Source organism: Mesorhizobium sp. M1A.T.Ca.IN.004.03.1.1, assembly GCF_003997555.1.
In the GTDB taxonomy this organism is placed as follows: domain Bacteria; phylum Pseudomonadota; class Alphaproteobacteria; order Rhizobiales; family Rhizobiaceae; genus Mesorhizobium.
Genome location: NZ_RZTV01000002.1, coordinates 388,465 through 501,681, shown reverse-complemented (window position 1 = coordinate 501,681; position 113,217 = coordinate 388,465). Strand labels below are relative to the sequence as shown.

109 protein-coding genes, 1 tRNA gene and 1 riboswitch (2 of these 111 cut by a window edge) are annotated in these 113,217 nt (G+C 62.7%); of the genes, 65 read left to right on the top strand and 45 right to left on the bottom strand.

Features of this window, described 5'->3' with window-relative positions; all coding sequences use genetic code 11:
• Positions 1-566: the 5' portion of a D-amino-acid transaminase gene (locus EOD29_RS08360; protein WP_127246420.1), read on the bottom strand. Its footprint begins 289 nt before the window's first position; only the first 566 of its 855 coding nucleotides appear in the window; the start codon lies at positions 564-566; its stop codon lies beyond the left edge, outside the window.
• A 49-nt stretch (positions 567-615) separates the two neighbouring features.
• Between EOD29_RS08360 and EOD29_RS38015 the strand changes: the two genes are divergently transcribed.
• Positions 616-1,182 (top strand): hypothetical protein, encoded by a 567-nt coding sequence (locus EOD29_RS38015; RefSeq protein ID WP_348630415.1) that lies wholly within the window; start codon positions 616-618, stop codon positions 1,180-1,182.
• A 243-nt stretch (positions 1,183-1,425) separates the two neighbouring features.
• Here the strand turns inward: EOD29_RS38015 and bluB are convergent, their stop codons facing one another.
• The gene (gene bluB / locus EOD29_RS08350) at positions 1,426-2,157 is read right to left on the bottom strand and encodes a 5,6-dimethylbenzimidazole synthase (RefSeq protein ID WP_127215632.1); all 732 of its coding nucleotides are present in this window, start codon (positions 2,155-2,157) and stop codon (positions 1,426-1,428) included.
• 42 nt (positions 2,158-2,199) lie between these two features.
• Positions 2,200-2,378, bottom strand: a riboswitch (cobalamin riboswitch).
• A gap of 114 nt (positions 2,379-2,492) precedes the next feature.
• Here bluB and EOD29_RS08345 point away from each other — a divergent pair.
• From EOD29_RS08345 to EOD29_RS08320, 6 genes are all read left to right on the top strand, one after another.
• Positions 2,493-3,419 (top strand): histone deacetylase family protein, encoded by a 927-nt coding sequence (locus tag EOD29_RS08345; RefSeq protein ID WP_066998053.1) that lies wholly within the window; start codon positions 2,493-2,495, stop codon positions 3,417-3,419.
• Positions 3,420-3,422: 3 nt separating this feature from the next.
• Positions 3,423-3,674 carry an exodeoxyribonuclease VII small subunit gene (locus tag EOD29_RS08340; RefSeq protein ID WP_127246418.1) on the top strand — a complete coding sequence of 84 codons (252 nt, stop codon included), beginning with the start codon at positions 3,423-3,425 and terminating at the stop codon, positions 3,672-3,674.
• A 193-nt stretch (positions 3,675-3,867) separates the two neighbouring features.
• Complete coding sequence (locus EOD29_RS08335; RefSeq protein WP_127246417.1) at positions 3,868-4,134, top strand: DUF2277 domain-containing protein; 267 nt, start codon at positions 3,868-3,870, stop codon at positions 4,132-4,134.
• 8 nt (positions 4,135-4,142) lie between these two features.
• Positions 4,143-5,063 carry a pirin family protein gene (locus EOD29_RS08330; protein ID WP_127246416.1) on the top strand — a complete coding sequence of 307 codons (921 nt, stop codon included), beginning with the start codon at positions 4,143-4,145 and terminating at the stop codon, positions 5,061-5,063.
• A 132-nt stretch (positions 5,064-5,195) separates the two neighbouring features.
• The gene (gene dxs, locus EOD29_RS08325) at positions 5,196-7,109 is read left to right on the top strand and encodes a 1-deoxy-D-xylulose-5-phosphate synthase (RefSeq protein WP_127246415.1); all 1,914 of its coding nucleotides are present in this window, start codon (positions 5,196-5,198) and stop codon (positions 7,107-7,109) included.
• Positions 7,110-7,259: 150 nt separating this feature from the next.
• Entirely contained in the window at positions 7,260-7,544 is a 285-nt protein-coding gene (locus EOD29_RS08320) for a hypothetical protein (RefSeq protein WP_127246414.1), read from the top strand.
• On the opposite strand, the gene EOD29_RS08315 is transcribed toward EOD29_RS08320, so the two are convergent.
• A complete protein-coding gene (locus EOD29_RS08315; RefSeq protein WP_067327852.1) occupies positions 7,541-7,942 on the bottom strand; it encodes a GFA family protein in 402 nt (133 codons plus the stop codon). The two genes, EOD29_RS08320 and EOD29_RS08315, sit on opposite strands and share 4 nt — an antisense overlap.
• A 114-nt stretch (positions 7,943-8,056) precedes the next feature.
• Between EOD29_RS08315 and EOD29_RS08310 the strand changes: the two genes are divergently transcribed.
• From EOD29_RS08310 to EOD29_RS08300, 3 genes are all read left to right on the top strand, one after another.
• Positions 8,057-8,830 carry a TlyA family RNA methyltransferase gene (locus EOD29_RS08310; protein ID WP_127246413.1) on the top strand — a complete coding sequence of 258 codons (774 nt, stop codon included), beginning with the start codon at positions 8,057-8,059 and terminating at the stop codon, positions 8,828-8,830.
• Complete coding sequence (locus tag EOD29_RS08305) at positions 8,827-10,068, top strand: class I SAM-dependent RNA methyltransferase (RefSeq protein WP_127246412.1); 1,242 nt, start codon at positions 8,827-8,829, stop codon at positions 10,066-10,068. Before EOD29_RS08310 ends, EOD29_RS08305 begins: the two co-directional genes overlap by 4 nt.
• A gap of 144 nt (positions 10,069-10,212) precedes the next feature.
• A complete protein-coding gene (locus EOD29_RS08300) occupies positions 10,213-12,918 on the top strand; it encodes a caspase domain-containing protein (RefSeq protein WP_245475285.1) in 2,706 nt (901 codons plus the stop codon).
• A 134-nt stretch (positions 12,919-13,052) separates the two neighbouring features.
• Here the strand turns inward: EOD29_RS08300 and EOD29_RS08295 are convergent, their stop codons facing one another.
• The 4 genes from EOD29_RS08295 to EOD29_RS08275 all read right to left on the bottom strand — a co-directional run bounded on the left by EOD29_RS08295 (position 13,053) and on the right by EOD29_RS08275 (position 16,338).
• Positions 13,053-13,709, bottom strand: coding sequence for a transglutaminase-like cysteine peptidase (locus tag EOD29_RS08295; protein ID WP_164763713.1), 657 nt, complete (start codon positions 13,707-13,709; stop codon positions 13,053-13,055).
• Positions 13,710-13,902: 193 nt separating this feature from the next.
• Positions 13,903-14,181 (bottom strand): AbrB/MazE/SpoVT family DNA-binding domain-containing protein, encoded by a 279-nt coding sequence (locus tag EOD29_RS08285; RefSeq protein ID WP_127246411.1) that lies wholly within the window; start codon positions 14,179-14,181, stop codon positions 13,903-13,905.
• Between the two features lie 79 nt (positions 14,182-14,260).
• Entirely contained in the window at positions 14,261-15,673 is a 1,413-nt protein-coding gene (tldD, locus tag EOD29_RS08280; RefSeq protein WP_127246410.1) for a metalloprotease TldD, read from the bottom strand.
• Positions 15,674-15,804: 131 nt separating this feature from the next.
• Positions 15,805-16,338, bottom strand: a complete 534-nt coding sequence (locus EOD29_RS08275; protein WP_066998026.1) for an invasion associated locus B family protein — start codon at positions 16,336-16,338, stop codon at positions 15,805-15,807.
• Between the two features lie 339 nt (positions 16,339-16,677).
• Between EOD29_RS08275 and coxB the strand changes: the two genes are divergently transcribed.
• The 11 genes from coxB (at position 16,678) to rnhA (ending at position 25,746) form a co-directional block, all read left to right on the top strand.
• Entirely contained in the window at positions 16,678-17,550 is an 873-nt protein-coding gene (coxB, locus tag EOD29_RS08270) for a cytochrome c oxidase subunit II (RefSeq protein WP_245475284.1), read from the top strand.
• Positions 17,551-17,588: 38 nt separating this feature from the next.
• On the top strand, positions 17,589-19,238 hold the full coding sequence (gene ctaD, locus EOD29_RS08265) for a cytochrome c oxidase subunit I (RefSeq protein WP_066998019.1): 1,650 nt from the start codon (positions 17,589-17,591) through the stop codon (positions 19,236-19,238).
• A 69-nt stretch (positions 19,239-19,307) separates the two neighbouring features.
• Positions 19,308-20,252 carry a heme o synthase gene (locus EOD29_RS08260; RefSeq protein ID WP_127246408.1) on the top strand — a complete coding sequence of 315 codons (945 nt, stop codon included), beginning with the start codon at positions 19,308-19,310 and terminating at the stop codon, positions 20,250-20,252.
• A complete protein-coding gene (locus EOD29_RS08255; RefSeq protein ID WP_066998013.1) occupies positions 20,249-20,431 on the top strand; it encodes a hypothetical protein in 183 nt (60 codons plus the stop codon). Before EOD29_RS08260 ends, EOD29_RS08255 begins: the two co-directional genes overlap by 4 nt.
• 7 nt (positions 20,432-20,438) lie before the next feature.
• Entirely contained in the window at positions 20,439-21,065 is a 627-nt protein-coding gene (locus EOD29_RS08250) for a cytochrome c oxidase assembly protein (protein ID WP_127246407.1), read from the top strand.
• 1 nt (position 21,066) lies between these two features.
• On the top strand, positions 21,067-21,948 hold the full coding sequence (locus EOD29_RS08245; RefSeq protein WP_066998007.1) for a cytochrome c oxidase subunit 3: 882 nt from the start codon (positions 21,067-21,069) through the stop codon (positions 21,946-21,948).
• Positions 21,949-22,030: 82 nt separating this feature from the next.
• Positions 22,031-22,417 (top strand): DUF983 domain-containing protein, encoded by a 387-nt coding sequence (locus EOD29_RS08240; RefSeq protein WP_127246406.1) that lies wholly within the window; start codon positions 22,031-22,033, stop codon positions 22,415-22,417.
• Positions 22,414-23,169 carry an SURF1 family protein gene (locus EOD29_RS08235; RefSeq protein WP_067327858.1) on the top strand — a complete coding sequence of 252 codons (756 nt, stop codon included), beginning with the start codon at positions 22,414-22,416 and terminating at the stop codon, positions 23,167-23,169. Before EOD29_RS08240 ends, EOD29_RS08235 begins: the two co-directional genes overlap by 4 nt.
• A 73-nt stretch (positions 23,170-23,242) precedes the next feature.
• Complete coding sequence (ispH, locus tag EOD29_RS08230; protein WP_067327859.1) at positions 23,243-24,247, top strand: 4-hydroxy-3-methylbut-2-enyl diphosphate reductase; 1,005 nt, start codon at positions 23,243-23,245, stop codon at positions 24,245-24,247.
• A gap of 6 nt (positions 24,248-24,253) precedes the next feature.
• On the top strand, positions 24,254-25,216 hold the full coding sequence (locus EOD29_RS08225; RefSeq protein ID WP_127242135.1) for a homoserine kinase: 963 nt from the start codon (positions 24,254-24,256) through the stop codon (positions 25,214-25,216).
• Positions 25,213-25,746 carry a ribonuclease HI gene (gene rnhA, locus EOD29_RS08220; protein ID WP_067327861.1) on the top strand — a complete coding sequence of 178 codons (534 nt, stop codon included), beginning with the start codon at positions 25,213-25,215 and terminating at the stop codon, positions 25,744-25,746. The genes EOD29_RS08225 and rnhA overlap by 4 nt, the downstream gene beginning before the upstream one ends.
• Before the next feature lie 15 nt (positions 25,747-25,761).
• Here the strand turns inward: rnhA and EOD29_RS08215 are convergent, their stop codons facing one another.
• The 3 genes from EOD29_RS08215 to EOD29_RS08205 form a co-directional block, all read right to left on the bottom strand.
• Positions 25,762-26,238: a DUF2938 domain-containing protein gene (locus EOD29_RS08215; protein ID WP_127246405.1), complete on the bottom strand. Its 477-nt coding sequence runs from the start codon at positions 26,236-26,238 to the stop codon at positions 25,762-25,764.
• Positions 26,238-26,720 carry a peroxiredoxin gene (locus EOD29_RS08210; RefSeq protein WP_066998201.1) on the bottom strand — a complete coding sequence of 161 codons (483 nt, stop codon included), beginning with the start codon at positions 26,718-26,720 and terminating at the stop codon, positions 26,238-26,240. Before EOD29_RS08210 ends, EOD29_RS08215 begins: the two co-directional genes overlap by 1 nt.
• Positions 26,721-26,859: 139 nt before the next feature.
• The gene (locus EOD29_RS08205) at positions 26,860-27,666 is read right to left on the bottom strand and encodes a protein-disulfide reductase DsbD domain-containing protein (protein ID WP_127246404.1); all 807 of its coding nucleotides are present in this window, start codon (positions 27,664-27,666) and stop codon (positions 26,860-26,862) included.
• A 127-nt stretch (positions 27,667-27,793) separates the two neighbouring features.
• On the opposite strand from EOD29_RS08205, the gene EOD29_RS08200 reads away from it, so the two are divergent.
• The gene (locus EOD29_RS08200) at positions 27,794-28,402 is read left to right on the top strand and encodes a YqgE/AlgH family protein (RefSeq protein ID WP_066997984.1); all 609 of its coding nucleotides are present in this window, start codon (positions 27,794-27,796) and stop codon (positions 28,400-28,402) included.
• Positions 28,403-28,538: 136 nt separating this feature from the next.
• Here EOD29_RS08200 and EOD29_RS08195 read toward each other — a convergent pair whose 3' ends face one another.
• The 4 genes from EOD29_RS08195 to thrC are packed head-to-tail and all read right to left on the bottom strand — an operon-like array spanning position 28,539 to position 34,748.
• Complete coding sequence (locus EOD29_RS08195; RefSeq protein ID WP_127246403.1) at positions 28,539-31,427, bottom strand: EAL domain-containing protein; 2,889 nt, start codon at positions 31,425-31,427, stop codon at positions 28,539-28,541.
• 3 nt (positions 31,428-31,430) lie between these two features.
• Positions 31,431-32,027, bottom strand: a complete 597-nt coding sequence (locus EOD29_RS08190) for a GNAT family protein (protein WP_066997979.1) — start codon at positions 32,025-32,027, stop codon at positions 31,431-31,433.
• A gap of 16 nt (positions 32,028-32,043) precedes the next feature.
• Positions 32,044-33,336, bottom strand: a complete 1,293-nt coding sequence (locus tag EOD29_RS08185) for a pitrilysin family protein (RefSeq protein ID WP_066997977.1) — start codon at positions 33,334-33,336, stop codon at positions 32,044-32,046.
• Between the two features lie 14 nt (positions 33,337-33,350).
• Positions 33,351-34,748, bottom strand: coding sequence for a threonine synthase (gene thrC, locus EOD29_RS08180; RefSeq protein ID WP_127246402.1), 1,398 nt, complete (start codon positions 34,746-34,748; stop codon positions 33,351-33,353).
• 128 nt (positions 34,749-34,876) lie between these two features.
• On the opposite strand from thrC, the gene EOD29_RS08175 reads away from it, so the two are divergent.
• On the top strand, positions 34,877-35,620 hold the full coding sequence (locus EOD29_RS08175; protein ID WP_127246401.1) for a hypothetical protein: 744 nt from the start codon (positions 34,877-34,879) through the stop codon (positions 35,618-35,620).
• Between the two features lie 30 nt (positions 35,621-35,650).
• On the opposite strand, the gene EOD29_RS08170 is transcribed toward EOD29_RS08175, so the two are convergent.
• The gene (locus tag EOD29_RS08170) at positions 35,651-36,340 is read right to left on the bottom strand and encodes an HAD family phosphatase (RefSeq protein WP_095781964.1); all 690 of its coding nucleotides are present in this window, start codon (positions 36,338-36,340) and stop codon (positions 35,651-35,653) included.
• A gap of 176 nt (positions 36,341-36,516) precedes the next feature.
• Between EOD29_RS08170 and EOD29_RS08165 the strand changes: the two genes are divergently transcribed.
• Complete coding sequence (locus tag EOD29_RS08165; protein ID WP_095800288.1) at positions 36,517-37,650, top strand: site-specific DNA-methyltransferase; 1,134 nt, start codon at positions 36,517-36,519, stop codon at positions 37,648-37,650.
• A 45-nt stretch (positions 37,651-37,695) separates the two neighbouring features.
• Here the strand turns inward: EOD29_RS08165 and EOD29_RS08160 are convergent, their stop codons facing one another.
• Together EOD29_RS08160 and mutY are read right to left on the bottom strand one after the other, a co-directional pair.
• Entirely contained in the window at positions 37,696-38,307 is a 612-nt protein-coding gene (locus EOD29_RS08160) for an HAD family phosphatase (RefSeq protein WP_127246400.1), read from the bottom strand.
• Positions 38,308-38,317: 10 nt separating this feature from the next.
• The gene (mutY, locus tag EOD29_RS08155) at positions 38,318-39,451 is read right to left on the bottom strand and encodes an A/G-specific adenine glycosylase (protein WP_127246399.1); all 1,134 of its coding nucleotides are present in this window, start codon (positions 39,449-39,451) and stop codon (positions 38,318-38,320) included.
• Between the two features lie 31 nt (positions 39,452-39,482).
• Between mutY and EOD29_RS08150 the strand changes: the two genes are divergently transcribed.
• The 3 genes from EOD29_RS08150 to smc all read left to right on the top strand — a co-directional run bounded on the left by EOD29_RS08150 (position 39,483) and on the right by smc (position 44,428).
• Complete coding sequence (locus tag EOD29_RS08150) at positions 39,483-39,983, top strand: DUF721 domain-containing protein (protein WP_067327870.1); 501 nt, start codon at positions 39,483-39,485, stop codon at positions 39,981-39,983.
• A 197-nt stretch (positions 39,984-40,180) separates the two neighbouring features.
• A complete protein-coding gene (locus EOD29_RS08145) occupies positions 40,181-40,909 on the top strand; it encodes a DsbA family protein (RefSeq protein WP_127246398.1) in 729 nt (242 codons plus the stop codon).
• Positions 40,910-40,969: 60 nt separating this feature from the next.
• Positions 40,970-44,428, top strand: coding sequence for a chromosome segregation protein SMC (gene smc / locus EOD29_RS08140; protein WP_127246397.1), 3,459 nt, complete (start codon positions 40,970-40,972; stop codon positions 44,426-44,428).
• Between the two features lie 29 nt (positions 44,429-44,457).
• On the opposite strand, the gene EOD29_RS08135 is transcribed toward smc, so the two are convergent.
• Entirely contained in the window at positions 44,458-46,170 is a 1,713-nt protein-coding gene (locus EOD29_RS08135; protein WP_127246396.1) for an HAD family hydrolase, read from the bottom strand.
• Positions 46,171-46,173: 3 nt separating this feature from the next.
• Here EOD29_RS08135 and EOD29_RS08130 point away from each other — a divergent pair, with 3 nt between their 5' ends.
• The 6 genes from EOD29_RS08130 (at position 46,174) to EOD29_RS08105 (ending at position 53,355) form a co-directional block, all read left to right on the top strand.
• Complete coding sequence (locus tag EOD29_RS08130; protein ID WP_127246395.1) at positions 46,174-46,452, top strand: hypothetical protein; 279 nt, start codon at positions 46,174-46,176, stop codon at positions 46,450-46,452.
• A 647-nt stretch (positions 46,453-47,099) separates the two neighbouring features.
• Entirely contained in the window at positions 47,100-48,482 is a 1,383-nt protein-coding gene (locus EOD29_RS08125) for a calcium-binding protein (RefSeq protein ID WP_067327874.1), read from the top strand.
• Between the two features lie 588 nt (positions 48,483-49,070).
• Entirely contained in the window at positions 49,071-50,804 is a 1,734-nt protein-coding gene (locus EOD29_RS08120; RefSeq protein ID WP_164747251.1) for a type I secretion system permease/ATPase, read from the top strand.
• The gene (locus tag EOD29_RS08115) at positions 50,797-52,128 is read left to right on the top strand and encodes an HlyD family type I secretion periplasmic adaptor subunit (protein WP_127246393.1); all 1,332 of its coding nucleotides are present in this window, start codon (positions 50,797-50,799) and stop codon (positions 52,126-52,128) included. The genes EOD29_RS08120 and EOD29_RS08115 overlap by 8 nt, the downstream gene beginning before the upstream one ends.
• 255 nt (positions 52,129-52,383) lie before the next feature.
• Positions 52,384-52,620 carry a hypothetical protein gene (locus EOD29_RS08110; protein WP_067327877.1) on the top strand — a complete coding sequence of 79 codons (237 nt, stop codon included), beginning with the start codon at positions 52,384-52,386 and terminating at the stop codon, positions 52,618-52,620.
• Between the two features lie 108 nt (positions 52,621-52,728).
• Entirely contained in the window at positions 52,729-53,355 is a 627-nt protein-coding gene (locus EOD29_RS08105; RefSeq protein WP_348630414.1) for an arylsulfatase, read from the top strand.
• 43 nt (positions 53,356-53,398) lie between these two features.
• Here the strand turns inward: EOD29_RS08105 and EOD29_RS08100 are convergent, their stop codons facing one another.
• The 7 genes from EOD29_RS08100 to EOD29_RS08070 all read right to left on the bottom strand — a co-directional run bounded on the left by EOD29_RS08100 (position 53,399) and on the right by EOD29_RS08070 (position 59,597).
• Positions 53,399-54,388 carry a membrane dipeptidase gene (locus EOD29_RS08100; protein ID WP_127239392.1) on the bottom strand — a complete coding sequence of 330 codons (990 nt, stop codon included), beginning with the start codon at positions 54,386-54,388 and terminating at the stop codon, positions 53,399-53,401.
• Positions 54,389-54,701: 313 nt separating this feature from the next.
• The gene (locus EOD29_RS08095) at positions 54,702-55,916 is read right to left on the bottom strand and encodes an ABC transporter substrate-binding protein (protein WP_245475283.1); all 1,215 of its coding nucleotides are present in this window, start codon (positions 55,914-55,916) and stop codon (positions 54,702-54,704) included.
• A gap of 14 nt (positions 55,917-55,930) precedes the next feature.
• Positions 55,931-56,932 (bottom strand): branched-chain amino acid ABC transporter permease, encoded by a 1,002-nt coding sequence (locus tag EOD29_RS08090; RefSeq protein WP_127246390.1) that lies wholly within the window; start codon positions 56,930-56,932, stop codon positions 55,931-55,933.
• Positions 56,929-57,810 (bottom strand): branched-chain amino acid ABC transporter permease, encoded by an 882-nt coding sequence (locus EOD29_RS08085; RefSeq protein ID WP_067327882.1) that lies wholly within the window; start codon positions 57,808-57,810, stop codon positions 56,929-56,931. The genes EOD29_RS08090 and EOD29_RS08085 overlap by 4 nt, the downstream gene beginning before the upstream one ends.
• Positions 57,807-58,094: a hypothetical protein gene (locus tag EOD29_RS08080; RefSeq protein WP_067327883.1), complete on the bottom strand. Its 288-nt coding sequence runs from the start codon at positions 58,092-58,094 to the stop codon at positions 57,807-57,809. Before EOD29_RS08080 ends, EOD29_RS08085 begins: the two co-directional genes overlap by 4 nt.
• Position 58,095: 1 nt before the next feature.
• The gene (locus tag EOD29_RS08075) at positions 58,096-58,806 is read right to left on the bottom strand and encodes an ABC transporter ATP-binding protein (RefSeq protein ID WP_066997920.1); all 711 of its coding nucleotides are present in this window, start codon (positions 58,804-58,806) and stop codon (positions 58,096-58,098) included.
• Positions 58,803-59,597, bottom strand: coding sequence for an ABC transporter ATP-binding protein (locus EOD29_RS08070; RefSeq protein ID WP_245475282.1), 795 nt, complete (start codon positions 59,595-59,597; stop codon positions 58,803-58,805). Before EOD29_RS08070 ends, EOD29_RS08075 begins: the two co-directional genes overlap by 4 nt.
• Positions 59,598-60,041: 444 nt before the next feature.
• On the opposite strand from EOD29_RS08070, the gene EOD29_RS08065 reads away from it, so the two are divergent.
• Complete coding sequence (locus EOD29_RS08065) at positions 60,042-60,779, top strand: hypothetical protein (RefSeq protein WP_127246389.1); 738 nt, start codon at positions 60,042-60,044, stop codon at positions 60,777-60,779.
• Between the two features lie 34 nt (positions 60,780-60,813).
• Complete coding sequence (locus tag EOD29_RS08060; RefSeq protein WP_067327886.1) at positions 60,814-61,398, top strand: YceI family protein; 585 nt, start codon at positions 60,814-60,816, stop codon at positions 61,396-61,398.
• 183 nt (positions 61,399-61,581) lie between these two features.
• Here EOD29_RS08060 and EOD29_RS08055 read toward each other — a convergent pair whose 3' ends face one another.
• From EOD29_RS08055 to EOD29_RS08045, 3 genes are all read right to left on the bottom strand, one after another.
• Positions 61,582-62,466, bottom strand: coding sequence for a methylenetetrahydrofolate reductase (locus EOD29_RS08055; RefSeq protein ID WP_067327887.1), 885 nt, complete (start codon positions 62,464-62,466; stop codon positions 61,582-61,584).
• A gap of 16 nt (positions 62,467-62,482) precedes the next feature.
• Positions 62,483-63,331 carry a formyltetrahydrofolate deformylase gene (gene purU, locus EOD29_RS08050; protein ID WP_067327888.1) on the bottom strand — a complete coding sequence of 283 codons (849 nt, stop codon included), beginning with the start codon at positions 63,329-63,331 and terminating at the stop codon, positions 62,483-62,485.
• 156 nt (positions 63,332-63,487) lie between these two features.
• The gene (locus tag EOD29_RS08045) at positions 63,488-64,867 is read right to left on the bottom strand and encodes an aminomethyltransferase family protein (RefSeq protein ID WP_067327889.1); all 1,380 of its coding nucleotides are present in this window, start codon (positions 64,865-64,867) and stop codon (positions 63,488-63,490) included.
• Between the two features lie 107 nt (positions 64,868-64,974).
• Here EOD29_RS08045 and EOD29_RS08040 point away from each other — a divergent pair, with 107 nt between their 5' ends.
• A complete protein-coding gene (locus tag EOD29_RS08040; protein ID WP_127246388.1) occupies positions 64,975-65,874 on the top strand; it encodes a LysR family transcriptional regulator in 900 nt (299 codons plus the stop codon).
• A 54-nt stretch (positions 65,875-65,928) separates the two neighbouring features.
• On the opposite strand, the gene EOD29_RS08035 is transcribed toward EOD29_RS08040, so the two are convergent.
• Together EOD29_RS08035 and EOD29_RS08030 are read right to left on the bottom strand one after the other, a co-directional pair.
• Positions 65,929-66,468, bottom strand: a complete 540-nt coding sequence (locus EOD29_RS08035) for a cupin domain-containing protein (protein ID WP_066997890.1) — start codon at positions 66,466-66,468, stop codon at positions 65,929-65,931.
• Between the two features lie 28 nt (positions 66,469-66,496).
• A complete protein-coding gene (locus tag EOD29_RS08030; RefSeq protein ID WP_066997887.1) occupies positions 66,497-66,850 on the bottom strand; it encodes a DoxX family membrane protein in 354 nt (117 codons plus the stop codon).
• A gap of 236 nt (positions 66,851-67,086) precedes the next feature.
• Here EOD29_RS08030 and EOD29_RS08025 point away from each other — a divergent pair, with 236 nt between their 5' ends.
• Genes EOD29_RS08025 through EOD29_RS08015 form a run of 3 tightly spaced genes read left to right on the top strand, consistent with a single transcriptional unit; the run spans position 67,087 to position 69,933 of the window.
• The gene (locus EOD29_RS08025; RefSeq protein ID WP_164763725.1) at positions 67,087-68,184 is read left to right on the top strand and encodes an alcohol dehydrogenase catalytic domain-containing protein; all 1,098 of its coding nucleotides are present in this window, start codon (positions 67,087-67,089) and stop codon (positions 68,182-68,184) included.
• A 19-nt stretch (positions 68,185-68,203) separates the two neighbouring features.
• Positions 68,204-69,226 carry an amidohydrolase family protein gene (locus EOD29_RS08020; protein ID WP_127246386.1) on the top strand — a complete coding sequence of 341 codons (1,023 nt, stop codon included), beginning with the start codon at positions 68,204-68,206 and terminating at the stop codon, positions 69,224-69,226.
• 35 nt (positions 69,227-69,261) lie between these two features.
• Positions 69,262-69,933 carry a 4-carboxy-4-hydroxy-2-oxoadipate aldolase/oxaloacetate decarboxylase gene (locus EOD29_RS08015; protein WP_127246385.1) on the top strand — a complete coding sequence of 224 codons (672 nt, stop codon included), beginning with the start codon at positions 69,262-69,264 and terminating at the stop codon, positions 69,931-69,933.
• Positions 69,934-69,994: 61 nt separating this feature from the next.
• Here EOD29_RS08015 and EOD29_RS08010 read toward each other — a convergent pair whose 3' ends face one another.
• The 4 genes from EOD29_RS08010 to EOD29_RS07995 form a co-directional block, all read right to left on the bottom strand.
• The gene (locus EOD29_RS08010; RefSeq protein ID WP_127246384.1) at positions 69,995-70,630 is read right to left on the bottom strand and encodes a TetR/AcrR family transcriptional regulator; all 636 of its coding nucleotides are present in this window, start codon (positions 70,628-70,630) and stop codon (positions 69,995-69,997) included.
• Between the two features lie 131 nt (positions 70,631-70,761).
• Positions 70,762-71,709 (bottom strand): ABC transporter substrate-binding protein, encoded by a 948-nt coding sequence (locus EOD29_RS08005; protein WP_127246383.1) that lies wholly within the window; start codon positions 71,707-71,709, stop codon positions 70,762-70,764.
• Between the two features lie 356 nt (positions 71,710-72,065).
• Positions 72,066-72,140, bottom strand: a tRNA-Gln gene (locus EOD29_RS08000).
• A gap of 171 nt (positions 72,141-72,311) precedes the next feature.
• Positions 72,312-72,656, bottom strand: a complete 345-nt coding sequence (locus EOD29_RS07995; RefSeq protein ID WP_127246382.1) for a VOC family protein — start codon at positions 72,654-72,656, stop codon at positions 72,312-72,314.
• 218 nt (positions 72,657-72,874) lie between these two features.
• Between EOD29_RS07995 and ppdK the strand changes: the two genes are divergently transcribed.
• The 3 genes from ppdK (at position 72,875) to EOD29_RS07980 (ending at position 77,683) form a co-directional block, all read left to right on the top strand.
• Positions 72,875-75,559, top strand: a complete 2,685-nt coding sequence (gene ppdK / locus EOD29_RS07990) for a pyruvate, phosphate dikinase (protein ID WP_095800265.1) — start codon at positions 72,875-72,877, stop codon at positions 75,557-75,559.
• 331 nt (positions 75,560-75,890) lie between these two features.
• Complete coding sequence (locus tag EOD29_RS07985; protein WP_245475281.1) at positions 75,891-76,784, top strand: glycosyltransferase family 9 protein; 894 nt, start codon at positions 75,891-75,893, stop codon at positions 76,782-76,784.
• Positions 76,785-76,936: 152 nt separating this feature from the next.
• Positions 76,937-77,683 (top strand): polysaccharide deacetylase family protein, encoded by a 747-nt coding sequence (locus EOD29_RS07980; RefSeq protein ID WP_170950236.1) that lies wholly within the window; start codon positions 76,937-76,939, stop codon positions 77,681-77,683.
• A 77-nt stretch (positions 77,684-77,760) separates the two neighbouring features.
• Here the strand turns inward: EOD29_RS07980 and EOD29_RS07975 are convergent, their stop codons facing one another.
• Positions 77,761-78,150 carry a DUF427 domain-containing protein gene (locus EOD29_RS07975; protein WP_095800264.1) on the bottom strand — a complete coding sequence of 130 codons (390 nt, stop codon included), beginning with the start codon at positions 78,148-78,150 and terminating at the stop codon, positions 77,761-77,763.
• 153 nt (positions 78,151-78,303) lie between these two features.
• Positions 78,304-78,660 carry a hypothetical protein gene (locus EOD29_RS07970; protein ID WP_095813733.1) on the bottom strand — a complete coding sequence of 119 codons (357 nt, stop codon included), beginning with the start codon at positions 78,658-78,660 and terminating at the stop codon, positions 78,304-78,306.
• A gap of 196 nt (positions 78,661-78,856) precedes the next feature.
• On the opposite strand from EOD29_RS07970, the gene EOD29_RS07965 reads away from it, so the two are divergent.
• Both EOD29_RS07965 and EOD29_RS07960 read left to right on the top strand, forming a co-directional pair.
• Positions 78,857-80,485 (top strand): fatty-acid--CoA ligase, encoded by a 1,629-nt coding sequence (locus EOD29_RS07965; RefSeq protein ID WP_095800263.1) that lies wholly within the window; start codon positions 78,857-78,859, stop codon positions 80,483-80,485.
• Positions 80,486-80,564: 79 nt separating this feature from the next.
• On the top strand, positions 80,565-81,350 hold the full coding sequence (locus EOD29_RS07960) for a DUF1499 domain-containing protein (RefSeq protein WP_127246381.1): 786 nt from the start codon (positions 80,565-80,567) through the stop codon (positions 81,348-81,350).
• Between the two features lies 1 nt (position 81,351).
• On the opposite strand, the gene EOD29_RS07955 is transcribed toward EOD29_RS07960, so the two are convergent.
• Positions 81,352-82,260: an MBL fold metallo-hydrolase gene (locus tag EOD29_RS07955; protein ID WP_067327904.1), complete on the bottom strand. Its 909-nt coding sequence runs from the start codon at positions 82,258-82,260 to the stop codon at positions 81,352-81,354.
• 201 nt (positions 82,261-82,461) lie between these two features.
• On the opposite strand from EOD29_RS07955, the gene EOD29_RS07950 reads away from it, so the two are divergent.
• The 10 genes from EOD29_RS07950 to EOD29_RS07905 all read left to right on the top strand — a co-directional run bounded on the left by EOD29_RS07950 (position 82,462) and on the right by EOD29_RS07905 (position 91,870).
• On the top strand, positions 82,462-83,052 hold the full coding sequence (locus EOD29_RS07950; RefSeq protein WP_127246380.1) for a biotin transporter BioY: 591 nt from the start codon (positions 82,462-82,464) through the stop codon (positions 83,050-83,052).
• A gap of 214 nt (positions 83,053-83,266) precedes the next feature.
• Entirely contained in the window at positions 83,267-84,157 is an 891-nt protein-coding gene (rfbA, locus tag EOD29_RS07945; RefSeq protein ID WP_067327906.1) for a glucose-1-phosphate thymidylyltransferase RfbA, read from the top strand.
• Positions 84,150-84,704 (top strand): dTDP-4-dehydrorhamnose 3,5-epimerase, encoded by a 555-nt coding sequence (gene rfbC / locus EOD29_RS07940; RefSeq protein WP_067327907.1) that lies wholly within the window; start codon positions 84,150-84,152, stop codon positions 84,702-84,704. The genes rfbA and rfbC overlap by 8 nt, the downstream gene beginning before the upstream one ends.
• An 11-nt stretch (positions 84,705-84,715) precedes the next feature.
• A complete protein-coding gene (rfbB, locus tag EOD29_RS07935) occupies positions 84,716-85,882 on the top strand; it encodes a dTDP-glucose 4,6-dehydratase (RefSeq protein ID WP_245475298.1) in 1,167 nt (388 codons plus the stop codon).
• Positions 85,879-86,796: a dTDP-4-dehydrorhamnose reductase gene (gene rfbD / locus EOD29_RS07930; RefSeq protein WP_127246379.1), complete on the top strand. Its 918-nt coding sequence runs from the start codon at positions 85,879-85,881 to the stop codon at positions 86,794-86,796. Before rfbB ends, rfbD begins: the two co-directional genes overlap by 4 nt.
• Positions 86,797-86,805: 9 nt before the next feature.
• On the top strand, positions 86,806-87,558 hold the full coding sequence (locus tag EOD29_RS07925; RefSeq protein WP_127246378.1) for an ABC transporter permease: 753 nt from the start codon (positions 86,806-86,808) through the stop codon (positions 87,556-87,558).
• Between the two features lie 148 nt (positions 87,559-87,706).
• Complete coding sequence (locus EOD29_RS07920) at positions 87,707-88,315, top strand: ABC transporter ATP-binding protein (protein WP_164763711.1); 609 nt, start codon at positions 87,707-87,709, stop codon at positions 88,313-88,315.
• Complete coding sequence (locus EOD29_RS07915) at positions 88,315-89,769, top strand: hypothetical protein (RefSeq protein WP_127246376.1); 1,455 nt, start codon at positions 88,315-88,317, stop codon at positions 89,767-89,769. The genes EOD29_RS07920 and EOD29_RS07915 overlap by 1 nt, the downstream gene beginning before the upstream one ends.
• Before the next feature lie 212 nt (positions 89,770-89,981).
• The gene (locus tag EOD29_RS07910) at positions 89,982-90,503 is read left to right on the top strand and encodes a hypothetical protein (RefSeq protein ID WP_127246375.1); all 522 of its coding nucleotides are present in this window, start codon (positions 89,982-89,984) and stop codon (positions 90,501-90,503) included.
• Between the two features lie 299 nt (positions 90,504-90,802).
• Positions 90,803-91,870: a methyltransferase domain-containing protein gene (locus EOD29_RS07905; protein ID WP_127246374.1), complete on the top strand. Its 1,068-nt coding sequence runs from the start codon at positions 90,803-90,805 to the stop codon at positions 91,868-91,870.
• Positions 91,871-91,915: 45 nt separating this feature from the next.
• Here the strand turns inward: EOD29_RS07905 and EOD29_RS07900 are convergent, their stop codons facing one another.
• Together EOD29_RS07900 and EOD29_RS07895 are read right to left on the bottom strand one after the other, a co-directional pair.
• On the bottom strand, positions 91,916-92,635 hold the full coding sequence (locus EOD29_RS07900; protein ID WP_164763710.1) for a Stf0 family sulfotransferase: 720 nt from the start codon (positions 92,633-92,635) through the stop codon (positions 91,916-91,918).
• Positions 92,632-93,987, bottom strand: a complete 1,356-nt coding sequence (locus EOD29_RS07895; RefSeq protein ID WP_127246372.1) for a glycosyltransferase family 4 protein — start codon at positions 93,985-93,987, stop codon at positions 92,632-92,634. Before EOD29_RS07895 ends, EOD29_RS07900 begins: the two co-directional genes overlap by 4 nt.
• A gap of 183 nt (positions 93,988-94,170) precedes the next feature.
• Here EOD29_RS07895 and EOD29_RS07890 point away from each other — a divergent pair, with 183 nt between their 5' ends.
• The 4 genes from EOD29_RS07890 (at position 94,171) to EOD29_RS07875 (ending at position 98,691) form a co-directional block, all read left to right on the top strand.
• On the top strand, positions 94,171-94,950 hold the full coding sequence (locus EOD29_RS07890; RefSeq protein WP_127246371.1) for a hypothetical protein: 780 nt from the start codon (positions 94,171-94,173) through the stop codon (positions 94,948-94,950).
• A gap of 166 nt (positions 94,951-95,116) precedes the next feature.
• Positions 95,117-97,153, top strand: coding sequence for a nucleoside-diphosphate sugar epimerase/dehydratase (locus tag EOD29_RS07885; protein ID WP_164763709.1), 2,037 nt, complete (start codon positions 95,117-95,119; stop codon positions 97,151-97,153).
• Positions 97,154-97,239: 86 nt separating this feature from the next.
• Entirely contained in the window at positions 97,240-98,151 is a 912-nt protein-coding gene (locus tag EOD29_RS07880) for a glycosyltransferase family 2 protein (RefSeq protein WP_245475280.1), read from the top strand.
• A gap of 45 nt (positions 98,152-98,196) precedes the next feature.
• A complete protein-coding gene (locus tag EOD29_RS07875) occupies positions 98,197-98,691 on the top strand; it encodes a sugar transferase (protein ID WP_127246620.1) in 495 nt (164 codons plus the stop codon).
• Here the strand turns inward: EOD29_RS07875 and EOD29_RS07870 are convergent.
• The gene (locus tag EOD29_RS07870; protein WP_127246369.1) at positions 98,679-99,614 is read right to left on the bottom strand and encodes an NAD-dependent epimerase/dehydratase family protein; all 936 of its coding nucleotides are present in this window, start codon (positions 99,612-99,614) and stop codon (positions 98,679-98,681) included. The two genes, EOD29_RS07875 and EOD29_RS07870, sit on opposite strands and share 13 nt — an antisense overlap.
• A complete protein-coding gene (locus EOD29_RS07865) occupies positions 99,611-100,900 on the bottom strand; it encodes an O-antigen ligase (RefSeq protein WP_127246368.1) in 1,290 nt (429 codons plus the stop codon). The genes EOD29_RS07870 and EOD29_RS07865 overlap by 4 nt, the downstream gene beginning before the upstream one ends.
• Before the next feature lie 454 nt (positions 100,901-101,354).
• Here EOD29_RS07865 and cysD point away from each other — a divergent pair, with 454 nt between their 5' ends.
• From cysD to cysQ, 3 genes are read left to right on the top strand one after another with little or no spacing between them, the layout of a single operon-like run.
• Positions 101,355-102,260 (top strand): sulfate adenylyltransferase subunit CysD, encoded by a 906-nt coding sequence (gene cysD / locus EOD29_RS07860; RefSeq protein ID WP_066997810.1) that lies wholly within the window; start codon positions 101,355-101,357, stop codon positions 102,258-102,260.
• A 2-nt stretch (positions 102,261-102,262) separates the two neighbouring features.
• Complete coding sequence (cysN, locus tag EOD29_RS07855) at positions 102,263-104,200, top strand: sulfate adenylyltransferase subunit CysN (protein WP_066997807.1); 1,938 nt, start codon at positions 102,263-102,265, stop codon at positions 104,198-104,200.
• A gap of 10 nt (positions 104,201-104,210) precedes the next feature.
• The gene (cysQ, locus tag EOD29_RS07850) at positions 104,211-104,996 is read left to right on the top strand and encodes a 3'(2'),5'-bisphosphate nucleotidase CysQ (protein WP_164763724.1); all 786 of its coding nucleotides are present in this window, start codon (positions 104,211-104,213) and stop codon (positions 104,994-104,996) included.
• A 21-nt stretch (positions 104,997-105,017) separates the two neighbouring features.
• Here the strand turns inward: cysQ and EOD29_RS07845 are convergent, their stop codons facing one another.
• The 4 genes from EOD29_RS07845 to EOD29_RS07830 form a co-directional block, all read right to left on the bottom strand.
• Positions 105,018-106,160: a DegT/DnrJ/EryC1/StrS aminotransferase family protein gene (locus EOD29_RS07845; RefSeq protein ID WP_127246366.1), complete on the bottom strand. Its 1,143-nt coding sequence runs from the start codon at positions 106,158-106,160 to the stop codon at positions 105,018-105,020.
• Between the two features lie 252 nt (positions 106,161-106,412).
• The gene (locus EOD29_RS07840) at positions 106,413-107,336 is read right to left on the bottom strand and encodes a carbohydrate kinase (protein ID WP_127246365.1); all 924 of its coding nucleotides are present in this window, start codon (positions 107,334-107,336) and stop codon (positions 106,413-106,415) included.
• Entirely contained in the window at positions 107,333-107,779 is a 447-nt protein-coding gene (locus EOD29_RS07835) for an RbsD/FucU domain-containing protein (protein ID WP_127246364.1), read from the bottom strand. Before EOD29_RS07835 ends, EOD29_RS07840 begins: the two co-directional genes overlap by 4 nt.
• Positions 107,780-107,781: 2 nt before the next feature.
• A complete protein-coding gene (locus EOD29_RS07830) occupies positions 107,782-109,008 on the bottom strand; it encodes an ROK family transcriptional regulator (protein ID WP_127246363.1) in 1,227 nt (408 codons plus the stop codon).
• A 212-nt stretch (positions 109,009-109,220) separates the two neighbouring features.
• Here EOD29_RS07830 and EOD29_RS07825 point away from each other — a divergent pair, with 212 nt between their 5' ends.
• The 4 genes from EOD29_RS07825 to EOD29_RS07810 all read left to right on the top strand — a co-directional run.
• Complete coding sequence (locus EOD29_RS07825) at positions 109,221-110,255, top strand: sugar ABC transporter substrate-binding protein (protein WP_066998169.1); 1,035 nt, start codon at positions 109,221-109,223, stop codon at positions 110,253-110,255.
• A 161-nt stretch (positions 110,256-110,416) separates the two neighbouring features.
• Positions 110,417-111,481: an ABC transporter permease gene (locus tag EOD29_RS07820; RefSeq protein WP_066997793.1), complete on the top strand. Its 1,065-nt coding sequence runs from the start codon at positions 110,417-110,419 to the stop codon at positions 111,479-111,481.
• Positions 111,482-111,483: 2 nt separating this feature from the next.
• A complete protein-coding gene (locus EOD29_RS07815; RefSeq protein ID WP_066997791.1) occupies positions 111,484-112,266 on the top strand; it encodes an ATP-binding cassette domain-containing protein in 783 nt (260 codons plus the stop codon).
• Between the two features lie 149 nt (positions 112,267-112,415).
• Positions 112,416-113,217: the 5' end (the start) of a glycogen/starch/alpha-glucan phosphorylase gene (locus EOD29_RS07810; protein ID WP_127246362.1), read on the top strand. It continues 1,661 nt past the right edge of the window; 802 of the gene's 2,463 nt are visible here — the first part of the coding sequence; the start codon lies at positions 112,416-112,418; the stop codon falls past the right edge of the window.

Below are 113,217 nucleotides of genomic sequence, written 5' to 3'. Positions count from 1 at the left end.
GTCACGATATGGGCGTTGTTGGAAGAGCCTTCCGTGACGTAACCATCCCTCACTAGCCATGCGTCATCGGCGCCGCGTGATTTCGCCTGCATTTTGGCCATGGAGGGATACAGGAGTTGCACCGTTTTGATGTCGCAGCGCCGCCACCGGAGATCTTCCACGGTTATGACGTGCTGGCCGCGTATGGCGACCGGATTTTCGACAAATGCCTTCTTTTGTGTGAAGAGCACCACGGTGTTGGGCGTATCCCGAGTAGGAAATATGAAATCGCGGTCGGCCGCGCCCCGGGTGATCTGCAAATAGACAAGTCCCTCGGATACATTGTTCCGTCCAATGAGCTCCCTGTGGATCTTCAAAAGATCTGCTTCGGTCAGGGAGAACGGCATATCGAGCTCACGGAGCGATCGCCGCAGGCGCGCCATGTGACTGGCAAAATCGACGAGCTTGCCATCAAGAACGAGCGTGACCTCATAGACTCCGTCGGCGAACAGGAAGCCCCGATCGAAGACCGAGATACGGGCCTCGCTTTCCGGTAGATAGGATCCACTCACGTAGACTTGGCGCATTGATCGACCTCAAAAATGCAGACCACGCTCACCGCCTTGAGCGAAACTATTGACTCTTGTCAGGGTGCAGGCCTGGGCAGCTTTAAGCGCAAATAGCGGCGCTGCCATCCTGCACCCCTCGACTGCGAAAACGCTATTCGCCAGACAGCAGACGGCTAAGGTCGGGCACAGCCAGAGAAAATTCGTCGGTTCACTCCACAGCGCTTCGCAGCGCGGCGACAAAGGCATCAAGATCGCGCTTAAGCATGTAAATGTGTGGCGAAACCCGCAAACCCTCGACGTGCTCGACCTTGCGGTATTTCACGTGGACCTGGTGTTTCTCGCGAAGGTCGCGCTCGAGTTGCTGCATGTCGATGCTGTCGATCGAAAACAGACTTATCGCAGCGAGGCTGTCCGTGTCGGTCGGCGTATGGAGCCTGAAACCGGGAATGTCCTGGACGAGACCTACCCAATATCGGGTGAGTTCGCGCAGTCGCGCATGCATCCGTTCCGCGCCGATCGCCTTGTGGAATGGGAACACGCCGGGTCTCATCTATCGCCCGACAATAAGCGCCGTAGCCCAGCTCAATCTGCCTATTCACATGAGAAGACAGAATTTAATTGCGAACGCCGGTGAATTCGCCAGACGTTGAAGCCCGAGAACGACATCGCTTGGCACAGGGTTAGCCGTGAGGAAGCGAGTGCGGAGATCCGGCCCAATCACGCCAGGAAGAACCGTCACGTTGTCGAGCGATGCGCGAACAATCCCCGGTTTTCTGAGCGGGCAACGACGGTCAGGCATTTCCAATGCGCCATTGCGCAAACGCGAAGCGCGATGGCGCGTTGCGGTTGGGGCGGGTCTATGGAACGCCGAGCGGTTCTAAGGCTTTAATCGTTCTCCGAGACGAGCGATCGCCGATTTGAGCGGCGCCTCGCCGGCGCCGCAAAAGGTCTCGCTCATCACCAGCTCGGGCAGCGGCAGGCGCTTGCCCCAGCCATGCGCTTCGAGGTCGGGCCTTGGAGCGAATTCCGAGACGCGGCCGACGCAGAGATAGGCGATCGGCGTGACGTGCTCGGGGATCGACAGCAGTCGCTTCAGCGCTTCGGGCTCGATGATGCTCACCCAGCCGACCCCGACGCCTTCCGCCCGCGCCGCGAGCCAGAAATTCTGCACCGCGCAGACGGTGCTGTAGAGGTCCATCTCCGGATTGTGCCAGCGCCCGAGCGGCGAGTTCTTCGAGCGCTGGCGGTCGCAGGTGATGCACAGGTTGAGCGCGCTTTCGCAGATGCCCTCGAGCTTCAGCTTGCGGTAGAGCGCCTGCCGGTCCGCCTCGATCGCCGGCAGTTCCTGTTCGCGCGCGGCCAAAAACAGGTCGCGCACCTGCCGCCGCCTTGTGGCGTCCCGGATGATGATGAAGTTCCAGGGCTGCATGTAGCCGACCGACGGCGCGTGGTGTGCCGCGGTGAGCAGCCGCGCCAAAACGCTGTCGTCGAGATCGTCGGCAAGGAAATGGCTGCGCACGTCGCGCCGGGTGAACATGGCCCGGTAGACGGCGTCGCGCGCCAATTGGTCAAAGTCATCGCCGCCGGCGGCGGCTGTTCGTGCCTGCATCGCTTGTCCCCTTGCGATAAGCAGTCCTCCGCCTGACCATGCGGATGACCATGTCTGCCGGGCCGGTCTTCTGGCTCGGGATCGACCCGCATCCGGCGCCTTCCCGTCTGGGACAGTGGCGTTTGCCGGCGCGGTCCCCCTCACAGCGTTGGGCACGCCACGGATTTCAACCGTGTTCCCGATTCTCCCGCGTTGCGGGCACCAGGCAGCGACGCGACCTTATCGCGAAGCCGAAGCCGGGCCAATGCCGCCAGCGACACGATTGGGCGCGATTTCCCCAATCATTCGGCGCTGAAACATGGCTATCCGTGCGACAGGTGCCTAGATTAGGCGCCATGACCACTCGTCTTTACACTCATCCGGTATTCCTGGAACACCTCACGCCGCCCGGCCACCCCGAGCGGCCCGACCGTTTGCGCGCCATCGAGCGCGTGCTCGACGACGAGGCTTTTTCGGCCCTCGACCGCGTCGAGGCGCCGGAAGGCGACGAGGCGACTATCCTTTACGCGCATCCGGAGGATTTCGTCGGCCGTGTCCGCGCTGCGATTCCCGAGACGGGGATCGTCTCGATCGATGCCGACACCAGCGCCAGCCCGAAAAGCTGGCAGGCCGCGGTGACGGCGATCGGCGCGGCGAACGCCGCCGTCGACGATGTGTTCGAGGGCCGTGCCGCCAATGTCTTCGTTGCCGCGCGTCCGCCCGGCCATCACGCCGAAAAAGCGACCGCGATGGGCTTTTGCCTGTTCAACACCGCGGCGATCGCCGCCCGTTATGCGCAGGAGAAGCATCTGGCCGAGCGCGTCGCCATCGTCGATTGGGATGTGCATCACGGCAACGGCACGCAGGACATTTTCTGGGACGATCCGTCGGTGCTCTATTGCTCGACCCACCAGATGCCGCTTTATCCGGGCACCGGTGCCAAGAGCGAGACCGGCGCCGGCAACATCGTCAACGCGCCGCTTGCGCCGAGCACCGGCAGCGACACGTTCCGCGACGCCTTCCTGTCGCGCGTGCTGCCGTCGATCGACGCCTTCCAGCCGGATCTGATCATCATTTCCGCCGGTTTCGATGCGCACCATCGCGATCCGCTGGCCGCGATCAACCTGACCGAGGATGATTTCGACTGGGCGACCGGCCAGCTGATGGAGCGCGCCGGGCGCCACAGCGGCAACCGGCTCGTCAGCCTGCTGGAGGGCGGTTACGATCTGCAAGGATTGGCATTTTCGGTCGCCGCCCATGTCGGGCGGCTGATGAAGGGATGAATGATGGCTGATGAAGCTAACCAAGACGTCAAGGCGATGAGCTTCGAACAGGCGCTCGACGCGCTGGAGAAGATCGTCGATGATCTGGAGCGCGGCGATGTTCCGCTCGACCAGTCGATCAAGATCTACGAGCGCGGCGAGGCGCTGAAGGCCCATTGCGACCGCCTGCTCAAGACCGCCGAGGACAAGGTCGAGAAGATCAGGCTTTCGCGCGACGGCAAGCCGGTTGGAACGGAGCCGCTCGACGCCGAGTGAGGTGTATTGATATTCAGGTGAGGCCGGCCTTTAAACGGCGGCTTCCTGCGCTTCCGGTGCTCAGGTGCTTCAAGTACGCTCCGCTCCGGTTCTCGGAACCTGCCATTTTAGGCTCGGACTGACCTGAATCTCAACACACCTCGGTGCACAATCTCAGACCGGTTCGGGCAGAAAGCAGGTAAGGAGTTCAAGCATGTGCCGAAACATCAAGACCCTGTTCAACTTCGATCCGCCGGCGACCGACGACGAGGTCCATGACGCGGCGCTGCAGTTCGTTCGCAAGCTGAGCGGCGCGACCAAGCCGTCCAAGCGAAACGAGCATGCCTTCAACCACGCCGTCGAGGCGATCGCCGCCGCCGCGCGCGAGCTGCTTGACAGCCTCGAAACCGCCCAGCATCCGCGCAACCGCGAGGAAGAGGCCGCCAAGGCGAAGGCCCGATCCGCGCTCCGCTTCGCCTGACGCCGGTCATGAGCTTCTTTCCGGGCAACGATCCCGAGGCCGGCGACGCCTTCGCCTGCGACCAGATCGAGTTTATGGTCATTCCCAACGCCAAGGACATTGGCGGCTTCGAGGTTCGCCGCGCCTTGCCGACGGCGAAGCGCAGGCTGGTCGGTCCGTTCATCTTCTTCGACCGCATGGGTCCGGCCATCCTGCGCGCCGGCCATGCGATCGACGTGCGCCCGCATCCGCATATCGGGCTTTCCACCGTCACTTATCTGTTCGACGGCAAGATCAGGCATCGCGACTCGCTCGGCACCGAAATGGTGATCGCGCCGGGCGACGTGAATTTGATGACCGCCGGCCGCGGCATCGTTCATTCCGAGCGCACGCCCGAGGAATTGCGCGGCGCGCCGATGTCGATTTCCGGCCTGCAGACCTGGCTGGCGCTGCCGGACAGCAAGGAAGAAATCGCCCCGGTGTTCGCGAACACGTCGGTCGTCCAACTGCCCGAAATCGATGCCGAGGGCGTTAGCGGCCGCGTCGTCATCGGCGAATTTTCCGGGCTGCGCTCGCCCGTCGCGACCGCCTCGGAAACGCTCTATGCCGATCTGCGGCTGGCGGCGGCCGCCAGCGTCAAAATCCCCGGCGACGCCGAGGAACGCGCCATCTACACGCTGGAGGGCGAGGTTTCGATTGCCGGCGACCGTTTCCCGGCCGATCGGCTTTTGGTGTTCAAACCGGGCGAGGAAATCGTCGTGTCGTCCGAGCGCGGCGCGCATTTCATGCTGTTCGGCGGAGCGTCTCTGGGCTCCAAACGTTATATCTGGTGGAATTTCGTTTCGTCCTCGAAAGAACGCATCGAGCAGGCCAAGGAAGAATGGAAGACGGGCCGCTTCGATATCGTTCCTGGCGATGAGGAAGAATTCATTCCGCTGCCGGAAGGTTAGCGCAGGATGGACGTCCTGCGCCAGGCGCGTCACTGACACGCATTTACATTGGCGCGCCGTCAGCCTATCTCGCGCATAGCAAAGCGCATATTTGAAGGTTAACCCAAGGTTAAGTTGACAGGCCGTCCCAGAGTGAACCCGAAGCCTGACACGCCGCTCCTCGACAAAGTCCGCATCCCGGCGGATCTGCGGGCGCTTGATGAAAGCGAGCTGCCGCAGCTGGCGACCGAACTGCGCGCGGAGCTGATCGATGCGGTGTCGCACACCGGCGGCCATCTTGGCGCCGGTCTCGGCGTCGTCGAGCTTACGGTTGCGCTGCACTATGTCTTCAACACGCCGGAAGACCGGCTGATCTGGGACGTTGGCCACCAGGCCTACCCGCACAAGATTCTGACCGGCCGCCGCGACCGCATCCGCACGCTTCGCCAGGAAGGCGGTCTCTCCGGCTTCACCCGGCGCGCAGAGAGCGAATACGACCCCTTCGGCGCAGCGCATTCCTCGACTTCGATTTCGGCCGGCCTCGGCATGGCGATGGGCCGCGACCTTGCGGGCGGCCGCAACAATGTCATCGCTGTCATCGGCGACGGCGCCATGTCCGCCGGGATGGCCTACGAGGCGATGAACAACGCCGGCGCGCTCAATGCCCGCCTGATCGTCATCCTCAACGACAACGACATGTCGATCGCCCCGCCGACCGGCGCGATGAGCGCCTATCTGGCGAGGCTTGCCTCCGGCAAGACCTATCTCGGCCTGCGCGATTTCGGCAAGAAGCTGACCTCCTATCTCGGCAAGCGCGCCGACAGCGCCATCACCCGCGCGGTCGAGCATGCGCGCGGTTACGTCACCGGCGGCACGCTGTTCGAGGAGATGGGATTCTTCCACATCGGCCCGATCGATGGACACAATTTGGAGCACCTGATCCCGGTGCTGAAGAACGTCCGCGACAATGGCGACGGTCCCATTCTGATCCATGTCGTCACCCAGAAGGGCAAGGGCTACGCGCCGGCGGAGGCCGCCGCCGACAAGTATCACGGCGTCAACAAGTTCGACGTCATCACCGGCGCGCAAGCGAAAGCGCCGGCCAACGCGCCGAGCTACACCAAGGTCTTCGCCGAGAGCCTGATCCAGGAGGCGCGCGAGGACGAACGAATCGTGGCGATCACCGCCGCGATGCCGAGTGGCACCGGCCTCGACCTCTTCGGCGAGGTGTTCCCGGCCCGAACCTTCGATGTCGGCATTGCCGAGCAGCACGCGGTGACCTTCGCGGCCGGCCTCGCCACCGAAGGCTACAAGCCCTTCGCCGCCATCTATTCGACCTTCCTGCAGCGCGCCTACGATCAGGTGGTGCACGACGTGGCAATCCAGAAACTGCCGGTGCGCTTCCCGATCGACCGCGCCGGCTTCGTCGGCGCCGACGGCGCCACGCACTGCGGCGCCTTCGACACGACCTTCCTCGCCTCGCTGCCTGGCTTCGTCGTCATGGCCGCCGCCGATGAGGCGGAGCTTCGCCATATGGTGCGCACGGCAGCCGACTACGACGGCGGCCCGATCGCCTTCCGCTATCCGCGGGGCAACGGCGTTGGCGTCGACATGCCGGAGCGCGGCTCAGTGCTCGAGATCGGCAAAGGCCGCATTCTCAAGGAAGGCACCAAGGTGGCGCTGCTCTCGTTCGGCACGCGGCTGCAGGATTGCCTGCTGGCCGCCGAGGAACTCGGCGCCGCGGGCCTTTCGACCACCGTTGCCGACGCTCGCTTCGCCAAGCCGCTGGACGAGGATCTCATCCGCCGCCTCGCGCGCTCGCATGAGGTTCTCGTGACGGTCGAGGAGGGCGCGGTCGGCGGCTTCGCCAGCCAGGTGCTGCATTTCCTTGCCCATGAAGGCCTGTTGGAAAACGGTCTCAAGGTGCGCCCGCTGGTCTTGCCGGACGAGTTCACCGATCACGCCAAGCCTGAGAAGATGTATGCCGACGCGGGCCTCGACACGACCGGCATCGTGCGGACGGTTTTCGCCGCACTCGCCCATGGAATGCAGGCGCAGCGCGCCTGAATCGAAACCTCAGCTCTCCGATTGAGTTTGCTGGCTGCGGCTGCAACTGTTTGTTTACGTTTTCATTTGGCCGTTCGGTTACCTTGTCTTTTGGCCGATTTTCAACGGGCGCCCTGCTAAAACCCTGGTCCTAGGCAGGGGATAAGAACAATGAATTCGTTCCTTTGCGGCATGGCCCTGCTGAGTGCCATGGTCGCGCCGGTGGCAGCCGAAACGCGTTACGACCGCAACCTCGAAAAGGCGGTGATGGACATCGTTGCCGGCAAGATGGGCAACATCCGCGGCGGCTTCTCCTACAAGCAGGCTCCCCAACTGGTGGTGCCGCAGGAAGCCGCGCCGACGGCGCCGGCTCCTGCTGAGCCGCGCGAGCAGGCCTCCCACAATGACGGCCTGATGCCGGCGGTCGAGCGCCCGGTCTCGCGGACTATTTTCTAAAACCACATATCGCGCACGCAGCGGCCGTCTCGCGGCAGGTCGTCGAACGTTTCGAGGCCGTCGAAATGCTCGATCGGCAGGTCGGCGACCGCCTCCGGCGGGGCCAGCCTGACATTGACGGCGATGCGAGTGCGGCCGCTCGAGCCGGGGCGCAACCCGCGCCAGGCGAGCACGCAGGCGCATTTCGGACAGAACAGGATTTCCAGCGCGGGCTCGGCCACCTCGACCCGCCTGTAGGAGCTCGTCCGACCTGCGATGCGGATGCGCTCGTCGACATAGTCATAGGCCCAGAGCGTGCCGTAGCGGCGGCAAAGGGTGCAGTTGCAGGCGGTGATCGATCCCGGATCGCCTTCCAGCGTCCAGTGCGCGGCGCCGCAATGGCAGGTTCCCTTCAGCATGGCTCCTCCTCGCCCGGGTGAGCGGACTATAGGCACCGGCATTCTGCCGTGCCCCGCGCCATATTCAACAGGGCTGCCATTGCCTTCGCCGCCGGCTTTCGCCAATGAAGGCCGATGAGTTCCTCTTTGCCCGCCAGCGCGCGTCCGCGTCTCGACGAACTGCTCGTCGCACGTGGCCTGTTCGCCAGCCGTTCCCGCGCCCGCGACGCGATCGAACGCGGCACCGTCACTGTCGACGGCGCAGTCGCCCGCAAGCCGGGCCAGCCCGTCGCGCCACACTGTGTCGTTGCCGTCGACGATCCGGCGCAGGCCTATGTGTCGCGCGCGGCGCTGAAGCTGATTGCCGGCCTAGACCATTTCGGCCTCGATCCCTCTGGGCATGAGGCGCTCGATATCGGCGCCTCGACCGGCGGCTTCACCCAGGTGCTGTTCGAGCGTGGCGCTACCCATGTCACGGCGATCGATGTCGGTCACGGCCAAATGCATCCGGAAATTGCCGCCGATCGGCGGGTCACGGTCATTGAAGGGCTGAATGCGCGGGACCTGACCGCCGCCGATCTTGGCGACCGCGTTCCGGATTTCCTGGTCTGTGATGTCAGCTTCATCTCGCTGAAGCTGGCGCTGCCGCCGGCGCTGGCCTTGGCGGGCGAGGGCGCCAGGGCGCTGCTTCTCGTCAAGCCGCAATTCGAGGCGGGTCGCGAGGCGATCGGCAAGGGCGGACTGCTCAAGGACCCGAGCGAGGCCGAGCGCATCGCCGCCGGTTTGCGCGACTGGCTTGCCGGCATGCCGGGCTGGCGCGTGCTCGGGCTGCATCCATCGCCGATCGAGGGCGGCGACGGCAACCGCGAGTTCCTGCTCGCCGCGATCAAGGACGCGGCATCGCCATGAGCGCGCGCTTCACCATCACAAGGCTCGGTTCGCAGGGCGACGGCATCGCCGGTGCCGATGGCGGCGAGGTCTTCATCCCGTTCACGCTGCCTGGCGAGACGGTCACCGCCGCGCGCCAGAAGGACCGCGCGACGCTGATGTCGGTTGTTGAGGCTTCACCGCGTAGGGTTGATCCGCCCTGCCGCCACTTCACCGAATGCGGCGGCTGCGCGTTGCAGCATTTCGAGGCCGACGGCTACCAGCAGTGGAAACGCGAACGGGTGGTGCAGGCGCTCAAGATCAAGGGCATCGCTGGTCAGATCGACGCGCTGGTGCCTTGCGCGCCGCACACGCGCCGCCGCGTCGTCTTCAGCGCTCGGCGCACCGAGGCCGGCATGCTGCTCGGTTTCGTGCGCGCGCTCTCCTCCGAGATCATTCCTATCGAGGAATGCCCGATCTCGCTGCGGGCAATCGTTGATGCGCTCGATCCTTTGCGAAGACTGGCAGGACTGGTCTGCGCGACGCCGAAAGCCTTCCACATGACCGTCACCGCCACGGCGTCCGGCCTCGATGTCGCCGTCCATGACGCGGGCAAGCTCGGCGAAAACCAGCGCCGCATCGCTTCCAATTTTGTGATGGCCGCGGGCTTGGCGAGGCTTTCGATCGACGGCGAGGTGATCGTCGAGCCGAAGAAGCCGGTGGTGCAGTTCGGCTCGGTCGCCGTCGTCCTGCCGCCCGGCGCCTTCTTGCAGGCGACGGAGGCCGCCGAGCAGACGATGGCCGGTCTCGTCTGCCAGCACCTGTCGCGTGCCAAGAAGGTCGCCGACCTGTTCGCCGGCTGCGGCAGTTTCGCGCTCAGGCTGGCGGCGAAGTCGGAAGCGCATGCCGTGGAGGGAGACGCGCCGGCGCTGGCCGCGCTCGACCGTGCCTTCCGCTTCGCCAGCGGCTTGAAGCGGGTGACCAGCGAGCGTCGGGACCTCTTCCGCAGGCCGCTGACCTTCAAGGAGTTGAACGGCTTCGACGGCCTGGTCTTCGATCCACCGCGCTCGGGCGCGGAGGATCAGTCCAAGCAGATCGCCCGCTCAGACGTGCCGCTGGTCGCGGCCGTCTCCTGCAATCCGACGACGCTGGCGCGGGATCTGCGCATCCTCATCGACGGCGGCTATCAACTGAAGAGCGTGACGCCGATCGACCAGTTCCTGTGGTCGCCGCATGTCGAGGCCGTCGCGCTGCTGGAGAAGCCGAAGCGGCGCCGGTAGTCCGCGAGAGCCGGTTCGCAAGAAACTGAAGCCTCTCTTTTCCGACGAATTTGCGCCCTAAAGCCGCCTTCTTGCAGGTCTTAGTTTTGCACTGTAGGGAAACATTCCTGCTCTTTCGGCGTTACTGAAATAAGCGGATGGCGGATGGCGGATAACGGACAGCGCATTGCCATGCAGACGCTTCTAAAATTCCTCAGCCTCATCGTTCTCATCGCTTTTGGCGCCGCGTCTGCGACCGGTGCGCTCGCGCAAGAGCAAAAACGTCTCGCCTTCGTCATTGGCAACGGCGCCTATCAGTCCGGCGAGCTCGCGACTGCCGCCAATGACGCCGGCCTGATCGCGCAGACCCTGCAGGCGGCAGGGTTCGACGTCGTCGGCGCGCGCGATGTCGATCAGGACTCGCTGCGCGGCGCGCTGCGCGATTTTCTCGGCAAGGTTTCCGCCGCCGGTCCCGATGCGGTCGTCTTCGTCTATCTTGCCGGCCACGGCGTGCAGTTCGAGGGGGAGAACTACTTTCTTCCAGTCGATGCCCAGATCGCCAGTCCCGCCGACGTGCCGCTTCAGGCGATGCGGCTCTCCGATGTCACCCGGTCGTTGGCCGGATTGCCGACGAAGGTAAACATCGTCGTGCTCGACGCGGCGCGGCCCAATGCCTTGCCGAAGATGAGCCAGCCCCTGGCCGGTGGTCTCGCGCTTGTCGATCCCGACCCGAACATGCTGATTGCGTTCAACGCGGCTCCGGGAACGGTCGCGCCGGAAGGCAAGGGCCCTTACGGCGCCTATGCCCAGGCGCTCGCCGAAATGATACGCGAGGGCGGGTTGTCGCTTGACGAGGTGTTCGACCGCACGCGGCTGCGCGTCAACGAGATGACGCAAGGCGCGGAAGTGCCGTGGCATGCCTCGAAGATCACCGCGCCTTTTGTCTTCTTCGACCGTGCCGCGGACGCGCCCGCGCCAAAGGTTTCGGAGGCCGAATCCCGGTCCAACCGGACCAGGGCGATCCGCGATTTCAACGCTCGTGACGCTTATGTCGCGGCTCTCGACCGCGATACGATGCGCGGCTACGAGGATTTCCTAGTCGCCTATCCACATGATCCGATGGCTGAGCGCGTGCGCGCCATTGTCGCTGCGCGGCGCGAGGCGATCACCTGGCGCGAGACCTGGCTGCAGGACACGCCGGAGGCCTATTGGTCGTATCTGCAGCGCTATCCGCGTGGCCCGCATGCCTGGGACGCGCGACGGCGGCTCGAACATTTCGACGCTGCCCTGGAGCCGCCGGAGGAGTTCACCGTCTATGAGTATGATTTGCCGCCGCCGCCGGAGGAGGAAGTCATCTATATCGACCGTCCGGTGCTCTATTTCGACGATCCCGATTTCGATTTCGAACCGCCGCCGCCGGTCACGGTGATCTTCCTGCCGCCGCCGCCGCCGGATTTCATCGTGCTTCCGCCACCTCCGCCGCCGGTCGACGTCTTCATCCTGCCGACGCCGGTCTTCGTGCCGATCCCCGTATTCATCAACCCGCCGCGCCACGTCGTGCCGCCGCCGAACGCCAGCATCTTCAAAAACATCCACAACACGACCGTCATCAACACCATCAACACCACGATCAAAAACGAGACCGTCAATCGGGCCGCGCAGCCGAGCGCCGGTGTTCAGCTTGACCGCCGCACAGCCCGGAAGACGACGGAAGGCGCCCTTGGTGGCCGCGCCGATGCGCTGGCGGCCAAGGTTCCCCTGCCGCCGCTTCTGCAGAAGAGGGCGGCCAAGTTCCGTCAGGCCACATCCAATCAGCAGCAACAGGGCGCCCTGCCGCCGAAGCCTGGTCAGCGTGTTATCCAGCGCCAGCAGCCTGACACCTCGCCGGAGACCTCGTCCAGAACCGGCAAGCTCTCAACCGATCACGCTTTGCCTGGAGCCGATGGCAAGAGGCTGCCGCTGGTCAACGGCAAGCCGGCGCCCGACGGCCAGAACTTGCGCGGCAACAAATTGAAGAGGCAACCCGGCAGGCAAGGCGTCTCGGGCGGCAACCAAGAGGCGATCGGAAATGCCGGTCCTGACCGGACCGGGAAGCAGGACACAGATCGGAAGAGGGGTAAAAAGCTCCGCAACCTGCCCGCCGTCAACGGCATGCCGGCCGACAACGGGCAGAGCGCGCGGGAGAAGTTCAGGCAGAACAGTCCCAAGGCTTTATCCGAACGGAGCGGTGGCAAGCCGAGGAAGCTGACGCGCAAGGATTTGTCCGCAGGCCAATCCGTGGTCGAAACGAACGATCAAGGTTCGGCCGCCGCGAGCGACAAGGGCAGGAAGGTCCGCAAGCTGCCTACCGTCAACCGGATGCCGGCCGAGAACCGGCCGAGCGTGGGCGAGCGGCTCAGAAAGAACAATCCCGACGTGTTCTCCGGTGACAACCAGGGCTCGGCCAAGAGCAAGAAGTTCCGCAGACTGCCGAGCGTTAGTGCTGGGCCAACCGACAATGGACCGGCCGTGCAGAAGCGGCTCAGGAGGAACAATCCGACCGTGTTCTCCGACGAGAATCAGGGCTCGGCCAGCGGGAACGACAGGCGCAGGACGTTGCGCCGGCTGCAGAACGAAGAAGGTTCCGCCGGCCGGGATGTCACCGTCCAGCGCAACTTCAAAGTCAACAGGCCGAACGACAATGCGCAGCGCCAGTTCAGGCAGGAAAGGCCTAACGAGCAAGTGCTGCGGCGGCAGAGATCGGAGCCTCGCCCGGAATTGCGTTCGCAGCCGAGGCCGCAGATGCAAGAGCGGAGTGTCCCCCGGGAGAAGCCGCAGCGCAAGAAGAAGCTCTCTTGCGGACAGCAGGGCGAGCCGGCCTGCAACCAGTAGGCCGGCGCGTACCTCTGCGAGCCGATTTTTCGGCCATGAACGTGGAAGGCAGAGGCGCCGGTCCGCGCGTATCAATCGTCAGAAACGGAATGCCTCGGCTGTCGAGGCCGCTCGGTTGAGCCTGGCGGCATCCGTCAGGTTTTCGGCGTGCCGCCGCGCTGATTGATCGATACCCAAATATTCGGGTTCTGCTGCGACTGGCGCTTCAGGAAATAATAGCCGGTCGCGTTCCAGGGCCGGACTTCGTCAACCAGATTGTCGAGCACGAGATCGCCCTTGTCGGTCTTCACAGTCAGGATGGTGTGGCCTTCGTTGTTCAGGTCGCGCACGACCGTCATCAGCAGCGCCTGGCGGGGAAATCCCGCTTCCATGAGAAGCTTGCGCTTGTAGAGCGCGTAGATCTTGCAGTCGCCCTTGCCGTCCACCGGATAGTCCCAGTGGTCCATCATCGTGCCCCAGTGATCATAGTTGCTAACGGGCTTGATGGCGCGGTTCGCCTTCTGGTTTATGCGCTCGAGGGTTCGCATGTTCTGCGCGGTCAGCTTGACGTTCGCCGGCCGCAGGGCAGGCACTTTGCACTCTTTCGGCCGGCGGTGGCAGAAATCGATCCAGCCATAAGGGACGCTGGTACGTCCTCCCACTGTGGCGGAGCGCAGGTCGACCGGACTCGATGGCCGCTTGAACAATGTCGACTGCGCCGCCGCCGTGTCGACGCAAAGCGACGTCACACCGATCAATGAGCAAAGGCCAAGGATGAACGAAGAGGTCAGAACGCCAGGGGAACGCAGCACTGCCAACACCACCGCAACGAGAAGACTGCTGATAGTTAAGTCGGAAGCGTCGGCCAAAGCAATTGAACAATTAATAATCTGCTAACACCATTGTGTTCGCGCTCCGGCGGGTAGCTAGGTATGAGCTTTCCGGCCGGATCGAGGTGACCGTTCTGGATGGTCGTTCGTCAGGTATCTGACGACAAGGTTGGTATCAATTGCGAGCATGGCGGCGCCGCCGCGCTTCGGCAAAGACACTCGCGTTCATCTCTTCAAGCGTCTTCTGCTTGCCGCGGTGCGGCAGCAGGCCAACCACGTCTTCCGGTTGCGTCGGGGTGAAGGCCGGCACTTGCTTCAGAAGAACACCGTCTGGTGTTTCTTCGACCTGCAGACGTGTGCCGGCACCCCAGTCCCTCCGTTTCCGGATCGCGCTGGGGAGGATCACTTGTCCCTTGGTCGAGACGGTGGTTATGAGTTTTTCGGCACCAGCTATCGCAAGCTTACCCCATGTAAGACACAGGTAACATACTCAAGCGGCGGAGTGCTATTCAAATCTGCCGGATTGAGCGTGCTCAAACCCTAGTGCCGCCCACCGTCATCTGGTTCATCCTCAGATGCGGCTGGCCGACCCCGACCGGCACGCCCTGTCCGGCCTTGCCGCACATGCCGATGCCGTTGTCGAGTTTCATGTCGTTGCCGACCATGGTGACGCGGTGCATGGCGTCGGGCCCGTTGCCGATCAGCATTGCGCCCTTGATCGGCTGCGTCACCTTGCCGTCCTCGATCATGTAGGCCTCGGTGCAGCCAAACACGAACTTGCCTGAGGTGATGTCGACCTGGCCGCCGCCGAAGGAGACGGCATAGATGCCGTTCTTGACCGAGGCGATGATCTCTTCCGGCGCGGTATCGCCCGAGGTCATGTAGGTGTTGGTCATGCGCGGCATCGGCTGGTGGGCATAGCCTTCGCGCCGGCCGTTGCCGGTCGCCTTCATGCCCATCAGCCGCGCATTCTGGCGGTCCTGCATGTAGCCGACCAGCTTGCCGTCCTCGATCAGCACATTGCGCGCCGAAGGCGTGCCTTCGTCGTCCACGGTAAGCGAGCCGCGCCGCTCGGCGATCGTGCCGTCGTCGACGACGGTGACGCCCTTTGCCGCTACTTGGCTGCCCATCAGGCCGGCGAAGGCGGATGTTTTCTTGCGGTTGAAGTCGCCCTCGAGGCCATGGCCGACAGCCTCGTGCAGCATCACGCCCGGCCAGCCGCTGGAAAGCACGATGTCGAATGTGCCTGCCGGCGCCGGGACGGCTTCGAGATTGACCAGCGCCTGTCGCAGCGCCTCGCGCGCGGAGTGCTTCCAACTCTCCTCGGTGAGGAACTCGCCAAAGCTCTTGCGGCCGCCCATTCCGTAGGAGCCGCTCTCCTGGCGGTCGCCATCGCCGACCACCACCGAGACGTTCATCCTGACCAGCGGGCGGATATCGCGCACCACCTGGCCGTCGCCGCGCACGATCTCGACATGCTGCCACGAGGCGGCGAGCGAAGCCGTCACCTGGCGCACGCGCGGATCGGCGGCGCGCAGCCAGGCGTCGATCTCCTGCAACAGCTTCGCCTTGGCCTCGAAACTGGGCGAGGGGATGGGATTCTCGTCGCCGTAAAGATGGCGATTGGTGCGCGCGGGCGCTGCGGCAAGCGTTCCGGAATAGCCGCCCTTCACCGCGGAGACGGCATCGGCGGCGCGCAGCAGCGAGGCTTCCGACAGGTCGCTCGAATGGGCATAGCCGCTCGCCTCGCCGGCGACGGCGCGCAGCCCGAAACCCCGGTCGGTGTTGAAATTCGCCGTCTTCAGCCGGCCGTTGTCGAACATCAGCGCTTCGTTCTCGCTGTATTCGAGGAACAACTCGCCGTCGTCGGCGCCCTTGATGGTATCGGCGACGATCTCTTTGACGCGGTCGTCGGAAATGTCGAATTGGCCGATCAGGCTGTTCATGGCAGGGCTGTCCGCTGGCGGTTTCGCATTCCCCCGATGTAGGGGCGAAGTGAGGTCAAGACAATCGCCGGCCTTCACACGCGATCGTCATCGCCCCGAGCCGACTGGCGGCCGCGTTGCCGCCGCTGGACTTAGGGCAGAGCCGAGAAGCCTTCGGCGAATCCCTTCAGATCGACCGGAATGCCGATGCCTTCCTCCGGCGTCTGGAACACGATGAAGGTGGCCGACGTGCCGTTCTTCAGCGTGTCGAGCAGTGGCTTCTCGAGGATCACTTCCGCGTAGCAGCCGTCCTGGAAGCAGCGCACGAAATAGGCGCGGCCGATGTCCTTGCCGTCGACATTGAGGCCGAGCCCGTTGGGCAGGAGCACGCCGAGCGGTGCCAGCACCCGCAGGATCTCCGCCTTGTTGTCGGCGGTGCGCAGCACCACGACGGAAAGCCCCATCTCCGGACGGTCCTCGGCGACGACGTTCTGCATCATCACGCATTGCTCGGAGGTTGCGCCGGCCGGCGTGTCGCAGATGATCGACCACGCGCCATGCGTCGACTTGACCGTGCCGCTGGGCGGCGCCGCGGTCTGCGGCGGCGCGGCGTTCGCCACGCTGGCGCTAAGCGAGGCGGCAAGGAAGATAACCTTCGCCAGGGGTCTCGAAAGCCAGGAAGTCATAACGGCTCCATTGCGAATCACGGCACTTTAAGCTGCGCCAAGGCCAAGTAAAGGACGAGACCGTCGCCAGCCCGCCCAGATACCGGCAATTACGCGCTTTTCCAGAGCAAATTCGCCCGAATTGCGACCACCCGGCGCGGGGGCGGCGATGGTCGGGGATGCCCTTCGGGCTGCGCGCAAAAATGCCGCACGGTTTCGCCCGCTCCTTCCTTGCGGAGGGAAATAGAGTATGGTTTGAACCACCTTAGGGACAGACCGGGATTCCCCATCCCGGCGTCGTTCGTTATTGGTGCGATCCGATTGCAGGAAGTGGGAGACGAGAGGGCGATGAGAAAATTCATGGCAAGCGCCAGACTTCTGGCAGGTGCTGCGGCCGCGGGCACGCTCTTCTCCAGCGCATCCGCCTATGCGGATCAGCCGCGGCCATGGGAAACCGCCTTCCAGGCGCCTGCGACCGACATGATGCGGCAGATCGAATGGTTCGGAAACTACACCTTCGTATTCATCGTGGTCATCACCCTGCTGGTGCTGGTCCTGCTCGCCTATGTCATCCTGCGGTTCCGCGCGAGCGCCAACCCGGTTCCTTCCCGGACCAGCCACAACACGCTGATCGAGGTGATCTGGACCGTCGGCCCGGTCATCGTGCTGCTGCTCATCGCCATCCCCTCGTTCCAACTGCTCACCGCGCAGTATACCCCGCCGGAAGAAGCCAAGCTGACCGTCAAGGCGACCGGCAACCAGTGGAATTGGGACTACGAATACCAGGTCGACAAGAGCTTCTCCTTCAACTCGGCGATCCTTCAGGACGGTGACCGCGCCAAGGCCGGCAAGGAAGACCGCAACCTCTATCCGCGCCTGCTCGCCGTCGACAATGAGCTGGTGGTGCCGGTCAACACCATGACTCGCGTGCTGATCACCGCCACCGACGTCATCCATTCCTTCGCGGTGCCGTCCTTCGGCATCAAGATGGACGCCGTGCCCGGCCGCACCAACGAGACCTGGTTCAAGGCGGAGAAGGAAGGCCTCTATTACGGCCAGTGCTCGCAGCTCTGCGGCAAGGATCACGCCTTTATGCCGATCGCGGTTCGCGTCGTCTCCGACGCGCAGTTCAAGACCTGGCTGGAGACGGCCAAGACCGACGTGCCCGCCGCCAACAAGGCGCTGATGGCCGAGATCGATGGTACCAACAAGGTAGCGGCCGCCGGCAACTGACGCCGCGGGTTAGCAAGAATTAGGGAACGGAGCGGAATATGGCAGAGGCTGCAGCTCACGACCACCACGACCACAGGCCGCATGGCTGGGTCCGCTGGGTCTACTCGACCAACCACAAGGACATCGGCACGCTCTACCTGATCTTCGCGATCATGGCCGGGATTATCGGCGGCGCGCTTTCGGTCGCCATCCGCATGGAGCTGCAGGAGCCGGGCATCCAGATCTTCAGCGGTCTGGCGCAGATGGTCTACGGCATGCAGGGTGATGCCGCCATCGACGGCGGCAAGAGCATGTACAATGCCTTCGGCGCCGCGCACGGCCTGATCATGATCTTCTTCATGGTGATGCCGGCGCTCATCGGCGGCTTCGCCAACTGGATGGTGCCGATCATGATCGGCGCGCCGGACATGGCCTTCCCGCGCATGAACAACATCTCCTTCTGGCTGCTGCCGCCGGCCTTCCTCCTGCTGCTCGGCTCGATGTTCGTACCGAGCGCGCCCGGCGCCTTCGGCGTCGGCGGCGGCTGGACGATCTATCCGCCGCTCTCGACATCCGGCCAGCCAGGCCCCGCGATGGACCTTGCGATTCTGTCGCTCCACATCGCTGGCGCCTCGTCGATTCTCGGTGCGATCAATTTCATCACTACCATCTTCAACATGCGCGCGCCTGGCATGACCATGCACAAGATGCCGCTGTTCGCCTGGGCGGTGCTGATCACGGCCTTCCTGCTGCTCTTGTCGCTGCCGGTTCTGGCGGGCGCCATCACCATGCTGCTCACCGATCGCAACTTCGGCACCGCCTTCTTCGTGCCGGACCAGGGCGGCGACCCGCTGCTCTTTCAGCACCTGTTCTGGTTCTTTGGCCATCCCGAGGTGTACATCCTGATCCTGCCGGGCTTCGGCATCGTTAGCCACATCGTCTCGACCTTCTCGAAGAAGCCGGTCTTCGGCTATCTCGGCATGGCCTACGCCATGGTCGCGATCGGCGCCGTCGGCTTCATCGTCTGGGCGCACCACATGTACACGACCGGCCTGTCGCTCGACACGCAGCGCTATTTCGTGTTCGCCACCATGGTCATCGCGGTTCCGACGGGCGTGAAGATCTTCTCCTGGATCGCCACGATGTGGGGCGGCTCGATCTCCTTCAAGCCGCCGATGCTGTGGGCGCTGGGCTTCATCTTCCTGTTCACGATCGGTGGCGTCACCGGCGTTCAGCTGGCAAATGCCGGCCTCGACCGCTCGCTGCACGACACCTATTTCGTGATCGCCCATTTCCACTACGTGCTGTCGCTGGGCGCCGTGTTCGCCATCTTCGCCGGCTGGTACTACTGGTTCCCGAAGATGACCGGCTACATGTACTCGCCGGTGATCGCCAACACCCACTTCTGGGTCACCTTCGTCGGCGTCAACCTGATCTTCTTCCCGCAGCACTTCCTCGGCCTTGCCGGGATGCCGCGCCGCACTGTCGACTATCCGGATGCGTTTGCCGGCTGGAACATGATCTCGTCCTACGGCTCCTACATCGCCGCCGTCGGCGTTGCGATCTTCCTCTATGGCGTGTTCGAGGCCTTCCAGAAGAAGCGCGTCGCGGGCGCCAATCCGTGGGGCGAGGGTGCCACCACGCTCGAATGGCAGCTGCCGTCGCCGCCGCCGTTCCACCAGTGGGAACAGCTGCCGAAGATCAAGTAAGGCCGCAGATACAGGACCGCCTGCTCGCCCGGCGGTCTTGGCCAACGGAATGATGGACTTTAAGTACGCATGGCCCTTGCCGACCACAAATTGATGGAGGAAGTTGGCTTTCGCATGTCGGAAGCCACCGCGGGCGATTTCTTCGCCCTCCTCAAGCCGCGCGTGATGTCGCTGGTCGTCTTCACGGCCTTTGTCGGCATGGTCGCGGCGCCGGTCGCCATCAATCCGCTGTTGGCGGTGATCGCGATCCTGGCGATTGCCATCGGCGCCGGCGCCTCGGGCGCGCTCAACATGTGGTACGACGCCGATATCGACGCGGTGATGACCAGGACAGCGAACCGTCCGGTGCCGGCCGGGCGCGTCACGCCGGGTGAGGCGCTGAGCTTCGGCCTCGTGCTCTCCGCGCTGTCGGTGATGACGCTGGGCGTGCTCATCAACTGGCTGTCGGCGGCGCTTCTTGCCTTCACCATCTTCTTCTACGCCGTCATCTACACGATGTGGCTAAAGCGCTGGACGCCGCAGAACATCGTCATCGGCGGCGCCGCCGGCGCCATCCCGCCGGTGATCGGCTGGGCGGCGGTGACCGGATCGGTCAGCCTCGAAAGCCTGATTCTTTTCCTGATCATCTTCCTTTGGACTCCGCCGCATTTCTGGGCGCTGGCGCTGTTCAAGTCGGACGACTACGCCCGCGCCGGCATTCCGATGATGCCGAACGTCGCCGGACACGCCTCGACCCGCCGCCAGATCTTTGCCTACGCGCTGATCCTGGCGCCGGTCGGCGTCTTGCCATGGCTGCTCGGCTACACCACCGCCGCCTATGGAGCGGTTTCCGTTCTGCTCGGCCTGGGCTTCGTCTGGTATGCCTGGAAGGTGCTGGGCATGAGCGATGCCGACCGCGCGATGAAGCCGGCCAAGGCGCTGTTCGGCTTTTCGCTGCTCTATCTCTTCGCAATCTTTGCCGCCTATCTCGTCGACAGCGTGGTCGGGCGTGCCCTCGTCATGGGGGGAGCATGATCGTGGCCGACAAGAACCTCGAACTGGTCACCTTGACCGAACGCCAGCGGAAGGCGCGGCGCAGCCGCTCCGTTGCCATCGGCGTCGCGCTGGCCGCGCTCGTCATCATCTTCTACATCGCCACCATCGTGCGCTTCGGCCACCATGCCTCCGGCCTGATACCGACGAATTTGATGTGAGGCGGCGATGAGCGGCGAGACCGGACCCATCGGGAAGAACAGCAACCGCATCGTCGTGGCGGTCTGCCTTGCCTTCTTCACCGGCATGGTCGGCATGGCCTATGCGGCGGTCCCGCTCTACAAGATGTTCTGCCAGGTCACCGGCTATGGCGGCACGACGCAGCGCGTCGAGAAGCAATATGCCGGTCGCGTGCTCGACCGCGACATCACCATCCGCTTCGACGCCAACACCAACGGCATTCCGTGGCAGTTCGAGCCCGTCGCGCGCTCGGTGACGATCAAGATCGGCGAGACCACGCAGGCGCATTACAGCGCCACCAACAAGTTCGATCGCCCCATCACCGGGCGCGCCTCCTTCAACGTGCAGCCGGAAATGGCCGGCGCCTATTTCAACAAGGTGGAGTGCTTCTGCTTCACCGACACGACGCTCAAGCCCGGTGAGACGCTGGACATGCCGGTCGTGTTCTATGTCGATCCAGACATCGTCAACGTGCCGGAACTGAAGGACTTGAAGACCATCACCCTGTCCTACACCATGTTCCCGGTCGAAAAGAAGCAGCCAGTCGCGTCGTCCGCGCCGGCCGCTGGCAGCAGCAACAAAGTTCCAGATTCCGAAGCAAGCCTCGGGGGTTGATATGGCAGACGCGCACGCAAAACCGAACCACGACTACCATCTCGTCAATCCCAGCCCTTGGCCTTTCCTGGGCTCGATCGGCGCATTGGTCACGGCCGTCGGCGGCGTTTGCCTGATGCAGTATCTGAAGGCCGGCAGCTTCCCAATATTCGGCCACAACATCGCCAATCCGTGGCTGTTTTTCATCGGCCTGATCATCGTGCTCTACACGATGTTCGCCTGGTGGTCGGACACCATCAAGGAAGCGCATGAGGGCCACCACACGCGCGTCGTTTCGCTGCACCTGCGCTACGGCATGATCATGTTCATCGCCTCCGAGGTGATGTTCTTCGTCGCCTGGTTCTGGGCCTTCTTCGACGCCAGCCTATTCCCGGGCGAGGCCGCGCAATATGCCCGCACCACTTTCACGGGCGGCGTTTGGCCGCCAAAAGGTCTGGAGGTTCTCGATCCCTTCCACCTGCCGCTCTACAACACCATCATCCTGCTTCTGTCGGGCACGACGGTGACCTGGGCGCACCACTCGCTGCTGCACGGCGACCGCAAGGGCCTGATCAACGGCCTGATCCTAACCGTCGGCCTCGGCATGCTGTTCACCATGGTGCAGGCCTACGAGTACATGCACGCTCCGTTCGGCTTCAAGGACTCGATCTACGGCGCCACCTTCTTCATGGCGACTGGCTTCCACGGCTTCCACGTCATCATCGGCACCATCTTCCTGCTCGTCTGCCTGATCCGGGCGATGCGGGGCGATTTCACCCCGAAGCAGCATTTCGGCTTCGAGGCGGCCGCCTGGTACTGGCATTTCGTCGACGTGGTCTGGCTGTTCCTGTTCACCGCGATCTATGTCTGGGCCTCGAGCGGCGCGGTAATCGAAGCCCACTGAGACCCTTTGGATTGAGTTCACGAGGCGGCTGCGGCGACGTGGCCGCCTTATCTTTTTGACCGAACGGGTCTACGGTGCTGACATGAGCGAAGACAAGGCGATCTGGCCACCCGTCGACCCGATCTCGGCCGGGCTGCGCGGCCATTGCCCGCGCTGCGGCGAGGGCAAGCTGTTCTCCGGCTTCCTCACCGTCGGCAAGCGCTGCTATAATTGCGGCCTCAACTATTCCTTTGCCGATGCCGGCGACGGTCCGGCGGTCTTCGTCATCCTCATCATCGGCTTCATCGTCGTCGGCCTGGCGCTGTGGATGGAAGTGACGCTGAGCCCGCCGCTCTGGCTGCATTTCATTTTGTGGATACCGCTGGCGCTGGTGCTGAGCCTGGCGGCGCTGCGCCTGATCAAGGGCGTGCTGATCACCCTGCAATATTCCAAGAAGGCCGCGGAAGGCAGGCTGGACAGCGGCCAATGAGCGATGCGACCTCCTCGACTGCCGGCGCTTCGCGGCCGCGCTCGGCACTGCTGCTTGGGCTCGGCCTTGTCCTGTTCGCCATTCTCCTCGGCCTCGGCACATGGCAGGTCCAGCGCTTGCACTGGAAGGAAGGGCTGATCGATACCATCGACAAGCGCACCCATGCGGCACCGTTGCCACTGACCGATGTCGAGAAAGAATTCGCCGCCACACACGATGTCGACTACACGCCGGTTACGGTGACCGGCACTTTCCTGCACCAGGGCGAACGACATTTCTTCGCCACTTGGGAAGGCGACACGGGCTTCAATGTCTACACGCCCCTGCGGCTCGACGACGGCCGCTTCGTACTCGTCAACCGCGGCTTCGTGCCTTACGATCTCAAGGATCCGGCCAAGCGGAAGCAGGGCGAGGTCGCCGGCACGGTGACGGTGACCGGGCTTGCCCGCAATCCGCTGCCCGAAAAACCCTCGATGATGCTGCCCGACAACGACGTCGCCAAGAACATCTTCTACTGGAAGGACCGCGACGTCATGGCCTCGAGCGCCGGTCTGCCAGCGGGAGCCGTGCTGGTGCCCTTCTTCATCGATGCCGACAAGACTCCTAACCCCGGCGGTCTGCCGGTCGGCGGCGTCACCATCATCGATCTGCCGAACAACCACCTGCAATATGCCGTCACCTGGTATGGCCTTGCCGCCGCCCTTGCCGCGGTGCTGATCCTCAGGCTTCGCCGCCCGGCGAAGGAGGAGTGAGCGCCGCTCTTGACAGGGCAGGGGTGCACGCCTCATTTCGCCTTCAGCTTTCCGACTGAACCGGCCCGTTTTGATGATTGAAAAAAAGCCACCGCTGACGATCAGGCTTTGCCAGCCGCGCGGCTTCTGCGCCGGCGTCGACCGCGCCATTCAGATCGTCGTGCTGGCGCTGAAGAAATACGGCGCGCCGGTCTATGTCCGCCATGAGATCGTGCACAACCGCTACGTCGTCGAGGGGCTGCAGAGCCTGGGCGCGGTGTTCATCGAGGAATTGTCCGAGATCCCACCCGAGCATCGTCAGTCGCCGGTCGTCTTTTCCGCGCATGGGGTGCCAAAATCGGTGCCGGCCGACGCCGAGGCGCGCAACCTGTTCTACCTCGATGCCACCTGTCCGCTGGTGTCGAAGGTGCACAAGCAGGCGATGCGGCACCAGCGGCTCGGCCGCCATGTGCTCCTGATCGGCCATGCCGGCCATCCGGAAGTGATCGGCACGATGGGCCAGTTGCCGGAAGGAGCCGTGACCCTTATCGAGACCGAGGCGGATGCGGCAAGCTTCGTGCCGGCAGACCCGGCGGCGCTTGGCTTTGTCACCCAGACGACGCTGTCGGTCGAGGACACCGCCGGCATCATCCGGGCGCTGCAAGAGCGTTTCCCCGAGCTTCACGCCCCGGCCGCCGAATCCATCTGCTACGCCACCACCAACCGCCAGGAGGCGGTGAAGGAGACGGCCGCCGGTGCCGACCTTTTCCTCGTCGTCGGCGCGCCGAACTCGTCCAACTCGCGGCGTCTTGTCGAAGTGGCGGAGCGCGCGGGCGCCGCGATGTCGCTTCTCGTGCAGCGGGCCTCCGAAATTCCGTGGGATGAGATCGGCAGGATTTCGACGCTCGGCCTGTCGGCCGGCGCCTCGGCGCCGGAAATCATCGTCGACGAGATCATCGACGCGTTCCGGCAACGCTTCGACGTCACCATCGATCTGGCCATCACGGCCACGGAAACGGAGGATTTTCCGGTGATGCGGGTGTTGCGCGATGTCGAACTGACGGCGGCTGACATGGCCTTCGTCAACGGAGCCGCGTAAACCCAGATGGCCGTCTACACCGACGTCAACGAAAACGAGCTCAGCGCGTTTCTGAAAGCCTATCCGGTGGGCGAGCTCCTGTCCTACAAGGGCATCGCCGAAGGGACCGAGAACTCGAATTTTCTCGTCCATGCTTCCACCGGTTCCTACATATTGACGCTCTACGAGAAGCGCGTCGACAAGGCCGATCTGCCCTTTTTCCTCGGCCTGATGGGCCATCTCGCGCGAAAAGGCATTTCCTGCCCGCTTCCGGTCACCGCGCATGACGGAACCGTCATCGGCACGCTCGCCGGGCGGCCGGCCGTCATCATCACCTTTCTCGAGGGCCTGTCGCTGAGGCGCCCGACGGCAGCGCATTGCGGCGAGGTCGGCAAGGCGTTGGCCGCGCTCCATCTCGCCGGGCGGGATTTCCCGATGAAGCGGCCGAACGCGCTTGCCATCGACGGCTGGCGCAAGCTCTGGGCGGCGTCGCGCGACCGCGCCGACGAGGTCGAGCCGGGGCTCGCGGCCGAAGTCGACGCGGACTTCCTGGATTTTGAGCGCAACTGGCCGACCCGCCTGCCACAAGGCATCATCCACGCGGATCTCTTCCCGGACAATGTCTTCTTCCTTGGCGAGAAGCTGTCGGGGCTGATCGATTTCTATTTCGCCTGCGACGACCTCTATGCCTATGATGTCGCCACTTGCCTCAACGCCTGGTGCTTCGAGAAGGACTTTTCCTTCAACCTCACCAAAGGGGCCGCGCTGCTTGCCGGCTACCAGTCGGTGAGGCCGCTTGAGGGCGAGGAAAAAGCGGCGCTGCCGATGCTGGCGCGCGGCTCGGCGCTACGCTTCATGCTGACCAGGCTCTATGATTGGCTGACCATTCCCAACGGCGGGCTGGTGATGAAGCGCGATCCGACCGAATATATCCGCCGCATGCGCTTCCACCGGGCGATCAAGTCTCCATCCGAATACGGACTGACATGAACAAGCAAATCGAGATCTTCACCGACGGCGCCTGCTCGGGCAATCCCGGGCCGGGCGGTTGGGGCGCGGTGCTGCGCTATAACGGCGTCACCAAGGAGCTGTCGGGCGGCGAGGCCGAGACCACCAACAACCGCATGGAGCTGCTTGCCGCCATCAGCGCGCTCGATGCGCTGAAGGAGCCGTGCACGGTCGATCTCTATACCGACAGCAAATACGTCATGGACGGCATTTCCAAATGGATCCATGGTTGGAAGAAGAACGGCTGGAAGACCGGCGAAAGGAAGCCGGTCAAAAACGGTGAGCTCTGGCAGGCGCTCGACGAGGCCAACAGGCGCCACAAGGTTATCTGGCATTGGGTGAAGGGCCATGCCGGCCACCCGGAGAACGAGCGCGCCGACGAACTGGCAAGGCAAGGCATGGCGCCGTTCAAGCCGAAGCAGGCGCGGCCGGCACCGGTTGCGGCTGCGCCGCAGAAGGCTGGTGCTCCGGCCAGGAAGCCCGCGCCCCGACGCTCGACCCAGAGCTATTGACGCGCCTGACGTTCTCTACCGGATCGCCAGCGCCGTGGAGAACAGGCCGAGGGCGAAGACCGTGTGCGAGACGAGGTTGAGCGCGCGCACCAGCATCGGGTTGGGCGTCCTCGACGCTGCCCAGCCGGCGCCCATGCCGGGCGCCAGCAGGAACCAGCCGGCGCCGACGGTGACGATGCCGAGGATGAAGGCCGGCAGGAAGGTCGGCGCTGCCAGCCAGCCCGTTCCCGCCAGCACGACCAGGATCACGCCGTAGAGAATTCCGACGAGATAGTGGAACGCCCAGCCCAGCGCCTTTTCATGCGTGAAGAGGGCGGCCTGACTGATATCGTCATGGAAGACCTTCTCGGGCAGATGCCGGACCCAGCGGCCGACCATGCCCCAATTCGGCCGCGGCAGCCCGAACGCCTTGTTGAGGATAATCGCCCAGACGTCCATGAAGACCGTGGCGCCGATGCCGATCGCGATGGCGCGCCAGACGATGTCGAGCATCAGAGCTGCTCGAGGATCTTGGCCGCCCCACTCTCGTCGACACCCGGCTTGGCTTCGACATTGAGCGCTACGACCTTGCTGTCATCGACGATCATCGAAAAGCGCTTCGAGCGCAGCCCCATGCCGTTCGCGGAAAGGTCGTTGTCGAGTCCGACCGACTTGGCGAAGTCTCCGCTGCCGTCGGCGAGATAGAGGATCTTGCCTTCGCCACCGGTGAAGCGTGCCCAGGCGCCCATGACATGGACGTCGTTGACCGAGACGACCGCGATAGTGTCGACGCCGCGCGCCACGATGGCGTCGTGGTTCTCGAGATAGCCCGGCAGATGGTTGTTGCTGCAGGTCGGCGTGAAGGCGCCGGGAACGCCGAACAGCACCACCTTCTTGCCGGCGAAAATCTCGGCGCTGGTCATCGGCTTGGCGCCATCGGCGGTCATCACCTTGAAAGTCGCCTCGGGCAGTTTTTCGCCAACCGAAATGGTCATGGTTTCCTCGTTCGGGAGATTGGGAAGGATCTGTGCCTGCGATATCGAACCGGGCCGCATTCCGCAACCGTTCAGAGCAATGCCAGGAAAAGTGCCCAACGGTTTTCCATTCGGAATTGCGGCTCCACGACGAATTGGCTCAAGGGAAAGGCAGCAACCCGTCCACCGCACCTTCGGCGCTTGTCAGCGTGTAGTAGAGCCCGCCGTCCGTGGGCGTCGCTGACGGCCGGTCGAGGATCGGCACGGTGAAAACAAGCTTGCCGTCCTTCTCGCTGCGCACCGGCGCGCCGAACATATAGTCGCGCTCCCCCGCGATGAAAAAGTCGACGGACTCGGCATCGCCGGGCGAATGCGCCTCGACGATGAGCGTCTCGTGATCGCCGGGCAGCACGCGGATGCCGAAATCAGATCGCGCCGGGCCGGGGAGCGTTGCAAGCGCAGTCTTCACCAGCGCCGCGTCGGTGGCGTTGTCCGGATCGGAAGCAGGATCGAGGCTGAGCCGCGTCTGCACCGGAATGCAGATCGTCTCGCATATGCCGAGAAAGACGTTGGCATCGATCGTCGCCGGCTGGTCGGGCGCCGACAGCGTGAAGGTCACCGGCAGCGATACGGGACGGTCATAGCCGGCCCATTTGCCGTAGCCGTCATCGTGGCGCTGCGGCGGCGGAAACGACAGCTTTGCATCGGCGATGTTGGTGCTGGCCGAGATGTCGATCTGCGGCGGCACACCGGCGTCGCCGGGATCGCGCCAATAGGTTTTCCAGCCTGGCTTCAGCGCGATGTCGAGCACGCCGTGGATCTTGCCCACCTCGTCCGGCTTGCCGCTGGTCACCAGCCGCACCTTGCCGCCTTCGCTGTTGTACCAGGCCGAGGATGATGCCTCGGCCGGCTGCCCCGCTGCCAGGCCGACGACGGCGCCGAGCGCCACAATATTCAGGTATCGCATGACGGTGATTTGATCGCCGGTTCTTGGCCGCGCAATGATTTCATGTTCCTGCAGGTATCATATTTGCGTGACATCGGGCAGCCTGACCATCTTTTCGGCGCCGCGGAAACGGGTTACCCTCAGCTCCATGGACTTGTTGCGCCACAAAAAGAAGACGGCCGGACGCGGCTTTCTCGACGATCAGTTCCTGATTGCCATGCCCGGCATGAAGGACGACCGCTTCACGCGCTCCGTCATCTATATCTGCGCCCACAGCGACGAGGGCGCTATGGGCCTGATCATCAATCAAACGCAGCAGATGCTGTTCCCCGACCTTCTGGTGCAGCTTGGCATCGTGAACGAGCAGGAAGCAATCCGCTTGCCGGCGCATGCCCGCGATTTCGTCGTGCGCAATGGCGGGCCCGTCGACCGCAGCCGCGGCTTTGTGCTGCATTCCGGCGACTATCGCGTGGAATCTTCGCTCAACGTCTCCGACGACATCTGCCTGACCGCCACGGTCGACATCCTGCGCGCCATCTCGACGGGTCGCGGCCCGCGTCATGCGCTGATGGCGCTCGGCTATTCCGGCTGGGGCGCCGGCCAGCTCGAAAGCGAGATCGCCGAGAATGGCTGGCTGACCTGCCCGGCGACGCCTGAGCTGCTCTTCGACGCCGACATCGAGCGCAAATACGATCGCATCCTTGCCTCGATCGGCATCGATCTCGCCCATTTGAGCGCCGCCGCGGGGCACGCTTAAACGCCTTTGCTGCGGGATCAGTCGAACCCCGCCTTGGCTTCGTCATGACCTCCGAGGAATGGCGGCGCTCTGAGCGTTTAGGGTGATAACGAAGTTGGAAGGTCGCCGCAGTTCGTAAGCGCCGAAGCAACGCTCTCTAAGCCTGAGTGAGCGGGTACTGCTCCCTCAGCGTCTTCAGCACCAGTTCGCCGGGCATCGGCGCGCCGAACATGAAGCTCTGGACATATTCGCAGCCCATCTGGCGCAGCTCCAGCGCGTCGCTCTCGTCGGAGATGCCTTCGGCGACGACCGACAGGCCAAGCTCGTGGGCCATGTTGACCATGGACTTGAGCAGCACCGCACGTTTCGGCGTTGCGTCGTCGACGAAGCTCTTGTCGATCTTGATCGTGTCGAAGGGGAAGCGCGTCAGGTAGGAGAGCGATGAATAGCCGGTGCCGAAATCGTCGAGCGACAGTCCGATGCCGAGTTGCTTGAGCTTGGTCAGCACATGCGCGGTCTGCTCGGGATTGTCCATCACCAGCGATTCGGTGAGTTCGAGCCGGAAGCAGCGCGGCTTCAAGTTGGCCCGCGCAATGACGGAGCGCACGTCGCTGACCAGGTCGCGGCGGATGAGCTGCCGGCTGGAGAGGTTGACCGAAACCGACAGCGGCGCGTCGCCGATCTGCTTCTGCCAGGCGGCCAGATCCTCGGCCGCCTGCTGCATGGCGAACAGGCCGAGCTGCACGATCAGGCCGCAATTCTCAGCCACCGGGATGAAGTCTCCCGGCGGGATCATGCCGCGCCGCGGATGATCCCATCTGAGCAGCGCCTCGAAGCCGGCGACGCTGCCATCCTCCAGCCGCACGATCGGCTGGTAGGCGAGCGTGAATTCGCGCCGCTCGATGGCGCGGCGAAGGTCGGATTCGAACTGCAGCCTGTCGGTGCCGACGGTGCGGAAGGCCGGCCGGAACGGCTCGATCCTGTCGCCGCCGAAACGCTTGGCCTGATGCATGGCAAGCTCGGCGTCCTTGACCATGTCCTCCGACGAGGTTTGCGCCGTCGTCCAGGTGATCAGGCCGATCGAGGCAGTGAGCACGATCTCGCGCTTGGCAAAGGTGATCGGATTGTTGATCGCATGCTTGATGGCATCGGCCATGGCGGCGATGCGGGCCGGATCCTGTTCCGACAGCAGCATCAGCGCGAACTGGTCGCCGGCAAAGCGCGACAGCGAATCCTTGGGCTTCAAGAGCCGGTGCAGCCGGCGCGCGATGGTCAGCAGGATGGTGTCGCCGGCCGAAATGCCGAGCCCGTCATTGACCTGCTTGAAACGGTCGATGTCGATGACGAAGACGGTCGGGCGCACCTTGTCCTCGGTGCGGGCGATCGAGATGATCGCCTCCAGCCGGTTCATGAACAGCTCGCGGTTAGGCAGGCCGGTCAGGTTGTCGTGCACGGCGTCGTGCAGCAGCCTTTCCTCGGATTTCTTCTGCTCGGTCACGTCGACCATGGTGCCGACACAGCGGATCACCTCGCCATCCGACCCGATTACGGGGCGGGCGCGCAGCGCGAACCAATGATAATGCCCGTCGGCGCCGCGCAGGCGGAAATTCTGGGCCACGCGGCCGCGGCGGTGCTCCAGCACCACGTCCAGCGTTGTGCGGAAGGTGTCGCGGTCGTCGGCATGCAGCACCGGCAGCCAGTTGCGGGCGGGGCCCGAAAGGCTGTTAGGGGCAAGGCCGAGCTGCAGGCTGATGTCGGGCTTGGTCACCACGCGGTCGCGCAGCACGTCCCAGTCCCAAACGATGTCGCCCGAGCCGGCGACTGCAAGTGCCTGGCGCTCGAGGTCGGAAAACAGGCCCTGGTGCAGCGCGCCGCCGGCAAAAGCGTGCTGCATAACGGTGAAGCCGATCAACAGGATGATCAGGATCAGACCGCCGCCGAGCGCCGGCTGGGCGATGTCGTTGTCCAGCATGCCGGTGATCGCCATCCACGAGCCGCATAGCCAGAGCAGCACCATCACCCAGCTCGGCACCAGCATGATCGCGCGGTCATAGCCGCGAATTCCGAGGAAGATGATGAGGCCGAGGCCGGTGAGCGCGGTGGCGGCAAACGAGATGCGGGCGATGCCGGCGGCGACCGCCGGATCGACGATGGCCACGCCGGCAATCAGCAGCAGCCCGAGGATCCAGACCAGCGCGCCATAGCTGAAATGGCCGTGCCATCGGTTGAGGTTGAGATAGGCGAACAGGAACACCACGAAGGTACCCGCCAGCGCCACCTCGGTACCGGCCCGCCACATCTGCTCGTTGCCGGGCGAGATTTCGATGACCTTGTTGAGGAAGCCGAAATCGACGCAGATATAGGCGAGCACCGCCCAGGCAAGCGCGGCGGTGGCCGGGAACATCGAGGTTCCCTTGACGACGAACAGGATGGTCAGGAACAGCGCCAAGAGGCCGGCGATGCCGATGACGATGCCGCGGAACAGCGTGTAGGAATTGACCGAGTCCTTGTAGGATTCCGGGTCCCACAGATAGACCTGCGGCAGCTTGGGTGAGGCGAGCTCGGCGATGAAGGTGACGACCGTTCCGGGGTTGAGCGTCACTCGGAACACATCGGCGTCGGGGCTGGTCTGGCGGTCGAGCGCGAAGCCTTCGCTGGGCGTGATCGCCGCGATGCGCGTCGAGCCGAGATCGGGCCAGAAAATACCGGAATTCACCAGGCGGAAATGCGGCGCGACGATCAGCCTATCGAGCTGCTGGTCGGTGGTGTTGGCGAGCGCGAACACCGCCCAGTCGCCGGTCGAGCGAGCGTCATTGGCCTCAACCTCGATGCGCCGCACGATGCCGTCGGGGCCGGGCGCGGTCGAGACCTGGAAATTCTCGCCCTGGTTCCGGTAGATCTCGACTGCGCCCGAAAGGTCGAGCGCCTTGTCGTCGCGGGCAATCTTGATCGGCTCGACGGCCAATGCCGGCGCAACCGCTGAAAGCGTGACGAAGAGCGCCAGGATGAGGGCGAACAGCGACGCGATTCGCGAAAAAGTCGTCACATATCAGCCCTTCGTTCCATCACCCGGCGGATCGTCCGCGATCCGGGCGTAGAGGTAGTGATCCTGCCAGATGCCGTTGATCCGGAGATAGGATCTGAGAAGTCCTTCGCGCCGGAATCCGGCTTTTTCAAGCACGCGGATCGACCGTGCGTTGTCGGGAATACAGGCAGCCTCGATCCGGTGCAACCGCAGCGTATCGAAGGCAAAACGCGACACCACCTTGACCGCGTCGGTCATCAGTCCACGGCCGCCGAAGCGCTCGCCGATCCAGTAGCCGATGTGGCCGCTTTGCGCGACACCGTGGCGGATGTTGCCAAGCGTGATGCCGCCGGCGAGCTTGCCGCTCGACTTCTCGAAGATGAAGAAGGCAATGGCCGTGCCTTGCGCATAGTCCTCGCGGTAGCGGCCGATGCGCAGCCGCCAGGCGGTGCGGTCGAGCTCGTCAGGCTGCCAACGCGGCTCCCATGGCTCCAGAAAGGCGCGGCTTTCGCCGCGCAGCGTCGACCATTCGCGGTAATCGTTGGTCAAAGGCACGCGCAACGTGACTTTTTCGCCCTTCAGTGCCGGCAGGTCGCGGCGAAAGAAAGGAAGCGCGAACACGACTTTGGAACGAAGGTTAGACGGCGAGCCTGCGAGCCGTCGTCTGCGGGCCCGCAAGCGATTCGAGGATCGCCTCGTAGGGCGCCAGCGTGCCCACGGGGCCGACCGCCGTCAGCGTCGGCTTGGTCGAGAACAGCCGCGAGGAGAGATCGGTCAGCCGCTCGACCGTCAGCGCCGCCAGCCGCTCCATCAACTCCTCCTTGGCGATCGGCCGCCCGAACAGCAGCAACTGCCTGGCGATCTGCGAGGCGCGGCTTGCCGGGCTTTCGGCCGACATGATGAGGCCGGCCCGATATTGCGCGCGTGCGCGGTCGAGCTCATCCTGCTGGATGCTTTCCCCGGCCTTCTGCAATTCGTCGATGATGACCGGCACCAGCTTGGCGATATCACTCTGTCCGGTCGCCGCATGCACACCGAAAATGCCGGTGTCGGAAAAGCCCCAGTGGAAGGCATAGACCGAATAGCACAGGCCGCGCTTCTCGCGCACTTCCTGGAACAGCCTCGACGACATGCCGCCGCCGAGGATCATCGACAGCACCTGCGAGGCATAGAAGTCGCGCACATGGTAGGCGCGGCCCTCGAAGCCGAGCACGATCTGCGCGTCCATCAGGTCGCGGTCCTCGCGGAAGTCGCCGCCGACATACTGCGCATATTGCGGGATGTTGCTGGTGGCCTTGGCGCGGAAGCCGCCAAGCTGCCTTTCCACCTCGCGCACGAAATTGTCGTGCTTGATGTCGCCGGCGGCCACGATCACCATGCGCTCGGCGCCATATTGCCGTTCGATGAAATCGTGCAGCTGCCTGGAGGTGAAGGATTTGACCGTCTCCGGCGTGCCGAGGATCGAGCGGCCGATGGTCTGGTGGCGGAAGGCGGTTTCGGTGAAACGGTCGAAGACGATGTCGTCGGGTGTGTCGTGCGCGGCGCCGATCTCCTGCAGGATCACATGCTGCTCGCGCTCCAGTTCCTCCGGATCGAACTCCGATTCCTGCAGGATGTCGGCCAGGATGTCGACCGCGAGCGGCACGTCGGCGGAAAGCACCCTGGCGTAGTAGGAGGTCGTCTCGACGCTGGTGGCCGCGTTGATCTCGCCGCCGACATTCTCGATTTCCGAGGCGATCTCGAAGGCGCTGCGCCGTTTCGTTCCCTTGAAAGCCATGTGTTCGAGCAGATGGGCCATGCCGTGCTCTTCGTCGCGTTCATTGCGTGCGCCCGACTTGACCCAGGCGCCAAGGGCAACGGATTCGAGGCTTGGAAGGGTTTCGGTGGCGACCGTCAGGCCGTTCGACAGACGGCTTACCTCAACACCCATATGGCAACTACTCCCTAACGGGCCGCCCGCGTGTGGCGGCTCACGTATTCTTCCACCATTTTCAGCTCGGATGGAAGTATGGTGTACTTTTCGTCGGCTGTCATCAAGCCGGCGAGCCAGGCCGGCAGCGCTGGCGTAACGCCGCTGGCGGCCTCGACCGCCGCCGGGAATTTGGCCGGATGCGCGGTGCCGAGAACCACCATGGGCACGGCGCCCGACATATGGCGGGCCGCAACGTGCATAGCGGCGGCCGTGTGCGGATCGAGCAGATAGCTGCTCGCTTCAAGCGTCTGGCGAATGGTTGCCGCGACCTCGTCGACGCTGGCGCGGCCGGCGTCGAACTCCGCACGCATCCTCGCCATTTCGCCCGCTTCGACGGTAAAGGCGCCGGACTGCTTCAGCCCGTTCATGTAGCGCCTGACCGTCGCGGCATCCCGGCCCGCCGCCTCGAACAGCAGGCGCTCGAAGTTCGAGGACACCTGGATGTCCATCGACGGCGAGGTGGTGGCGAACACGCCCTTGGTGCGATATTCGCCGCTTGCAAGCGTGCGTGCCAATATGTCGTTGTCGTTGGTGGCGATGATCAGCCGCTCGACCGGCAGCCCCATTCGCTTGGCGGCATAACCGGCGAAAATATCGCCGAAATTGCCGGTCGGCACGGTGAATGACACCGGCCGGTCGGGCGCGCCCAGCGACAGCGCCGAGGAGAAGTAATAGACGATCTGGGCCATGATGCGGGCCCAGTTGATCGAATTGACACCCGACAGCGACACCCTGTCGCGGAAGCCGTGGTCGTTGAACATATCCTTCACCAGGCCCTGGCAATCGTCGAAATTGCCTTCGATCGACAGCGCGTGCACGTTCGCGGCGCTCGACGTCGTCATCTGCCGCTGCTGCACCGGCGAGACCTTGCCGTTGGGGAAGAGGATGAAGATATCGGTGCGGTCGCGGCCGGCGAAGGCGTCTATTGCCGCGCCTCCGGTGTCGCCGGAGGTGGCGCCGACGATGGTCGCGCGGTTGCCCCGTTCGGCCAGCACATGGTCCATAAGCCGCGCGAGCAGCTGCATCGCCACGTCCTTGAAGGCCAGCGTCGGGCCGTGGAAGAGCTCGAGGATGAAGGTGTTTTTGCCCGTCTGCACCAGCGGGCAGACCGCATCGTGCCGGAAAGTCGCGTAGGCTTCACGCACCAGCCGTTCGAAGACGGGTACGGCTATCTCGCCGCCGAGGAAGGGTGTCAAGACGCGGATGGCAAGGTCGGGATAGGCGAGGCCGCGCATGGCGCGAATATCGGCGGACGAGAACTGCGGCCATTCGCGCGGCAGGTAAAGCCCGCCGTCGCGCGCCAGTCCGGCCAGCACCGCGTCCGAAAATCCAAGCACGGGCGCATCCCCGCGGGTACTCACATATTGCATCGTCAAGAACCCATTGCTGCCGGCCGCGTCATCCACGGCAAATTGGTTAATTTTCCGAGCCGGCTCAGTCGCATTTTCGCCGCGGCGTTGATATACGTCACCGGCTTTGTGAGAGGGAAGTGCAGTTCATGAGGTTTTATTCGGTCAACCGCCGTGTTGTCGCGGGTCTGGCGCTCACCGGCTTTATGCTTGCCGCCGCAGGCTGCCAATCGAGCGACAATGGCATTTTGAACTTCGGCTTCAGCAAGAAGGACCCGACCGCGCCGCCACCGCCGCAGGACCCCAAGGTGCTTGCCAGCCAGTTGCGCGCCTACTGCCCGAAAGTGACGCTGCGCGACGGCACCGCCTTCTTCAATACCTATGCTAAGGGCGCCGCCGCCAAGACGAAGAAAAAGAAAGTCGATGCCGCGGCGGACGCTGAAGCCGAGGCAGCCGCAGCCGCACAGACCGGACCGAACGGTCAACCCGTCGACCCCAATCGCGATCCCGCCAAGATCATTTACCAGGCCTCGATCACCGACGTGACGCGCGACTGCATTCACGAAAACGGCCAGCTGACGATGAAGATCGCGGTGGCCGGTAAGGTCGTGCCGGGGCCGCAGTTCACTCCCGGTACCGTGACGATGCCGATCCGCATCGCGGTCCAACATGGGCATGACGTGCTCTATTCGCAGCTTCATCAGTATCAGGTGCAGGTCACCGATCCGTCTGCCGCGACGCAGTTCGTCTTCACCGACACCAATGTCGTAGTGCCGGAGCCGACCGCCCGCGACTACCAAGCCTATGCCGGCTATGACGAGAACGCGCCGGCAGCGACGGACAAGTCCAAGGCCAGGAGGAAGAAGCGCGTCGCCGCGGCGGCGACAAACTGATCTGATTCGCCGCCAATCGCGCTTCCGCGGTTAGGCGTCCTCCGACCACTCAGACAATGCCGCGATTGTGCTGCCGAGTTCCGCCAAACGGCGGATGACGGTTTCGGCGCCCGCTTCGGTCAGCGAGTCGGCATGGCCGGGATAGCTGTGCCCCGCGCCGGTGAAGCCGATGACGCGCATGCCCGCCGTCCTGGCGCCGGTGACGCCGTGCACCGAATCCTCGATGACGAAAGTGTTCTTCGGATTGGCGCCGAGCTGTTCGGCGGCATAGAGGAACACGTCCGGTGCCGGCTTGGTCTTCTTGCTGGGGATGTCGAGCCCCGAAAAGATGCGGCCGGCGAAGAAGGGCAGCAGGCGCACCTTTTCAAGCATGAACTCGATCCGCTCGGTGCGCGAATTGGAGCAGACGGCGCGCGGCGTGGTCACCGCCGCCACCGCCTCGCGTGCGCCGTCGATGATGCGCACGTCGCTGCGCAGCTTGCGATCGACGAGTTCCTCGGCGCGGTCGATGAGCGAGGCTTGGAAGGGAAGGTGAGATTTTTCCTCGACCCGCATCAAGATGTCCTTGAAGGTCAGTCCGGCATAGGTCTCGGCAAGCTCCTCCGGCGAAATCTCGTATCCGGCCGATGTCAGAAGCTCGGCCTCGACGCGCGCGGCGATGATTTCGGAATCGACGAGCACGCCGTCGCAATCAAAGATGACAAGGTCTGGCTGGGGCATGGCAATCCGAAGCTGGGAGGAAAATGGCCTGACTGGCCCAAGCGGCGCGGCATACACCAATGGGCCGATGTTCGCAAATCAGTGGCCGCAGGCTCTCGCCCGACCTTCACCGAATGTTTACGCTGATCGGTAACCATAACGGCCAGTAAATCGTAACGCGTGCTTTGGGTGTTTTGATGTCTGCCGTGCGTCTTCTCGACGAGCTTTCCCACGCTCCCCAGCAGTCCGAATGGCTGGACACGATCCTCAAAGGCGACTGCGTCGCCGCCCTCGACAGGCTGCCCGAAAAGTCGATCGACGTTATCTTCGCCGATCCGCCTTACAACCTGCAACTCGACGGCGACCTGCATCGGCCCGACCAGTCCAAGGTGGACGCCGTCGACGACGACTGGGACCGGTTCGAGAGTTTTGAGGCCTATGACGCCTTCACCCGCGCCTGGCTGCTTGCCGCGCGACGCGTGCTGAAGCCCAATGGCACGATCTGGGTGATTGGCTCCTACCACAACATCTTCCGCGTCGGTGCCAGGATGCAGGATCTCGGCTTCTGGATCCTGAACGACGTCGTCTGGCGCAAGACCAACCCGATGCCGAATTTCCGCGGCCGCCGCTTCCAGAACGCCCATGAGACGATGATCTGGGCCTCGCGCGACCAGAAGTCCAAGGGCTACACCTTCAACTACGAAGCGCTGAAGGCCTCGAATGACGATTTGCAGATGCGCTCGGACTGGCTGTTCCCGATCTGCACCGGCGCCGAGCGCCTGAAAGACGAGAACGGCAACAAGCTGCATCCCACGCAGAAGCCGGAAGCGCTGCTGGCCCGCATCATGATGGCCTCGACCAAGCCGGGCGATGTCGTGCTCGATCCCTTCTTCGGCTCGGGCACCACGGGTGCGGTCGCCAAGCGCCTCGGCCGTCACTTCGTCGGCATCGAGCGCGAGCAATCCTACATCGATGCCGCCAATGAGCGCATCGCCGCCGTGCGCCCGCTGGATGAGGCCGACCTCACCGTGCTGTCCGGCAAGCGCGCCGAGCCGCGCGTCGCCTTCATAAGCCTGATCGACACCGGCCTGGTGGCGCCGGGCGCCACACTTTACGACGCCAAGAAGCGCTGGGCGGCCAAGGTGCGCGCCGACGGCACGCTGGCCATCGGCGACAGCGCCGGCTCGATCCACAAGATCGGTGCCGAGGTGCAGGGTTTGGACGCCTGCAACGGCTGGACCTTCTGGCACTATGAGCGCAGCGGCGGCCTCACCCCGATCGACGAATTGCGCCGCATCGCCCGCCTCGGAATGGAGCGGGCAGGCGGCTGATCCGCTTGAATCGAAAGCTCAACCGATTGCCGCAAGTGATTCAGTTCAGGCCGCAATCCCGAGCCGTTCAAGATCCGCTTGAAGCGCCTTGGCATCGGTGAACAGCACCGCCTGCCAGCCGGCGGCCTTGGCGCCGTCGACATTCTTCTGGCTGTCGTCGATGAAGAGTGTGGCGGCCGGCTCCAGGTCGAAGGATGCGACGTGACGGTCGTAGATGGCTTGGTCCGGCTTGATCAGGCCGATCTCGCCCGAGACCGTGACGCCGCGCGGCCGATTGAGAAAGTCGAAGCGCCGGCGGGCTTCGGCGAATGTGTCGGCGGCGAAATTGGTCAGCATGGTCACATCGCTGCCCCTGTCGATAAGGCCGACCATGATGGCGACGCTGTCGTCATAGGCATGCGGCACCATCTCGTGCCAGCAGCGACGGAAGTTGCGGATGTTCTCGGCATGATCGGGGTGTTCGGCGATCAGCAGCGCCTCGGCGTCTTGCCAGGTGCGGCCGCGATCCTGCTCGATGTTCCAGGCGCTGGTGCAGACATTGTCGAAGAACCATTTCCGCTCCTCGGCATCCGGGATCAGCCGGCTGAACGGAAGGTCCGGATCGTAGTGGATCAGCACCTTGCCGATATCGAACACGATGTGGCGGATGTCAGTCATTGCGGTCCTTTCAACGCGGGCGCAGCGGGGCTTGCTTTTTGGTTGCGCCCGGTATCGCTGCCTCGATTACCTTTTTCATGACGGTGGGCAGCGCTTCCCCGGGAATTTCGTGGGCTAGCGACCAGAAATGCCCGTTGGGCGCATCACCCCTGATGTGGGCATGGAAGACGTCGAGTTCGAGCGCGAAATGGGTGAAGACATGGCCGATCCGCCCGGCGCGCCGCCAGTCGGCCGAAATGGGCGCTGCGTCCGCCGTCGTAGCGCCGTCGGCCCGCGCCGTCCACGCCGTGGTCGGCACCTCGGTCATGCCGCCGAGCAGCCCCTTGTCCGGCCGTTTGCGCAGCAGGATGGCGCCGTCATCGCGCTGGGCGACAAAGGCAGCACCGCGCCTGAGCGGCTTGTCGCCCTTGGGCAGGCGGACTGGAAAGCGCTCCGGATCGCCTGACAGGATCGCGCTGCAATCCTCGCGCAGCGGGCACAGCATGCAGCGCGGCCGCCGCGGCGTGCAGATCGTTGCGCCGAGATCCATCATCGCCTGGGCGAAATCGCCGGGCCTTGCACCTGGCACGAGCTTCTCGACCAGCGCTCGGATTTCCGGCTTGGCCTCGCTGAGCGGCGTCTCCACCGAATAGAGCCGCGAGATGACACGCTCGACATTGCCGTCGACGACGGCGGCGGGCCGGTCGAAGGCGATCGCCGCGATGGCGGCCGCCGTGTAGGCGCCGATGCCCGGCAATTCCTTCAATCCCGCCTCGGTGTCGGGAAAGCGGCCGCCCCGCTGCGCCACGAGATCGGCGCAGGCTTTGAGATTGCGTGCCCTCGAGTAATAACCGAGCCCGGCCCAGGCCTTCATGACGTCCTCGGCCGGCGCTGCCGCCAGCGCCTCGACGGTCGGCCATTTCTCGACAAACGTCCGGAAATAGGCTTTCACCGCCTCGACCGTGGTCTGCTGCAGCATGACCTCGGAGAGCCAGACGCGATAAGGGTCGGGTTTTGTCCCACGCGAGAACGCACTCGGCGTCACGCGCCAGGGCAGGTTGCGGTGATGCGCGTCGTACCAGGCAAGCAGGCGGACGGCGATGCTGCTATCTCCGGATACGCACTTCTCGGCTGCGGCCTTGCGGGTCTGGTCTTGCGGTGCCATTGATCGGGTGAGTTAGGATCGGAGAACGCACATGGCAGGGAAAAGGCCCTTCGGCAATCCCGTTCCGGTGAGCGATCTCGCGACCGAGATCCTCGATCCTGTCCTGAAGAAGCGCGCCGGCATCTCGATCGGACTGGTGCAGTCCTGGGAAGAGATCGCCGGGCCGCGCCTGGCCAGCCACTCGCGCCCGGAAAAGATCCAGTGGCCGCGCCGCCTGCATGAGGACGATCCGTTCGAGCCGGCGGTGCTGATCATTGCCTGCGAAGGCATGGCGGCGCTGCATCTTCAGCATGAGGCGGGCGAGGTCATCAACCGCGTCAACGCCTTCCTGGGTTTCAACGCCATAGGCCGCATCAAGATCTTGCAGAAGCCGGTCCTTTCGGCGAAAGCGCGGCCGAAACCGCAACCGCGGCCTCTCAGCGAGGCCGAGAAATCGAAGCTGGCGCGAACGGTCGGCAAGATCGAGGATGATGGCTTACGCGCTTCGCTCGAGCGGCTCGGCGCGACCATCCTCGGACAAAAAAAGCCCTGAGCATGTCTCCCGAAAGTTCCGGCGGTTTCGGGAAAAGTCGTGGAGCGCGCTGCAAAATTGTCGTCAATATCGCATATTCGTGATCGCGCCCGAAAAATTTGGCGATTGGATTGGGGATGCCGATGCCTTAATTCGCGCCAACTCTCGCCTTTTCTAGCCCTTGCATTGCAAAATCCAACCGATATCAGGTGATTCGCATGAACCGCTCTTTGTCTCGCAGAAACCTTCTGACCACGCTGGCCGCCGTTCCGGCAGTGGCGCTGCTTGCCGCGTGCAGCGACTCGGGTGAAGAGGCAAAGGCGGCCGATGTGAAGCCCGCCAATCCGTCGACGCCAGCCAAGCCTGCCACGCCCGCGGCCGCTCAGGTGCCGGAAGCGCAGGGCACCGTCGACATGGCGGAACTGCTCAAGCCCGGCGCTTTGCCCGACAAGCAGCTCGGCAAGGACGACGCCAAGGTCACCATCGTCGAATATGCCTCGATGACCTGCCCGCATTGCGCGCATTTCAACGACACAACCTTCCCTGAGCTGAAGTCGAAATACATCGACACGGGCAAGGTGCGCTATATCCTGCGCGAATTCCCCTTCGACCCGAGCGCCGAGGCCGGCTTCATGCTGGCGCGCTGCGCCAAGGACAACTATTTCGCCATGGTGGACGTGTTGTTCAAGCAGCAGCCGAGCTGGGTCGGCGTCAGCAACACCAAGGAAGCGCTGCTGCAGCTTTCCAAGCTCGCCGGTTTTACACAGGAGTCATTTGAGGCCTGCTTGACGGACCAGAAGCTTCTGGACGATGTGAGAGCAGTCCAGAAACGCGGAGCGGACGAGTTCAAGGTCGACTCGACGCCGACCTTCTTCATCAACGGAAAGACCTACAAAGGGGCGATGTCGATTGAGGAAATGTCGGCCATCATCGACCCTCTGCTCTGACGTCCAGGCCGCGCCGAAGCTGCTTGGCTTCGGCATGTTGCTCTTTGCGGAGCGGCGCGAATGAAGTTTTCGCGCCTTCGCCTCCTCGGTTTCAAGTCCTTCGTCGAGCCCGGCGAGTTCGTCATCGAACGCGGGCTGACCGGCATTGTCGGGCCGAACGGCTGCGGCAAGTCCAACCTTGTCGAGGCGCTGCGCTGGGTGATGGGCGAAAGCTCCTACAAGAACATGCGCGCGTCCGGCATGGACGACGTGATCTTTTCCGGCTCCGGCACGCGGCCGGCGCGCAACACCGCCGAAGTCACGCTTTTCCTCGACAATTCGGACCGCACGGCGCCCGCCGCCTTCAACGACGCCGATGAATTGCAGGTGTCGCGCCGCATCGAACGCGAGGCGGGCTCGCTCTATCGCATCAACGGCAAGGAAGCGCGCGCCAAGGACGTGCAGCTGCTCTTCGCCGACCAGTCGACCGGCGCTCGCTCGCCCTCCATGGTCGGCCAGGGCCGCATCGGCGAGCTGATCCAGGCCAAGCCCCAGGCGCGCCGGGCGCTGCTCGAAGAAGCCGCTGGTATCTCCGGCTTGCACACGCGCCGGCACGAGGCGGAGCTTCGGCTGAAGGCGGCCGAACAAAACCTCGAACGGCTGGACGATGTCGTCGGCGAGTTGGAAAGCCAGATCGACAGCCTGAAGCGCCAGGCGCGCCAGGCCTCGCGCTTCAAGAACCTGTCGGCCGACATCCGCAAGGCCGAGGCGACGCTTCTGCATCTGCGCTGGACGCTGGCCAAAACTCAGGAAGGCGAAGCGCGTTCGGCGCTTGCCGTTGCCACCACGCTGGTCGGTGACCGCGCCGCAGCCCAGATGGCCGCTGCGAGGGAGCAGGGCATCGCTGCCCACCGCCTGCCCGACCTGCGCGACGCGGAAGCGGCCGCGGCGGCGGCCTTTCAGCGCCTGTCGATCGCCAAGACGCAGATCGAAGAAGAGGCCGGCCGCATCCGCTCGCGCCAGGCGGAGCTGGAGCGGCGCCTGCAACAGCTCGATGCAGACATCGCCCGCGAGGAGCGGATGGTGCGCGACAATGCCGACATTCTCGAGCGTCTCCGCGCCGAGGAAGCCGAGCTCAATTCGGACAATGCAGGTGCTGCCGAGCGCGAAGCCACCACCCGCGCCGCCTTCGAGCAGGCCGGCGCGACGCTCTCGCAGAGCGAAGCCAGGCTTGCCGCGCTGACGGCCGAACGCGCCGAGGCGGCCGCCTCGCGCCACCAGATCGAGCGCACTTTGCGTGAGACCGCCGAGCGCCGCGACCGCTTCGCTCGCCAGCTTGCCGAGGTCGATCGCGAGCTCTCCGATATTGTCACGCGCATTTCCGGCCTGCCCGATCCCGCCGAGAAGCGGCTGCTGGTCGAGGACGCGCTTGCCCGGCTGGAAGAGAGCGAGTTAGGCGCCATCGCCGCCGAGCAGGCGGTCGCCGAAGCGCGCGCCGCCGAAAGTGCTGCCCGTCCGCCTCTGCAGGATGCCAAGGCCGAATTGCAGCGCATCGAGACGGAAGCGCGCACGCTGGCCAAGATACTCAACGCCGCGAGCGGCGATCTCTTTCCTTCGGTGCTGGAGCAGATCAGCGTCGAGCGCGGCTACGAGACGGCACTTGGCGCCGCGCTCGGCGAGGACCTCGACGTGCCGCTCGACCGCAGCGCCCCGGTGCATTGGGGCGAGAGCGCGGTTCAACCGGGTGACGCGGCACTGCCCGAAGGCGTGAGGAGCCTGGCGCGTGTGGTCCGCGCGCCGGCACAGCTTGCCCGCCGCCTGGCGCAGATCGGCATCGTCGACGCCGCCGATGGCCGTCGCCTTCAAGCGCAGCTCGCGCCCGGCCAGCGGCTGGTCAGCCGCGACGGCGCGCTCTGGCGCTGGGACGGCTTGACGGCCAGCGCCGATGCGCCAACCGCTGCCGCGCAGCGATTGGCGCAGAAGAACCGCCTGGCGGAGCTCGATGCCGAGGCCGTGCAGGCGACCCGCGTCGTGCGCGAGGCCGAGGAGGCGCTGGCGCGCGCCGAGCAGGCGATGCGCCAGGCGAGCGAGGCCGAGCGCAACGCGCGTCAGGCCGGCCGCGATGCCCAGCACGCACTGGACGCCGCCCGTAACGCGCTGGCCGAGGCCGAGAAGGCCGGCGGCGAGCTGGCGAGCCGCCGTGCTGCCTTGGATGACGCCCGCGCGCGCATCGTCGACAGCCATGAAGAGACGCAAGCCGCTTTCCTCGAAGCCGAGGAGATGCTCAGGGACGCGCCCGATCTCGGCGACCTGCAGCTCCAGCTCGAGCAGGCCTCCGCCAGTGTAGCTCGCGACCGCGCCACGCTTGCCGATACGCGCGCCGTGCATGACGGCCTACGGCGCGAGGCCGAAGCGCGCATGCGCCGGCTCGACGCGATCGGCACCGAGCGCAAGAACTGGCTGGAGCGGGCCGAAAACGCCTCGACGCAGATCGCCGCGCTTGGCGAGCGCAAGGCTGAGGCCGAAGCTGAGCGCGAGCGGCTGGCCGACGCGCCCGACGAGATCGACGCCAAGCGCCGTGCGCTGTTGAGTCAGCTTTCCGAGGCCGAGGCGCTGCGCCAGGCCGCCGGCGATCGCCTGCAGGAAGCGGAGACCAAGCAAGCCGAGCTCGACAAGGCGGCGACCGCGGCGATCCAGTCGCTTGCCGAAGCGCGCGAGACCCGCGTCCGCGCCGAGGAGCGGCTGACCGCGGCCGACGAACGCCGCGCCGAGGTCGAGGCTCGCATCCAGGAAGCGTTGAACACGCCGCCGCATCTCGTCATCAAGCATACCGGGCTAGAGACCGACGACCCGATGCCGGACATGGCCGAGGTCGAGCGCCAGCTCGACCGGCTGAAGATCGAGCGCGAGCGGCTAGGGGCCGTCAATCTGCGCGCCGAGGAAGAACAGAGGGAGCTGTCGGACCGCCTGGAAATCATCGTGTCCGAGCGCGAGGACATCATCGAGGCGATCAGAAAACTGCGCCAAGCGATCCAGAGCCTCAACCGCGAGGGCCGTGAACGCCTGCTGTCGGCCTTTGAGGTGGTCAACGGCCATTTCCAGCGGCTGTTTGCACATCTCTTCGGTGGCGGCACGGCCGAATTGCAGCTGATCGAGTCCGAAGATCCGCTGGAAGCCGGCCTCGAAATCCTCGCCCGGCCGCCCGGCAAGAAGCCGCAGACCATGACGCTGCTCTCCGGCGGCGAGCAGGCGCTCACCGCCATGTCGCTGATTTTTGCCGTCTTCCTTACCAATCCGGCGCCGATCTGCGTGCTCGACGAGGTCGACGCCCCGCTCGACGACCACAATGTCGAGCGCTTCTGCAACCTAATGGACGAGATGTCGAAAACGACGGAAACCCGCTTCGTCATCATCACCCACAACCCGATCACCATGGCGCGCATGGACCGGCTGTTCGGCGTCACCATGGCCGAGCAGGGCGTCAGCCAGCTGGTCTCGGTCGACCTGCAGGCGGCTGAGGCGATGCGCGAGGCGAGTTGAGGGCGGCTTGGCGTCCGGAACCGACTGAGTTACCTCTCCGGTGCCGTGGCTGGCGCCGTGTAACGCCGGCGCACGGCCTCCAGCACGCGCTTGCGGCTGTCCTCGGGCGATAGACGCTTGTCCTTCTCGGCCTCTGCCGTCTCGCGGGCGAGTTCCTTGTCCCTGATCTGTTGGCGGAACCATTTGGAATAGTCGCCGGCGCGCAGGTGATATTCCCAGGTCTTGTCGTCGATGCCTTCTGCCATTTGGGCGAAAATAATCAGGTTGTGGGCTCTGAGGTTCATCGCCTTTTCCGGCCCCGTGAAATAGAAACTGCCGGCCTCGTCGAGCTCGCCTTCGGCATATTTGCGGCTGTGCCGCTTCAGCGATTGGTGGGGTTCGATCGCCTTGACCGTGAACGGCTTCTTGCCGTCCTGCGGCCGCCACAGCAGAACCCGGTCACCCTTCGGCGAAGGAATGCTCTTGGGCGCCTCCAGCCCGGCCTCCTTGCAGAAGGTCTTGATCACGCTCTTCGCCTTCGGACCGAGCGCGATGACCGCCGTCACCAGGCGCAGGACCCCGGTCGAAATCGCTTCCGGATGCACGGTGATCAGCACCGTGCCCGGCAGCTCGAGCGACAGCACCGCGCGCGTGTCCTCGCGGCGCCGGGGCAGAAGGTGATGCGCCTCGTCGATGATCAGCCAATGCGGCCTTGCCGTGCGGTAGCGGACGCTGCCGAGGCCTGGCAGCAATTCGGCAAAGAAGTCGGGCCGCTCGTCGACCTTCAGCGCCAGCCCGTTGACCACGATATTGGTGCTAGGCTTTTCGATCAGCTCCAGCAATTGCTCCTTGCTGGGTGTAGTCGAGCCATCACCTAGCGGAACGGCGCCCTCCAGTCCGTCATAGTCGCCCTCGGGATCGAAAATGCAGAACTGCAATCCCTGTTCGGCAAGCCGCTCGGTGAGCGCTGTGGCCAATGTCGACTTGCCGATACCGGAGCTTCCGGCGATCAGAACGGTCTCGACGGGCGACAGATAGACCTTCTTGCCGTTGGCAGTTCCCAGCAGGACGCCGCGCAAGCGCTTGCGAGCTATCAGATGATCCTGCTTTATCAGCTTGCCGATCAGTTCTTCGACACCCTTGCCGCGCGCCTCCCTCGTGACGAGGTCGGCGGTTTCCTTCACGGCGGGCAATGCGTTGGCGACGGCGATGCTGCAACCCGAAGCCCTGAGGAAGGCGTGGTCGTTCTCGGCATCGCCGATGCCCACCACATTATGCGGCGACAATCTGAGGTCCTTGAGCGCAGCCGCCAGTCCGGTGGCCTTGTTGATGCCTGAGGGCAGGATCATCACCGCGCCCTTGTTAAAGATGATCTCCAGCTCAAGGCCGAGCTCCTTGATGACGTCGAGCACGGTGGCCTGGTGCGGCTCCCAGGTGGCAACGATCGAGCGGCCGACCGAGAGCGGCTTGACGCCGCGCTTCTTCAGTCTGTCGACGAAATCGGCGGAAGGCGAGGGCGAGATTGTTTGCTCTTCTTCGCTCGCCGGCGTGTAGATCAGCGCGCCGTTTTCGGCCACCACCTTGTCGAATAGCCCGACCTCCGGAAACACCTCTTTGAGATCGGGCAGTTCGCGGCCGGTGACCAGGATGAGCTTGCGGCCGGACTTCTTCAGCTTCTTCAGCGCCGACAGCGTGCTGGCGGTGACCAGTCCGTCATGCGCCAGCGTGCCGTCGTAGTCGGTGGCCAGTGCCATGAAATACATCGGGTGATCCTCTCCGCTGCCGGTCGCTCGGTCCGTCTGGAACAAACAACGTCTGTCGGCGGAAAAGGTTTAGGCCGGCGCTATCGCCTGCCTGGCGAGAAACCTGGCGTGGAGAAATGCAACTCATCGGAAAGAGAGAAAGGTTGGCTGGGTTCTGGAAAGGCGGGGCGTTTCTGGTCTTTAGGTCTGTTTGGGGTCGGCGCGTTGCTCCTGTGCCCTCTTGCAGATCTCATCCAATTTTTTTCGGACCCGGTCGTTATCGAACAACAGCTTGGCGCGTGAGAATCCTCTGCTACGAAGCTCCCATTCGATGGCAAGCCATCCTTCATAGTCGCCAGATAACGCAAGTTTCCCGGCTTCGCGCCACATAAGCACGTCACGCTCTCGGGACACACCCTTTCTCCGTGCTTTTGCGCGAAGCATATAGGAGGTCGGGCCGATATTGTCGAGGGACCTGCCCCACAGCTCGCCGCGACCAGAGCACGGACTTCCACTTCATATTGAGAGAGCGTGATCTCGAGCTGACGCAAATATCGGTCAGTTCATTGCCGGGCGCTCGACATCCCGGCGTGCGTTCTTGCCCCATAACTCACGGACGAATTTGATCGTCTCGCCAATCGTCCGGATTTCGATGATTTGCAACGATGGAACCCGTGCGCACCGTCTCCGCTCATGGACTGCTCCTGTGAGGCCGGTGGGTTTTGGAGGTGGCAAGGGATCGAAAGCCGCGTTGAGACCACTGAAGAGAATCCGCGCTGAAATCGCCGCGCCACCCAATTCCCGCGAGAGATATATTGTTACATTTTGAGACACTTTTTTTAAATTTTGTGATTTGCTCCATACCGCTAACCTGGGCTCTTTTGGCCGCGAGCCATTCGGGCTTCAGGCATGTTGGGCAGAAAGGGTGGGGGTGTGAAAGGTCGCCAAGAATGGCCGATACGAATACCATTGTCTTGAGCGGTGACTACGGCTACCGCCAATATAAAGCATCCGGTCTCCCCGCCGACACCACTATCGATGCCAGCGAAGCCTCGTGGATTGTCGCCAATCAGGGAAGCTCCACCAACCTCTATCCCTTTGCGGTCGTCAACCCCGGCGACAACCTCGTGGCGTCGGGCGGCACGATCAACGGCACGGTCTCCCAAACCGGCGCCTGGGAGGACGTTTACGTCAACTCCGCCGCAGTCCGCGTGAATTCAGCCCACAACTTTGTCATCGACGACTGGACGATCACCAAGCCCTGGGATGGCATCCGTGTCGGCGGCACTGGCACCTTCCTCATCGAGGATACCTATGTCGGCTACTCACGAGACGACGCGGTCGAGGACGACGACGTCATCGGCGGCACCATCCGGGATTCGCTGTTCGACCACGTGTTTTCCGGAGTGAGCCTTGGCGACGGTGACGTGGATGGGTCTGACAACACGGTCACCATGGATGGCATGCTTCTAGGCATGGGAGAGTATCTTCGCAAAGGCGAGATGACGCACGGTTCGCCGTTCAAACTGGACAAGGGCACAGGCGCTGACGATATCGTTCCCAGCTTGCGCTTCATCGACTGCGTGGTGGCGATCACCGACGTTGACCACAACGGCTTGGAGCGGGTGCAGCGGGCCTGGGACAAGACGGTCGAGTCGCACGGCAATTACTATCTCAACCTCTCCGACACGCCACTGCCGGCGGATTATCCAATGCCGCCCGCCGGCTGGACGGTCCTTCAAGGCCAAGCGGCCCGCGATTACTGGGCCAACGCCAAGGCGGCCTGGCATGCAGCCCATGACGGGACGGACCCGCTGCCGTCATCTCCGACCGTGCCGACCGACCCGCTACCGTCATCTCCGACCCTGCCGACGGACCCGACCCACGGAACGACCGGGAACGATACATTTGTCGGCACTGCCGCGGCCGATACCTTTGATGGCCTGGCTGGCAACGACACATTGCGGGGCAAGGGTGGCAACGACGTGCTGACCGGCGGCGCGGGCCACGACACCTTTGTGTTTGACACCGCCTATGGCGCCGGCAATGTCGACACGCTGACCGACTTCGACGCGGTAAATGACGCGCTCTATCTCGACAACGCCGTCTTCACCCAACTCGGCGCCGGTTCCTCGTCCAGCCCGACGCAGGTGAACTCGTCGTATTTTGAGTTGCGAGAACACCCCACCCATAGCAACGATCACCTGCTCTACAACCGGGCCACGGGCGTCTTGTCCTATGATCCCGACGGCTCGAAATCGGCCCCGCAGGTGGAAATCGCCCATCTGGAGCCCGGAGCGGCACTGACCTATCACGACGTATTCGTCGTTTGATCGTTCATGCGATCGGACCATGGCATGGCGAGGGGCGGGCGCGCCCCCCGCCGTGCCTGGTTCCGACGGTCACCGATCAGAAAGGGCGGCGGACGCCGATCAGTTGCCATAAACGTCGGCCGCATTGATCGCCGCGGATGTGCATGCGCCGGCCTTTCCGGTCGGCGCTGCCATCACCAATTCCAAACCGATCGGGCCGATGGCGGCGACACCATTATCGGCGGCCAGCTTGCTGCGGCGGCGCCGCTATTATTGGAAAGCATGTAGCAACTTGAGTTTCACGCCGCCTCGTTCGCAGACGTCATTTCACTGCCAGCAAGCGATTAGCTGACTAAGGCAATTTCGAGGTTTGGACGGTTCAATTCTCTGATCGAGAATCAGACGCTTAGCGCCATCCTGGATTGGTGTTTCCTGGCGTCCCAGCCAAACTGGATGACCGGTGGATAACTTCCGATGAAAGTGAAGCTAGGCTGTCAAAAGGTCGCAACCGATAGCGCGGCTGCTTGGCATGATATATAAACATTGTCTAAAATGATCGCTTAACCAAAAGAGACGATTTCGGGGATGCCCAGTTACACGAATAGAAGGGTGCTGTCGAAGAGCGTGGTCGAAATGGGCCTGTTCTCCGCGGTGATGAACACCCTGGTGCTAGTTCTGCCTCTCTACATGCTGCAGGTCTATGATCGGGTTTTGCCCGCCGCCAATTTGGACACGCTCACCTACCTAACATTGCTTGCGCTTTCGACGCTCTTGCTCTTCGGCGTGCTCGAAGTCGTGCGGGGTGTATACGCAAGCCGGCTCGCGGCGCGACTGGATGTCTCTTTGGGCACATCGTCTTTTCTCGCTGCAATGAGTGGCCCTCGCGCTGGCCTCGGCGATGTTCAAGCCTTGCGCGACTTGGCCACCGTGCGAGGCTTCATCGCTTCGAGAACGATTTTCTTTCTCTTCGACCTTCCTTTCGGGCCGATCTTCGTAGGCCTGCTCTATTTCATCCATCCGCTGCTCTTCCTCGTGACGGTCGTCGGGGCGGTTCTCATGGTCGCCATCGCCATGCTGAACCAGGTCGCGAGCTCGCGACCTGGCAAGGAGGCGGCGGAGAGTCTCAACGCCTCGATGAATTCGGCGCAGGCTTTCGCCCGAAACTTCGAAACCGTTCGCGCACTTGGCATGGTGTCCAACGCGATAGAATTCTGGGGCACCCGTTTTTCCGGCTCTCTACACGCCTCGGATGGGCTCGCTCGCATCAATTCGTTTTATGGCGGTGTATCGCGCACCACTCGTTCGACACTGCAGATCGCGATATTGGGGGCCGGCGCTTATCTGGTTCTTCACAACGAGATGACCGCCGGTATGATATTTGCGTCCTCGATGATTTCGGCGCGCGCTCTGCAACCTCTTGATCAGATCATTGGGAGTTGGCGGCAGATCATCGACGCCAATCTTGCGTGGAAGAGGCTTTCGGCTCTCCGGTCCGGGCTCGACAACCAGGAAAACGTAGCATTGCCGGCTCCTGAAGGAGCGCTAAGCGTGGAGCAAATAGTCTATCATCTTCCGGGCGCGGCCGATGGCTCGCTGCCGCTGATCAAGCGCTTGACCTTTGAGGTCGCCGCCGGCGAGACAGTCGCGATCGTAGGGCCGAGCCAGGCTGGAAAATCGACTCTGGCGCGCCTCATCGTCGGTGCGATCGCGCCCCGCTCTGGGGCGATCCGGATCGACGGCGGCGATATTCGGAACTGGGACCCGGAACAACTCGGCCGCCATATTGGTTACCTGCCGCAAGATGTGGAACTCTTCCCGGGAACCATCGCGCAAAATATCGCGCGGTTCGACCCGAATGCGCCCAGCGAGAAGTTGGTTCAAGCAGCCCAGCGGGCCCAAGTGCATGAGCTCATCCTGGGTCAGAGGGATGGCTACTCGACGCTGATCGGCCCGACCGGCGTTCGCCTTTCGGGTGGCGAGCGGCAACGCATCGGGCTTGCTCGGGCCTTCTACGGCGATCCCAAGGTGCTGGTTCTCGACGAGCCCAATGCAAATCTCGATTCCAACGGCGAAGCCGCGCTCGAGCGCGCGATTAGCGGAGCGCGTTCACGAAAAACGACCGTGCTTGTCATAACCCATCGGCCCTCTCTCGCTTCCAAATGCGATCGCGTATTGATGCTACGCAATGGCCAGGTCGAGATCTACGGTTTGACCAAGGGCGTGCTCGATAGACTTGTCGAGCGACGCGCCCAAGCGGGGTGGCCCGCAGCCTCTCAGTCGCGCGAAGGAGTGGTGCCTTTCCCCTCATCTGCTCGAGGCGAGATAAAGGTCGCTAATGACTAGCCAAGCCATCGGCGCCAGCACGTATAGCTGGCAGCGCAACGTCGACACACGCACAGATCGCATCACGCTCGCGGGGTATGCAAGCGTGTCCGTTTTCTTGCTTGGCTTCGTATTCTGGGGCGCAATGGCGCCGATTGCCGGAGCAACGATCGCGCCAGGAGTGATTGCAGCAGCTGGACAGAATGTCATGATCCAGCATCTCGAAGGTGGCGTGGTCAGCAGCGTCAAAGCTCGAGAGGGTGACAGAGTCTTACGAGGGCAGGCGCTGATCGTGCTCGATCCAACGGTGGCGCAGTCGCAGCTCAACCGAGTCCTCAAACAGTGGGTCGCACAAAAGGCTGAGATCGCGCGGCTCGAGGCAGAACGGGATGGCCTGGAGAAAATCGTCCTGCCCCGCGATTTAGGCGCCTACTCAGACGCGTCCGAATTCAGTGACGTCTTTGCAGAGCAAACCAAGGAGTTCCGGGCTCGGCTAGCGCGCTATGGCGCAGATCAGGAGATCCTTAGGGAACGGGTGGCAGCCCTTCAGGAAGCTGTTGCCGGCTTGAAGGCGCAAAAGGATGCTGCGGCAAACCAGCTCGCGATCGTCAATGCCGAGACGGAACGCAAAAAGCACTTGCTCGACAAGGGACTGACAAATCGTTCCGAATACACCGATCTTCTGCGCAGCACCGCCGAGTTGGTAGGTCAGGAGGGATCGCTGGAGGCGCAAATCGCCAGCGCGGCCACCCAGATCGTGGAAGCGCGCCAGCAGATTGAAAGACTAACAACCACCCGGGTCGAGGATGCCGTCACGGAATTGAACAAGGCCCGGGTAGAGGTGGCCGACCTTGAGGAACAAATCAACGCCGCTCGATCGGTCCTGGTGCGAACGACCATTCGTGCCCCGGCGGACGGCATCATCGTCCGCTCTCTCTACAATTCCGAAGGCAGCGTCATTCGTGCTGGCGAGCCTGCGATGGAGCTTCTGCCGACGAAGGAACTTATCGTCGAGGCAAAGATCAAGCCTGAAGACATCGATTCTATCCGAGTCGGCCAAGGCGCGAACATGATGTTCACGGCCCTGAACGCACGGACAACACCAAAAGTGCCGGGAAAGGTCTTCTACATTTCGGCGGACCGGCTGACCACTCCCAGCACTGGACAGCCCTATTACACCGTGCGGCTTAAGATGGCCGACAAGCTGCCACCGCAGGTCAAGCCCGAGCAGATCTACCCAGGCATGCCGGTCGAAACCTTCATTTCAACCGGCGAGCGAACCTTTCTGAGCTATCTGACCAAGCCGCTGGTGGACTCGTTCCAGCGCGCCTTTCGGGAAAGATAGCCCGATCCTGCCTCCTGCGGCCTTCAACCTTACCCGAAGTGGAACTCTTCCGCCGGATTATGCGCAACCGGGTTCGGCCACTCACGGTTCTCGGTTTTCATGGCCAAAACGTCGCACGCTCGTAGCGCTCGAGGCGACGGGCTTTGTGATGGCTGTCTCGCCACGTGATCGAGGGCAAGGGCGATCACTTATTGGGTCTGCGGTCGCCTTCCTCCCTCCTTGCCATGGTGAGCTGGCCTCGAAAGGATAAGCGGGATGATCCCGCCCATCGCGAGAGTGTCGATCTCGAAGTACCGCGGTCCCTTGCACCCGGACGGCATCGAGATGCATCTCGACGACAGCATCTATCTCGGCGACAAGCGGGAGTACCGTCTGCGCCGTGGCGACTTCGTCGCCAAGGCGCACGGCGCGCGGCAACTTGCCTCGGGCAATGTATGGGCGCGGATCCCTGCCGAGAGCGTATGGGTCTTCGCGGCGGCAGCCCCGAAATAGTCATCGGTACCAACGCCGCTTGCTCTCGGGGCGGCCTCGTTTATCATTCGGTCTCGCACAATGACGTCACAGCCTCGCATTGCCCTGATCCATGCCACGCCCATCTCGATGGAGCCGATCAGATGGGCGTTCGAAGCGGGATGGCCTGGCGCCGAAACCGTCAATATCCTCGAGGACAGCCTGGCAGTGGACCGCGCCAAAACCGCTGACCTGACGAGCGACATGGTCCGGCGCGTCGAGGCCTTGGCCAGCTATGCCCGTTCGATCGGAAGCGATGCCGTGCTGTTCACCTGCTCGGCGTTCGGGCAAGCGATTGAACAGGCCGCGGCGAAGCTGGACGTTCCGGTTCTGAAACCGAACGAGGCCATGTTTGAGACGGCGATCCGCCGTGGCGGTCGCACCGCAATGCTCTACACTTTCCCGCCGTCGAGGGAAGGAATGGAGCAGGAGTTCCGGGACGAAGCCGCCCGTATGGGCCAAGCTGCCACCATCACGAGCTATTTCGTGCCGGGCGCGATCGAGGCGGTGCGTGCAGGAGACGTGGAAACCCACAACCGGCTGATCGCGGCTGAAGCCGCCAAGCTGAAGGATTTCGATGCGATCGTCTTGGCACAGTTCTCCATGGTGCGCGCGCGGGATGCGGTCACAGCGGCGACGAACATCCCCGTATCGACCAGTCCGGATGCGGCCGTCGCGAAGCTGCGCGTCCTTCTTGGCGCGGACCAACCCGCCTGACCAAAAGAAGGTCCCACGGAGCGCTCGACAGCTGCTCCGGTGGTTATTTCCAGATTTCCCGGGCAAGGCGCATGAAGTTGCCGCCTATGACGTCGCGGACCGCTCCTTCCGGCTGACCGCGACGAAGCAGAACCTCGGTCAGCTCTTTCATTTGGGCTGGTGCCGAATAGGTCGTTTCTCCCGCATATTCGCTCTTCGGCCAGAAATGCGGATTGCTGGCGATGATGTCGTCGATGCCTTCGATCTCGACCGGGAAAGCATGGTCGAGGCCGATGCCAACATGGCGTGGGCCAGCGAGATCGATCAGATATTCGACATGGTCGGCCAGCCGTTCGGAATCGGTGCGCGCCTCGCCAAGGAAACGACTGAGCCCGACAACGCCGACGATGCCGCCGGTGCGGGCGCAGGCCTTGATCTGCTCGTCCGTGATGTTGCGACCGTGGGCGCAGAGCGCTTTCGGATTGGAGTGCGAGAAGATGACTGGCCGGTCCGTGTACTCCATCACGTCCATGGTGGTGCGATAGCCGGTGTGGCTCACATCCACGAACATGCCGAGGCGGTTCATCTCGTCGATCACCTGCCGACCGAACGCGGTCAGACCCGGGTCTTCGTCATGGCATCCGCCGCCGGCAAGGTTGTTGCGGTTATAGGCGAAAAGCATCTGGCGCACGCCAAGGCCATGGTAGAACTCGACCATCTCAATCCGGCCGTCCAGGGCGTTCATGCCTTCGATGTCAAAGGTGACCGCCAGCTTGCCTTGCGCCTTGGCAGCGAGGATTTCGTCGGCCGACGAGACGAGCACGTAGTGGGCGGGACGCGCCAGGATCCAGTGGCGGAAGCAGCTGAGATTGGTCACCGTCATTTCCCAGGGCAGCAGATCGAACCCGACATCGATGGACAGATAGTCGACACCGGCGTCTCGCCAGATCCGCAGGTTGTTCAAGTCCGCGGCAGGATCCGGCATGAAGCCGGAATGGGCGTCCCAGACGACTTCGCTATCGAGAATGGACCGGGCTCTGGTTTGAAGGTTCATTGCCGTTCGTACCGGAATTTGCACCAGCCCCAATCTCTACCATATTGGCTAGAATGGGGAAGTTGCGTCCGGTACGCAGAGCAGGTGCAAACTGCCTGAAGCTGGATCTGCCGTCACGCGCAACGGAATCCGAATTGGCCTTCGCCAGCATCTTTCTGCCGAATGACTTCCGGCAAAAACGGGTTGCAGATAGGACCGCCGACGATCTTGTCGGCTCACGAATGGCTCAAACAAATCGAAATTCGCCCTCGCGAGCAAAGCGCCCGCAAAACGCGGACGCTCGCAGCCGGCAGCAACCTGTGTCGATCGTCCGTTACTCTTCCGTCTTGCCCTCGAAATCCAGAAGCTTGCCAACAGGCACGTACTTCTGCCCGTCGAACTGATAGAGCTGCAGTGCCTCAATCGGGAAAATATCGGAGCCGGCTTTGGTGTTCAGCTTGATCCCGTCCAGCAACAGTGGATCGTCCCACTTCTGCATGTTGAAGACGGTGTCGAGGAGCTCAGCCCGGGTCGGCTTCTTCATGTGCTCGAGCGCCTTCACAAGAGCATCGCCGGTCGCGTAGCCGACCTGTCCGATCGTGTTGGCGAAGACGAAGTTGACCTTGGCCGCGGCGATATCGTCCAGATACTGGTCGATACCCGCATCACCGGTTTTTTCCGGGCTAACGATCGGTTTCAGGAAATTCGAGGTGATGATGCCCTTGGCGTTCTCGAGCCCCACCGCCTGCAGGATCGGGTAGGCCGAGGAAAGGTTGGTGACGAGCGTCAGCGGCTTCCAGCCGCTCTCGGCCTGGAAGCGGATTGCTTCACCGCCTTGTTGCGGCGCGGCGATGATCACCAGCGTATCGGCGCCGGAAGCCTTGAGCGCTGTCAGTTGCGTTTCGACGGTCGGATCCTGCGAAGTCACCGGTTGCCGATCGACGACCTTGACGCCTGAGCCGTCGATGGCCTGGTCGAAGGCCTTCATGAAGGTTTCGCCGGTCTCGGTGTTGAGATAGAGGAGCGCGACCTTTGCCTCGGGCTTGTTGTCCTTCAGATAAGTGGCGAACGACGCCGCCTCGGTCGAGAAGGCCGGGACGAACCCTATTTCCTCTTGCGGCGCGTTCAGCTTGTGGACGCCTGAATATATGAAGACATTGGGGACTTTGCGTTGCTCGATATAGCGTCCGATGGCCACATTGTTCGGCGTGGCAGCCGTGCCGACGAGAGCGAAAACTTTGTCCTGCTCCACCATCTCGCGCACATTCGCAAGCGTTCGCTGCGGATCGAGCATGTCGTCCTTGATCACGAGCTCGATCTTGCGGGTCTTGCCGTCGGACATCTTGACGCCGCCCTGGGAATTGGCGGCCTCGACCCGGGCGCGGATGCCTTCTGCGACCGCGCCGACGACGGCGACGGGACCGGTGAGCGGACCGGTGATGCCGATCTTGACGGTGCTGTCGGTGATGCCCGGTGCCTCGTCAGCTTTCGCCGGAGCGACACCGACGGCTAGCGCAAGTATTGCCGCCGTCACAAGCATTCTTGGCATGCGTAAACATGGTCTCATAACTTCCTCCCTAATTGGCTGATTGATCCGGCTTTGCCGTTGGCGTTCGACCGCGCCGTCAAGGCAGCGGCAAGTCTCTCCAGCAGACCGGCAACCCCTCCGCGCGCCAGAAGCATGATGCCGATTAGTGCCAGCGCGTAGATGACGTTGCCGAGTGCGAGATTGATGCTGGACGTCCAGGTCGGGACGAAGGTGATGAACAGCCCGCCGATGAAGGCGCCGACAATGCTTGTCGAGCCGCCTACGATGCTCCCGATCACGATGGTGATGGAAAGTGGGGCGAGAAAGGACTGCGGGCTGATGAAGCCATTGAGGATCGCGAAGACGCCGCCGCCAAGTCCGGCGAGCGCAGAGCTGATGGCGAACGCCCACAGCTTGGTCTTGGTCAGGTTGACGCCGAGAGCCTCCGCGATCTGCGGACTGTCCCGTTGCGCCTGGAGCGCGCGGCCGACGTCGCCGAGGAGAACGAGATAGACGATGAATGCCGCGACGCAGGCGCACCCCAGCGACACCAGATAGAGCCAGAGCTCGGAGTAATCGGCCAGGAACGCAGGCGGCTCCAGGGAATCGATCGGCAAGCCGGAGACTCCGCCCGTCCAACTGCCGAGCTTCAACAGAAGCTGCGGAAAGGCCGCCGCGACACCAAACGTGATGATCGCAAGTTGCAGCCCCTGCAGACGCAGGGCCGGCAGTCCGACGACGAGACCGGCCAGCGCGGTAAAAACAGCTGCCGCAGGCAGGGTCGCCAACGGGTGGACGCCATAGGTCGCGTTCAAGAGGGCGGTGACGTAGGCGCCGATGCCGAACAGCGTCCCCTGGGCGAGGCAGATCTGCCCGGCAAACCCCATAAGCAGGTTGAGGCCAAGAATGGCGACCGCATAGGAGATGGCGATGCTCACCTGCTGCAACTGGAAGCCTGACAAAGTGGCCGGCAGCAATGCGGCGACCAGCACAAAACCAGCGGTTGCCGCGACCGTGCGCCGAATGTCGTTGCTCATAGCTTGGTGACCTTCTGTGAGCCGAACAGACCGACCGGCTTGACCAGCAGGACGAAAAGGGTGAGCCCGATCGGGACCGCGATGCGCATGTCCGCACCCAGAAAGCCGATGTAGTTGGCGCCAAGGCTCTCGCTGACGCCCACCAGAAGGCCTCCGGCTATCGCGCCGAGCGGACTGTCCCAGCCGCCAACGGTTGCCGCGGCAAGGCCGTAGAATAGGATCGGGGTCATCATGGTCGGGCTCAAAAACAGCCGTGGCGCGACCAGCACCGCCGCGATCATTCCGATCGCCGCGGCGAAACCCCAGCCGAGCATCAGCATGCGCTCGACGTTGATGCCCACCAGAACGCTGCGAACGCGGTCGAAGGCCGCGGCACGCATGGAGAGCCCAAGCCTTGTGAAGGCGAAGAGGGAGGCGATGGCCGCGGCCAGGACAATGAGGATCAGCAAGGTACCGGCCGACGAAGCCAGCACCTGTACCTCACCGAGGCTGAAGCTGCCTTCGGGAAAAAGGCTGGGGAACGGCTTCTGCTCGGCGCCCCAGAGCCACGTCACCATCGCCTGGAAGAGCACAAACATGCCGAGCGTGACGACCACTGTCGCCTCGACTGGTGCTGCCAGGAGCGGGCGGACGAAGACCCGAAACGCCAAGATTCCCAGCACAAAGGAACCGGCCAGGCCGATTGCAATCGAAAGCCACAATGGCAGGCCCCACAGGCATAGCTGCCAGGTGCAGTATGCCGAGAAAGTCGCCATTTCGCCTTGACCGAAATTGACGACGTTGGTGGCGCGAAAGATCAACACCAGTGCAAGGGCAAGAGCCGCATAGATGGCGCCGGTGGCAAGACCGCTGAGGACGATTTGCAGGAAAAGGGTCAAGCCCAGCCTCCCAACTGCAACGCCGAGGCCGTCGACCTGCGCGCCTTCGATCCGAGAGCCTTGGCCAAGGGAACCCTGGCGTTTGAGGACGGGGAAATGGCGGTTACCACCATCAGGAATGGCAGTCCGGCGGTATCGTGAATGTCGATGAAGGAGGCTGCATCGAGGCGGTCGGCCGACGCCCGCCTTGTAAGACGCGAGACCAGCACGAGGGCAATGACCAGCACGGCGTAGACTCCGCCTGGGGCAATGCCGCAAACAATGATCTGGTAAAACGTCGCCACGTTAGTCCCCAAGGTAAGATTTCTGGATATGCTCATCTGCAAGTATCGCGCCGGCTGAGCCGCCGGCCACGATATGCCCGGCCTCGATGACATAGGCGCGGTCGGCGAACTTGAGCGACAGGTCCGCGTTCTGCTCCACGACCAAGAGCGTCAAGCCATCGATGTCGCGGAGTTCCTTGAAGATCGCGAATATTTCGCGCGTGATGACGGGTGCGAGACCCAATGACGGCTCGTCGCATAGCAGCAGTTTTGGCCGCGACATGAGCGCTCGCGCAACCGCGAGCATCTGCTGCTCGCCTCCGCTCAGATTGCCGGCCAGTTGGGAGCGTCGTTCGCGCAATCGCGGAAAGCGATCGTACCACCGCTCCTTGTCCTGTCGGACCTGGCGGGCATCGGAGACGATTGTGGCGCCCAGCGTCAGATTCTCGTCGACCGTGAATTCCGTGAAAGTGCCTCTGCCCTGGGGAATCTGCGCTAAGCCGCGTTGCAGACGCCGTTCCGGCGCCATCTTTTGCAAGTCGCTTCCCATATAGGCGATCTCGCCGGCCGAGCGGATCGTGCCCGAAAGGGCGCGCAGCAAAGTGGTTTTTCCCGCGCCATTGGCGCCGAGCAGGACGACGAATTCGTTCTGCGCGATTGCGAGCGAGCAGTCAAAAAGCGCCCGTACCTTGCCGTAGGAGGCCGAGAGATTGCGGACGTCAAGCAGTCTCACGTGCTCCTCCCGAGATAGGCGCCGATGACGGCTTCATTGGTCCTGATTTCTTCGGGGCGTCCTGACGCCAGATTTCGACCGAGGTGGAACACATGGATCCGGTCGCACAGGCTCATCACCAGACCCATGTGATGCTCGATCAGGAGGATCGAGAGCCTGCGGCTGTGCCGGATCGTATTGACGAGGGTGCCGAATTCGGTGACCTCGCCATGGGTCAGTCCGCCGGCCGGCTCATCCAGCAACAGGAGCTTGGGCTCGGCCGCCAGGGCGCGTGCGATCTCCATCCGCTTTTGCAAGGGATAGGGCAGGGAGTCGGCGCGCACGCTCGATAATGCGGCCATTCCCAATTCATCCAGAATTGATTCAGCCTTGCGGCGGACCGTCTTCTCCTCGGCCCACGCACCGAAGGGATTGAGAAGGGCACGCGCGACTTTTCCACCCATCTTGTGGTGTGCGCCGAGCATGACGTTCTCCAGGACGCTCAGCGAGCCGTATACGCCGACATTTTGGAATGTCCGAGCGATCCCGAGACCGATGATGTCGCGCACCGCCGAATTGGAGATTATCCGACCCGACAGCTCTACGGTGCCGCGTTGAAGGCGTGCAAGGCAGGTGATGGCATTCAGGAAGGTGGTCTTGCCCGCGCCATTCGGGCCGATCAAGCCGCAAATCTCGCCATCGCCGACGTCGAGCGAGACATTGTCGAGCGCCTGCACGCCTCCGAAGCTGACCGATACGCCATCCGCCGCGAGCACCGGCAGATAGGCTTTGATATGTTCCTGCACAGCCACGCACTCCTCCCAGGCGTGCCAGCGGAACCGGCGCTTCCGCGTCTGTCCCACTTTAGATACCATATAGTATTTGAAGTCTGAGTCGTATGTCAACCGACTTCGCCGGTGCACCTGCACTAAGGCGAGGCGGGTTCCGGCCACCTGCCCAGTCGGATTGACAAGGTTAGTGAGATACGCTTTGGTATTTGAAATCTGACCGGTATCCAGAAGGGGCCGGTCATGGAGAACTCAGACCGGGGAGGACGGTGTGACTTCATCCTGCCGCAAGGTGCCGCGAGCGTGTGCCCGCTATCCTGTAGCCAACAACGGTAATGCGACGTGATTGGCGTTGCCCGATCGCCGCAGGAGGCCGTTATGCTGGCGGTCGCCATTTGCGGCCTTTTGTCGTTCGCCTTGAGCGGCCTGATGCGATGGGGGCGCGTCGATCGCCGTTGGTACGATCTCTTGATCCCGCTCGGCTTCTTCCTGTCCTACTGGTTGACCTACAATCGCCTTCCCTCCTTCCCTCCGGTCGGCGCCGTCAGCAAGGTGTTCTACCTGGCGGCGGTTGGATCGATCCTGGGCGTGGCGACGGAATGGACAGGCAGCCGCAGGCTCGGACAGTTGCTGTTGGCGGCAATGCCGGTCGCCTCAGCAGCTTACATCGGCGATACGATTGCCCTGGCGCAGCCTCTCGACCTGGTTGTCGCCGCTCTGGCCGGAGCGGCAGCGCTATATGCACTTCATCGGGAAGCTGACTATCCCGATGAGGGATCAGGCCTGCGCCCTGCGATCATGCTCGCGGTTGCCAGCGCAGGCTTTGCTCCCATTGCCTTCATGGGGGCTTCATCATCCAGCCTGCAACTGTCTCTTGGCGTCGCCTTTGGCATCGCCGGCATCGTGGTTGGGCACCTGTCCCGGCCGAATTACCGCTTCGGATGGGCATCCTTGCTCGGCGGAGCGGCGGGCATGATGGCTGTGGCGCAGACCGTCGCGCTGATCACCCGCAAGATCGACCTTCTCGCCCTTGCGGTGCTCCTGCTGCTTTTCCTGGTCTCTTCGGCCTGCCGCGTGATCCTCGATCGTCTCGATCAGAAAACCCCTGCACTCGCCACGTTCGTCTTCGCAGGGTTTTGCCTGGTGCCGGCCGTCGCGGCAGTCGCAGTCATGCTGGCCCGGAAGGGGTTCAGCCTTCCGCTGTGAATTCGCTTTTCGTGCATCAACAAAGGAGGATGGAATGAATTACAGACTGAAACTAGCTTTGCTAGCTGCACTCGCAACGGCGCCAATCGGGCCGGCAACCGCACAGCCGATCACGTTCGACATCGATCCGGTTCATTCCGGCATAGTGTTCTTCATCAATCATCTCGGCTTCTCCAACGTCATCGGCGTCGCAAAAGAGTTCTCCGGGGAATTCACCTTCGACAAGGACGCGCCTGAGGCCAGCAAGCTGCAGGCCAAGGTCAAGGTGTCCAGCATCTCCACCAACAATGCCCAGCGCGACAGCGACATCCAGGGCGCCGACTGGTTCAATGCCACCGAGTTTCCGGAGATCACCTTCGTCGGCGCCAAATTCACCAAGTCCAGCGACAAGCAGGGCACCATCACGGGCGATCTCACCATCGCCGGTGTGACCAAGCCGGTGACGCTCGACGTGACCTTCAACGGCCAGGGCAAGAACCCGTGGGACGGCAGTCTTGAGGCCGGCTTCAGCGCGACTGCCAAGTTGAAGCGCAGCGACTTCGGCATGACGGCCAATCTTCCCCTGATCGGGGACGAGGTCACGCTGCGCATCGAAACGGAGGGGCGCGGCCGCAGCTGACGGCGGCTTCGCGTTGTCCTGAGCGCGCCGGACGTCCTCGCGGATGTCCGGCGGTGCTGACTGATAGGCTGCGCGTGGCAATCGTGCCGCAACATTCGCCCATGTAGCGGCAACGAGAGACCATGGCGCGCCGACGATCGGCGCGCCATGGTCTGGCTCGGCTCTCGGGAGGTGGCTGCGCGCTTAAGCGATCGACGAGCGATCGTCGGCTTCGAGGCCTTGCCACGAGCCACGCTCGTAGAGCCACCTGGCCGTATTCTTGATGCCGCCAAACGGAAAGACATGCAGCTGCGCGATTGCCGACTCCGGCTTTGCCCGCAGATGGTGCTCGATCGGGCCGACGAAGCTCTCCGGCGAGTGACTGGTGGCAAGGGCGGCAAGCGAGGCGCTGCGCTTTTTCAAGAAATTCAGCGAATTGCCGACGCCGCACAAGGCGGCGTATTTTAGCAAGGTCGTGATCTTGGCAGGACCGGCCACGCCAAGATGGATCGGCAGGTCCACCCCGGAAACCGCCAGGCCGTCCGCCCAGGCGATGAACTTGTCCGCGTCGAAGCCAAATTGGGTGACGACACGCATCTTTGCCCCGGTCCGCTCGGCCCAGGCGCTCTTCATCCGGAGCGCTGCAATCGCCGCCTCGTCGCCAAAGTCGCGACTGCCTTCCGGATGGCCGGCTATACCAACCTCGGTGATGCCGTACTTGTCAACGAAACCAGTCTGGAGCACCTCGAAAGAGGAGGAAAATGAACCGGCTGGGGTAGCCACGTCGCCGCCGATGATGAGCAAGTCGCGGACACCCGCTTCCTCAGCCAAAGCCTTCACCCGCGTTTCCAGCGCTTGGCGCGTGGTCAGTCGGCGAGCGGCCATATGGGGAACCGCGGTGTAGCCAAGGTCCGCGACGCGACGCGCTGCCTTGACCAGGGTCGGCGTGTCCGCCAGGCCGATATCGGTGATGTAGACCCGGACCCCCGACGGGAAAAGGCCCGGCAGGTCAGGGGAGTCGATCACCTGGCTTGGCGCCATCTCGATCGAGGCGTCGATAGAGGAGGGGCGGATAGCAGCTTTTTCCATGCGCGTGGCTCCGTTGTTAGGCGAAGACGACGGTCTTGCGTCCATTGAGCAAGACCCGATCCTGAAGGTGGAAGGCGACCGCGCGGGCCAGCACGCGGCGTTCGATGTCCCGACCCTTGCGAACGAGGTCCTCGGGCGTGTCGGCATGGGTCACATGTTCGACGTCCTGGGCGATGATCGGACCCTCGTCCAAGTCTTCGGTGACGTAGTGCGCCGTTGCTCCGATCATCTTCACGCCGCGCTCATGCGCCTGGTGATAGGGCTTGGCGCCCTTGAAACCCGGCAGGAAAGAATGGTGGATGTTGATGCAGCGGCCGGAGAGATAGGCTGAGAAGTCGTCGGATAGGATCTGCATATAGCGGGCCAGCACGATAAGCTCGGCGCCGCTATCTTCGATCACGCGCTTGATCTTCGCCTCCTGGGTGGCCTTGGTCTCATGGCTGATCGGGAAGTGGTGGAAGGGAATGGTGTCGTCGGAGGTTAGGTTGAGACCTTCTCGCGGATGGTTGGAGACGATGGCGACAACCTGCATGGGCAACTCGCCCAGTCGTTGGCGGTAAAGCAGGTCTACCAGGCAGTGGTCGAATTTCGAGACAAGCAGCAGAACCTTGCGGGGCAGGTTCTGGGGCCGCAATGTCCATTGCAGGCCGAAGCGGTTGACCTCCTCGGAAAAACGCCCGGCGAGATCATCGAGGGGCGAAGGCAAATCGAACGCTACCCTCATGAAGAACCGATCCGTCTCGGAGTCGTCGAATTGCTGGGCCGCGGTGATGTTGGCGCCATGTGCTGCCAAACGGCTCGCCACGCCGGCGACGATGCCCGGCCGGTTCTTGCATTGGAGCGTAAGCAGATAGGACTTTTCCATACCCGGTCTCCGGGTTGACGGCCGAGCTGAAGGGCAAGGCGGTTTCTCGCGTCGCAAGGCGACACCGGCAGGAGGTCCCGCCAGTCTGTTGTCGTCGGGTGCGGTTGCCGTGAGGAGAGGGCGGCCGTGATGCCGCCCTCGGTTCAGGCGTGCGGCTTAGGCGTTCTTGCGATAGCTGGTGCGTGCGTGCGCGTCGATCGGCGCCGGGTGGACGGTGGCGCGGATCTTGAACTGCACGTGGTCTTCAACCTGCACCTTGGAGGATGGCTTGGGCTCGCCCCAGACCACCACCAGTTCGGTGCCAGGCTCTGCCACTGCCGCATCCACGACCGCGATCGACATCATCGAACGGTAGTTGGCCGAGTATCCGGTATGAAGCGAACGCCCGGCCAAGCTTCCGTTTGGCGCCTCGACCCGGTCGTAGTGATAGGTCGCGTAGTGGGCGATCGGAAGGTTGATGAACTTCGCTCCGACACCTGGCTGGTACATCGAGGCCCACGCCTTGGCGACGTCGTCGCCGTTCCACTGCAGCGTCACCTTGCGGTTGGCCGTGGTCTGGCCGTCGGCGACCTGGGCCTCGAGGGCCTTGCGGCCGATGAAGTCGTGGTCGAATTTGACGATCTTTCCGTAGCCCACGTCGTAGGGCGAGAAGTAATAGTCCTCGATGTTTTCGGAAAAGAAGCTTCCGCCTAGAGACACATTGGCATCGATCTCGTCCGCGCTAAGCCACTTGCGGAAGCCCGCCGTGCTCTTGCCCGAGTAGAACGCCGGCAACGGGCGCGGAAGCCATCCGGACTCGAGCGAGTTGGTCAGGTAAGCCCGGCCGCCGACCTGAATCATGTTGTGCTTTTTGCCCGCCTCGAGCAGAGCGGCCCGAACGACCTCATGATCGGCCCAGGGCCCGACGAACTCGAAGCCTGGTTCGCCCGCCATGCCGTGGCGAAGCGCGCGGACCATCTTGCCGGCGATCGTGAAGCGGGTGCCGTGGAAGAACTTCACATCCGGCGGCTCGCCGCCGATGAGTTCCCGGATCACGTTGAACGCGCCAGGTCCCTGGATCTCGTAGCGGTAGCACAGCGGATTTCCCTTGCGGGCATAGGACGGATTGTCCCGCACAAGCTCGACGTCGTAACCGCCGGTCTCGGCATGATACTGAAGCCAGTTGATCGTCGGCGGAATGCCCACCGCCTGGAATTCGTCTTCCTCATAGCGGAACAGGATGTTGTCGCCGATGAGCTGGCCCTCGTCGTTGACCGCTACATACTGCTTCGCGGCGTTGACGGGAAAGTATTCAACGCTGTTGATCGCCGTGTCGCGGATGAGCTTCAGCGCATCCTTGCCGCGGATGTTCAGGTCGGCGAGATGGTGCGACTGGTCATAGAGCACGGCGTTGCTGCGCCAAGCGAGCTGTTCGTCGCGCCAGTTGGTGAATTCCGGCGTCACCGGCGTGCTGACGATCGGCGGGCTCTGCGATTCCCAGAGCATGGTTTGGGCGCTTCCAGCGTCAGCGATCTTCTGTTCGAGATTAGCAGCCATTTTCAATCCTCCTGTGCAGCTCCTTTCCGGCTAAGCCCTTGCAGGACATCTAACAACCCAATAGGTTCGATACAGGTGATCGAAATTTTGCATAGAGAGTAGGCGCCATGCTGTCGGAGGAACTTGCCCAGATCGACCTGAGTGCTTTGCAGGCATTGGTTATGGTCAACGACTGCCGGTCCTTTTCAGAGGCGTCGGAGCGCCTCGGCGTCAACCAGTCGACGATCAGCTATTCGATCAAGCGGCTTCGAAAGGCCTTCAACGACCCGATGTTCGTTCGGCAGGGCAACTCGATCCTGTCGACCGACAAATGCCGTCAACTCGCCCAGGAAGCGCGCGATGTCCTCGAGCGCATGCAGGCGTTGTCCTCTCTGCAAGGTTTTGATCCCGCTACGTCCACGGGCAGCGTGACGATCTCCTGTAACCATCACGAGCGTATGTTCCTGATGCCGGCCTTCGTGCGCCAGGTCCAGCAGCAGGCGCCCCAGATCCCGGTCAACATTTTTGAATCCGCCGTGCACGGCAAGCAGCAGCTCAAGGAAAACATTTGCGATATCGTGCTCGGCCCGGTGGCGATTTTCGGCGATATCTACTACCGGCGTAAACTCTTCACCGACCGCTACGCTTGCATCATGGATTCCAGCCATCCGCTTGCGGCCGGCGAACTGACGATGGATCGCTACCGGCAGACGCGGCATATCGCCGTGACCCACAATGGCCAGTGGGAGGCGTTGTACTTCGCGGCGCTTCGGGCAATCGACGTCAGGATTACGCCGAGCGTGATCGTGCCGAGCCACGACAATCTTGAAGCATTGATCCGGGGCACGGAGCTGGTCGCGACCATTCCCTATCGCCTGGCCCGCCGGCTTTCGGACAAGTTGACGTTAAAACCTTTCCCTCTCGAGGTGCTGATCCAGATCGACATGTATTGGACCGAGCGTTCTCACTATTCGGGCCTGCATGCGTGGACGCGCCAGATCCTCGCCGACGTGGCGGCAACGATCTGAGCGGTCCGAAGCCCAGCCGAGGCTGGTGTGGTCTCTGGGATGGTAACCGCCGCGTCAGACAGTGGCGCCGAGCATGATCACGGAGATCGTCGCCGGCTGGTCGCCTGGATTGCGCCATGCGTGACGAGTGCCCTGCTGGACTACGGTGTCGCCGGCATTTAGCTCGACAGTCCTGCCGTCATCGAGTTCCAGGATCAGTCTGCCCTTGACCACCGTGACGTAGTCGACGGTCGGGGTCTGGTGCATGCCAGGGCTGTCCGGCTCCATCCGCTCGGCAATGCCAGGTGACGCCTCGATGAGTTCGGGACCAGCTACCGCGGGGTTCCATTCCGATGACATGTAGACGCTGTCGGGAGGGAAAGTAATGATCCAGAACGATGATCCGCCTGCCGGCATGACCATGGTGCCGGTCGTCTCCATGGGGTCCTTGTTGTCGATGCTCCCCAGCTCTGGCGCCCCCTCGATTTTCCACTGTGGCGACGATACGAAACCTGGCGTGTGGCGCAGGACCATTTCCCCAGGGGAGGGACCGTCACTGACGACCACTGACTTACCGGCGTTGTCCCTGCCAGTGACGATGCGCCGAACCTGCATATCAAACCTCCCAGGTAGATGTTCAAAGTCACAGTGCCGAGATGAGGCAAGCGAGCGCCCAAAAAAGCGGGAATTCCGGTCCCATCTGCTGCCAGCGCCATTTGGCGCCGTTGATCTTCACCACTGCGTAGGCTGCTCCGAGCAGCACGACGATCGCGCAACCGGTTGCTGCTTTCGAATAGACGTTGAAAATCATGCCGAGCGCGGCAAGCACCTCGAGGACGATTGTCAGGACAAGGAATGCCTTGCCAGGCTTCAGACCGGCCTTCTCAAATGTGACCGGCGCCTTATCGAAGTTCCTGACCTTCCCGATCAGATGCGGCAGGAACCAGACTCCACATAGGATCCTCAGGCAGTCCTGAGGCTGCAACTCGAACGGCATTGTACGTCTCCTCCCCAGCAGCGTGACGGCTGCAGTCGTTGTGAGCGGGCCCGGTTTTGGCCGCCAGCCACCCTGCGAAATCGAGCGTAGGCCCGAGGGCAGCAGCGATGGTTGGTACCGGCACCGCAAATCGGGTCTTGCGTCTCCCAATCCAGATACTGTACGGTATCCACAATCCAATAGGAATGTCAACTCGATCCGGTTGGCGGTATTTGAGGAGGAACATCGTGACAGTGATGATGCGCGCCGCACGGTTGCATGCGGTAAACGAACCAATGCGGATCGAGGAGATCGCCAAGCCTCGAGCGTGCGGAACAGATGTCGTGGTCGAGGTCAAAGCCTGCGGTATGGTCCCGAACCTCGCCAACGTGCTGAACAACTGGGAGAACTGGTATCCTCACCAGCCGCTGCCTCCCAAGCCCGCGACGTTTGGCCTTGACCCCGCCGGCATCGTGCACGAAGTGGGCGAGCAGGTCGTTGCCTTGAAGCCCGGAGACCGTGTCTACGTCAATCCGTTGCGTTCGTGCGGTGCCTGCCACGCCTGCGCCAGCGGCAACCAGATGAAGTGCGACTACTTCACCTTCGCCGGATATTTCGGGTTCAATCGCAACAGCCTGGAAATCTACAAGCGCTATCCCGGCGGCGGCTTCGCTCAATTCATGCGCGCGCCCCAGAGCGCCATCGTCAAGATACCCGACAATATGACGTTTCCGCAGGCTGCCCGCATGGGCTATCTCGGCACGTCCTATTCGGCGCTCAAGAAGCTGGGCAACCTTGCGGGCAAGTCGCTGATCATCAACGGCGCGACCGGGACGCTGGGTGTCGGCGCCACCATGTTCGCGCTCGCCATGGGGATATCCACCATCTACGCGGTCGCGCGCGGCAAGCCATTGCTGGAAAAGCTGAAGCGCCTCGCGCCGAACCGGATCGAGATTTTTTCCAGCCTGGACGGCAAGGTCGCGGACTGGGTGCGCTCCAAGCACCACTCCGGCGCGGATCTCATGCTCGACAGCCTTGGCGCGGTGGCCGACGTCAACGCCATGAGGGACGCGATGATGGGCGTCAAACGCGGCGGCACCATCGTCAACATCGGCGGTACGGGCGCCGACATGCTGTTCAACACCAAATGGTGGATGGACAATTCGATGGTGCTCACCGGTTCGGCCTGGCTCAGCACCGCGGAGGGCATCGAGATAGCGGAGCTGGTCCGGTCCGGCGCGGTCGATCTGTCTGCGCTGGAAGCCCACACCTATCCGCTGGACCAGATCAATGAGGCGATCAACGGCGTAGCCTCGGGCGACGGTGGCTTCACCAACTATGTGCTGGAGCCCTGAGCTGCGGTTGGAGAATGCCATGATAATCGACTGCCACGGTCACTACACCACCGAGCCCCCGGCGCATCATGCCTATCGCAAGGCCCAGGTGGCGTTTGCCGAGGGCCAGCGCGACGCAGGTCCGGTCTATCCCGCCATAAGCGACGAGACGCTTCGCGCGACCGTCGAAGAAAACCAGCTTCGTCTTCAGCAGGAGCGCGGCTCGGACGTGACAATTTTGTCGCCCCGGGCCTCGGGCATGGGTCATCATGTCGGCAGCGCTGCGCTGAATGCCGAATGGTCCCGTGTCTCCAATGATCTCATTGCGCGCATCGTGGACCTGTTCCCGCTGAACTTTGCCGGTGTCTGCCAGCTGCCGCAGTCGATGAGCGGTGACCTCGCTCCTGTGCTGGCTGAACTCGAGCGCTGTGTGGACGAGCTCGGCTTCGTCGGCTGCAATCTTAACCCCGATCCGTCCGGCGGCTTCTGGTCCGCGCCGCCAATCTATGACCGCTACTGGTATCCGCTCTTCGAGAGGATGGTCGAGCTCCAGGTGCCGGCCATGATCCATGTCTCGGGCGCGTGCTCGGCCTGCCTGCACACCACCGGTGCGCACTACATCAATGCCGACACCACGGTGTTCATGCAGCTGATCCAGGGCGACCTGTTTCGCGCTTTCCCAGACCTCAAGCTAATCATTCCCCACGGCGGCGGCGCGGTTCCCTATCACTGGGGCCGCTATCGCGGGCTGGCAATCATGATGGAAAAGCCGGATCTCGCCACGCACCTGATGCGCAACGTCTATTTCGACACCTGCGTCTACCACCAGGCGGGGATCGACACGCTGTTTCGCGTGATCGGTCCGGACAACATCCTCTTCGGCTCGGAACTGCTGGGCGCGGTCAAGGCGGTTGACCCGCTGACCGGCTTCAACTTCGACGACACGCGCCGTTACATCGATGCTTTGGGCCTCGACGAAGCCGACCGCGCGGCGGTGTTCGAGGGCAATGCGCGCAAAGTCTACCCGCGGCTGGACGAGAGGCTCAAGCGACAGGGTCGCTAGCGAGGTCCGGCTGGCACGAATCTCTGGAGATATCAATGGCAAAAGTCGTCACAAACACCGAACGTACGCCGATCGAAGTGTGCGACGCACTGGGCGCGCTGGGGGTGGCAACCGTTCACGAGGCCCAGGGACGCAAGGGGCTGCTGGCCTCGCGGCTGCGTCCCATCTATGACGGCGCCAGGATCGGCGGCAATGCGCTTACCTGCGAGGTGGCGCCGGGCGACAACTGGACCATTCATGTTGCATTGGAGCAGGCGCGGCCGGGCGATGTGCTCGTCGTGACTCCGATCTCTCCATGCGAAGACGGATTTTTCGGCGACCTTCTGGCTGAATCGGCGATGGCGCTCGGCATCCGAGGCCTCGTGATCGATGCCGGCGTGCGCGATGTGGCTGCTTTGCGAGCGATGAAGTTCCCGGTCTGGTCGAAGGCGATCTTCGCTCAGGGAACAGTTAAGGAGACGCTGTGCGATTGCCAGGTTCCGATCATCTGCGCCGGTGCCCGCATCTGCCCTGGCGACGTGATCGTCGCCGATGATGATGGCGTCTGCGTGGTGCCCCGTGCCAATGCCGAGTTGGTTGCGAGAACGGCACGAGAGCGGGAGGCGGCCGAGGAAGACAAACGTCGCCTCTACGCTGCAGGCAGGCTCAGCCTGGACGTCAACTCAATGCGCGAACGGCTGCGGTTGAAGGGACTTGTCTACGAATAGGCACCCGCCGTCCACGAAGGAGCATCGGTCGGCCTTCCAACGTGGCGTGGCATGGTTCGCGTCAGGACGCTGCAGTCCGCTTGCGCACGGCCTTTCCGTTCTTATGTCTAAAAAGATGAGCCTCGTGCATCGACGTCAGCGCGACTCGAACCATTTCGCCGGGCGCCCTGTCGTCCATAAAACTCGACATGCCGCCATAGACGAGTTCGAGGACGATACCGCCGACATAGAGTGGCCGGGGTTCCGCATCCCCATACGGAAACAGCTTCTCCGACAACAGCCTGCCCAGCCCTTCCCACTGGTCCCTGAACAGGCGCAGGTGCCGATCCTCCAGCGTGTTATCGCGGCGCGCGATGCGCAGCAGGTCGATGGCCAGCGTTCCCCAGCGCTTGTCCCTGGCGCGTTGGTTGGCCCATTCGCAAATGGATTCGATGACATCCTTCGGCTCGTCAACGCTGCGAAGCCTTTCGGTCAGTTCGACCACATCTCCGCCGGCGTTGCGCTCCAGCAGTTGCAGGAAGATGTCTTCCTTGTTCGTGAAATTGGAGTAGAAGGCCCCCTTCGAGAAGCCGGCCTCCTCTGCGATCCGCTCGATCGATGCGCCGGAATAGCCGTCTCGGGCCACCATCTCGCTGGCCGAAGCCAAAAGCTTTTCGCGCGTCAAGGCTTGGCTTTGTTCACGGGTCAGTCGCGCCATCTTTGATCATCCAATGAACGTATCGGGATACCCAGCGTATCTGAGCAAGCAACTTAGGGTCGTCGACCTCCAAGGGCAAGCGAAGGTGAGGGGTCAGTTGCGGGATTGCTTTGGTGCACGGCAGGATGGGTTCAGCCGACAGTGGTGCAAGCGGCGTCGAGGTAAGAAGCATCGAAGGCGTGCAGCGCTTGGCTCCCAAGGGCCTCATCGAGCAAATGCGCGCGGATCATCAGGTCGATCGTCGTGCGCAACGCGTTTGCCGGCACGGCCAGCTTGTCCGGCCACATGCCCATGTCACGCATGTATCCTAGAGCACGATTGGCCAGGGTGGAGCTTTCCGGCGTGGTGATGCGTTGGAAGATCGGCAATGTTACGTCCTGCCGCGCCGGTTCATTGGTGATCGCATGGGCCTCAATCAGGGCGTTGATGAAGCGTATGACCACATCTCGATTGGCTTGCAGCCACGATGATCGGCCGATGACCGCGGTGAAGAGGATCTCGGGTATGAACTCATTGACCTCGCCGATCAGCTTGTAGCCTTGGTCCTCGGCCAGGAAGTTCCACGGCGCGGGCTGGGGAGCACAGTCGACTTGCCCGGCCTGCAGCGCCTCCCACCGTTTAGTATGAATACCCGCAAGCACGAATTCGTAGTCGGCGGGGTAGTGCAGTCCTTGGGAAGCCAGCACAATCTGCGTGTAAATCGCAGTACCCTCGGTGAGCGAGGACGTGCCGATCCTCTTTCCTCGAAGGTCCGCCAGGGTGGCGATTTCTGGCCGCGCCACGAGAGACATCGGCAGCCGCACTGCATTGGCCGCAACAATGCGCAGTTCTCCACCGTTCACGAAGTCCGCGACTGCTCCTTCTGGCGGCGTAATCGCAAGGTCGGCCTCACTCTCAAGGACAGCTCCCGTTGCCTTGTCGACGCTGCCGAAGCGCTTGTATTTGATGGCAATGCCGTGCTTGCCGAATAATCCCAACTCGTCTGCAAGGAAGACCGGAAGCCAATTGAACCCCTGCGCTCCGCCCGCGAGGCGAAGCTGGGCAGGCGTGGAAGGATCAGCTGTCGTGTTTTCGGCCATTGGCTCCTCCCGCCGTATTCAGCACTGGGCGTCTAAATACTATAGGTATTGGAATTCCAATCGGTATGTCAATCGGCCACGCTTTTTTCCTCGCAGCCCGGCTGACTGAGCTACCGTGAACAATGGTCCGCGTGCTCTCGATCGCGAAAAGCGGCCAACAGGGGCTACGGCCCTTGGCACCATACCGCACATGCTATCGTGAATTCGAAGCGGTCCTAAACGGCGCCGCTTCTCTTAAGTCCAGTTCCGGACGCCAGATTCTTGCTGCCGGTCCACGCATCCAAGGCCCTAGCCGAGTGCCCTAGACGAAGACCTGATCGATTGAGCTAAATCATTGAATAAAAGATAAAAATGGTTGGCTGGGGCGCCAGGATTCGAACCTGGGAATGTCGGTACCAAAAACCGATGCCTTACCACTTGGCGACGCCCCAGCAGCCGGGCGGTGCCCGCTGCGCGCGGCCTTATAGGACGAGCCGGTCGAAAGCTCAATGCTTGGACCGCTGACATCCAAAGTAATCTTGCCGCATGTCTGCGCCGGCGGATTGCCGCCGCGTTCGGGCGTAATCTGGAGGGGAGATCGATCCGGCGACCGGAATTGCGGGCTATTCGCCCCACACGGCCAACTCGTTGCCGGCCGGGTCGGTGAAGTGGAACCGCCTGCCGCCTGGGAAGGAAAAGATCGGCCTGATGATGCTGCCTCCGCCATTCTCAACGGCCTCCAGCGTCTCCTCCAGGTTTTCGGAATAGAGCACGGGCAGCGGTCTGGCGGGCGCTTCGCCCGCAGCGGCCTGGAAGCCGCCGTCGAGCCCCTCGGCAAAAGCGGAGTAAGTTGGCCCGTAATCGGTGAAAGACCAGGAAAACGCCGCGCTGTAGAAGGATTTGACGCTGTCCAGCGTGCCGCCGGTGGCCGGAAGTTCCAGATAGTCGAGTTTTCCCTCGAGTTTCATCGCGCTACTCCACTTTGTTCTTGTTGTGTTCTATCTCGCGCAACTCACACCGGCAAGTCTTTTTGACGCAGCTTTTGCTTAATCGATTGTAGTCGCGGCGCTTGCTTTGCCGGCGCTTGCCTTTCGCAATGCAGCATCTTATCGCTCGGATCGGAAGGGCGGGGACCGGGGCCTTGGCCCGGGTGTTGTCTATCTTCCAAGGGACCTGGAGGGCATGCATGACCAAGTGGGTTTACACCTTCGGCGACGGTGCCGCTGAAGGCCGAGCCGGTGATCGCAACCTGCTCGGCGGCAAGGGCGCCAACCTTGCCGAGATGTGCAGCCTCGGCCTGCCGGTGCCGCCGGGCTTCACCATCACCACTGAAGTCTGCAATGCCTATTACGCCAACGGCCGCACCTATCCGACATCGCTTGAAGCGGATGTCCTTGCGGCGCTCGACCATATCGGCAGGCTCACCGGCCGCAATTTCGGCGATCCGTCGAAGCTGCTTCTGGTCTCGGTGCGCTCCGGCGCCCGCGCTTCGATGCCAGGCATGATGGATACCGTGCTCAATCTCGGCCTCAACGACGAGACGGTCGAGGCGCTTGCCGCCGATTCCGGCGATGCCCGCTTTGCCTATGACAGTTACCGCCGCTTCATCCAGATGTATTCCGACGTCGTCATGGGCCTCGATCACGAGGTTTTCGAGGAAATTCTCGAGGACCAGAAGGCGAGCCTCGGCCATGAGCTCGACACCGAGCTGACGGCCATCGAATGGCAGGGTGTGATCGCGCTCTACAAGGCCAAGGTCGAGGAGGAGCTCGGCAAGCCGTTCCCGCAGGACCCGCGCGAGCAACTCTGGGGCGCCATCGGCGCCGTGTTTTCGAGCTGGATGAACAACCGCGCCATCACCTACCGTCGCCTGCACGACATCCCGGAAAGCTGGGGCACGGCGGTCAACGTCCAGGCCATGGTGTTCGGCAATATGGGCGACACCTCCGCCACCGGCGTTGCCTTCACCCGCAATCCCTCGACCGGCGAAAAGCAGCTCTATGGCGAATTCCTGGTCAATGCGCAGGGCGAGGACGTGGTGGCCGGCATCCGCACGCCGCAGAACATAACCGAGGCCGCGCGCATCGCTGCGGGCTCTGACAAGCCCTCGCTGCAGAAACTGATGCCGGAAGCTTTCCAGTCCTTCGTCGATATTTCCGACCGGCTGGAGAAGCATTACCGCGACATGCAGGACCTCGAATTCACCATCGAGCGCGGCAAATTGTGGATGCTGCAGACCCGCTCCGGCAAGCGTACCGCCAAGGCGGCGCTCAGGATTGCCGTCGAGATGGCGAAAGACGGGCTGATCACGAAAGAGGAGGCGGTTGCCCGCATCGATCCGGCCTCGCTCGACCAGCTCCTGCATCCGACCATCGATCCCAAGGCGGCGCGCGACGTCATCGGCGTCGGCCTGCCGGCCTCGCCGGGCGCGGCCACCGGCGAGATCGTCTTCTCCTCCGGTGAGGCCGAGGATGCCAAGGCGCAAGGCCGCAAGGTCATTCTCGTGCGCGTCGAGACCAGCCCGGAGGACATCCACGGCATGCATGCCGCCGAAGGCATCCTCACCACGCGCGGCGGCATGACCAGTCATGCCGCCGTGGTGGCGCGCGGCATGGGCAAGCCCTGCGTCTCGGGCGCCGGCTCGCTGCGAGTCGACTACAAGGCCGGCACGCTGATCTCGATGGGCCAGACCTTCCGCAAGGGTGACATCATCACCATCGACGGCGGCAACGGCCAGGTACTGAAGGGCGCCGTCGCCATGCTGCAGCCGGAGCTGTCCGGCGACTTCGCCGCCATCATGGAATGGGCCGATGCCGCGCGCCGCATGAAGGTGCGCACCAATGCCGAGACGCCGCTCGACGCGCGCATGGCGCGCTCCTTCGGCGCCGAAGGCATTGGCCTTTGCCGCACCGAGCACATGTTCTTCGAAGGTGACCGCATTATCGCCATGCGCGAGATGATCCTGGCCGACACCGAGAAGGACAGGCGCTCGGCGCTCGACAAGCTTCTGCCGATGCAGCGTTCGGATTTCCTCGAGCTGTTCGAGATCATGGCGGGCTTGCCGGTGACGATCCGCCTGCTGGACCCGCCGTTGCACGAATTCCTGCCCAAGACCGACGCCGAGCTCGCCGAGGTCGCGACCGCCATGAATGTGCCGGCGGACAAGCTCAGGCAGCGTACCGAGGCGCTGCATGAGTTCAATCCGATGCTCGGGCATCGCGGCTGCCGTCTGGCGGTCTCCTATCCCGAGATCGCCGAGATGCAGGCACGCGCCATTTTCGAGGCGGCGGTTCAGGCCGGCCACAAGGCCGGCGCGCTGGTGGTGCCCGAAATCATGGTGCCGCTGGTCGGCCTCGTGAAGGAGCTGCAATACGTCAAGGCGCGCATCGATGCGGTCGCGCAAAGCGTCATGCAGGAGACCGGCACCAAGATCGACTATCTTACCGGCACCATGATCGAGCTGCCGCGCGCAGCCATCCGCGCCCATGTCATTGCCGAAGCGGCCGAGTTCTTCTCCTTCGGCACCAACGATCTGACCCAGACGACTTTCGGCATCTCGCGCGACGATGCGGCCTCCTTCCTTGAAACCTACCGGCAGAAAGGTATCATCGAACAGGATCCGTTCGTTTCGCTGGACATCGACGGTGTCGGCGAACTGGTGCGGATTGCGGCGGAAAAGGGCAAGGGAACACGACCCGACATCAAGCTCGGCATTTGCGGCGAGCATGGCGGCGACCCGGCCTCGATCCGCTTCTGCGAAGAGGTCGGCCTCGACTATGTGTCATGCTCGCCTTACCGCGTACCGATTGCCCGGCTGGCTGCGGCCCAGGCGGCCGTGGAGGCCGCGAAGGGAAGAGCCAAGCGCGCCTGAACGGCGCGCTCCATCTTACGATTTCGTATGGAAACTCACGCGAACGTGCGCGCGCTGGTTCTCAATCTCGACATCGTTCCTGGGCAGTTTCTGGTTCCGAATTACTCGGGGCGTGAAACAGATGTTGCAGATTTCCCCCACCTCTTTCCGATCGATCCTGATCATGCAGACCAAGTTCATAGGCGACATCGTGCTTGCCTCTGCCTTGGCGAAGAACCTTCAGCTCGAATATCCAGGTGTGAAGGTCGTGTTCCTGTGCGATGCCAGGTTTGCTGGATTTCTAACAGCGCATGGCATCGCAGCGGAGGTCGTTTCGTTCAGCCGTGCCGGCATGCGCGGCACGCCGCTCCAGCGCGGGCGCGAGCTTGTCCGGGTTGTGCGAACTTTGCGGCGGCACCGCTTCGACATGGTCATCGACATCACCGATTCCAAGACTTCGCGGCTGGTGTCCGGATTGGTTCGTGCCCCGATTCGTGTCGGCCACTATCCGACGGAGCGACCTCTGCGCTGGCTTGAGCGCCAGCCTGCCAATGTCAGGATGAAGCCGTACGGATTCGGCGAAAAACATTATCTCTTCCGCTATTTGTCGCCGCTCGAGGTGCTCGGCGTCGACCTGCGCGTCAGGGCACCGGCTATCCGTCCGCTGCCCTTCGAAACGACGCAAGCGCTCGCCTTGCTGAGCAAGCATCATTTGCGGCCAAATGCCTTCGTGGCGGTGCATGCGGGGGCGAGCTTCATCGGGCGTCGCTGGCAGCCGGAGCGCTTTGCGGCCGCGATCGAACGGATATCGTCCGAAACTGGCCTGGACGCTGTGCTGATCGGCGGCCCTGATGAGCACGAGGCGGCGGACAAGATCGTGGCGGCAGCGAAAACGCCGGTCGTCAATCTGGTCGGCACGCTCTCGCTCGAAACGTTGCTGGCGCTGCTCAAGGAGGCCAGGTTATTCCTCGGCAATGAGAGTGGCCCGATGCATATGGCGGCCGCAGCCGGCACTCCGGTCGTTGGTCTGTTCGGCCGGACCAATCCTGTTCGATGGGGCCCGGTCGGGGTCCCCAGCATCTCGTTGCGCCCCTCCATGCCCTGCGATTGCGTCGGCGGCGACCTGTGCCGTCGGACCGATTCGAGCAAGGCATGCTGTGTCTGGCGCCTTGAAGTGGATTCCGTGGTCGAGGCGGTGCGCGAACTTTTGGCGCGTACCGACGTGGCGCTTGAGCAGGCGGTCTAGCTCAAGTCTGCTAAAGGCGTGTTGAGCTTTTACAGCTACTCTCCATGCAAATTGTCGCGCGGTGGCTTTTCGGATGCGAACCGTTCCGATTTTCGCCTAGATGCGCGTCTTGTTGACGCCATATTGCGGTTGAGCGGCTTGACGGGCCGGGCATGGGAATGACGGGTTTGCTTCAAAAATCTCTTTGCGCGATCGCGCTATCGCTTGTCGTGGTCTCGGCTGGCAATGCCGGGACGCTGGTCGAACCGACGTTGCATCTGACGCCGCAAGGCGGCGGTGGCCGTGTCGCGCTCACGCTGGACGCCTGCGGCGGGAAGACCGATACGCGCATTCTTTCGGCCCTGGTCGAAAACAAAATTCCCGCGACTATCTTCGTCACCGGCATCTGGCTGAAGCGCAACGCCGCCGCTGTCGGGATCATGCGCGCGCATCCTGATCTGTTCGAACTGGAAAACCACGGTGGCCGCCACATCCCGGCGGTCGACACGCCCCGCAAGATCTACGGCATCAGCAGTGCCGGCAGTCCTGATGCCGTTCAGGCCGAGGTCGAGTCGGGTGCCGCGGCGCTTGCGAGCGCCGGCGGCCCGCCGCCGAAATGGTTTCGCGGCGCCACCGCCGAATACAGCCCGTCGGCGATCGCCATGATCCGCAAGCTGGGCTTCAAGGTCGCGGGCTTTTCCGTCAATGGCGACGGCGGCTCACTGCTCGGCGCCAAGGAAACCGCCCGGCGCATCGCCGCTGCCAAGGATGGCGACGTCATCATCGCTCACATCAACCAGCCGACCCATGCCGCGGGCGAGGGTGTCGTCCAGGGCCTGCTCGCCCTGAAGCAGAAGGGCCTGACCTTCGTTCGGCTGGACGACGCCGACGACGTCGGCAACGACGGCACCACGGATTGATCGGTGGCGGAGGTTGATGACGACGGCTGGGAGGCTCAGCGACCTCGGAGATCCGCGATGCTTTCCGCCGCAGTCTATCACTCCGGCTTAGTCTCGACCGTCACCTTGCTCGTATAGAACGCGCCGTGATCGCGGATCTCGACCACTTCGTCGAAAGGCTGCTCATAGGCCCACATCGCGTCCCTGCCGCTGTCGCCGGCCGGCAGCACGCTCCAATAGCTCGCGTTGCCCTTGTAGGGACAATGCGTCGAATGCTCGGTCCTGGCGAGCTTACTGAGATCGATATCGTCGAAGGGAATATAGAAAACCGCCGGGTAGGGCGGTTCCGACAAGAGCCTGGCCCGGGTAGACCGGGCGATGACGACGTCGCCGGCGCTGACCGTGACGGTGCCGCGATAAGGCTCGATCGTTATCACCTTGTCGGGATTGCGCTGAAAGCCGGGGGCGGGGTTGGCACGCTTGTCCAAGACGGGTCTCATCGGCAGTTTGAGGAAGGTGCGTGGCGGTTTTTCCGTTCGGAACCGCTTCTCGTCCGTCAAAGGTGGATCGGCCCGACGCCTCGCGCAAGGCGGCGCGATGACGCGTCGCGTGCAGCGAAATAATGTTCTAACCGCCGACAGTCAGGCGGCGGCCTTGAATGCGTCCATGAGGCCGGCATAGGCGGCAGCGATGCCGGCGACCGGATTGCTGCTTCTCGCCGCTGTCTCGACCTTCAGCGCGCCGCCGGCGGTCGGCAGCGTGAGCAGCAGGAACTGGCGGTTACCGCCGTCGCCGACGCTTGCGGCGGCGACATACTGGCCTTCTCCATCATTCTCGACGCACATCTTGAACAGCAGCGTTCCGCCGACGGCCTCCAGCGCGCCGCCGACGACTTCGGCAAATTCATCGTCGGAAACGGTTTTGGAGTCCGGCGTCAGATCGTCCAGACTTTCGGCAAGCGTGCTTTCGAGGGCTTTTTCATCGAGCTGCACGTCCATGCGAATCTCTCCATTCGCCAATCTCACCCAGCCCATTAATGAACCTTAACGGCGACGATGGCCGGATTATGGCGGGTTTCACGGGTCATTCCGCCCATCCGACCGCCTTGGACTTATGGTGGCTGGACAATCCGCCGGATCATTCCACAATGCGTGAAACAATGACGCGAAAGCGCGAAAAAGGGGAGGAGCCGAGATGCTCGGACTGATGCAGGAATGGCCGCTGCTCTGCCATAAGCTGATCGATCACGCCGAACGCCAGCACGGCGGGCGCGAGGTCGTGTCGCGCTCGATCGAAGGCCCGATCGTGCGCACCACCTTTGCCGACATCCGTCATCGGGCGCTCAAAGTAGCGCAGCGGCTGGAGCGTGACAGCTTCGGGCTCGGCGACCGCATCGCAACGCTTGCCTGGAACACCGCCCGCCACATCGAGGCCTGGTACGGCACCATGGGGATCGGCGCGATCTACCACACGCTCAATCCGCGCCTGTTTCCCGAACAGATCGCCTGGATCATGAACGACGCCGAGGACAAGGCGATCTTCGTCGATCTGACCTTCGTGCCGCTGCTGGAAAAGATCGCCGGCCAGGTCAGGTCGCTCAGGCAGGTGATCGTGCTGACCGACCAGGCGCATATGCCGCAAACCTCGTTGCCGAACGCTGTCGCCTATGAGGAATGGCTTGCCGAGGCCGACGGCGCCTTCGCCTGGAAGACATTCGACGAGAACACGGCTGCCGGCATGTGCTACACGTCGGGCACGACCGGCGATCCGAAGGGCGTCGTCTACAGCCATCGCTCGAACGTGCTGCACGCCATGATGGCCGCCATGCCCGATGCCATGGGCGTTTCGACGCGCGACGTCGTCCTGCCCGTCGTGCCGATGTTCCATGCCAATGCCTGGGGACTCGGTCAGGCCGCGCCGATGATCGGGGCCAAGCTGGTGATGCCAGGCTGCAAGATGGATGGCGCCTCGATCTACGAATTGCTCGACTCCGAAAAGGTAACTTTCAGCGCCGCTGTGCCGACGGTATGGATGATGCTGCTGCAATATCTCGAGGAGACCGGCAAAAAGCTGCCTTATCTCAACAAGGTCGTCATCGGCGGTTCCTCCTGCCCGCGCGCCATCACCGCCAAGTTCCAGGACAAATACGCGGTTGAGGTGGTGCATGCCTGGGGCATGACCGAAATGTCGCCACTCGGCACGTTGTGCACCATGAAGCCGGAATATGAAGGGCTGACCGGCGATGCCAGGCTCGATATCCAGGGCAAGCAGGGCCACCCGCCCTTCGGCGTTGAAATGAAGGTGACAGACGACGAGAACAACGCGCTGCCCTGGGACGGCAAGACCTTCGGGCGACTGAAAGTTCGCGGCCCGGCGGTCGCGCGCGCCTATTACGGCGGCGTCGGCGCCGAGCAGTTCGACGCCGAGGGCTGGTTCGACACCGGCGACGTCGCCCATATCGACGCCAGCGGCTATATGCAGATCACCGACCGCGCCAAGGATGTCATCAAATCGGGCGGCGAGTGGATCTCCACCATCGATCTGGAGAACCTGGCCGTCGGCCATCCCGATGTGGCGGAGGCGGCCGCCATCGGCGTGCCGCACTCCAAATGGGGCGAGCGCCCCCTGCTGGTGGTCGTGCGCAAGCCGGGCAAGGAGCCGAGCAAGAGCGATATCCTGACCTTCATGAGCGGCAAGGTGGCCAAGTGGTGGATGCCCGACGACGTCGCCTTCGTCGGCGAGATTCCCCACACGGCGACGGGCAAGATCCAGAAGACCACCTTGCGCCAGCAATTCAAGGAGTATCGGCTGCCGACGGATTGAGGATTGTTAAATCTTTCGGCTTCAAGGCTGGCGCAAAAAGCTCTAAGTCTCGATGCGGACTGGGGTAATGCGGCAGACGATGGCTACAATTCCTGAACGGCAGACGTCGAGGGCGGCCGGCTGGTCGCGGCGGATCGGGGCATTCTCGCTCGTCCTTTTGCTGACCGTCGTTGCCGGCTACCGGCTCGACTTTGTCGACACCCCGCCTTTCCTGTGGGTGCTGGCGCTCGTTGCGCTGCTTGCGGCGCTCGCGCTGCTGCTCGCCGGGCTTGCACTGTCGAGGCTGTGGAATTTCGGCGACCGCGGCGGCCGCGATCTCAGCGTCGGTGCCCTGCTGGCAGTGCTGGTGCTTGCGCCTTTCGGTGTCGCCGCCTACTGGGCGACCATCTATCCGCCGCTGCGCGACATTTCGACCGACGTCGACGACCCGCCGGCGCTCGACACCAGCGACCGGACAAGCGACATGACCGCGCTGTCACCGCCGACGCCCGGCGAGCAGAGCCTGCAGGCGGAAGCATATCCGCTGGTTAGCGGGCGGAGCTACAACCTGCCCTTCGAAACCGTGGTCGATGCTGTCGAGACCGTGCTCGACCGGCGGGACTGGCAGCTGACCGCGCCCTATCCCGACATCAACGGCCAGAGCGAGGCGACGATCACCGCGGTCGCCAGGGGCTTGGTGCTCGGCCTGCCGGCAGATGTGGCCATCCGCGTCGCCGACGACGGCGATTCGGTCGTCGTCGACATGCGTTCGGCCTCGCGCTACGGGCGTCATGACTTGGGCGACAATGCCGACCGTATCACCGATTTCCTCGCCGAGCTCGATCAGGAGGTCGCCGGCCAAGTCGGCGCGGCGCCGGCCGAGTGAGTCAACCGGCAGGCCTGAAAATCCCGTCGATCGCCGGGTCGCCTTCGCTGGCGACGAGACCGCGGGCCACCAGGTCCTCGAGATGCGCGAGAACCGAAAGGCCGGCTGCTCCGTGCAGCCGCGGGTCGGTGTCGCGATAGATCGCCGCGACCATCTCCTTGATGGTTCGGTCGCCGCTCAGGATGCGTTCCAGGATCGCCTGCTCGCGTATCTTGCGATGAGTCTTCAGCCCGCGCATGAAGCTGCGCGGCGCGGTCACCGGTCCGCCATGGCCGGGCAACAGCAGGCGGTCGTCGCGCTCGATCAGCCGGTCGAGCGATTTCATATAGTCGGCCATCGCCCCGTCGGGCGGCGCCACGATGGATGTGGCCCAGGCCATGACATGGTCGGCCGAAAACAGGATGCCTGTCCCCTCCAGCGCAAAGGCCGCGTGGTTGGCGGTATGCCCTGGCGTCAGCACGGTGCGGATCGCCCAGCCGTCGCCATGGGTAAGGCTGCCGTCCGCCAGCGCAATGTCGGGCACGAAGCCCAAATCGGCACTGGCATCCAGCGGATTGATCTCGCCGATGCGCAGCCGCCGCGCCGGCCGATGCGGGCCCTCGGCGAGCACGGGAGCGCCCGTGCGTTCTTTCAGCCGCGCCGCGAGCCGCGAATGATCGCGGTGGGTATGGCTGACGAAGATATGGCTGACCGGCCTGCCGCCTATTGCCGTGAGCAGCGTTCCGAGATGCTCATCGTCGTCCGGACCTGGATCGATCACTGCCAGCGTGTCGCGGCCGACGAGGTAGCTGTTGGTGCCGTGGAAGGTGAACGGGCTCGGGTTCCTGGCCGTGACGCGCTGGACGTCCGGAGCGACCGTGACCGCCTGGCCATAGGCAGGATCGAAGCGTGCGTCGAATTCAAGTGTCATGCCGGGTCCTGCTGCTCGCGGCAAAATGATTGCCGCATCCTGCCGAAGCCAATATAGGAAAATCAATGCATGTCGCCCAAAACTGCGCAGCAGTCTTGGGAGAACGACACGCATCAGGACGAAATCTTGAAGCGCGCCGCCTGAACTCGTTTCTCCGCGACGCGCCTCAAACACAGCAAATCAGCCACGATGGGGAAGACCATGGCAACTGCAACCACGATGCGCCCGCTCGTTTCTCTCGCTCTGCCCGACCAGGGCGCGGCCCGGCTTGCCAGCCAGCTCTTTCTGGCGCTTGCAGGAACCCTCCTGCTCACCCTGTCGGCGAAGACGAAAGTGGTGTTGGGTCCGGTCGACATCTCGCTGCAGACGCTTGCGGTGCTGCTGATCGCCTCGGCCTTCGGCATGCGTCTTGCCGTCGCGACGCTCCTTCTCTACCTCGCCGAGGGCGCTTTTGGTTTGCCGGTGTTCCAGGGCACGCCGGAAAAGGGCCTCGGCATCGCTTATATGATGGGCTCCACCGGCGGCTACCTTGCCGGCTTCGTGGTGATGGCGGCGATCGCCGGCTGGGCCGCCGACCGCGGCTGGGACCGCCACCCCTGCAAGCTGTTCGGCGCCATGCTTGCCGCCGAGATCGTCATGATGACGATGGGCTTTGCCTGGCTGGCGGCGCTCATCGGACCGGAAAAGTCCTGGCAGTTCGGCGTCGCGCCGTTCATCGCCGGCGACCTGATCAAGGTGGCGCTGGCCGCGAGCCTCGTGCCGGCGGTCTGGGCGCTGCTCAAGCGCTCCTGATCGCGACCAAATGACAAAGGGCCGGTGGGCGCTTGGCGCCGGCCCCTTTTGCGGCACAGCCGGATTCGCTCGAAATCGCCGCATGCCGGATGTAGAAAGCAGTGAAATAGCGTCGGGAAGAAATCAAGCCGACAATTGACAAGCCAGTGCCCGAAACATAAGCACGGGCAACTTGGCGTCGAGGCGGGGGCCGCGGTAGTTCAAGGAGAGCTTGTTGAAAGGAATTATCCTTGCCGGCGGCAGCGGAACACGCCTCTATCCCCTAACATTAGCGGTTTCTAAGCAAATACTGCCGATCTACGACAAGCCCATGATCTACTACCCGCTGAGCGTGCTGATGCTAGCGGGAATCCGCCAGATTCTGGTCATATCAACTCCGCGTGACTTGCCGGTCTTTCAGGCTTTGCTGGGCGACGGTTCCGAATTCGGTGTGGAGCTTTCCTATGCCGAGCAGCCTCAGCCGAATGGTCTAGCCGAGGCTTTCATCATCGGCCGCGACTTCATCGGCAGGGACAGTGTGTCGATGATCCTCGGCGACAACATCTATTTTGGCGGCGGCCTGTCGCAACTCTGCCGCGAGGCAGCGACGCGCGATGGCGGCGCCTCGGTCTTCGCCTACTATGTCGACGATCCGGAGCGTTATGGCGTGGTCTCCTTCGACAAGGTCACCGGCAAGGCCTTGACGATCGAGGAGAAGCCGCAAAAGCCGAAGTCCAACTGGGCCGTGACCGGTCTATATTTCTACGACAATGATGTCGTCGACATTGCCTCCACGATCCGCCCTTCGGCGCGCGGCGAGCTCGAGATCACGGCGATCAACAATGTCTATCTCGAGCGTGGTGAATTGCATGTCCGCCGCCTCGGAAGGGGTTACGCCTGGCTGGACACCGGCACGCATGACAGCCTGCTCGAAGCAGCGTCTTTCGTGCGCACCATCGAGCATCGCCAAGGCATCAAGATCGCCTGCCCGGAGGAGATAGCGCTGGAGCAGGGTTGGCTCGACGCTGAAAAGGTTCTGGAGCGCGCCGCGCGGCTGGGCAAGAATGAATACGCTGCCTATCTGCGCAAGCGGGCCGCCGACCTGACGGAGGAACGGTTTGCTTGAGGTCAGGCCGCTCGGCCTCGACGGCGTGCTGGAGATCGTGCCCAAGCGGCACGGCGACGCGCGCGGTTTTTTCAGCGAGACCTGGAATGCCGGGCGTTTCGCCGAGGCCGGCATCGATCTCGCCTTCGTGCAGGACAACCACTCCTATTCCGCGGCCGCCGGCGTGCTGCGCGGACTGCACTACCAGTTGCTGCCGCGCGCCCAGGATAAGCTGCTGCGCGTGATAAGCGGCAGCGTCTTCGATGTCGCGGTCGACATCCGCCGTTCCTCGGCGACGTTCGGCAAGTGGGTGGCGCTGGAAATATCGGCTGAGAAGGGCAACCAGATCCTGGTGCCGAAAGGGTTTGCGCACGGCTTCGTCACGCTCGTTCCGCACACGGAAGTGCTGTACAAGGTGACCGACACCTATTCGCCCGGGCATGACAGGTCGATCCGCTTCGACGATCCCGAAATCGGCATCGAATGGCCGGCGATCCCAGGCGGATTCCAGCTTTCGGACAAGGATCGCAAGGCGCCTCTGCTCGCCACGGCGGAGGTGTTTGCGTGAGAGAGGGCGGCATGAATTTCCTGGTCACCGGTGGCGCCGGCTTCATCGGCTCGGCCGTCTGCCGGCATCTGTGCGCCAACCCGGCCCACCGCGTCACCAATCTCGACAAACTGACCTATGCCGGCAACCTCGCTTCGCTCAGGCCGATCGAGAATGCGCATAATTACCGTTTCGAGCAGGCCGATATCTGCCACGAGCGAGCGGTGCTTGAGATTCTGCGCCGCGACGACATCGACATCGTCATGAACCTCGCCGCCGAGAGCCATGTCGACCGCTCGATCGACGGCCCCGGGGCCTTCATCGAAACCAACATCGTTGGCACCTACCGCATCCTGAACGCCGCGCTCGACTACTGGCGCGGGCTGTCGGGGGAGCGCAAGGCCGGCTTCCGCTTCCATCATGTCTCGACCGACGAGGTGTTCGGCGACTTGCCCTTCGAAGGCGGCATGTTCGTCGAGGAGACGCCCTATGCGCCGTCCTCGCCCTATTCGGCGTCCAAAGCCGCTTCCGACCATCTGGTGCGCGCCTGGCATGAGACCTACGGCCTGCCGGTGGTGCTCTCCAACTGTTCGAACAATTACGGCCCTTACCATTTCCCCGAAAAGCTGATCCCGCTTGTTATCCTCAACGCGCTCGACGAGAAGCCGCTGCCGGTTTACGGCGCCGGCGCCAATGTGCGCGACTGGCTGTTCGTCGAGGACCACGCCCGCGCGCTGGAACTGGTGGCGACGAAAGGGCGGCCGGGCGAGAGCTATAATGTCGGCGGCAATTCCGAGCGCACCAATCTCGGCGTCGTCGAGACGATCTGCGATCTGCTCGACCTGAGGCGCCCGCGCGCCGGCGGCATGAGCTACCGCGACCTGATCACCTTCGTCACCGACCGCCCTGGTCATGACCGCCGCTATGCGATCGACGCCTCCAAGATCGCGCGCGATCTCGGCTGGGCGCCGCGGGAGAATTTCGACAGCGGCCTGGCGAGGACGGTCGATTGGTATCTCGACAACAAATGGTGGTGGGCCCCGATCCGCGAGCAGCGCTACAATGGCGAGCGGCTGGGCCAGGGTCCAATGGGAAACCGCCCGATCGAGAACGGCGCGATGGAAGACGCGGCGATCGAAAACAGCCCGGTCAGGAAGGGCGGAAACGGGCAGGCCGAGACCAGGGAGGGCGCCGCGTGAGGCTTGCCGTCACCGGACGCGAGGGCCAGGTTGCCGCCAGCCTGATAGAGCGGGGCAGCAAGGATGTCGAGGTCGTTCCCGTCGGCCGGCCGGCGCTCGATCTGGCGCGCCCCGAGACGGTGTTTGCGGCGCTGGCAGAGGCAAGGCCCGACATCGTGGTTTCGGCCGCGGCCTATACGAATGTCGACCAGGCCGAGGACGAGAAGGAATTGGCCTTCGCGGTCAACGCCACCGGCGCCGGCAAGGTGGCTCAGGCGGCAGCAGGCCTCGGCGTCCCCGTCATCCATTTGTCGACCGACTATGTCTTCGACGGCGCCAAGGACGGCGCCTATGTCGAGACCGACGCGACCGCCCCGCTCGGCGTCTACGGCGCCTCCAAGCTCGCCGGCGAAAAGGCCGTGGCGGCGGCCAACCCGCGCCACCTCATCCTGCGCACCGCCTGGGTCTACAGCCCGTTCGGCAGGAATTTCGTCAAGACCATGCTCAGGCTGGCTAGCGACCGCGACGAGATTTCGGTCGTCGCCGACCAATGGGGCAATCCGACTTCGGCGCTCGACATCGCCGACGCCGTCCTGCATGCGGCGGCGAGGCTGCGGGACGACAAGAATTTCGCCGCCTTTGGTATCTACCATCTGACAGGCAGCGGCGAGACCAACTGGAGCGGCTTTGCCCGCCACATCCTCGACACAAGCCGGGCGTTTGGTGGCCCGTACGCGACGGTGCGCGATATCGCGACAGTGGATTATCCGACCAAGGCAAGGCGGCCGGCCAATTCGCGGCTGTCGAGCGCGAGGTTTGCGGACGTGTTTGGGTGGCAGGCGCCGGAGTGGCGGGTCGCGGTGGAAAGCGTGGTTCGCCGGCTGGGGGACCTTCCAATCGGACAAACAATACCGGGGCCTCAAGGGCATCTCTGAAGGGTTGTGATGATCTCAGACTCATCAATGCTGTGGTTTCGACTTGCGCAGTTCGACATAAGGCTTCGCTATCGGAACTCGACCTTCGGCCCACTGTGGATCACTTTGAACACAGCGATATTCGCGGCAGCGGTCGGCTTTCTGTACGCGGTTCTACTCAACCAACCGATAAAAGAGTATCTGCACCATTTGGCGACGAGCATAGTTCTTTGGCAGTTCCTATCGGCGACTGTTGTTGAGGGTGCCGAGAGCGTGATCAATGCCCATGATCTCATTTTGAACACAAAGATGTCTTCAGCATCTTGTATATTTCGATGTGTCACCAAGAATTTTATCATACTTCTTCATAATTTGCTCGTTGTTCTGGTGACGATGGTGATAGCTTATCCGAACATTGGGTTGAATCTTCCGATGTTTGCTGTCGGTGTCGCGTTGCTGGTATTTCACGCGACGTGGATATCGTCCATTGTCTCGGTTGTTTCGGTGAGGTTCAGGGACGTCCCGTTGATCACTGCATCGGCGATGCAATTGCTATTTATACTTTCGCCGATCCTTTGGACAGCGAAGGTTCTACCCTCTGAATCGCTATTCCTGGTTCTCAATCCCATCTCCTACATGATCGACGCCGCGCGTACGCCAATCCTGAATGGGGGCACAAACTACACAAGCGTGCTGGTTTCTGCCGTGATCGCTTTGCTGGGCAGCCTCGCCGCATACGCCCTCTACCGAAGAACTCAGCATCGAATCCCCTATTGGCTCTGAACTCTGAAGCCAGCAGTCAAATTGGAGTCCAATGTCACAGCCATCGATTCGACTAGCCGACGTCGCCGTTCGAATCCCGATCTGGTCCGCCCCCGCTAACCGTTCGCTCAAACAGGCGGCGCTCAGATTTACGACCGGCGGTCGTCTCTTGGCCGGTGACTCCGGTCGTTTCGAGGTAGCCGCGCTCGACGGTGTTTCGCTCGACCTTCAGCCTGGCACGCGATTGGGCCTGTGCGGACACAATGGTGCCGGCAAGACGACGCTGCTGCGGGTACTGGCAGGTATTCTGAAGCCCACGAGCGGGACTGCCACCATAAAGGGAGATACGGCCGTTTTAATAAAGCCGTCGATGGGTCTGTCTCCCGAACTTACCGGACGAGAGTTTATCAAGCTTCAGAGCCTTATGGCTGGAATATCGCCAAAGGAGGTTGAGCAGAAGATTGATTCGATCATCGATTTTTCGGAGCTCGGCGACTTCATCGACCTTCCGGTCCGCACATACTCGGCAGGTATGCAGACACGATTGTCATTTTCAGCTGTTACGGCTTACCCCACCGACATCGTGCTCTTGGATGAGGGATTGGGAACCGGCGACGAATCCTTCCAGAAGAAGGCGCGCGATCGGATGGACCATTGGCTAAACAATGCGGCGATCATTGTTCTGGCGTCTCATTCCGATGTATTGATTCGTTCTATGTGCCACTCGGCAGTATTTCTCGAAAAAGGTAGAATCGTGAGAGAGGAGATTTTCAGTTAATGCGTCGACGGCTTACAACAGCGCTTGCCGGCGCGGGATCGCGGCTGTTCGGGCACCAGGAGTTGAAGCAGTCCTATCACAAGGTCTTCGATCCGAAAGTCCAACTCCAAAGCTACAAGGGTCGGCTTGCCTATCTTTGCCTCTCTGCGGCTCACCGCTTTGGGCTCCTCGCCGATCTGCAGTCCTCCTATCTCGCGGGTCTCCCGCTGGTTCCTGCGATCGCGCCTCCGAACCACGTTTATGATCGCGATTTCCTCAATCTACGACTGAACCGTGTCTACGATTTGCCGGACGTCGAGATTGATGAGCACCGGCCACAGACGATCAATGTTCTCGTTCCAGCTTTCGATTTTAAATCGATCTCTGCAGGTTTTTTTGGCGTCTTCCAGATGGCGCTTTTCCTGCGGAAGACGGGCGTGAATGTTCGTCTTGTACTGTTTGATAACTTCTATTTCAACATTTCAGAATTTAGGGAGAAGGTTCTGAAGTATCCCGGAATGGAAAAGATTTTTGACGAATTGGAGGTAGAATATATCGGTGAGAGACGAGCACCGTTTCGTATCTCACGATACGATTACGCCGTCGCAACTGTCTGGTATTCTGCCTATTTTGCAAAGAAGATACACTCGTTTACTGAGGACGAGAGATTTATATATTTGATACAAGATTATGAAACATTATTTTATCCGGCCAACAGCTTACACGCGATTGCTGATAAAACCTATGAGATGGACTATCATGCGATTTTCTCAAGTGAAAGCCTAATGACATTTTTTGACAGGAATGACGTCGGAGGCATCAAATCCCGCAATATGTCATATACATTCTTTAACAATGCCTGTTCTGCTAACCTCTTGGCAAAGGAAATATTCATTCAACGTAATCGATCGAAGGCAAAGAAGAAGATCGTCTTCTATTCCCGCCCGGTCGTGGACCGGAATATGTTCGAACTGACGGCGTTGGCGCTGTCGACGGCATTCAGATCAGGGATATTCGACCCCGAAGAGTGGGATTGCGTAGGCATGGGCCTTGGTGAGGGTGTTGTTGAACTGCTTCCGGGCGTTCGTTCGGTTTCGCTGCCCAGAATGGATTTAAGCACCTATATCGAGGAAGTTGCCAGTTTTGACATCTGCCTTACCCTGATGGCTTCACCTCACCCGAGCATGATACCAATGGATTTGGCCGCGTCGGGCTGTGTTGTCGTGACGAACACGTTCAAGACCAAGACCGAGGACTATCTGCAAAGCCTGAGCCGAAATATAATTCCAGCGGCACCGGGGTTGGATGAGATCGTCGCGGCATTGGAGCTGGCAAAGCTCAAAAGCCAGAATCTGGAAGAGCGATATCGATTGGCAAACGCCATGAAATATCCCCGCAGCTGGGACCAGTCACTCAGTGCCAGACACCTTGATTTTTTCAAACGTCACATGCGCATTCGGCAACCTAGAGCCTAGGCGGTGAAAGAGAGAGGGCTTAATGTCGGCCCCGTCGGCAGGCGCCGCACCGCGAAGGCAGTGCCCTAAACGTTAGAAATGATAAGATGGCTACATCACACAGGGCGATCAGGCTCGAGTCGCCCGGCGCCCAAAGAACCTTGATCGTGGTTGGTTGCGGCCGGGGCGGAACCAGCCTAATTGCCGGGGCCGCCGTCATACTAGGCGTCCCAATGGGCACAAAGGCAGACTCGCTTAATCACGAGGACATAGAACTCGTCAATCTAGCACAAGGGCGAGACTTCGACGGCAATCTGATTGACGATGCTCCGGATGTCGTTACGGACAAGCTCAGGAACCTGATCCAATCGAGAAATGACGCGAATGATCTTTGGGGATGGAAGGATCCTTCCGCCGACCTCTACTTGGCGGCGGTAGCGGACATTTTGCGCAATCCCCTTGTCCTCTTCGTCAACCGCGACATGGCAGCTATCGCCCAGTCCGAGGTCAATCAAACGCAGTGCTCTATCGAGCAGGCGTTTGACCAGGCGCTTCTACGGTTCGACAGGTATTGGGAGTTGCTGCAAAGGCTGCAATGGCCGACTTTGCTCGTAAGTTATGAGCGCGCGGCGCTGGATCCGGAGGCGCTTCTTTGCGAAATCGCGGATTTTGTCGGGCTTGAGCCTCCGGTTGAAGGGCAGCGTGATTTGATCAGAAGGTTTGCTTCCGGGCGAGGCTATCGACAGATAGCCTGAGGCGGTGTGGGTGTGTCAAAAAAGCCTGGCTTAGGAGGCACCTAGCGCTTGCTTTGGTGGGACCGTTCGAACGCCCAATGCTGCGAACTCAGGCGATTACACGTAGGTTTGCGCACCGGAATTTGAGATCGGTCTCATAAACGGGTTTGAGACCGATCTCATATAGCGGGGTAGAAGCCTCTTGGGTTCTCCTGTGGTGATCATAGTTTTCTGGATTCTCTATCAGGGTGGCTTATTGTGCCAACGCCAAGGTTTACTAACCATGCTCAGTGCCCGCTCACGCATAACGAGAGTTATTAGTGAATCGGCTGGAGCAGCTTAGGAGGAACCTCGACAAAGACACTATGGTCGGTGTCGAAATCGGGCCTTTTTTCAACCCGATTGCCCCCAAGGCAGAGGGTTGGAAAACGACCGTGATTGACTATCAGGATGGTGAGGGCCTTCGCAGGACTGCACGGAATCATCCCGAACGGACTATTCGTAGCAAGGTCAATACAATCGAGGACGTCGATATCGTCTGGGATGGCCGGCCACTCGACAAGGTGGCGCTGAAAAGAAATGCGGCAGGGTACGACTTCGTCATTGCCAGCCACGTGATCGAACATACTCCTGACATCCTGGGTTTCCTTCAGCAATGCTCGCGCCTTCTGAAGCCAGACGGAGTCGTCTCGCTCGCCGTTCCTGATATGCGGAAATGCTTTGACCTGCTGAAGTCACCGACGAGCATTCGCGAAATCCTAACCGCTCATCGAGAGCGCCGTATTAGGCATACCCCTGAAGTACTGTTTGAAGCACGCGCGTGGGCAACAACCCGAGACGCCAGGGGGGCATGGGTTGCTGGAAACCACTTACCTATTGGTTTTGCGCATTCATTTGGCAAGGCGCTGCGAAGATACAAAGCCGATATCAGGCAGATGGGTAAAGCTAGACCTTACGTCGATGCGCATACATGGTTTTTTACGCCGGCATCGTTTGAGCTTGCCATCATGGAACTGAATCAGATCGGGCTTCTTTCCCTTAAGATCGCCTGGCTGGAAGAAAACCAAGGTTCTGAGTTCATTGTTCAGATGAGGCGCGCTGATATCATTGAAGCAATGCCGCCAGACAAATTCGACGCGGAAAGGATAAGGTTGGCGCTCAAGCACTACGCTGAGTTCGACAGCGAGGTCGGGCCAAGCTACCGTGAGATACCCTCGGCGCCTGAGCCGGAACGAGTGATTGTCGAAGTTCCGGTAGAACTGAGGGTTGAGGTGCCGGTCGAGGTGTTCGTACCGATAGAGCCTCCTATCGAGCCGACCTTGGACCTGATGAGGCGATTGGCTTCTCGTATTCGCCGAAAAATGCTGTCGCTCGTGGGATTGGCCTAGATTGATCTTCTTCCCACTTGTGCCGACGCCCCTGAATGTCGGGGTCTAAATAATGTCCACGATGTTGGGATTGCTACGCTCCGCCCGGAAGCGCTTCGCCCATTCGAGACTGAGTGAGTCCGACTGCTTTTCAACCGTGACCTTGCTCAAGTCCAGACTGGGGGGCGAGCTCAAATCCATCAGATCGGCGACCTGATGGACCACGTTGCACGGGTCCATGATCAGCGTTTCGTATTCGAGCCGCAGGGGTTCGATACCCGTTCGAGCGAAGAACATCTCCCAGCGTGCCCTTTCACGGGCAATGGCGACGAGCTGATTCTGGATCAGGTCGGCGTCGAACATCGCCATCTGCTTCGCCGGTTCGCTTGAGCGGTACTGTCCGGTCTGTAGGGCCCTTGCCCAGGAAATTGCCTGGCCGAGGAGGTCACGTCTTGAGAGCAGTACAAATCGGAGATTGGGAAGGACGTCAAGCCAGCCTATTTCTCCCGAAATCCAGTCGTGCTGGTGAGCGAAGATTTTTAAGCCGTAGACGCCGTTGGGGGTAGCCCCCATCGTCAGGATCATCTTGATCTGTCCGGGAACGTCTTTGGGATAATCCGGGTCATCGAAATATCGACGCCCGCCCCAGTTGAAATACTCAAGTGGGTGTCCAAGCAAGCCAGTGCTACTCAGATGCTGAGAAAGGAAATTGCTGCCTGATCGGGGCGAGGTACAGATGGTGTAGCCGCGAAGTTCTGTATAGTCCAATCCGCCGATCTTAGTCAATTTAAAGACTCTCTGCGAGACCGAAGGATTCTTCGGACGAATAGCGGGATCATGCTGCTGTAGAGTCGTTTTATCTCTAGCGTGAAGTCTGAAAGGACCGAAAGCTTCTCGTCAATTTCGCGTAGCATGGTATGGTTGCTCTCCGCTTTTGCGGCAATACGTGAAGCGGCTTCGTTGAGCATGATATCGCGACTTTTGGCAATTTCGGGTTCGAACGAACTGACCTGCTCGCTAAGGTTTGCTAATGAAGCGAAAATGCTTTCCAGAATGTTAGTGTTTGACTGCAACAGTTCTAGAAGCGCGTTTGGTTCCGGCGAATCTGGCCACCCGTGCAGTTCTTTTACGATATGGTACCATCTCCGGTGCGGATGCGAGACGCCGATTTCTTCAATCCAGGAGGCTGTCGCGAGGCATTGCTCGTCAGCGTCCAACGCCTTTTTGGTTTGCATGGCCTGATTATAGATTCGCAGGTGTTCATCAATGAAATACGTGTGACCCGCCACCTTTCGAAAATACGCACAAACCGCTATGGCATCGCCTGCATCGAACCTGGAGATAGCATCCATCAGATGCTCGACTGTGGTGGGCTTGGCCAGAAGGCCGACGCCGAGATTCATTCTACGCCAGTCATCCATGTTTGCAGTATCGAGTAATCCGGCAAAGCCACGCGCGTCGCAGACGACGACGGCGCATCCCACGGCGGCGGCCTCGATGGCCATGCGAGCGGTCGCAAATACGATATCATAGCTTAGCAAGTCGTGTTCGAGCTGATGTGAAAATCGACCGGTAGCAGGCCCCAACTCGTCCAGTTGAATATCACTTCTTTCGCAGGCTTCACGAACCGCTGCCTGATGCTCAAAATTTTTGGTCAAGAGCAACCCTCTCGTGGGCCGAGCAGGCAGCCGCGAGCGCTGCTTGAAGCGACTGAGATCGACTGCGTTGTAGACGAGGCTCAACTGAGCGGCGGGTATTCCCCGCGACAGGCATTTGAGCCGGCAGGCTTCATCAACAGCGATCCAGTGGCCAATCTGGGGATGAAGCATTGGGGCCTCAACCTCGAAGAACGCGCTGTGACACGAAAATACTGCCGGTACATTTGGGAACCTGGCCAACGCTGTCAGGCAAGGCGTCAGATGCTGAGCATGAATTACATCGGGTTTTTCAACGATCTCTGCGATCCGGTCGACCACGTGGTGCCCTCGTCGGCGCATTCTGTCTGCCATGTCGCCAAGTGTCGGTGCCAGCAGCATCGTCTGATGCCCTGCGCTCCGAAGTCCATCGGCAAGCAATTCGACAACCGCTTCCGACCCGCTGTTGCGCGACAGGGACAGATTGGTGATAAGAATTCGCAAAATGATTCCTCGCTTTTTTGCAATGTCTGCAACGAGCGACAGGGATGCAAGAGTTACTGACGGCGTCTAGTCCGAAAGACGTTTGCCAAACAAGCTCTGCCGAGCGCGGACCTGGAGCCGCGTTCTATAAAAACTCACCGCAGGGGTGTTTGATGCGGTCACAACCTCGAAGGGGATCATTTATTGTCCGCAAAACTGGAAAATATCGTGATTCTCGCGCATCCGGGGCACGAACTAAGGGTCTACCATTGGCTTGAGCGTGCAAAACCCAGAGTCTACCTTCTGACGGATGGATCGGGCGGCAGCCAGACATCGCGCACCCGCTTTTCGCGCGATCTGGTTGAGGCTGTTGGCGCGACGCCCGGCGCCGTATTCGGTGAAATCCCTGATACGGTCTGGTACGATGCGCTTCTGGCTAGAAACAGCGATTTCTTTATTGATGTGCTGACAAAACTAGCAATGGATCTGGCGGGCCTGAGAAACCTTCAAATCGTATCGGACGCAATCGATGGCTACAATCCAATGCATGACTTGGCTTTCGCCTACGGGCAGGCGCTCACCGCGCTGTTGAAAAAGACGGCGAAGGTGAGCAGACAGCTTTGCTCCGCTGCTGTTCCGGGCGTGGCAGGAACATCCGAACTCGTCATTCAGCTCGATCGGGAAGCACGAGCAAGAAAGGCAGCCGCAGTCGAAAGCTACAGACCGCTCGCCCGTGAAGCCCGCCAAATATTAGAGCGGGACCCGCATTGCTTCGACAGGGAAACCCTGATTTCTCAAGATTTTGACTGGAACGGCTCCTGGTCACCGGACTGGGAGCTAATCGGCAGGCAGCGCGTCGCCTCTGGGCTTTACCGGAAATGTATTATCTATAAGGACAATGTGCAGCCAATTGCCCAACGTCTGCAATTTGAAAGTGAATCGCGGGTTGTGCTTGCAGCGACTGAGGCGAGAATGGTGCCTTAACTGCACATGCAGCCGAAGGAAAAAACCCCTAGCTCTCCCCCCAACTCCGCGCTAATGCCATAACCGGAGACGGGGTTGGGGATTTGCAATCTGGAGTGGCGGCGGACGGTGTTCTGTCCCGCGCCGCTCTGATAGTATTCCCGCGCCTGGAGTTCAGTACTACCCAATGACCGCCTATGTAGAAGCCGTATCGGGCCTCCGACCGAAGATGCGGCGCGCCATCATCATGGTCCAGGACCTCGTCATGGTCCTGATCGCGGTGGCGCTCAGCCTCACGCTCTCGCAGTCGCGGCTTTCCTTCGATGCGTTCTCCTCCGGCGGGCTGGCCTGCTGGGCGCTCATCGTGCTCCTCGCCCATCTCCTGTTTCGCACCTGCGGCCTCTACAGCACCGTCTGGCGCTTTGCCTCGACGCCCGACTTCTTCAACATCCTGAAGGGCTGCGGCAGCCTGACGGTGGTTCTCTATCTGGCCTCGATTGCCTACCGCTCCTTTTTCCAGCCGGTCGCCGGTCTCAACGAGCGCCAGTTCATCGTCTTCTTTCTGGTCTCCTTCACCATCATTTCGGCACCCAGGCTCTACTATCGCTTCCTGCGCGACGGCGCGTCCTGGCGCATCCTGCGCCGCGCCGCCGGCGATGCGTCGATCAAGCAGGCGCTGTTCATCGGCCGGCTGAGCGAGGCCGACGTGATCGTCCGCTTCACCCGCACGGCGGCGCCGACCGAATATGCCATTGCCGGCATCATGGCCACGGAGGCCGGCGCGCCGCTCGGTACGCAGATCCAGGGCGTTCCGGTCGTGGCGCTGCGGCCGCGTCTGGTCGAGGTGCTGGAAGAGTATGTCAAGGGCACGGAAAACCTCGACCTCCTGATCTTCGGCAAGGGGGTCGAGCGCGAGATCGAGGACTATGCCGAGCTGGTGCGCGTCGCCCGCCACAGCGGCATCGCCGTCGTCCAGTTCTCCGGTCTTTCGGAGCTGGGGCAGGGCGGCAAGCTGGTTCTCGATGCCGTCGAGATGGAAACCATCATGCGCCGTTCGGCGGTCGCCACCGACATCGCGCGCATCGGCGTCTTCGTCGGCGGCAAGCGCGTGCTGGTCACCGGCGGGGCCGGCTCCATCGGCCGTGTGCTGGTCAAGCGCGCGCTGGAGCTCGGCGCCGAGGCGGTGCTGGTGGCCGACAATTCCGAGTTCGGCATCTTCCAGCTCGATCAGATCATCGACGAGAAAGACCGCGACCGGCTGGCCAGCCGCATCGTCGATGTCACCGACCGGCCGCACATGATGCGCCTCGTCAGCGAGTTCAAACCCGCGATCATCTTTCACGCCGCGGCGCTGAAGCATGTGCCGCTGCTGGAAGAGAACTGGGAAGCGGCGATCGAGACCAATGTCTTCGGCACGCTCGCCTGCGCCGAGGTCGCGGCCGAATGCGGGGTGCCGCAGTTCCTGCTGATTTCCAGCGACAAGGCCGTCGACCCGACCTCGGTGCTTGGCGCCACCAAGCGCGCGGCCGAGCAGATCGTCTCCTCGCTGCATGAAACGCACGCCGAGCCGTCGCCTTTCCATGCCGGCGGGCTGAACGGCCACCATGCCGGCACCCCAACTGTGCGTCGTCCCGGCACCAAATTCATCGCCGTGCGCTTCGGCAACGTCTTCGGCTCCAACGGCTCGGTGGCGACCATCTTCCAGGCGCAGATCGAGGTCGGCGGGCCGGTCACCATCACCGACCGGCGCATGACGCGCTATTTCATGACGGTGGCCGAGGCCGTCGATCTCGTCATCATGTCGGCCGCCGATGCCGAGCGGCGCCAGGGCAGGGACGACTATGCCATCTACATGCTCGACATGGGCGAGCCCGTGCCGATCCTCGAAGTCGCCGAAACCATGATCCGCATGGCCGGCAAAAGCCCCTATACCGACATTCCGATCCGCTTCACCGGCATCAGGCCCGGCGAGAAGCTGCACGAGGCTCTGCATGGCGAAAGCGAGGAGGTCGTCAAGCTCGACATCGCCAAGATCTTCGGCCTGAGGACCGACGTGGTGGAGTGGCGGAGGATCGAGGCCGCGCTGCCGGCGCTGGTGGCCGCCATACGGGACCAGGACAAGGCCGCGGCCCTCGCGATCCTGGCCGGGCTCAACCGGGCAGGGCAAGGCATTGGCGGCGCGCCCGAGCGGGCGGTGCCGAAAGCGGCCGGACAGATCGGTTAGCCCTGTGCCGCCCTCCCGCAATTGGCTATTGAAGCCTGTTCGAATGCCCTGCGGGTTCTGAAACAGTGACCGGGAAAGATCAGCGCGTGGCCGTTCTCATGGGCACGAGGGATGGCGCCGCCTTTATCGGCGAGCAGTTGCAATCCTTGCTCGACCAATCATGGCCCCATGTCGATCTCTGGGTTTCCGACGACGGCTCGACGGACGCCACGCTCGCGATCCTCGAGGCGTGGCGGTCCCGCTGGAACAAGGGCTCCCTTACCGTGGTGCAGGGCCCGCGAAACGGCTTCGCCGCCAACTTCCGCTCGATGATCATCGAGCCGCGCGTCGATGCCGATTACTACGCCTTTTGCGACCAGGACGATGTCTGGGAGCCGGACCGGCTGGAGAGCGCCATTCGCTGGATGGAGACACAGGATATGGCAATGCCGCTGCTGTTCTGCTCGCGCACAGCGACCATTTCCGAGACCGGCGTCCCGGCCGGCCATTCGCCGCTGTTCCGCCGCCCGCCATCCTTCCGCAACGCCCTGGTGCAGAGCATCGCCGGCGGCAACACCATGCTCTTCAACCGCGCGGCGCGCGACCTCCTGGCGAAGGCATCGGCAAGAACCGAATTCGTCAGCCATGACTGGTGGGCCTATCTCGTCGTGACCGCTGCCGGCGGCAAGGTCCGCTACGAGCCGCGGCCGCTGGTCAGATACCGGCAGCACGGGGCGAACCTGGTCGGCGCCAACGTCTCCTGGAAGGCGAGGCTTTCGAGGCTCGGGCGGCTGTTCCAGGGCCAGTTCGCCACCTGGACGGACAGCAATCTCAGAGGCCTTGCCGTCAACCGCGACCTCGTTACACGCGATGCAGCACGCTGCCTTCGCCTCTTCATCAGGGCGCGCAAGGGCAGTGCCCTCAGGCGCTTCAGCCTGCTCGGCAAAAGCGGCGTCTACCGGCAGACCCTGATGGGCACGCTCGGCCTCTACCTTGCCTTTCTTTGGCGGCGGATCTGAGCCGTGACGGCAAAGCGGGCTTTCGACCTGACTATCGCGCCCGTCATGCTGGCGGTTACGTCGCCTGTTGTGCTGATCGCCATGCTGGCGGTCAGGGCGACATCGCCCGGACCGGCCATCTTTTCGCAGCCGCGCGTCGGGCGGGGCGGCGCTGTCTTTGCCTGCCACAAGCTGCGCACCATGCATCGCAACACCCCGTCCTTGCCAACGCACGAGGCGCCTGCCGGGTCGGTCACCGCGGTGGGCAGGGTGCTGCGCTCGACCAAGATCGATGAGCTGCCGCAGCTCTGGAATGTGCTCAAGGGCGAGATGAGCCTTGTCGGTCCCCGTCCATGCCTGCCGACGCAAACGGAGCTGATCGGCTACCGGCAGCGGTTGGGCGTGCTCTCGGCGCTTCCGGGCATCACTGGGCTGGCGCAGATCAAGGGCATCGACATGTCCGATCCGAAACTCTGCGCCGAGACCGACGCTGCCTATCTGAAGGCCGCTTCGATCGGCCTCGACCTCAGAATATTGCTGAAGACATTCTACCGGGCCTGAGCGGCCTTCTTTCGCGCCAATTCCTCAAGCCGGCCGAGCGTATCGGCTTCCGGCATCCAACCTTCCGCGACCAGCAGCGACGGATCGCAGATCTGGGTCGCGGTCAAGGCTTGCCATGATGCCTGCCTGCCGAGCAGCCTTGCCGCCAGCCGCAGCGGCATCGCAGGCATGGGAACAAGCCGCGGCGGACGGCCGAAACCACGCCGGAACGCGGCAATGATTTCCGACATCGCCAGCGGAACTGAGTTGCCCGCGACATAGGCCGGGTGGAGCGGTCCCGGACGGCTGACAAGGTGCAGCACCGCGCCCGCCGCCGTGTCGGACGCGATCAGCGAACGCACACCTGCCAGCACGCCGGCCGGCAGCGGCAGGGCGGTGTCGGCAAGCCGCATCATCAATGCCATGTTGCCCCTCATGCCCTCGCCATAGACGGGCGGCAGGCGCAGTGCCGTGGCATCCGGGCGTCCGGCGTAAGCCTCGATCAGCCTGATCTCGCCTTCGCGTTTGGATCGGCCATAGGCGCATTGCGGGGCAGGGGCCATCGCCTCGTTGATCGTGCCGCTGAAGCCGGGACCGGCCACGGCCCGGATCGAGGAGAGATAGATGAAGCGCCCGCCGCAACGTGCGGCCGCGGCCTTGGCCAGGCGCGCGGTCAGCGTCGCATTGACGGCCTGATAGTCGGCGTCGCTGGCGTTCCGATCGTTGTTCAGCGCCGCGCAGTGGACGACATGGCTCACCTCGCGCATCAATGCCAGGAAGGCGTCGTCCGGCGCATCGGCGCCGGGCAGCGCAAAGACCTCGCCCGCAGCCTGCAGTCGTTCCGGCCGGCGGGACGCAATGCGCATGTCGAAGCCGGCCTGACGCAGCCGGCCGGTCACCTGGCGCCCGATCAGCCCCGTCGCCCCGGTGACCAGGACCTTCATGTTCGCCGGCCGGCGGCCGAAGGAATGGCTGCGCTCTTGCCGGTCGGCGGCACCGTTCGTCCGCAAGCCAGATAGGTTCCCGAAACCAGGAACACCATCAGCGTCGAATCGAGAAGGTCCTGACCGACCAGGATACCCGTCAGCCCGCCTATGAGATAGGTGACCATCGTGACGATGATCATCGTTGCGCCGAACCGTTCCGCTGGGCCGGCGCTGCGGAGCAGCGCTCTTGCCGCGTTCCAGGCCGCGACGACGAAGATCGCCGCCAAGGCGAACGCCCCTAACAAACCGGCCTGCACCGCCGCGGTCAGAAAACCGCTATGGTAATGGTTGTAGCCTGCGTCCATGCCGAATTGATCGTGAAAACCCTGTTTCATCAGCGCCCGGCTGCCTGTGATGCCATGTCCGAAAATCGGAGCCTCGTGAAACGCCTTCGTGCCGATCTCCCACATCGCCACCCGCAGCCCAAGCGCCGTCGTATGGTCGTTCTTGGTGGTGAGCGCATCCAAGTCGCTGAAAAGGAAGTCAGCGCGATTGGCAATGACGGGAAACGCGATCGCGGCGAGCAGCAGGCAGGCGCCGCCGGCAATCAGCGCAATGCGCGCGAGTTTCAACCCGCTGAGCCGGCGCCGGTTGATCGAGAGCACGGCGATGCCCGCCAGCAGCAGCGCCAGCCAGATGATGCGGGAGCCCGAATAAAGCACCGCCAAGCTGCCCGCAAGCGCAGCGAACTTCAGCAGCTTCCAGCGCTTCTCGATCCCCGACAGCGCGCCTGCGAGGCTCATCGCCGCGGCCAGGCAGGTCACCGTCGCGAATACGATGGCATTCCCGGCACCGCCTTCGGCCCTGGTGCCGATCCAGTAATACTGAACGACGGCGAGCAGCAGCGCGCCGAAACATGCCGCGGCGCTCGCCAGCACGACGATGCGTACAAGCACGGTCTTTTCCGTGATGCTCCAGGTCGAATAGGAGATCGGAAAGAAGAGGAAAGTGATCAGCGGCAGGAACAACCGCAGATCCGCCGCCAGCGTGCCGTTGACGATCGAAGCAAGGACGATGGCCGCGCAATAGGCACAGATCGCCACCGTCATGGCAAGCATCGACCGGTCGATGTTGAACCGCCGCCGTCTGATGGCGAGCAGAAATACGGACCAGAGCGCGCCGCCGTTGAAAACGAAGCTGACCACCGATCCCAGCACGGGCGGCGAGAAGAAGCAGACGATCGAGAAATAGATGTTGATCTGTGTCGGCGTGAGATGCCGCCGAAGCGATGTAAACGGGTTCAATGCCTTGCTTCGCAATCTTCCAGGTTGTGCGCAGACCCGCCGGGGTACCGAACAATTGGCTTTGACCGATCCCGTTCTGCCGCGCCTCGCCTGCTCCCGCGCCGGTATAGCGGCTGGCTCCGATCTCCGATAGGGCGACCGAAGGATGTCCAGCCAAAAATCGGCGGCGTGGACGAAAGCTCTTGGAAGTCAACCTAGCCGATCGAAGCAAATAGGTTTGTTCGGCCCCTTTCAATTGCTCGGCTTGTCTGGGAGAATTTTCCGACTTATCAAGCTCACTTGGAAAATTCATTCCCAAAGCGCTGTGCCCGGCGCGGGTCTTGCATTGTTATGGGCGATGGCGATCTGCTAGAACGCCCGCGACAAGTGTCCAGGGCTTGACGGGCTGTTTTAGCAAACCGCGCCAATCGCCTGCTGCAAGGCCTGGCCGGCACGAAAGAACGCTCAATAGCTTATGAATATCGCGCTCACCCATCTGCAGCGGCTAGAGGCCGAATCCATCCACATCTTCCGTGAGGTTGCGGCCTCTTTCGCCAAGCCGGTGATGCTGTATTCGGTCGGCAAGGATTCCTCGGTGCTGATGCATCTGGCGATGAAGGCCTTCTATCCCGCCAAGCCGCCATTTCCCTTCCTGCATGTCGACACGACCTGGAAGTTCCGTGAGATGATCGCCTTTCGCGATCAGATGGCGCAGAAGCTCGGCTTCGACCTGCTTGTTCATGTCAACGAAGACGGCGTGCGCGACGGCATCAACCCCTTCGATCACGGCTCGAACACCCACACCCATGTCATGAAGACGGTGGCGCTGCGCCAGGCGCTCGACAAATACGGCTTCGACGCGGCCTTCGGCGGCGCCCGTCGCGACGAGGAGAAGTCGCGCGCCAAGGAGCGCATATTTTCCTTCCGCAATGCCCAGCATGCCTGGGATCCCAAGAACCAGCGGCCGGAAATGTGGAAGATCTTCAACACCCGGATCGCGCCGGGCGAATCGATCCGCGTCTTTCCCCTGTCCAACTGGACCGAGCTCGACATCTGGCAGTACATCCTGCAGGAGAACATCCCGATCGTGCCGCTCTATTTCGCCAAGGAGCGGCCGGTCGTCGAACGCGACGGCATGCTCATCATGAAGGACGATGACCGCATGCAACTGCGCCCCGGCGAGAAGATCGAGAACCGTCTCGTGCGCTTCCGCACGCTGGGCTGCTATCCGCTGACGGGCGCCATAGAATCGGATGCCGACACGCTCGAAGCCATCGTCGGCGAGATGCTGACCGCCCGCACCTCCGAGCGCCAGGGCCGCCTCATCGACCGCGACGAGGCAGGTTCCATGGAAAAGAAGAAGCGCGAGGGGTATTTCTGAGCATGCGCCACATCCTGGCCAAGAGCCTCGCCCCAACCGATTCGATCCGCGACTACATGGCCGCGCAGGAGAAGAAATCGCTGCTGCGCTTTCTCACCTGCGGCTCGGTCGACGACGGCAAGTCGACGCTGATCGGCCGGCTGCTGTCCGATACCAAGCAGATTTTCGAGGACCAGCTCGCCGCGTTGGAGAACGATTCTCGCAAGCACGGCACCACCGGCGACGACATCGACTTCGCGCTGCTCGTCGACGGGCTGGAGGCCGAGCGCGAGCAGGGCATCACAATCGACGTCGCCTACCGCTTCTTCGCCACCCCGAAGCGCAAGTTCATCGTCGCCGACACGCCCGGCCATGAGCAATACACGCGCAACATGGCGACGGGCGCTTCGACCGCCGACCTCGCCATCGTGCTCATCGATGCGCGCCAGGGCGTGCTGCGCCAGACCCGGCGCCATTCGATCATCGCCTCGCTGCTCGGCATCCGCCACATCGTTCTTGCCGTCAACAAGATCGACCTCGTCGGCTTCGACAAGACCGTGTTCGACCGGATCGTCGCCGACTACGGCGACTTCGCGCAAAGCCTGGGCTTCAACAGTATCGTGCCGATTCCGATGTCGGCGCGCTTCGGCGACAATGTCACCAGCCGCTCGGAGCGCACGCCCTGGTATTCCGGGCCGTCGCTTATCGAGCATCTGGAAACCGTGTCTGTCGACGAGGCGGCGATCGAATTGCCGTTCCGCTTCCCCGTCCAGTATGTGAACCGTCCCAATCTCGATTTTCGCGGCTTTGCCGGAACCATTGCATCCGGTTCCGTTTCCAAAGGCGACGAGGTCGTGGTCGCCAAATCGGGCAGGGCCTCCCGGGTCAAGCGCATCGTCGCGCATGGCGGCGACCTTGAGCAGGCTGTTGCCGGCCAGGCCATCACGCTCGTCCTCGAGGACGAGGTCGAGGTTTCGCGCGGCAACATGCTGGTATCGCCGGCCGCACGTCCGCAGGTCGCCGACCAGTTCGCCGCCAATCTGGTCTGGTTCGACGAGCAGGCCCTGCTGCCCGGCCGGTCCTATATCCTGCGCACCGAAACCGATCAGGTGAGCGCGACCGTCACCGATCTGAAATACCGCGTCAACGTCAACGATTTCGCGCATGAAGCGGCGAAGTCCCTCGACCTCAACGAGGTCGGGGTGTGCAACCTGTCGACCCGGGCGCCGATCGCCTTCGATCCCTTCGCCGAGAACCGCACGACCGGCGCCTTCATCCTGATCGACCGCATCAGCAACGCCACCGTCGGCGCCGGGATGATCCTGCATTCGCTGCGCCGCGCCGAGAACATCCATTGGCAATCGCTCGACGTCGGCAAGCGCGGCCGCTCTGACCTCAAGAACCAGCGCCCGGCGGTGTTCTGGTTCACCGGTCTGTCCGGTTCCGGCAAGTCGACGATCGCAAATCTTTTCGAGAGGAAGCTGTTCGCGTCCGGCCGCCACACCTACATCCTCGACGGCGACAATGTCCGCCACGGCCTCAATCGCGATCTCGGCTTCACCGACGCGGATCGCGTCGAAAACATCCGCCGCGTCGCCGAAGTGGCCAAGCTGATGGCCGATGCGGGCCTGATCGTTATCGTCTCGTTCATCTCGCCCTTCAGCGCCGAGCGGCGCATGGCGCGCGAGCTGATGGGCGAGGGGGAATTCGTAGAGGTGTTCGTCGACACGCCGTTCGAGGAATGCGCCCGCCGCGACCCGAAGGGCCTTTACGCCCGCGCCTTGAGCGGCGAGATCAAGAACTTCACCGGTGTCGATTCTCCCTACGAGACGCCGGAGAACCCCGAGATCCACCTCAAGACTCTCGGCAGGACGCCCGAGGAGATGGCGGAGGCCCTGGAACATTGGCTGACGGAGCGCGACGTTGCCGAAGAGCAGTATGACGATGGCGGCGGCATCTGACGACGCGGCAATGCTTGGCCTGTTCGAGCGCCTCGCGCTCGATGCCGGCCGCGCGGTGATGCGCGTTTTCCACGAAGGCTGCGCCGTCGACAGCAAGTCCGACTCTTCGCCGGTGACGGAAGCGGATCGCGAAAGCGAAAAGATTATCCTGGCCGGCCTGCGCGCCGCTTATCCGGACATCCCCTGCGTGGCCGAGGAGGAGGTTGCGGCGGGTATTGCCACGCCCGACCTCGACGGCGCCTTCTTCCTCGTCGATCCGCTCGACGGCACCAAGGAATTCGTCAACCGCCGCACCGATTTCACCGTCAACATTGCGCTGGTGCGCCACGGCGCGCCGGAAGTCGGCGTCGTGTTCGCGCCTTGCGCAGGACGTTTCTTCTCCGGTCGGCCGGGAACGGCGGAAGCGATCGACGTTGACGGCGACTATCGTGTCGCCGGCCGTCGGCCAATCACCGTGCGGGCAGGCGGCACGCCGCTCGCCGTCGTCGCCAGCCGCTCGCACAACACGCCGGAAACCGAAGCCTTCATCCGCGATCTCGGCGCCACCGAAATCGTCTCGATAGGCTCGTCGCTGAAATTCTGCCTGCTCGCCGCCGCCGAGGCTGACGTTTATCCGCGCTTCGGCCGCACCATGGAGTGGGACACGGCCGCTGGCGATGCGGTGCTGCGCGCCGCCGGCGGCATGACCCGCACGCTGGACGGCCAGCCGCTCCTCTACGGCAAACGCAACCAGGCCACTGACACGGATTTTGCCAACCCGTATTTCATTGCGACGGGGAAGGGCGTGGAGGTTTAATCTCCCGCTCAAGGGCCGAGATCAGGCAGCCGCGACCTGCGCCGAGTTGGAGCCGATATAATTGCGGATCGTCTCGATGATCTTGTCCTGGTCGGCTTCGCTGAGATAGGCGTGCATCGGCAGACAGAGGATCTGCTTCGGCAGCTTCTCCGAAACCGCAAGACCGGTCGGCGTACGCGGATAGTCGCGGTAGGCGATTTGTTCGTGCAGCGGCTTCACGTAATAGATGACCGACGGGATGCCTTTTTCGCTGAGATGCGCCTTCAACCCGTCGCGTTTCGGCGTCTCGATGGCATATTGTGCCCAGGCCGAGCGGCCGTGGCCGAGATTGCGTGATGCCTTGACGATGTCGCCAAGCCCATTGGCGTAACGGTCGGCGACCGCCTGGCGGGCCAGCATCTCTTCCTCGAGGATGGCGAGCTTCTCGATCAGGATCGCCGCCTGCAGCGTATCGAGGCGCGAATTGATGCCGACGCGGATGTTGTCGTACTGCGTCTCGCCCTTGCCGTGGAAGGCGAAGGAGCGCAGCTTGTCGGCGAGCGCAGCATCGTTGGTGAACATCGCGCCGCCGTCGCCGTAGCAGCCGAGCGGCTTGGCCGGATAGAAGCTGGTCGAGCCGACATGGCCGAAGGCGCCGCACATCGTGCCGTCGGCCGAGCCGCCCATCGACTGGGCGGCGTCCTCGATCACCACCAGGCTCTCGCGCTTTGCGATCGCCATGATCGCCTCGTAGCCGGCGGCAAGTCCAAACAGGTCGACCGGGATGATCGCCTTCGGCTTCAGCCTTCCTTGCTTCTTGATCATGTCGATCGCCGCCTCGAGGCTGGCGATATCGATGTTGTAAGTGTCGGGATCGACGTCGACGAAGACAGGCTCGGCCTTGGCGAGCGCCACCACTTCGGCCGTCGCGGCGAAGGTGAAGCTTGGCACGAACACGGCATCGCCCGGACCGATGCCGGCCGCAAACAGCGGCAGAAGCAGCGCATCGGTGCCGTTGGCGCAGGCCACCACATGCTTGACGCCGACGTAAGCCGCGAGCTTGTTCTCGAATTCTGCGACTTGCGGGCCGAGGATGTAACGGCCGTCTTCGACCACCGTGTCGATCGCGGCCTTCAGCCGGTCGCGGATTCGTTCGCGCTGCGCGCCAAGATCGATGAACTGCATGTCGGCCTCAGATGCTGCCAGTAAACCGGCCCGCTGGTACCAGACTTGTCACGGCTGAAAAAGCCGCCCATGGCCAGGGCGAATTGCGCAAGTGTCGCAGCCTGTTACCGTTTTTTGCCTGCGCATTGCCAGAAGAAGCCGGAAATCCGGGCTTCCAAGCGTATTCGAAGCGGCTCTTGTCGCGCTGTTCCGGCCCTTCGAAACATAAAGTGATCGCTCGGGCACGGATCGCCGGCGGGACCGGTCAGCCGATCAGGCGATTTCGTGCCGCCATGGCGGGTTGGCGCCGGCCCGAGATACCGTCACGGCGGCCGCCTTGGCGCCAAGCTCCAGCGCGCTGCGGATGGCTTCCTCCGAGAGGCCGCCGATCGCTGCTTTGGTGAGCAGACCCTGCTCGTGCAGCGAGGCAAGGATGCCGGCATTGAAGGTGTCGCCCGCGCCGACGGTGTCGACCACCTCCACCTTCCGCGGCACCACCGTGACCTTGTGCTCCCTGCTGTAGCCGACGGCGCCTTCGCTGCCATGGGTGACGACGATCAGGCTGGGACCGCGGTCAAGCCAGTTACGCACGACCTCCTCGTGCGAGCCCGCTTCGTCGAACCAGTTGAGGTCTTCGTCCGACAGTTTGACGATGTCGGCCATCGCCATCATCTCGCGGATGCGCCTCAGATGCTTGGCCTTGTCCGGAATGAAGTTGGGCCGGATGTTGGGGTCGAGCATCATCACCCGGCTGTTGTGCTCGCGCCGCATGAACTCCTCATAGGCCGATCCCGCCGGTTCCGAGATCAGGCTGATCGCGCCGAACAGCATCGCCTCGATCTCGGCGCCGAGCTTCGGCAGGTCCTCGATGGCGAGCATGCGCCCGGCGGTGTTCTCGTCGTAGAACGTATAGGTCGCCTGGCCATCGGTGAGCCGCACGAAGGCGAGCGTGGTCGGCTTGGGCGAGGTGTGCGCATAGGTCGAGCTCACCTTGCTGGCTCCCAGCGCCTCGCGGAGCTGGCCGCCGAACAGGTCGGAGGAGAGACCTGAGAAGAAGCCTGCCGGAGCGCCCAGCCGTCCGAGCGCGACCGCCGTGTTGAACACCGCTCCGCCGACATAAGGCGCGAAGGCCGCTTCGCCTTCCGCTGTCGTGCGCGGCAGCATGTCGATCAAGGCTTCGCCACAGCAGAGGATCATCGTGTCTCGGTCTCCGGCGGATGGATCACGCCCTTACGGATGATGATGTTGGCATAAAGCCTTGGCTCGCTGGTCGCGACGATCGCATGCGCGGCCTTGACGCGTGCATAGAAGTCGGCCCCCGCCAGCGCAATCACCTTGCGGCCCGGCGCGCGTTTGGCGCAGACCGCTTCCATCTCGTGATGCACGGGATCGGCGAGCGCCGGATCGCCTTTGACCGAGGCGCGGAACAGGGCCTCCGGCACCGCCTCATCCACCGGCAGCACGCTCAAAACGGCGTCCAGCACCGAAATGACGGCATGGCCGTCGGCGCGGATCAGCCTGCGCGCCTGTTCCTCGGCCGGATAATTGCCGTCGACGATGGCGATCTCGTCGCCATGGCCCATGGCCCTGAGCGTCGCCAGAAGCTGCGGACCGAGCAGCGACGGAATGCCGATCAGCATGGTCAGGCGCTCCTGGAAATCGTCGTCGGTCCGATCAGGAAGCGTTCGGAAAGCGGCAGGCTGGCGCCGCCAAGCGCCCGCGCATGGATGCCGACCGTTCCTTCGCGTACGACCGGCAGCTTCAGCCCCTCGGCGTCGATACCGGTGATCGCGTCCGTTACCGCATCGACAAGCCTCCGCCGCACGTCGAGCGGCATCCAGCCGTCGATCACCGCGGCCTCGAAATCGATGACCGACGAGGCGGCAACGATCGCATAGGCCAGCGCTTGTGCAGCACTTGCGATCCAGTCGTCGAGCTCGGCGCCGATCTCGCCCCATTCCTGCGGCGAGGTCCACAGATAGGAGCCGTCGATGCCCTTGGCGCTCAGCGCCTTTTCCAGCATGGCGATCGAGGCGACATCGATAAGCTGTGTCGGCTTGCCGTCCGGCCCGGGCACCGGCATCGAACCCAGGGCGCCGGCATTGCCGGTCGGCCCGCCGAACAGGCGGCCGTTGAGCACGATGCCGCCGCCGGCAAAGGCGCCGATATAGAAATAGACGAAGTCGCGCGCCGCGCCTGCCTGGCCGAAGACGAGCTCTGCCCCGCAAGCGGACGTGGCGTCGTTCTGCAGATAGACCGGAAAGTCGCATTGGGACTGGATGTCGGCGCGGATGTCGCGATGGCGCCATTCGTCCATGATCTCGCGTGGCGCGCCGGCTGTGTCGGCCCAGCTCCAGAGCTCGAACGGCATGGCGATCCCGAGCCCGGCGATGCGCTTGTCCTGCGCCGGTGTCAGCTCGCCGCGCATTTGTTTGATCCCTGCGCTGACGAACTCCACCGTCTCGCGCGGCGCCGGATAGCGATAGGAATTCTGCAGCATCGATCGCACATTGCCGAGGAAGTCGATCAGCACCAGCTCGGCGCTGCGGCGGCCGATCTTGAGGCCGATGAAGAAAGCTCCTTCCGGATTGAGCGCCATCGGGATCGACGGCTGGCCGATCTTGCCGCGCAGCGGCGCCTTGCGCACCAGCAGCTTGTCCTCTTCCAGCTCGCGCATGATGACGGATACCGTCTGGGCCGACAGCCCGGTCATGCGCGCGATGTCGGATTTGGCGAGGCTGCCATGCTGGCGCACCAGTGACAGCACCAGCCTTTCATTGTGGTCGCGCATGCCGCTCTGGTTCGTGCCGCGATGCAGCCGGCTCTCCAGAGCCTCGGGCGAACCGTGCCTCGCAATGCCGGTCTCCACCCTGTTCCTCCCGTCGGTTTCCCCACACTGGCTTTTCGTTCAGAATGAGTGAACAGCGCAAGTCTGTCAATAATAAATAAGAGTGATTTAATTATTGACAGATGATGCGGACTGGTGTCTTTTTGGGTGGCGTCCACGCTGGGAAAAATGGTTGGATGCGCTCGAGGCGCCGGGTTGGCCGGCGTCCGGAATGGTTCCATTGGGAGGAAATCGTGACCAAGAAATCGCTGCTGAAGTCCACCGTATTCGCGGCGGCCGGGCTGGGCCTGCTCGCATTCGCCTCGTCCGCATCGGCTGCGGGCGTCGGCGCCTGCCTGATCACCAAGACCGACACCAATCCCTTCTTCGTGAAGATGAAGGAAGGCGCCACCGCCAAGGCCAAGGAACTCGGCGTCGACCTGAAGACCTATGCCGGCAAGATCGACGGCGACAGCGAGAGCCAGGTCGCGGCGATCGAGAGCTGCATCGCCGACGGCGCCAAGGGCATCCTGATCACCGCCTCTGACACCAAGGGCATCGTGCCGACGGTGAAGAAGGCGCGTGACGCCGGCCTGCTGGTGATCGCCCTCGACACCCCGCTCGATCCGATCGACGCTGCCGATGCGACCTTCGCCACCGACAATCTGGAGGCCGGCAAGCTGATCGGCGCCTGGGCCGCCGCCACGCTCGGCGACAAGGCCAAGGACGCCAAGATCGGCTTCCTCGACCTCACTCCCTCGCAGCCGACCGTCGACGTTCTGCGCGACCAGGGCTTCATGATGGGCTACGGCATCGACGTGAAGGATCCCAACAAGATCGGCGACGAGGACGATCCGCGCATCGTCGGCCACGACGTGACCAACGGCAATGAGGAAGGCGGCCGCAAGGCGATGGAGAACCTCCTGCAAAAGGACAACACCATCAACGTCATCCACACCATCAACGAGCCGGCCGCTGTCGGTGCCTACCAGGCGCTCAAGGCCGTCGGTCTGGAAAAGCAGGTGCTGATCGTTTCGGTCGACGGCGGCTGCCCGGGCGTCAAGTCGGTTGCCGAGGGCGTTATCGGCGCCACCTCGCAGCAGTACCCGCTGCAGATGGCGGCGCTCGGCATCGAGGCGATCGCCAAATTTGCCAAGGACGGAACGAAGCCGAAGCCGACCGAAGGGAAGAACTTCTTCGACACCGGCGTCAATCTCGTCACCGACAAGCCGGCCAACGGCGTCAAGTCGATCGACACCAAGGAAGGCCTCGCCAAGTGCTGGGGCTGACGCTCTGACGGTTCACAAAGCTTGCGGCTGGGGGCTTGATCCCCGGCCGCATCGGGTGGACGATGCGCCTTCGTCAAGCGCGGACAATCCTGGCGACAGACCGGAAGAGGCGTCGACGGCGCGCGCAGCAATGAGAAGGCTGTGCGCATACGGGAGGATACATGTCTCAGATTCAGGAATTCGAGAAGGTACTTTCGGGCAGCGACTCCAGCGTCGCGGCCTTCGACGAGCACGGCAAGTCATTCGTCAAGCGCGCCCAGCATTTCCTGCACTCCACGCCGGCGGCGGTGCCGCTGATCGTGCTGGTGCTGTCGGTCATCATCTTTGGCGTTGCCATCGGCGGCCGCTTCTTTTCGTCCTACACGCTGACGCTGATCCTGCAGCAGATCGCCATCGTCGGCATCCTGGGGGCTGCCCAGACGCTGGTCATCCTGACCGCCGGCATCGATCTTTCGATCGGCGTGGTGATGGTCATCTCGGCGGTGGTCATGGGCAACTGCGCCATCACCTATGGCATGCCGACAATCCTGGCCGTGGTGCTTGGGCTTGGCGCAGGCGCGGTTTGCGGCATGCTCAACGGCTTGTTGGTCGCCTATATGAAATTGCCGCCCTTCATCGTGACACTGGGCACCTGGAACATCGTCATGGCCACCAATTTCATCTACTCGGCCAATGAGACGATCCGCGACGCCGATGTCGACGCTCAGGCGCCGCTGCTGCATCTCTTCGCGCTGAGCTTCAGGGTCGGCTCCGCCGTGCTGACGGCCGGCGTCATCGCCATGGTCCTGTTGGTGCTGCTCTTGTGGTATGTGCTCAACCACACGGCGTGGGGCCGCCATGTCTATGCCGTCGGCGACGACCCGGAAGCGGCGAAACTCTCCGGTATCCAGACCAAGTCTGTGCTGATGGCCGTCTATACGCTTGCCGGTCTGATCGCCGCCTTCGCTGCCTGGGTGTCGATCGGCCGCAACGGCTCGATCTCGCCGTCCGCCGCCGTCACCGACTATAATCTGCAAGCGATCACCGCGACCGTGATCGGGGGCATCTCGCTCTTTGGCGGCCGCGGCTCCATCCTCGGCACGCTGTTCGGCGCCATGATCGTCGGCGTCGTCTCGATGGGCCTCAACATGCTGGGCGCTGACCCGCAATGGAAAGTGCTGCTCACCGGTGTCCTGATTATCGGCGCCGTGGCGATCGACCAGTGGATCAGAAAGGTTTCGGTGTAACCATGACCCAGCAGGCTGTTCTCACCGCGCGCGGTCTGACCAAGCGCTACGGCCGCGTGACCGCGCTCAACAACTGCGACTTCGATCTCTACCCGGGAGAAATCCTGGCCGTGATCGGCGACAACGGCGCCGGCAAGTCGACGCTCATCAAGGCGATCTCCGGCGCCGTGCATCCCGATGAAGGGGTGATTGAGCTGGACGGCAAGCAGGTCCAGTTCAAATCGCCCATCGAGGCCCGCGAGGCGGGGATCGAGACCGTCTACCAGAACCTGGCATTGTCGCCGGCGCTGTCGATCGCCGACAACATGTTTCTCGGCCGCGAGATCCGCAAACCGGGTCCGCTCGGCAGCTGGTTCCGCATGCTGGATCGTCCGGCGATGGAAAAGCGCGCCCGCGACAAGCTGACCGAACTCGGCCTGATGACCATCCAGAACATCAGCCAGGCGGTGGAGACGCTTTCGGGCGGCCAGCGCCAAGGCGTCGCCGTGGCTCGCGCCGCCGCCTTCGGATCGAAGGTGGTGATCATGGACGAACCGACGGCGGCGCTCGGTGTCAAGGAAAGTCGCCGCGTCCTCGAGCTGATCCTAGACGTCAAGAAGCGCGGCCTGCCGATCGTGCTCATCTCGCACAACATGCCGCATGTCTTCGAGGTCGCCGATCGCATCCACATCCACCGGCTTGGACGGCGTCTATGCGTCGTCGATCCGAAGCAGATTTCGATGTCGGATGCCGTCGCGCTCATGACCGGCGCCAAGAAGCCGCCGGAGGACGCGCTGGCGGCCTGATCTCCGCCCCACCATGGTAATTGGCCGCAGGTGCATCGGATGGACACCCCGTCCTAAATCGATTTAACATTATATGCTGCAGCGCGGCAAACTGGGGTAGGAGAAACGGTGAAAGCCGCTATGATCAGGCCAACCGAACGAGAGGCGATATGAAACCCGCCATGACGATCGAAGCCCCCGCTCTCGACCACCCCGATCCCAGGACGCTCGCCGAGGAAGTCCTGATGTCGCTCAAGTACCGGGTCGGCAAGGACACCACCGTCGCAACGCCCTATGACTGGCTGACCGCCTCGATCAAGGTGGTGCGCGACCGCGTCGTCGATCACTGGATCCAGGCGACCAAGGAAGCCTACGACCAGCAGGAAAAGCGCGTCTACTATCTCTCGCTCGAATTCCTCATCGGGCGCCTGATGCGCGACGCCTTCTCCAATCTCGGCCTGATGGAGAACATGCGCGAGGCGCTGGCATCGCTCGGCGTGGATCTCGACTTGATCGCCGGCCTTGAACCGGACGCAGCCCTCGGCAATGGCGGTCTCGGCCGGCTCGCCGCCTGCTTCATGGAAAGCATGGCAACGGTCGATATTCCCGCCCACGGCTACGGCATCCGCTACGCCAACGGCATGTTCCGGCAGGAGATCCATGACGGCTGGCAGGTCGAGCTGCCGGAGACCTGGCTCGACCACGGCAACCCGTGGGAGTTCGAGCGGCGCGAACGTTCCTTCGAGGTCGGCTTCGGCGGCTCCGTGGAATCGATCACCTCAAAGGACGGCCGCCTGGAGCGCCATGTCTGGAGGCCCAATGAGCATGTGCTGGCAGTCGCCTATGACACGCCGGTGGCGGGCTGGCGCGCCAAGCGCGTCAACACGCTGCGGCTCTGGTCCGGCATGCCGATCGACCCGATTCTGCTCGACAAGTTCAATGCCGGCGACCACATCGGCGCGCTCGCCGAAA

Bases quoted from the DNA above. Each gene is read 5' to 3' on its own strand.
- bluB (WP_127215632.1), bottom strand. From the start codon at position 2,157: ATGCAGGCACGAACAGCCGCCGCCGGCGGCGATGACTTTGACCAATTG.
- EOD29_RS08345 (WP_066998053.1), top strand. From the start codon at position 2,493: ATGACCACTCGTCTTTACACTCATCCGGTATTCCTGGAACACCTCACG.
- EOD29_RS08340 (WP_127246418.1), top strand. From the start codon at position 3,423: ATGGCTGATGAAGCTAACCAAGACGTCAAGGCGATGAGCTTCGAACAG.
- EOD29_RS08335 (WP_127246417.1), top strand. From the start codon at position 3,868: ATGTGCCGAAACATCAAGACCCTGTTCAACTTCGATCCGCCGGCGACC.
- EOD29_RS08330 (WP_127246416.1), top strand. From the start codon at position 4,143: ATGAGCTTCTTTCCGGGCAACGATCCCGAGGCCGGCGACGCCTTCGCC.
- EOD29_RS08320 (WP_127246414.1), top strand. From the start codon at position 7,260: ATGAATTCGTTCCTTTGCGGCATGGCCCTGCTGAGTGCCATGGTCGCG.
- EOD29_RS08315 (WP_067327852.1), bottom strand. From the start codon at position 7,942: ATGCTGAAGGGAACCTGCCATTGCGGCGCCGCGCACTGGACGCTGGAA.
- EOD29_RS08310 (WP_127246413.1), top strand. From the start codon at position 8,057: ATGAGTTCCTCTTTGCCCGCCAGCGCGCGTCCGCGTCTCGACGAACTG.
- EOD29_RS08305 (WP_127246412.1), top strand. From the start codon at position 8,827: ATGAGCGCGCGCTTCACCATCACAAGGCTCGGTTCGCAGGGCGACGGC.
- EOD29_RS08300 (WP_245475285.1), top strand. From the start codon at position 10,213: ATGGCGGATAACGGACAGCGCATTGCCATGCAGACGCTTCTAAAATTC.
- tldD (WP_127246410.1), bottom strand. From the start codon at position 15,673: ATGAACAGCCTGATCGGCCAATTCGACATTTCCGACGACCGCGTCAAA.
- EOD29_RS08275 (WP_066998026.1), bottom strand. From the start codon at position 16,338: ATGACTTCCTGGCTTTCGAGACCCCTGGCGAAGGTTATCTTCCTTGCC.
- coxB (WP_245475284.1), top strand. From the start codon at position 16,678: ATGGCAAGCGCCAGACTTCTGGCAGGTGCTGCGGCCGCGGGCACGCTC.
- ctaD (WP_066998019.1), top strand. From the start codon at position 17,589: ATGGCAGAGGCTGCAGCTCACGACCACCACGACCACAGGCCGCATGGC.
- EOD29_RS08260 (WP_127246408.1), top strand. From the start codon at position 19,308: ATGGCCCTTGCCGACCACAAATTGATGGAGGAAGTTGGCTTTCGCATG.
- EOD29_RS08255 (WP_066998013.1), top strand. From the start codon at position 20,249: ATGATCGTGGCCGACAAGAACCTCGAACTGGTCACCTTGACCGAACGC.
- EOD29_RS08250 (WP_127246407.1), top strand. From the start codon at position 20,439: ATGAGCGGCGAGACCGGACCCATCGGGAAGAACAGCAACCGCATCGTC.
- EOD29_RS08245 (WP_066998007.1), top strand. From the start codon at position 21,067: ATGGCAGACGCGCACGCAAAACCGAACCACGACTACCATCTCGTCAAT.
- EOD29_RS08240 (WP_127246406.1), top strand. From the start codon at position 22,031: ATGAGCGAAGACAAGGCGATCTGGCCACCCGTCGACCCGATCTCGGCC.
- EOD29_RS08235 (WP_067327858.1), top strand. From the start codon at position 22,414: ATGAGCGATGCGACCTCCTCGACTGCCGGCGCTTCGCGGCCGCGCTCG.
- ispH (WP_067327859.1), top strand. From the start codon at position 23,243: ATGATTGAAAAAAAGCCACCGCTGACGATCAGGCTTTGCCAGCCGCGC.
- EOD29_RS08225 (WP_127242135.1), top strand. From the start codon at position 24,254: ATGGCCGTCTACACCGACGTCAACGAAAACGAGCTCAGCGCGTTTCTG.
- rnhA (WP_067327861.1), top strand. From the start codon at position 25,213: ATGAACAAGCAAATCGAGATCTTCACCGACGGCGCCTGCTCGGGCAAT.
- EOD29_RS08215 (WP_127246405.1), bottom strand. From the start codon at position 26,238: ATGCTCGACATCGTCTGGCGCGCCATCGCGATCGGCATCGGCGCCACG.
- EOD29_RS08210 (WP_066998201.1), bottom strand. From the start codon at position 26,720: ATGACCATTTCGGTTGGCGAAAAACTGCCCGAGGCGACTTTCAAGGTG.
- EOD29_RS08205 (WP_127246404.1), bottom strand. From the start codon at position 27,666: ATGCGATACCTGAATATTGTGGCGCTCGGCGCCGTCGTCGGCCTGGCA.
- EOD29_RS08200 (WP_066997984.1), top strand. From the start codon at position 27,794: ATGGACTTGTTGCGCCACAAAAAGAAGACGGCCGGACGCGGCTTTCTC.
- EOD29_RS08185 (WP_066997977.1), bottom strand. From the start codon at position 33,336: ATGGGTGTTGAGGTAAGCCGTCTGTCGAACGGCCTGACGGTCGCCACC.
- thrC (WP_127246402.1), bottom strand. From the start codon at position 34,748: ATGCAATATGTGAGTACCCGCGGGGATGCGCCCGTGCTTGGATTTTCG.
- EOD29_RS08175 (WP_127246401.1), top strand. From the start codon at position 34,877: ATGAGGTTTTATTCGGTCAACCGCCGTGTTGTCGCGGGTCTGGCGCTC.
- EOD29_RS08170 (WP_095781964.1), bottom strand. From the start codon at position 36,340: ATGCCCCAGCCAGACCTTGTCATCTTTGATTGCGACGGCGTGCTCGTC.
- EOD29_RS08165 (WP_095800288.1), top strand. From the start codon at position 36,517: ATGTCTGCCGTGCGTCTTCTCGACGAGCTTTCCCACGCTCCCCAGCAG.
- EOD29_RS08160 (WP_127246400.1), bottom strand. From the start codon at position 38,307: ATGACTGACATCCGCCACATCGTGTTCGATATCGGCAAGGTGCTGATC.
- mutY (WP_127246399.1), bottom strand. From the start codon at position 39,451: ATGGCACCGCAAGACCAGACCCGCAAGGCCGCAGCCGAGAAGTGCGTA.
- EOD29_RS08150 (WP_067327870.1), top strand. From the start codon at position 39,483: ATGGCAGGGAAAAGGCCCTTCGGCAATCCCGTTCCGGTGAGCGATCTC.
- EOD29_RS08145 (WP_127246398.1), top strand. From the start codon at position 40,181: ATGAACCGCTCTTTGTCTCGCAGAAACCTTCTGACCACGCTGGCCGCC.
- smc (WP_127246397.1), top strand. From the start codon at position 40,970: ATGAAGTTTTCGCGCCTTCGCCTCCTCGGTTTCAAGTCCTTCGTCGAG.
- EOD29_RS08135 (WP_127246396.1), bottom strand. From the start codon at position 46,170: ATGTATTTCATGGCACTGGCCACCGACTACGACGGCACGCTGGCGCAT.
- EOD29_RS08125 (WP_067327874.1), top strand. From the start codon at position 47,100: ATGGCCGATACGAATACCATTGTCTTGAGCGGTGACTACGGCTACCGC.
- EOD29_RS08115 (WP_127246393.1), top strand. From the start codon at position 50,797: ATGACTAGCCAAGCCATCGGCGCCAGCACGTATAGCTGGCAGCGCAAC.
- EOD29_RS08110 (WP_067327877.1), top strand. From the start codon at position 52,384: ATGATCCCGCCCATCGCGAGAGTGTCGATCTCGAAGTACCGCGGTCCC.
- EOD29_RS08105 (WP_348630414.1), top strand. From the start codon at position 52,729: ATGGAGCCGATCAGATGGGCGTTCGAAGCGGGATGGCCTGGCGCCGAA.
- EOD29_RS08100 (WP_127239392.1), bottom strand. From the start codon at position 54,388: ATGAACCTTCAAACCAGAGCCCGGTCCATTCTCGATAGCGAAGTCGTC.
- EOD29_RS08095 (WP_245475283.1), bottom strand. From the start codon at position 55,916: ATGCCAAGAATGCTTGTGACGGCGGCAATACTTGCGCTAGCCGTCGGT.
- EOD29_RS08090 (WP_127246390.1), bottom strand. From the start codon at position 56,932: ATGAGCAACGACATTCGGCGCACGGTCGCGGCAACCGCTGGTTTTGTG.
- EOD29_RS08060 (WP_067327886.1), top strand. From the start codon at position 60,814: ATGAATTACAGACTGAAACTAGCTTTGCTAGCTGCACTCGCAACGGCG.
- EOD29_RS08055 (WP_067327887.1), bottom strand. From the start codon at position 62,466: ATGGAAAAAGCTGCTATCCGCCCCTCCTCTATCGACGCCTCGATCGAG.
- purU (WP_067327888.1), bottom strand. From the start codon at position 63,331: ATGGAAAAGTCCTATCTGCTTACGCTCCAATGCAAGAACCGGCCGGGC.
- EOD29_RS08045 (WP_067327889.1), bottom strand. From the start codon at position 64,867: ATGGCTGCTAATCTCGAACAGAAGATCGCTGACGCTGGAAGCGCCCAA.
- EOD29_RS08040 (WP_127246388.1), top strand. From the start codon at position 64,975: ATGCTGTCGGAGGAACTTGCCCAGATCGACCTGAGTGCTTTGCAGGCA.
- EOD29_RS08035 (WP_066997890.1), bottom strand. From the start codon at position 66,468: ATGCAGGTTCGGCGCATCGTCACTGGCAGGGACAACGCCGGTAAGTCA.
- EOD29_RS08030 (WP_066997887.1), bottom strand. From the start codon at position 66,850: ATGCCGTTCGAGTTGCAGCCTCAGGACTGCCTGAGGATCCTATGTGGA.
- EOD29_RS08025 (WP_164763725.1), top strand. From the start codon at position 67,087: ATGATGCGCGCCGCACGGTTGCATGCGGTAAACGAACCAATGCGGATC.
- EOD29_RS08020 (WP_127246386.1), top strand. From the start codon at position 68,204: ATGATAATCGACTGCCACGGTCACTACACCACCGAGCCCCCGGCGCAT.
- EOD29_RS08015 (WP_127246385.1), top strand. From the start codon at position 69,262: ATGGCAAAAGTCGTCACAAACACCGAACGTACGCCGATCGAAGTGTGC.
- EOD29_RS08010 (WP_127246384.1), bottom strand. From the start codon at position 70,630: ATGGCGCGACTGACCCGTGAACAAAGCCAAGCCTTGACGCGCGAAAAG.
- EOD29_RS08005 (WP_127246383.1), bottom strand. From the start codon at position 71,709: ATGGCCGAAAACACGACAGCTGATCCTTCCACGCCTGCCCAGCTTCGC.
- EOD29_RS07995 (WP_127246382.1), bottom strand. From the start codon at position 72,656: ATGAAACTCGAGGGAAAACTCGACTATCTGGAACTTCCGGCCACCGGC.
- ppdK (WP_095800265.1), top strand. From the start codon at position 72,875: ATGACCAAGTGGGTTTACACCTTCGGCGACGGTGCCGCTGAAGGCCGA.
- EOD29_RS07985 (WP_245475281.1), top strand. From the start codon at position 75,891: ATGCGCGGCACGCCGCTCCAGCGCGGGCGCGAGCTTGTCCGGGTTGTG.
- EOD29_RS07980 (WP_170950236.1), top strand. From the start codon at position 76,937: ATGGGAATGACGGGTTTGCTTCAAAAATCTCTTTGCGCGATCGCGCTA.
- EOD29_RS07970 (WP_095813733.1), bottom strand. From the start codon at position 78,660: ATGGACGTGCAGCTCGATGAAAAAGCCCTCGAAAGCACGCTTGCCGAA.
- EOD29_RS07965 (WP_095800263.1), top strand. From the start codon at position 78,857: ATGCTCGGACTGATGCAGGAATGGCCGCTGCTCTGCCATAAGCTGATC.
- EOD29_RS07960 (WP_127246381.1), top strand. From the start codon at position 80,565: ATGGCTACAATTCCTGAACGGCAGACGTCGAGGGCGGCCGGCTGGTCG.
- EOD29_RS07955 (WP_067327904.1), bottom strand. From the start codon at position 82,260: ATGACACTTGAATTCGACGCACGCTTCGATCCTGCCTATGGCCAGGCG.
- EOD29_RS07950 (WP_127246380.1), top strand. From the start codon at position 82,462: ATGGCAACTGCAACCACGATGCGCCCGCTCGTTTCTCTCGCTCTGCCC.
- rfbB (WP_245475298.1), top strand. From the start codon at position 84,716: ATGAATTTCCTGGTCACCGGTGGCGCCGGCTTCATCGGCTCGGCCGTC.
- EOD29_RS07925 (WP_127246378.1), top strand. From the start codon at position 86,806: ATGATCTCAGACTCATCAATGCTGTGGTTTCGACTTGCGCAGTTCGAC.
- EOD29_RS07915 (WP_127246376.1), top strand. From the start codon at position 88,315: ATGCGTCGACGGCTTACAACAGCGCTTGCCGGCGCGGGATCGCGGCTG.
- EOD29_RS07910 (WP_127246375.1), top strand. From the start codon at position 89,982: ATGGGCACAAAGGCAGACTCGCTTAATCACGAGGACATAGAACTCGTC.
- EOD29_RS07885 (WP_164763709.1), top strand. From the start codon at position 95,117: ATGACCGCCTATGTAGAAGCCGTATCGGGCCTCCGACCGAAGATGCGG.
- EOD29_RS07875 (WP_127246620.1), top strand. From the start codon at position 98,197: ATGCTGGCGGTTACGTCGCCTGTTGTGCTGATCGCCATGCTGGCGGTC.
- EOD29_RS07870 (WP_127246369.1), bottom strand. From the start codon at position 99,614: ATGAAGGTCCTGGTCACCGGGGCGACGGGGCTGATCGGGCGCCAGGTG.
- cysD (WP_066997810.1), top strand. From the start codon at position 101,355: ATGAATATCGCGCTCACCCATCTGCAGCGGCTAGAGGCCGAATCCATC.
- cysN (WP_066997807.1), top strand. From the start codon at position 102,263: ATGCGCCACATCCTGGCCAAGAGCCTCGCCCCAACCGATTCGATCCGC.
- cysQ (WP_164763724.1), top strand. From the start codon at position 104,211: ATGCTTGGCCTGTTCGAGCGCCTCGCGCTCGATGCCGGCCGCGCGGTG.
- EOD29_RS07845 (WP_127246366.1), bottom strand. From the start codon at position 106,160: ATGCAGTTCATCGATCTTGGCGCGCAGCGCGAACGAATCCGCGACCGG.
- EOD29_RS07840 (WP_127246365.1), bottom strand. From the start codon at position 107,336: ATGATCCTCTGCTGTGGCGAAGCCTTGATCGACATGCTGCCGCGCACG.
- EOD29_RS07835 (WP_127246364.1), bottom strand. From the start codon at position 107,779: ATGCTGATCGGCATTCCGTCGCTGCTCGGTCCGCAGCTTCTGGCGACG.
- EOD29_RS07820 (WP_066997793.1), top strand. From the start codon at position 110,417: ATGTCTCAGATTCAGGAATTCGAGAAGGTACTTTCGGGCAGCGACTCC.
- EOD29_RS07815 (WP_066997791.1), top strand. From the start codon at position 111,484: ATGACCCAGCAGGCTGTTCTCACCGCGCGCGGTCTGACCAAGCGCTAC.